The following is a 115,343-nucleotide window of genomic DNA, read 5'->3' on the forward strand; positions in this document are numbered from 1 at the left end:
TTCGCGATGATCTGCTCAGGCGTAAAACGCTGACGTCCCATGTAATCCTCCAATCCATATGCCCCATAGGGCTCTCTTCAGAATCGGACCAGTTTTCTCAAGGCAGACCACGGGGAGGAGCGTTACGACTACCCCCACGATGGTAGACTCGTGATCCTCATTCCCGGCCGCAAGCTGACTATCGTCGACTACTCGGGAGATAACGATGGGTTTGAGGATTTCGTGGAGGATTTCATTGAGGATTTAGGATCTATATCTGACAAGTATCGATATAAAGATGCCATTGGTCGTCCACGCAAATGGCGCGATCAGCTGGTTGTAACTCATGAATCTGGGCAAGGTTTAGACGCCTCGGAGTTGATCAATGACAGCGAGTTGGCCGATGCTGGCCGACGGAGGGTCTCTGAACTTCTAGTCTCGCTCCTAACGGGCAGTATCAACGATATTGAGAAGGTTAAGGCCGAAATACCAGACAGCCTTCTTGACAAGGTGAAACGAAAGATTCTCCTTTTTGATGGCGACCAGACTCGGTTTATCTACCAGAAGGTCGACAAAAAGGTCGTGAACATTCAGGGCCTTTCCGGCACTGGGAAGACAGAACTTCTGCTGCATAAGCTCAAAGAGATATACGTTAATAGTCCTGCTTCGCGTATCGTTTTCACCTGCCATAACAAGATACTTGCAGACAATCTGAGACGCAGGATCCCGGAGTTTTTCAACTTTATGAAGGTGGAACAGCAGATTGCTTGGAACGAGCGACTCTGGTGTATGCATGCTTGGGGATCACAATCTGATCCGAACTCAGGAACATATCGGTACATCTGCAACTTTTACGGCCTCACGTTCCGTCGCTTCAGTCCGACTTCACCATTTGATGTCGTCTGCAAGGATGCAGTTGCCCAGCTGAAGGCGTTAGACCTGCGGAGTTATGCCTTCGACTATATATTGATCGACGAGAGTCAGGATTTTCCACCATCGTTCATCGAATTGTGTAGAATTTGTGCGAAGGAGGTCGTCTATGTCGCGGGCGATATATTCCAGAGTATCTTTGATGAGAGTATCATACCAAGTATATCTCCTGATTTTCTCCTGAGTAAATGCTATCGCACTGATCCCAAGACCTTAATGTTTTCTCATGCATTAGGCATGGGATTGTTTGAACCTCGTAAGCTTAGATGGCTTGATGATGCAGAGTGGAATACGTGCGGATATATCGTCGATAAATCAGCCGATCTTAGCTTTTACCGCCTTAAACGGGAGCCACTCCGTCGCTTCGAGGATATCGAAAGCGCAAATTTAGATTGTGTGTCTATATTGGAATCCGACAATCCGTCAGGAAAAGTCATGGAGGTTATCGACCAGATTTCGGCGGCGAACCCGACCCTTGAACCTGATGATATCGGCATAATCCTGCTGGACAACACTAAGGAGACGTATGCGCTGGCAGACTGGCTAGAGCAAATTATCCCCCGTCATACTGGCTGGCCGGTGAATAAGGCTTACGAGTCCAAGAGCAAAGTAAAAGGTCATGTTTTTATTAGTAATAAGAACAATGTCAAGGGGTTGGAGTTTCCTTTTATTATTTGTCTGACCAACAGAATTCGGAATTCTTACTCGTACAGAAATTCACTGTACATGACGCTCACGCGTTCGTTTCTAAAGTCATATCTTATTTTATCGAGCGCACAGGATGCCACCGCTTTACAACAGATTCGCGACGGCTTGAATGTGATAAACCAGTACGGCTACATTGAGGTGCAGCCGCCGACTGAACAGGAAAAAGCCGCTATCAGGACAACGATTAAGCATTCGTCGTCTCCGGGTTCATACTTCGACTTCCTCGAGTCGATTTTCGATAAGATATCCGTCCTGCCGCTTTTCAGAGATAAACTGCGATCCACGGTGACGATGACTTTGGGTGAAGAGTATGATCCTGAAGTTGTTAAGAACGTAGCTCAATTTAATTACGATGCCATGCTGAAGAGCAACCGTGATGAAGAAGTTTGATTTTCCGCTCGATGCCTTTCAGGCATCGCGCTTAGTGGGAAGCTTTCGTGGCAAGAAAGATGTGATAGCCCTATGGATGAACGCTATCAAATTGATATCGGTATACGCAGAGCCTACGAAAGCGCAGGTTTCAGGTCACTTAGTGCTGCATGTTGATAAGATGAGCCGCCTCTTCATAGAGACGGGCACGAAATCATTTTCCGTGTCTTTTCCTTTCTCAATCTATGAAAAGGACTACGGCTTGGAGTTTGGCACAAGTGCCTGCCCTGAAGTCGATAGTAAGGTTACATCGGACATACTTAGCTTGATCAACGGCCAGGATGTATTTTCATCTGGTAGCGTATATGAATTCGCTGACCCGCTTATCGAACTTACAGGTGATCAGGACCTAGTCTGGCAGCTTTTACGAGATCTAATGCTAGTTGACGATGGCTATATCCGTATCGATCATGATTCGGACAATGAGAACGGGGCTCTACATCCCCTTGATCACATCGATATTTTCTATTCCCAAGCAGCCACGTTCAAAATTGGCTTAGGCGGTCGCGTCGGACTGGATGCTTTCCATGATATTCTAAGCATAAAATCCAACTGCTATTATCTTGGGCCAGCGAAATAGGTGAGAGAGGCGATGCTCTATCGGTCGGGCTAATCTTGCGCGTGGTGTGGCACAGCTGGTCATGAGGTGGCGAGACAGGCACACAGTTTTTGGATCTGCTCCTTTGCGCCCATCGTTATCCCCTTGAACTTGCGAAGCCATAACCTGCCTCGACGCTGATTTCCTTCGTTCCTCACGTCTAACAGCAGGTCGCGGTCACCTTACGTGTTGTAGGACATGCGGCGTTTGATCGGCGGCAATATCGGGCTATGGAGGGCAATCGGCGGACCAGATGGGATTCGAACACTTACGTTGAATCAATTAACTGGCGCTTGGCTGTTTTATGAGAAAATGTCGGCTTTCAGAACGCCTCATGGGCTATTTGAAAGACCGGAATGGGGTCAAACGCCTTCGCGAGGGTCGTCCATGTAAATGTCCGGTTGTACCGATTGCCCTTCACGAAGCCGACAGACCGCAATCCCCCCCATTGCCGCCGATCTGTTAGCGCACAGGGCGCAGACCGGCGGACACGCCTCGTTGCCAGTATCATGCCCGTGCGCATCGCTGGATGCCCGAACATGCGCCGTGCATTCCGCCAATCTGCCTTGCCGGCGGCGGAGACCGGGGACGGGGGAAACAGGTGGGGCCTTCCTGCGTTAGGCATGGCCGATAGCAGGGCCTCGTCCGCCCATCGCATGCCGCCGGTGCGCCGCACGATTCCTGCCTGTCTCCGGCCTTCGTCGGAGATCGCCTTGCGTCTTCGCAGGAAACGCGCCCATGCCCAAACCTGTTCTCGTCGTCGGTGCCGGACCTGTCGGCCTTGCCATGGCCGCCGAACTGGCGCGGTATCGCGTGCCCGTGCGGATCATCGATCGGTCGGCGGCGCGCAGCGACACGTCTAAGGCGCTCGCTGTCTGGGCGCGGACGCTGGAGCTGCTTGCCGGTGCGGGCTGCGTCGACGCGTTTCTGGCCGCCGGCTTTCGGGCGGAGGCGATCGGCATCCATGCGGGCGGCAGGCTGATCGGCCGCGTTCCGTTCGACCGGATCGCCTCGCCGTTCAATGTCCTGCTGGTGATTCCGCAATCGGAGACCGAGCGGCTGCTGGAGGCGCATCTGGCGTCGCTGGGTGGCACGGTCGAACGAAATGTCGAACTCGTGGCGTTCACCGATACCAGGGACGGTGTTACCTGCGTCGTGCGGCATGCGTCCGGCGCGCACGAGCACATTCATGCAGGCTGGCTGATCGGTTGCGACGGTGCGCATTCCCTTGTCCGCCGCACGCTGGGGATGCCGTTCGAGGGCGATACGCTGTCGACCAGTTTCCTGATCGCCGACGTGCAGATCGCGGGCCTCGGCATTCCGCCGGCCGAACTGGCGATCTTCTGGCACCCCGACGGCGCGTTGATGATCTTTCCGATCTCGCCCGGGCGGTATCGCATCATCGCCGATATCGGCGCGCGTTCGGGGCATCCGCCCAGTTTCGAGCAGGTGCAGGCCATTGTCGCGCGGCGCGGGCCGGGCGGCCTGACGGTGTCCGACCCGGTCTGGTTGTCGCATTTTGGGGTCAACGAACGCAAGGTGCGGGATTATCGCGCGGGACGGGTGTTTCTGGCGGGAGACGCGGCGCACGTCCATAGCCCCGCCGGCGGGCAGGGCATGAATACGGGCATGCAGGATGCCTTCAATCTGGCGTGGAAACTGGCGCTGGTCGAACAGGGGCAGGCCGGGCCGGCCCTGCTGGACAGCTACAGCGCCGAACGCAGCCCGGTCGCCCGCCATATCCTCGCCGAGTCCAGCCGCCTGACCCGGATCGTCCTGCTGCGGACACCGCTGGCCCAACGGCTGCGCGGCTTTGTCGCGCACAGGATCCTCGCATTTCCGAAAGTGCGGCGTGCCATCGTGGACAGGCTGTCCGAGATCACGCTTGCCTATCCCGACAGCCCGCTCAACACAGGTTCTGCCAAGGGCCTGCATGGGCCGGCTCCGGGCCGGAGATTCATGCCCGATGGGCCCGTCCAGGTTGCCAATGCGCCCAGATTCGTCCTGTACGCCCGAGAAGATGTCGCGGCACGCGCGATGATCGCCCGCCACCCTTCCCTGCTGGATTTCCGGCTGCACATGCCGCCGGACGAAAACGGCATCTGGCTGGTGCGGCCCGATGGCTATGTCGCCGCGACGGCCCGCGCCGGGCACTGGTCGGTCATCGAGGACGCCCTGTCGAAGATCGCGGCCAACGCGGCGCATGCCGTGAACACGCATGGGGCCGCCGATGCCCCCGGCGTGCCTTCACCCCCCGGCGTCATGCCCGGCTGAGCATCCGTTCGGCCTGGCCGGCGCGGGCTGCCGGCAGGGTCATTTCCCGCCCTTGCGCGGCTGGGCCTCGCCGGTCACGCGCTGCCAGTATTCGTCGGCCCGTTTTTCGAACGTCGCCGCGTCGCGGGCGTCGCTCTGGTACAGCGTGCCTTTCGCGATCGGGGAATAGACCTGCTCCACCCAGCCGCGCGGGTCGTCGTGGGGAAAGCGATATCCGACATGCCCCAGCGCCTCCGCGCCCTTGTAATGGGCATCGCGCAGATGCAGCGGCACCGCCGCCGGAGGCTGGTTGGCCACGACATGCAGCGCCGCCGAGATCCCGCGACAGGCCGAGCCCGATTTGGGCGCCCGCGCCACATGCAGCGCCGCATGAGCCAGCACGATCTGCGCCTCGGGGTAGCCGATCTTCTCGACCGCCTGCGCCGCCGCCACGGCGGTCTGGAGCGCGGCATTGTCGGCCAGCCCCACATCCTCCGACGCGTGGATCATGATCCGCCGCGCGATGTAGCGCGGGTCTTCGCCGCCATGGATCAGGCGCGCCAGCCAGTACAGCGTGGCGTCGGGGTCCGACCCGCGCATGGATTTCACGAAAGCCGAGACCACGTCGTAATGCGCATCGCCCGAGCGGTCGTGATTGACCGGTGCCGCCGCATAGGCCTCGTCCAGCATCGCATCGGTGATCGTGACCGGCTTCGCGCCGTGCCCGACCGCCAGGCTTTCCAGCGTCGTCAGCGCCCGGCGCGCATCGCCGCCCGAGCGGCCCGCGATCCGGCGGACCTGCCCGTCCGTCAGCACGGCCTCCACCCCCTCGCCCCGCAGATGGTCGATGCCGCGCCGGACCACCTGCTCCATCTCCTCGATCGTCAGCGGTTCCAGCTTCAGGATCGTCGAGCGCGAGACCAGCGCCGGGGTCAGCACATGGTATGGGTTGCCCGTGGTGGCCCCGATGAAATCGGCGGTCCCTTCCTCGCAGATCGCCAGCAGGTCGTCGGTCTGGGTTGCCGAGAAACGCTGCACCTCGTCGACGAAGATCAGCAGCGGCACCATGCGGGCCTCGTCGGCCAGCTTGCGGATGTCCGCGACGCCGCTGCGCGTGGCGTGCAGCGGGCGGAAGCTCTTGCCCAGCATGGTTCCGACCGCCCGCGCGATCGAGGTCTTGCCGACCCCGGGCGGCCCGTAGAGAATCACGCTGCCCAGCGCCCCGCCCGCGATCCGCCGGCGCAGGATCGATCCGGGCGCGGTGGCCGCCGCCTGGCCGATGACGTCATCCAGTGTTGCCGGACGCAGCTGCGCGGCAAGCGGCTTGCGGCCCAGCGCCGCCCCGCTGTCGAAAAGATCGCTCATCGCCTACCCGGAACCTGCCTGTTTTCCATTGCGCTAATCGTCCAGCCGCACGGAGCGCCCGCGCTTGATGCCCGCGCGATGGGCCTTGCCGTCCAGCCGGCGCTGGCGGGCCGCGCGGCCGGGGCGGGTAGCGACGCGGAAGGCGGGGCGATGCGCCGCCTCGCGGATCAACTCGGCCAGCCGTTCGATGGCGTCCTCGCGGTTGCGCAACTGCGTGCGAAAGCGCCGGGCGGTGATGACGATCACCCCGTCCCGCGTGGCGCGGCTGCCCGCGACCTCCAGCAGCCGCGCCCGCACCCGTTCGGGCAGCGACGGCGAGCGCGCGGCGTCGAAGCGCAGTTGCGCCGCCGTGGCCACCTTGTTGACGTTCTGCCCGCCGGGGCCGGATGCAAGGATGTAGCTGACCTCCAGCTCGGACTCGGCCAGCGACAGTCCGGGAAGGATCGGGATTGCCATGGCGGCGGCATAGCATGTTTCGCGCCGCCGCGCGTGCTATTCGCCCGTGCGCGCAGGGGCCTGCCGGCGGTTACAGCCAGGGCATCGGCAGGAAGCCGGGCAGAGCCTCGACTTGCGCGAGCCACGCACGCACGTTCGGATACGGCGCCAGCGGCACATGCCCTTCCGGCGCGTGGGCGACATACCCGTAGCAGGCGAGGTCCGCGATCGTCGGGTGGGTCGCGGCCAGGAACATCCGGCCGGCGAGATACGCGTCCATGAAGGCCAGCAGATGTTCGGCGCGCGCGCATGCGTCGGGGGGCTCGCCCGGGCGTTGCCAGAGCGCCACCATGCGGGCGGCGGCCGGCCCCTGCCTCAGTTCCCCCGCCGCGATCGAAAGCCAGCGCTGGACGTGCGCCGCACCCACCGGGTCCTCCGGCAGCCAGTTGGTGCCCGCGCCATGGGCCTTGGCCAGGTAGACGAGAATGGCGTTGCTGTCGGCCAGCACCAGGTCGCCGTCGCGCAGGATCGGGACCTGTCCCAGCGGGTTCAGGCGCAGCAATTCCGGCGTCGGGCCGGACACGATCTCGAACCGGTATGCGATGCCGAGCATCGACAGAAGCAGTTGCACGCGATGCACATGGCCCGAAAGCGGCATGCCGTAGAGTGTCATCATCAGGGCGGTCTTTCGCTGTCGTTCCGTCAGGGTCATTGTTTTGCGCGACCATGGCGATACGCTATCCTGGCACGACAGTCTTTCGGATCGTGGAAGAATGATGTGGACCGCCTGGATGAGCTGACCCTGTTCGTCGCCGTGCTGGATGCCGGAAGCATGGCCGCGGCGGGGCGACGCCTGCATCGCTCCCCACCCAGTGTCAGCCGTGTTCTGGCCGGACTGGAGCAGCGACTGGGCGCGCGCCTGATCGACCGCACGACGCGACGCCTGGCCCCGACCGAATTCGGCCGCCAGTTCGCCGTGCAGGCGCGGGACCTGATCGCGCGGTACGAGGCGCTGGCCCGGACCGCCACGCAGGAGGCCGACCAGCCCGCCGGCATGCTGCGGATCACGGCCCCCGCGACATTCGGGCGCCGCCACGTGGCGCCGGTGCTTGCGGATTTACTGGCACGGTTCGAAAAAATCCGCGCCACCCTGGTCCTGTCGGATCGCAACCTCGACCTGATCGAGGAGGGCCTGGATGTCGCCATCCGCATCGGCGAACTGACCGATTCAACCCTCATGGCCCGCAAGGTCGGCAGTGTCGGGCGCATCCTGGTCGCCAGCCCCGCCTATCTGCACAGGCGGGGCATGCCGCGATCGGTGCGGGACCTGGCGGAGCATGACAGCATCCTGATCGAAAGCCGGCCCGTCGCGCGGGAATGGCGCTTTGCCTCGGGCCCGCACGGAAAGGGGCCGCATCAGGTCATGAGACTGACGCCGCGCGTCCTGGCCAACGATGTCGAAGCCGCAATCGCTATCGCGCGCGACGGATTGGGCATCGTGCGGGTCCTGTCCTACCAGGTGGCCGACGACCTTGCGGCGGGGCGCCTGGTCAGGCTGCTGCCGGACGCGGAACCCGCCCCCACGCCCGTCCATCTGATCAGCACCTGCCTGTCCCACCGCCCTACAAAAACGACTGCCTTTCTCGATTTTGCCGCGGACGCCCTGGCGCACCGGCTCCGGATCATCTCCCGCCCGGCGTAACCGGCCCGTGCCTTCAGTCCGGTTTCGAGTGAAACATGGTCATCGCGCGGGAGAACGAGAGAATAGCGCGTGGAAATACGATCGTTCGTATCATTTCAGCTTATGAAACGGCGCGCCTCTTCTCATGAAAATCGCGCGTTACTGCACGAGTTGACGCCGGCTTGCGCATGAAACATCTTTCACCTTCATATACAAAATTTGCATAAATGACATGCGGTCCGTTAGGGTGTCGGCCAAACGAACCCCGAGGAGACGAGCGATGCACAACATGACGGCTCTGGCCGGCGACGCCGCGATCTTCGTGCTGCTGCCCTGGCTGCTGTGGCGCCTGACGCAACGGGCCCTGCCCATTGCGGTCCTGCCCATCCTGATCGGCATTCTGCTGGCGGTGTGGCATGTGCCTGTCGGCAGGCTCGGCCTCCCCTCGCTCTATGGCGACGATATCGGCTGGGTGGCGGTGCTGATCCTGGCATTCACCGCAGGGCTGGAAATGTGGCAGCACCCCGGCGAAGAAGAGGGCGCGGCGCACCGGCTGCCGCCGCAGCCGCTCGGCCGCCTGCTGGCCAGCGCGCTGGTCGCGCTGGGCGGGCCGTTCCTGATCGGCTCGTTTCTGGCCTATGAATTCTTCCTGCCGCTGCAGGGCTGGCATGCCCCGCATGCCGCGCCGTGGATCGCCGCATCGTCCATCGGGCTGTGCATGGCCGTCAGCGCGCTGCCGGTGCTGATCGGGGTGGTGCGCGAGCTGGAACCCGCGCAGCGCCCGCTGGGGCAACTGGCGCTCAAGCTCGCGGTGGTGGACGACGCGGCGCTGTGGATCGGGCTGGCGGCACTTCAGTTCGCCGCCCGGGGCAGTGCCGCGCTGCATGGCTGGACCAGCCTGGAATTCGTGGCGGTTGCCCTGCTGGTCGGGCTGGCGGCGGCGGGAAACATGGCCTCGCGCCATTTCAGGCATCCGCCGGCCTGGGTCATCTGGGTCGCCGTGCCGGTCTATCTCGCGGCCGGTTCGTGGGCCAGCAAGCAGCTTGGGCTGCACGAACTGATCGGGGCCTATTTCGCGGGCGCGATCATGCCGCCCAGCTGGGTGCGTCGCCTGCCCATCGAATGGGCCGGAACCTTCGCGCTGATCTGGCTGGCGCCGATGTTCTTCGGCCATAGCGGCCTGCATATCGACGGCGATGCGCTGACCTGGCCTTCCGTCCTCGCCTCGCTGGCGCTGGTGGCCATCTCGATCGTGACCAAGATTGCCGCCATCTCCCTCTGCCCGCCGGCCGCCGGGCTGACGCGCCGGCAGACATTGGGCATCGGCGCCCTGCTGCAATGCAAGGGCCTGATGGAAATCGTCGCCGCGACCATCCTGCACCAGCAGGGCATGCTCTCCGAATTCGCCTTTGCCTCGCTGGTGGTGCTGGCCGTGATCTCGACCACCCTGACCGGCCCGATGTTCCGCGCCCTGGCCCCCCGGCTGGGCGCCCGGTCCGCCCCCACCCTGCCGACGGGGGCGGTCACGGCCAATTCCTGAGCCGACTGCCCGCCCGCACGTTCGTCGCCGTCACGACATCGGCGGCGGCGGCGTGTCGGCGGAGGCGGGCAGCGGAATGAACTCGTCATGATCCGCGTCGGGCAGCTTCATCCGCCCGGCCTTCCAGTCCTCGGCGGCCTGCGCCAGCCGCTCCTTCGAGGAACTGACGAAATTCCACAGCAGGAACCGCTCGCCCACGGGTTCGCCCCCCAGCACCATGGCGGCCGTCGGCACCAGCGCCCGGAACGATGAAACGTCGGGGCCCAGCACGAGCATCCGCCCCGCCGCATAATGCTGGCCGTCGATCTCGATGGCCCCGGTGGCGATATAGAGGGCCCGTTCCGAAAACGCGGTCGGGATTTCCGCCCGCGCCCCGGCCGCCAGTTCCAGATGCGCGTAGAAGAGCGGCGAATGCGTCCGCGCCGCGGCGGTCAGCCCATAGGCCTGCCCGGCGATAAGCTGCCCGCGCACGCCGCCGGCATCCCATTGCGGCAGGTCGTCGCCCTCGTGGTGCGAGAAGGAGGGCGCGGCTTCCTCCTCGCCCTTCGGCAGCGCCACCCAGGCCTGGATGCCGTGCAGATGGTCGCCGACCGCGCGGGCTTTCTCGAACCGTTCGCTGTGGGTGATGCCGCTGCCGGCGGTCATCCAGTTGACCTCCTGCGGGCGGATCGCCTGTTCCGTCCCCAGACTGTCGCGATGCATGACCTCGCCCGAGAACAGGTAGGTGACGGTGGACAGGCCGATATGCGGATGCGGCCGCACATCGAGGCTGCGATCGACCCCGGCCGCGATATCCAGCGGCCCCATATGGTCGAAGAAGATGAAGGGCCCGACCATCCGTCGCCGCGCGAAAGGCAGCACCCGCCCCACTTCCAGCCCGCCACCCAGAGCCCGCCGCCGCTGTTCGATCATCATTTCGATCATCGCATTTTCTCCTTTTCCTGAGCTTGCGTCACCGCCCGGAATGCCGGGTCACACCAATGCGCCGAGAGGCTGACGCCCGGGGGGCGTCCCGACAAGGGCTTTGCCCTTGACCCACCAAAGGGCAGTCGCCCTTTGGAAACCCATTCGTATTGGGGTGCAGCGCCCTGGCCTCAGCCGGCAATCCCGCCGAAACGCCCGCTGTTGAAATCCTCGATCGCCTGGCGGATCTCGTCCTGCGTGTTCATCACGAAGGGGCCGTATCCGGCGATCGGCTCGTTCAGCGGCGCGCCGGTCAGGACGAGAAAACTCGCCTCTTCCGTCGCCTGTAGCGTCACCTCCGTTCCCTCCCGGCCCAGCAGGGCGAATTGTGCACTCCCCAGTTCCGTACCACCGTTCACAATCAGGCGTCCTTCCAGCGAGACGATGGCCGTGCTGTGCCCGGCGGGCAGGTCCAGCGTGACCTGCGCGCCGGCATGCAGCACGCCGTCCCAGACATTCAGCGGCGAGAAGACCCGCGCTGGCCCGTGCCGGCCCCGGTAGTCGCCGGCGATGACGCGCAGCCGCCCGGCCTGGTCGGGAAGGTCGACAGCCGGAATATCGGCCGCGCGCAGCGTCTGGTAGCCCGCCGGTGCGCCCTTGTCGGCGGCCGGCAGGTTCACCCACAATTGCACCATCCGGAACGGACCGCCCGCCCGCGCATAGGCGGGGGAATGGAATTCCTGGTGCTGGATGCCGTTGCCCGCCGTCATCCACTGCACGTCGCCCGGCCCGATCACGCCGCCGCCGCCCGAGGAATCGCGGTGCTCCACCTCGCCGTCATAGACGATCGTGACCGTCTCGAACCCCTTGTGCGGATGCTCGCCGACGCCGCGCCGGGCGTCGGTCGGACCGAACACATGCGGCCCGGCATAATCGAGCAGCAGGAACGGGCTGAGATGCGCGCCGAAATCGCTGTAGGAAAACAGGGAGCGGACGGGAAAACCGTCCCCCACCCAATGGCCGCGGTCATTGCCGTAGCGGCCCAGAACCTTCTTCTGCATTGCCATGCTCCCTATCAGGCGGGCCCCGACAGCGGCGCCCTTGCATGAGGGGAAGATGGGCCCTTCCGCCCGTCGCATGAAGATTGCTCCATCGGACGGTGCGTTCTATCCATGAGACGATGAAGGACCTCAACGACCTTTATTATTTCGTGCAGGTGGTGCGTCACGGCGGCTTCACGCGCGCGGCACGGGCCACCGGGCTTCAGAAATCGCTCCTCAGCCGGCGGGTCCGACTGCTGGAAGAGCGGCTGGATACGGTGCTGCTCCAGCGTTCCTCGCGCCATTTCTCGGTGACCGAGGCCGGGCGGGGGTTCTACGAACGCTGCGTGACCGTGTTGCAGGAGGCCGACGCGGCGGAGCAATCGATCGCCCAGCTTCATGCCGAACCGTGCGGGGTCATCCGGCTCAGCTGCCCCGTGGCGCTGCTGACCTTCCAGTTCGGCGCGCTGCTGGCCCGCTTCATCATGCGCTATCCGGCCGTGACGCTCGACCTGGAGAGCACCAACCGGCGGGTGGACCTGCTGGAGGAACGGTTCGACCTTGCCGTTCGCGTGCGCTTCCCGCCGCTGCAATCGGAAAACCTTGTCATGCGCGTGCTCGACACCAGCACGCAGTGCCTGGTGGCCGCCCCGTCCTTGATCGCGGGTCCCCTCGCCTCGCCGGCCGATCTGAACACGCTGCCGAGCCTCGATTCCAGCACCGCCCCCGCCAGCCATTCCTGGAATCTGGAAAGCGCGGACGGCCAGAAAGCCACGATCTTCCACGAACCCCGGCTGGCGACGGACGACATGGCCGTGCTGCGCGAGGCCGCGCTGGCCGGCGCGGGCATCGTCCAGCTTCCGACCATGATGGTGTGGCGGGATATCAGGGAAGGCCGCCTGATCCAGGTTCTGCCCGACTGGCGGCCGCGCGCCGGGATCGTGCATGCCGTCTTCCCCTCCCGCCGGGGGCTTTCCCCCGGCGGGCGCGCACTGGTCGATTTCCTGGCGGCGGAATGCGCGGCCCAGCGGCAGGACGCGTCACGGATTCTGGAAACCTGACAGATGGACCGTTACGGGCGCTGGGGGGAACCATTGGTAGCAGACAATCGTAATCGGCATTCTGTGTGCTGACTGTCTCTCTATTTCCGCATTTCGAACAGACTCCCGCTCGCTTCCCTCATCGGTTCGATCTGCGTGGGCTGCCTGCATGGACTCTATAATATCCTTGCTGAACATTTTTTATTTTGCGTGGTGACGGTGCTCTGTCTGATTTATACGTTCTTCGCGATCATGCAGAATGACGGAAGAGACGATACGACACCCAACGGGGTAAAACTGTTTTACGCGGCCTTCATGATGATATCCCTGATATCGGCCTGTCTTTCCCCTGAACTCCATATGCGCATATTGAACATGGTTCCCATTTCCTCCTATTCCGTTTTTTTATTGTCCGGATATTTGACCCGGCGCGCCGCGATGCGCATTGCGGCGGGTCGCTAATGGCCGGCCGGAAAAGGCATGGTCTTGCCGCGATCATCCTGTGCGCCCTGTCGGCCGGGTGTGTGGACGATGACCGGAGCCAGGGCGAACTGCATGCCGCCGTCTCGCACTGCCTTGCCCGCTATCCGTTCCGGAAGGGAACCGCCTATGACCGGTTCACCTGCATTACCGGCGCCCATCTCAAATCCGGCCCGAACGCGGTCGGCGTCAATTACGACCTGATTTCGCAGATCGACATGGCGTCCCTGCGCATCGGCCTGGATGTCGACACCGGCACCCTGAGCGTGCCGGAAGCCGAGAGGGAACTGCACTGGGTCACGACCAAGGCCCAGGAACAGGCAGCCCGGCGATCGAACCCCGATTACGCAATCACGACGCAGCCCCGCCAGGACGGCAAGGGGCCCCATCCCTGATCGGTTCCGCCCCGCCCGTCCGGCACGCCGCTGCCGAACCGACGGCGCGGACAATAGCTCCCTCGCCAGAGGGCTCCGTTCACTGAGGCCGGGAAGTGATGACCGGGCCCGAAGATTTCGCATCGGGATTGAGAATCGCCGCCCCGGATTGCGGCGAATAGGTGCCCGATGTCGACTGGTTCGGCGTGACGGGCGGATGGAACGCCGAAACGGGGCCGAAGATACCGCCGGCGGACGATTTCATCGTGCCTTCGGGCTGGCGGGCACATCCACGGGTGATGATGGAACAGATGCCGTCCGTTCCCACCAGTTCGTCGTTATCGCCGGTATAATGCACGTCCGACACCCGGTCATGGTCCAGGCGGATCACGGCCGTGCAGGTCGTGCCGCCGCCACCGCCGAACTGCGAGATCGTGGTCATGATGTCGCCCACCGGAATCAGCGTCGAACCGCCGTAATTCGGCTGCGCGTGCGTGCCGGAATAGATGAAGATCTGGGTCGTATCGTTCAGTTGCTTGGTGGCGGCCGGAAGCCCGGCGCAGGCCTGGAGATCGTAGGACGTCATCCCGATCATGGTGATCTGCGCCTTGTGAGCCGCCCGGGAATCCAGATATCCGCACCCGCTCAGGCCGAGAGAGAGCGAGGAGACCGCGAGCAGACACAGAGTGCGACAGTTCATTCCTGGATTATCCCCACAGATCGATCGGAACGCGCCCGGCACGGCGCATCTGTCCGACAAACCTAGTGTGCTCTTTCCCGTCGATGCAAGGCCCAAACCGGGCACAAAATGTCTCTTCGCCAATGAAACACATCGTTACGGGAATTATGGCTATATCATGACGGGCCAATGGGCCAATATCTTAACGAAAACATTACATCTTTACTTCGCCATTGCCTTCCGTGCCCCACACTATCATCATGGAACCTATCGTCAGCCAAGGAGGTTATCCGTTACGGACCGGCAGACCGGGCCCGCCGCCCCACACGCCGCCTCCGCGCCACACCGTCCGGCATCGCGGGCCGGCCTGCGCAACCGTATCGGAAATCCAGGGAGAATCTGCCGCCCATGTCGTTCATGCCGTTCCTGTCCCGTCACCAATCGCGTGCCCTGCCCCCTCTGATGGCGGCCCTTCTCGCCCTTGGTGCCTGCACGATGGCCCAGCCGCCCGCGCCGCCCCTACCTCCCCTGCAGAAAGCCCCGGTCCTGACAACCGCCGACACCGATTTCGTGCAGAAGCTCAACGACATGGACCTGACCCAGATCGCCCTGGCCAAGAGCGCCCAGACCAACGCTGCCCGCAATGACATCGCGACCCTCGGCGCGACCATCGTCAAGGACCTGACAGGCAACCAGACCAAGCTGACCACCCTGGTCTCGGCCCACGCCATCACCCTGGCCGCCAAGCCCTCCACCGAAAACCAGAAGACCATCGACCGGATCCAGCACCTCCACGGCACAAGTTTCGACCGCAGCTACCTCCGCGCCCTGTCCCGCAACGCCACCAAGATGAAACCGGTCCTCGAAACCGAAATCGCCACGTCCAAGAACGCCGACCTGGTCAAGCTCGCCACCGACACCAAGACCATGCTCGCCACCTACGCGGCGCAGCTGAAATAGGCTCTCCCTCCGGCGACCAGGGCGCCGGCACCGCTGGCCGCGTGCCCGGCCGGAGCCCCATTTTCCCAGGTCGATCAGGCGGGGCGACCTTGCAGGCAGCCTCTTACCTCATGTCCCGTACGCATCGAAACCCGACATTCGAACTGGCGCTGTCCGGGGTCTGCTTCGTTCGGGCGGCGACGCGGTAGCGATTGCAGTAGCTCTCGTGGCAGAGATAGGACCCGCCGCGCATGACCCGGGCCCACCCGTCCATCGGCCCGACCGGATTGCGCGATGTCGCATGCCGATGGTGATCGGGGCTGAACCAGTCGGCACACCATTCCCAAACATTCCCGGACATTTCATAAAGCCCGAACCCATTGGGCGGGAACGCTTTCACGGGGCAAATACCGACATAGCCATCCTGCGCCAGGTTCAGCGTCGGAAACTGCCCCTGCCATATGTTGCACATATGAGTGCCCCCCGGCGTCAGTTCCGAGCCCCAGGGATACATCGCCTGATCGAGGCCGCCCCGCGCGGCATATTCCCATTCGGCCTCGGTCGGCAGGCGCTTTCCGGCCCATTCGGCATAGGCCTGTGCATCGTTCCACGAAACATGGACCACCGGGCAGGTCCCGCGATCCTCGATCGTGCTGCCGGGCCCCTGCGGCTGTCGCCAGTGCGCGCCATCGACCCTGCACCACCACGGTGTGGCATCGGCACGGCGCGCCGACGCCGCCAGCGCGGGCGGCAGGTCGCCCGCGAAGACAAACGACCAGCCGAGCATTTCCGCCTCGGTGCGATAACCGGTTGCGAGCACGAAATGCGTGAAAGCCGCATTCGTTACTGCCGTCGCATCGATCAGGAACGGATCGACCTCCACGACACGCACGGGCCCCTCTCCATCCGCCGGGAATCCACTTCGATCGTCCGTACCCATGCGAAAGGCACCGCCCGCCAAGGCAACCATGCCGTCCGTCGCGCCGCGAACGGCCTTCGGTCTTGCCTGCGCGTGCAGGCGCGACGACAGCAATCGTTCCGCACGCAGGCGGCTGGGCACGCAACAAGCCGACAGTTCGACGGGTCGCAGCTTATCCGTCACGGTGCAATGCCCTGCACGCATGCAACAGCCCGTCGTGCGCGCAGCCAGTCGTCCATCGCCTGTTCCTGCTGCTGATGGTCCAGTGCTTCGGCGAGGGCCGCGCGGCACACATCGAACGGTTGTCTTACCGGCGGAATAATGCGGTGCACGGTCACGATATGAACGCCGAAAACAGTACGAAATGGCGGGCTGATCCCCGACTCCCGAAGGCCGAACAGCACGGTGTCGAAGCCGGGGACCATGTCGCCCGGCTCCACGACGCCCAGCGCGCCGCCATCGTCGGGACAATCCGAATAGCGAGCAGCCAGAACGTCAAATCGTTCGCCCTGCATCAGCCGGTCGAAAATCGCCGCCATGAGGCCGAACGCCCCCGTTGCATCACCGTCGGGCTCGACATGGCGGACGATATGCGCGGCCGACACCTTGCGGGGGGAAAGGCTCGCCGGGTGGCGCCGGTCGTACGCCGCGCGAACGGCCGATAGACCGATTTCCGGCAAATCCCGAAACAAGCGGTTGCGGAACATTCCGATATGCCCGTCCGTCAGATCGGATAGCGCGGTTGCCGTAAACGCGGCGGCAGCCTCGCGCACAAGCGTCTGCTCGATCAGATTTTCCGTCGCCCAAAGCCGGACCTGTCGTTCCCGTTCTTCCGGCGGAAGGGTGGGATCTTCCCCGGCGAACGCCGCGCGCAGGCGTGCCGCCTCGCGAAAAAGCGCCGCTTCGTCGATGGGAATCCCATTGACAGAAATCATTTTGAGGCAGATCCAAAAGCTTGACCAAACAGACAATAAACAGGGTTTGTGCCGATGTCGAAAGGTATCACCAGGCGGGCGCTGTTTGCCGCAGGGGCCGCGTTTTCTGCCAGCCCCGGCCTGGCCCGGGCGGCCGCGCCCCGCGATCCGCAGGCATGGCGCGCAAAACGTCCGAATATCCTCTTCCTGCTCGCCGACGACTGGTCCTGGACCAGCGCAGACACCCATGACGACCTGAAGCTCGCCATACCGGCCTATCGCCGGTTGTGTGAGGAAGGGGTCAGTTTTTCGAACGCCTTCGTGGCCTGCCCTTCCTGCTCGGCGTCCCGCGCATCGATCCTGACCGGCCAATGGCCGTGGGAACTGGAGGAAGGCGCCAACCTTGCCGGAACCCTCGACGCCAGATTTCAGGTATATCCCGAACTTCTCGAACAAAGCGGCTATTTCGTCGGCATGACGCGAAAGGGCTGGGCGCCCGGCCAACTCGCACCGGGACATCGTACCCAGAATCCGGCGGGGAAATCCTATGAAAGCTTTGCCAATTTCCTCGACCACCGCCCCGAAGGCGCCCCTTTCTGCTTCTGGTTCGGCAGTCACGATCCGCATCGTCCTTATGAAATCGATCGCGGGGCGCATGCGGGGATCGATCCGGGCCGCGTCGATGTGCCCCCCTATCTGCCCGACGTGGCCGAGGTCAGGGGGGACATGGCCGACTATGCGTTCGGCGTCGAACGCTTCAACCGCGAAGCCGGCGAACTGATTGCCCGGCTGGAAGCATCCGGCGAACTGGAAAACACCCTGATCGTCATGACTGGCGACAATGGATGGCCCTTCCCGCGCGGAAAGGCCTCGCTCTACGATTCCGGTATTCATGTGCCGTTCGTCATCCGCTGGGGCGGGATCGAGCGCCCCGGGCGCGTGGTGGACGCGATCATCAGCACGACCGACCTGGCACCGACCTTTCTCACGCTCGCCGGTGTGGCCATTCCGCACGACATGGTGGGCACCAGCCTGCTGCCGTGGCTGGATGGCGAAGGGGCAATGCCGAAGCGCGAATACACGCTTGCCGGGATGGAACGCCACATGGACGTCCGGCAGACGATCGGCTGGGGCTATCCGATGCGCGCCATCCGCACGGCGGATTTCCTGTATATCCGCAATTTCGAACCCGGGCGCATGCCCGCGGGCGTGCCGAGCGTCCATCCGCAGACCGCCGCGACACTGACCAGCAATGTCTATGCCGGCTACGGAGACATCGATCAGGGTCGTGCGAAGGCCTATATCGTGACCCATCGGGACGACCCCGCCGTCAAACCCTATTTCGACCGGGCGACGGCGCTGCGGCCGGCGCGCGAACTCTATCGCGTGACGCATGATCGTTACGACATGCAGAATCTCGCCGAACTGCCGGAATTCCGATCGGTCGCGGACCGGCTGGACCGGGAATTGATACAGGCGCTGAAAGCCACGCACGACCCGCGTCAGGAAGGGCATGGCGCGCTGTTCGATCATTATCGCCCATACAACGATCCCGGATTCAAACGCCCGGATGTCATCTGAGACAGCCGATCGAACATACGCCATGACGGGCGAGCAAGGCCCCCAAACTCAAGGAGGTGCAGGAGGCGAGCCTCCTGCCGGGGCGCGGGGCGGCGCCCCGCTCTCCGACGCCGCCTCATCAGCCTGTTTCGATGGCGGCGCAATCAACTCCACGCTCTGCGCCGGCTGTGCCAGCCGGATGCCTTCGCTGGCGAAGCGCTGGACCAGCAGGCGGTTGAAGGCGCGCTGGACCGGCCAGCGGGCCGCGTCGGTGCAGACGATCTGCCCCAGCAGCGTGACGGCCTGCGACGAAACCGCGTTGACGCCCCAATATTGCAGGTCGCTGAGCATGCCGGGGGCCAGGTCGGGGTCCTGGCGCATGCCCTGCACGATGTCCGCCAGCAGGGCGGCGGCGCGGTCGATATCCTGGTCGGGGGCGATATCGACGCTGACGGCGGCGTTGCCCAGGCCGCGATTGATGTTGGTGACGGTGGAAACCGCGCTGAAGGGAATGATATGCACCGACCCGTCGCCCGCGCGCAGGCGCAGGGTGCGGATCGACAGTGTTTCCACCGTGCCGGACAGGCCGCCGGCCGTGACCCAGTCGCCGACCTCCATGGCGTTTTCCAGCAGCAGGAAGATGCCGGTGATGAAATCCTGCACCAGTTTCTGCGACCCGAACCCAACCGCGACCCCGATAATCCCCGCCCCGGCCAGCAACGGTGCGATATTGAGCCCGATCTGGCTGAGCACGGTCATGAGCACCACGATGCTGAGGCACACCAGCAGCACCGTGCGCAGGATCGGCGACAGCGTGCGCAGGCGCATCGCCCGCCCCGGCTGCGCGCTGCTGGTATAGCGGCCGATCTGTCGGTCCAGCGCGGCGTTGACATATTCCCAGACGACGATGCCGATCGCCAGCGCCACCAGCACGGTGGCCGCCGCCGAAACCAGCCGGCGCCCCACCTTGCCGTCGTCGAACCAGTCGAAGGCCGGCACCCCCCAGGCCTGCAACAGGGTGACGGCCCCCGCGATCCCCAGAACCCACGCCAGCGCCTGGCGGACATAGGGGTAATAGCGCGCCCCCCGCCGGGCCAGGCCCGAGGCCGCGTTGCCCGCATCCTGCCCCGGCCGGAACGCGCGATCCAGCAGGCCGAACAGCAGGATCGCCAGCGCGCGGAACACGATCAGCACGCCGATCGCGATGGCGCACAGGCGCCAGACCCGCATATAGCCCCCCGGGATGTCGGCCGCCGACACCAGCCACAGCGCCAGGTCGAGCACCAGCGCGAAGATCCACCACCGCTCGGCCAGGCCGCCGAACAGGCCGTGGCCCAGGCGCCACCGCGCCATGCCCAGCGGCTGCAACATATGCGCGACCGGGTGGCGAACCCGAAGGATCAGCCCGGCCACCAGCAGATGTTCCACCAGCAGGATCACCAGCCCGATCGCATCCTGCCCCGGTTCGGACAGGCCCAGCAGCCCCCCGGCATCGGCAAGGCACAGCGCCGCGACGGGCAGCACGACCAGCGCGGTCGTCCACCCCGTCAGCACCCGTGCCATCCCGTCATCCAGCGGCAACGGCCGCAGATGCGGCAGACGGGGCGACAGCAGGGCGGCCAGCAGGACCATCACGCCGCGACCGATCGCATAGGCGTTGATCACCATCACCATGATCTGCGCCGCCGGCACCGCGTCATCCGGGCCCGCCAGGACATTGGCCATCAGCGTGGCGACGCCCAGGAAGGCTGCGACCGGCACCAGTTCCATCACCAGGCGCAGCAGGACCCAGGGCAGCAGGCGCAGTTGCCGCAGCAGGCGCGCGGCACGCCAGCGGGTCGCGGCCTCCTGCACGCGCGCCCGTTCGGCGGAGGCACCGTTGCCGTCTGGCCCCGCGATGGTATCCGGGGGCGCAGCCACCGGGTCGTGATCGGGCTCGTGCGCCGGCAGCGGCAGGCGCGTGGCCAGCATCGTGTCGATCCGGACCAGATGCCGGCGCAGCAGAAAGGCCAGCCCGCGCTCGACAGCCAGCCCGACCAGCACCACCAGCCCCAGTTGCCAGCCCAGCGCCACCAGCCCGTCGCGCCGGGCACCGGGGGCGAGCATCTGCCGGCCCCAGGTCTCCACGCCGCGCAGGTCCGCGAACAGGGCGCCGAAATGGCGCATATGCACGACGACCGCGCCCGCCACGCCGCCCAGCCCATGCAGGGCGACGGCGCCGAGGCTGCCCGGCGCCAGCGCGATGGGTGCCGACGCCGCCGGCTTGGCCGCAGGCGGTGACGCGGCGGCAGGCTTGCCCGCGCCACCGGCGGCATTCCCGCTGCCCGTGCCCGGCGGCAGCGCCTGCAATGCGTGCAGGTCCTGCAGGAAGGCAGCGCGTCGCTGCGGATCGTCCAGCGTGTTCAGCAGATGCTGCAACTGCGCACGATCCTGCGCCGGCACCGCCGCCCCCTGCCCCGCCGGGGCGGCCCGATCCTGCGCCTGCGCCGCCGGGAACAGGGCATGACGCGGCAGGAAGGCGGCGGACAGAAACATGACCGCCATCAGCGCCGCGATGGTGCGCAGACAGGCAAGGGACAGACGATGGCGAGGCGTGGCGGAGACGTCGGCGGGCATGAATCCTCCGGCTGAGAGATCGGGCAGACAGGGATGGACCGACGACGAAAACAGGCGTTTGCGCCGGGCGCGCGGCACTAAACGCATGAGACGGCACGAAAGTTCGCGCCCGGCCGGGCCATGCGCCCGGCCACCCTGAACGGTGCCTGCGAGGAAAGGGCGGCCGTGCGCCACGGCGCTCCGCCGGGGCCGGCCCCCGGAGGCGTGTGCCGCGCGCGGGACCGGACAGGCCCCAATAAAAAAACCGGGGCCAGAAGCCCCGGTTTTCCACATGATTCGGAGTGCAGGCTCAGCCTGTTCCGCCGCGATGATGGCGCGAATGCCGACAGGGCGATTTGATCTGGATCAAACCCGGTCGTCGCGAACCGGTTCGGGCACCGGCGGCCCCTTGCCGACCTGGAAGGTATTGAGGAACATCCGCGTCACCGTCCGCGCGATCATCGCGATATGGGCCGGGTCGGAATCCACCGGCAATTGCAGCCGCTTGCGCCAGGTGATGCGCGTCTGGCACAGGGCATAGAACAGTTCGGCCGCCAGTTCCGGGTCGGGCACGTCCAGGATGCCCTCGCTGGTGCGCGCCTGCAGCCAGGCGGACAGGATGCCGATCGCCTTGCACGGCCCGACTTGCCAGAAGGTCTCGGCCAGGTGGGGAAAGGTCGCGGCTTCCGACACCACGATGCGGTTCAGCATCAGCGACAGCGGCGAGGTGGTCAGCCGGATCATCGCGGTGGCGATGCCCTCCAGCGTGGCCTCGGGGCTCTGGGCCTCGCCGATCGTCTCGAACAGCTTGGGCAGCTTCTCGCAGGCGCATTCCTCGATGAAGGCCGCGAACAGGCTCGCCTTGCTGTCGTAGTAATTATACAGCGTGCCCTTCGAGACCCCGGCATCGCGCGCGATCTGCGACATGCTGGCGCCCTCGTACCCGTGCTCGGCGAAGATCCGGGCCGCGCCATCCATGATCTGCCGCCGCTTCGCGCTGGAAATCCCCGGCAGATCCGGCACGTTGGGCGACTGAACGGCTGACATGGTGCTTACTAACCTCCGGCGGCCATTGCTTTCCGGCCCGGACGGATTGACCGGACAGGGAAAGCCGATAGGGTATCGGCAATGACCGAACCGGTCGGTCATTGTTCATGATGATGTCATATTGCCTCCCGTCATGTCGATAGGACCGCTGGCGGGACCGGGGGAAGCAGGGGACCGTCTGGTGCATAAGGGATTTTCTTGGCGGGCCGCCATCATCGGGTTATCCGCCCTGGCCAGTGGCTGCGCGGTCGGGCCCGATTTTCACAAGCCGGCGGCCTGGACGCCCCCGCACTGGGCCGGCCCGGGGTCGTCCCCGCCGACCGGACCGGCGACGGGCCCGGTCGTCAGCGACATTTCCGACGCGACCCCCGACCCCGCATGGTGGGACGTGTTCCACGATGCCGAACTGTCGGCGCTGGAACGCCGCGTGGCCGGGCAGAACCTGTCGGTCGCCATCGCCACCGCCCGGCTGGCGCAGAGCCGCGCGCAGCTGCGCATTGCCGGCGCCGAACGCTATCCGGGCCTCAGCGCCGCCGGGTCGTATTCGCGCGCGCAATACAGCACCAAGATGCTGCAACGCATCGTCAGCGATGTCGGCGAATCCCCGCAGGTGCGGCAGGTGCTGGGCCAGTCCGGGCAACTGGGCAATGCCAGCCTGGCCGACGAATCGGGCCGGGTGTCGATTCCCCTCTTCGACCAGTGGAAAGACAGTATCGACGCGACGTGGGAGGTCGACCTGTGGGGCCGGGTGCGCCGGCAATACGAGGCCGCGGGCGCCGACATGCAGGCCTCGAACGAGGAACGGCGCGGCGTGCTGACGGCGCAGATGGCCGAACTGGCCCGCGACTACATGGCCCTGCGCGAGGCCCAGACCCAGCTGCGCATCCTGCTGGACAATCGCGACACCGCCGCCCGCTCGCTGGAGCTGAGCCAGCAGCGCAACCGGGCCGGCCTGGTCAGCGAACTGGACGTGCAGAGCGCGCAGTCCCAGCTGGACGCCACCACGGCGCGCATTCCGCAGACCGAGCAGCAGATCGCCATGCAGGTCAACGCGCTCAGCCTGCTGCTGGGCGAGCCGCCGGCGGCCCTGGCCGGCGAACTGCTCAAGGCCGAGGCCATTCCGCCGGTGCCGCCGCGCGTGCCGGCCGGCGTGCCCTCCGAACTGGCCCGCCGCCGCCCCGACATCCGCCAGGCGGAAGCGCAACTGCACGCCGCCACCGCGCAGGTGGGCGAGGCGGTGGCCGAGTTCTATCCCCGCGTGACCATCGATGCCGGATTCGGCTTCCAGTCCCTGTCGTTCCGCGACCTGGGGTTCTGGAACGCCCGGGCCTGGAATGTCGGCCCCTCGATCACCCTCCCGATCTTCCAGGGCGGCAGGCTGCGCGGGCAGCTCGAACTGCGCAAATCGGCCCAGCAGGAAGCCGCGATTTCCTATCGCCGGACGGTCCTGGGCGCATGGCACGAGGTCGATAACGCCCTGACCGCCTATCGCGACGAACAGATGCGCCGCGACAGTCTGGAGCGCGAGGTGGCGGCCGACCAGCGCGCGCTGGACCTGGCCCGCGACCAGTATCGACACGGCATGGTGACGTTCCTGACGGTGCTGGACGCCGAGCGCCGCATCCTGGGCGCGCAGACCGACCTGGCCGGCAGCACGGCCACCCTGTCGACCGACCTGGTGCAGCTTTATTCCGCCCTGGGCGGGGGGTGGGAGACCACGTTCCCCGACTCCGCACCCGCCGGCCCGGCGCCGCGCACGGTCGCGCAGGCGGCTCCGCACGGGCCGGCCTGAGGGGATTTCGGAGGGAACTTCGTTTCGAAACCTGCTTTTCCGGACGACTCCGGCCGGCTTCAGGCTTGGCGGACGGCGGGCGGCGGCGTATAAGCCGCCCGTTTCGCGGCGGGTCCCTGTCGGGCGACGATCTCGTCCCGGGGGCAATATTCAAGGACGCGCACCATGATCACACTGCCCCCCGATTACCACCCCTCGGAAGACGAGGAGTTCATGAACCCGCTTCAGGTGGAATATTTCCGCCAGAAGCTCCTGAAATGGCGTGCCGACCTTCTGAAGGAAGCGGACGAGACCCTGGCCAGCCTTTCGGAAGGCGGGATCCACGAGGCCGACATCACCGACCGCGCCAGTGTCGAGACCGATCGCGCGCTGGAACTGCGCACCCGCGACCGGGCCCGCAAGCTGATCTCCAAGATCAACCAGGCCCTGCTGCGAATCGAGAACGGATCGTACGGATTCTGCGAGGAAACCGGCGAGCCGATCGGCCTGAAGCGCCTGGAAGCCCGCCCGATCGCGACCCTGTCGATCGAGGCGCAGGAGCGGCACGAGCGCATGGAAAAGATCCACCGCGACGATTGACCGCACTCCGGCGGGGGCATGACCGGCCATGAAACGGCCCGGTCATGTTTTCTCGCCAAGGGGGGTTGCAACGCCCCCCGGGAGGCGGTAGGAACCGCCCACCCCGTTGCTGCTGTAGCTCAGTGGTAGAGCACTCCCTTGGTAAGGGAGAGGTCGACAGTTCAATCCTGTCCAGCAGCACCATGATTTCCCGAGAGAACAGCCGATATTACGATCTGACAGCCCTCAGAAACGAGGTGCGCCATGTCAGGTCAAGGCGAACTGAATCGCCGAAAGTCGTGCAAAATCCGTACAGGGTTTTTCCTTGTACCCCTCCCCATCCGTGCGATTCCGCTCACGTCTTCTCCTCCACACGAACCCAGGTAGGCTGTGCGGAAAAGACGGGGATGAGCTTCCAAGGTTGGATTACGAGGCTCCTGAAACCTGAACCCGCATGGCGGTCGCGACCGGCCAGAATCAGGGAAATGTCGTACAGCCGGGAGGGACCGGCACCATGACGAGGGGTGGAGCAGTTGGCTCTCGTCCAGCAGTCGTGCCGCGCCACGCATCAAATGCCTGGTGTGCCATAGACATTCCCCTTCTGCTGGGCCGCCCCCTGCATGGAGTTCGTAAGCTGCGCCACTCCAGACAAACACCGCAATGCGGTATCTCCACTGGATTCAAATGCCGCGCTGCGGTATTGATGGCGCCATGTATTCGGTCATCGAAACCCCAATCTTCACGAAGAGCGCCGACGCTCTGCTGACCATTGAAGAACGGGCTGAACTAATCCGGGTATTGGCTGCGAACCCGCGGAGTGGCGATCTGATCCCGGGCCTTGGCGGCATCCGAAAAATGCGTTTCGGCGCATCAGGGCGCGGCAAACGAGGCGGCTATAGGGTCATCTGGTATGTTGGCAGCGAGCGCATCCCGGTCCTCGCGCTTCTGATCTACGGCAAGAACGATCAGGTTGATCTGACCCCGGACCAGAAGAAGGCCCTCGCCGCGATGGCCGAACGGTTGAAGCGGATGGACAAGGAAAGGACATGACCATGCCGAACATTGCTGATGAACTTGTGGCCTCCATGGCCCAGGCCGTAGAGATCATGGAGGGGCGTATGAAGCCGGGGCGAGTGTGGACGCCGCCGGCGACCGTGGACGTGCGCCAGATCCGCGCGAAGACCGGCCTGACGCGGGAGGCGTTCGCCAACCATTACGGATTCAGCCGCAACGCGGTGCGGGATTGGGAGCAGGGCGTGAGACGGCCGGAGAAGGCCGCCAGGACGCTCCTGCTGGTGATCGACCGTGAGCCCCAGGCCGTGGAGCGGGTGCTGGCCCAGGCATGAATTCGGGCTGTCAGGCAGGCCGGCAGGAGTGGCGCAGATGGCGAGAATGACGTTGAAGGAAGCGATGTCCCGCCGGTCCACAATTGATTGGGACCGGGTCAGGGCGACCTCTGACGAGGATATGGCCCGTCAGGCGCATGAGGACGGCACAGAGACCCCAGACGGCCTTGAAGCGGCCTATTCCCCTATCCTCCCTGGAACCGTTCGCAGCTCCCATAGAGCGCAACGACAGACGAATCCCACGCCATGACCCGAACACGCGTCAGGAACTCCCGGACGATCCTGTGCAGCTTCGCCGCCTGCGGTCATCTGGCCAGACCGTAGCGTCGCTCCTGTTCCGTCATGACCGATATGCAGACGGCCGGCATCGGGATATCGGCAAGCCGTTCGTGCCCGTGGTGAACAGTTTTGCGATACCCGACATTACGCCCGCCGATAGATACCACGATATGTATCGTCAGCATGTATCGTCAGCACACGATGTCGACGTCGCGGAACCCGCACCGCGCCGGGCGGCGGCCGGGGAGTGCGCGGCGCCTCAGCAGAACAAAGGATGCCTCACACCACCGACGCCCCCGCCCGCCGCGCCGACAGCCGGCCGTGCAGCAGCACCAGGGCCGCCAGCCATGCCGCGTCCAGCAGGAAGGGCACGTACAGCCGGCCGACCCAGACGATATCCAGCCCGATCGCCAGCAGGAAGGCGATGGCCAGCCAGTTGCTGGCCGGGGCCCCCGGCAGCGCTGCCACCTGCCCGCGCGCGCCGTCGGCGCTCTGCCGGTAGGCCAGGTGCGCCACCATGATCGAGGCCCAGACGAAGATCAGCAGGAACGCGACGCCCTGGATCGCGTAGCCGAACAGCTGGTCGGGCAGGAAATAATTCAGCACCACGCCCGCCAGCACGGTGGCGAACGACGCCGCGAAGGCCATCGCGGGCACGCCCGAGGCCGAGCGCTCGCGCAGCCGCGCCGAGGCCATGCCGCTTTCGGCCAGCGACGCCAGCGTGCGGCTGGTGGCATACAGGCCGGCATTGCACGATGACAGCGCCGCCAGCGCCATGACGGCGTTGATCGCCTCGCCCGCCATCGGCAGCCCCATATGCTGGAAGGCCAGCACGAACGGGCTGTGCGTCGCGTCGGCCTCGCCCCACGGCACGATCGCCATGATCACGGCCAGGCTGCCGACATAGAAGACGATGATGCGCCCGACGATGCCGTTGATCACGCGCGGCAGCACCCGGACGGCATCGTCGGTCTCGGCCGCCGTCAGGGCGATGATCTCGGTGCCGCCGAAGGCGAACAGCGCCATCGGCAGGATGGCGGCGAAGCCCGTCATCCCGTGCGGCAGCAGCACCCCGGCCTGCCACAGATGGCCGAAGGACGCATGCGGCCCCGCCGGCCCGACATGGCCCAGGATCGTGACCAGCCCGCAGCCGATCAGCGCCAGGATGGCCCAGATCTTGATGATGGCCAGCCAGAATTCCATCTCGCCGAACGTGGCCACGGCGCGCGAGCCCACGGCCAGCAGCACGCCCCCCAGCACGGCGGCCACCGCCCATTGCGGCACCTCCGGCATCCAGTGGCGCACGAAGATGCCGGCCGCGGTGATTTCGGAAATGCACACCAGCGTCCAGATCAGCCAGTAGCTCCAGCCGACCAGGAATTCCATCCGCGCGCCCATGTACCGGCCGACGAAGGCGTTCAGCGTCCGCCCCCCGGGGTCGGACAGCGCCAGTTCCGCCGCCGCCCGGCCGATCAGGAACACGACGATTCCGCACAGCACATAGGCCAGCAGCACGGACGTTCCCGCCTGCTGGATCGCCCCGCCGGAGCCCAGGAACAACCCGGCCCCGACCGACCCGCCCAATGCCATGAACAGAATATGGCGCTGCTTCAGACCCAAGAACCATCCCCCCGAAACCGACAGGGGCGGCGCCATACCGCGCCGCCCGGGCCATCACCATAGACACGGCCCCTGCCGGCGCAAAGCCGGATCGCCGGGAGAACGATCCGGACGGTCCGCCCCGTTACTTGGTCGTGTAGCCGCCGTTGATCAGGATGGTCTGGCCGGTGATCCACCAGCCTTCCGACACCAGGAAGCGGATGAAGGGCGCCACGTCCCCAATCTCCGTCAGGCCCGTGGGACTGAAGGCCGACAGCGCCGCCGCCTGCTTGTGATAGGCCACGGCTTCCGGCGCTTCCTGCCCGTAGAAGAACGGCGTATCCATCGGGCCCGGCCCGACCGCGTTGACCGAAATCCCCCGCTCGCCGAATTCCTTCGACGCCGCGCGGGTGTAATGCTCGACCGGCGCCTTGGCCCCCGCATAGGTCGAATAGAACGGCGTGTAGGCCCCCAGCAGCGACGTCACCAGCGTGACCAGCTTGCCGCCGTCCTTCAGATGGATCCCGGCCTCCTTGATGAAGAAATAGGCCGCCTTGGAATTGATCGCCGCCATCGCGTCGAATTCGGCTTCCGTGGTGTCGATGATCGGCTTCTTCAGCACCTTGCCCACGGTGTTGATCGCGATATCCGGCCGGCCGATCGCCCCCACCGTGTCCGCGAACAGCGCGGCGCAGGCCCCGGCGCTGGTCAGGTCGGCCTGGAAGGCCACCGCCTCGGCCCCCGCCGCGCGGATGTCGGCCAGGGTCTGCTCGGCCTCGGGCCGCGAGGAATTGCTGTTGTAATGGATCGCGATCGCCTTCGCCCCGGCCGCCGCCAGGTCGCGCGCGATCAGTCCGCCCAGATTCTTCGCCCCGCCGGCAATCAGGACCGTCTTTCCGCTGATGCTGTGATCGGCCATCTCGATGGCTCCTTCCCGTCCCTCCCCCGCCGGATGCGGGAGATCATGCGAATTACGATATCATTCCGGAAACGCGGATAAATTTGCGTTTCCGGACAACACATGTCGTAGAATCCGAACAAATCACCCCTGCCGAGAGGGTTCCGAGGAAAACGATGGACCGCATCGACCTGTTCCGCATCTTCGCCCGCGTGGTGGAGAGCGCCAGCTTCACCCGGGCCGCCGCCACGCTGGACCTGCCGCGCTCCACGGTCTCGACCGCGATCCAGGAACTGGAGGCCCGGCTGGGCACCCGCCTGCTGGCCCGCACCACCCGCCGCGTCGCCCTCACGCCGGATGGCGCGGCCTTCTACGAACAATGCGTCCGCCTGGTCGCGGACATCGAGGAAGCGGAGGGCCAGTTCCGCCGCGACCCCGCCGGGCCGCGCGGCGTGCTGCGGGTGGACATGCCCGGCCGCATCGGCCGGCTGGTCGTGGCACCGGCCCTGCCGGATTTCCTGACCCGCCACCCCGGCATCACCATCGAACTGGGCGTGACCGACCGCGCCGTGAACCTGATCGAGGACGGCACCGATTGCGCGCTGCGCGTCGGCCCGGTGCACGATTCCGCACTGATCGCCCGGCGGATGGGCGAATTCCGCCTGCTCAACGTCGCCAGCCCGGCCTATCTGGCCCATCACGGCACCCCCCGCCACCCCGACGACCTGGCCGCCCACCAGGCCGTGCGCTACGCCTCACCGGCCAGCGGGCGGGTCGAGCCTTGGGAATGGGTGCAGGACGGCACCCTGCGCACCCTCACTTTGCCCGGCCGCGTCACCGTCAACAGCGCCGAGGCCCTGATCGCCTGCTGCCTGGCCGGGCTGGGCATGATCCAGGTGCCGGCCTTCGACGTGCAGGACCATCTGCGCTCCGGCGCGCTGGTCGACCTGCTGGCGGACTGGCGTGCCGAGCCGCTGCCGCTGACGCTGCTGCACCCCCACCGCCGCCATGCCGCGCGCCGGGTGCGCGTGTTCGCCGACTGGCTGGCGGAGCTGATGGCGCCGCTGCTGCGCGCGTGAATTTTCAGGGTAAGATGGCGGCCGGTAAGCATTTTCCTGTTCTTTTTTGAAAAAAAGAACCAAAAAACTTCTGGACCTTTTCAGCAGAACCCTGCCAGCGCGTGCGGAGGCCAATGAGACAAAAGTCTTTTTGCTTCTTTTTCTTCAGAAAAAGAAGAAACCTCCACCCTGTCCTCCCCCTCCTCGCCCTGAACGGCTGCGCGCTGCGCGGCGCGCCCTCCTTCCCCATCGTCGGCGCCTATTTCCCGGCCTGGATGCTGTGCGCGCTCGTCGGCATCGCGGTGGCGGTGGGGCTGCGCGTGGTGTTCCTGCTGGCCGGGATCGACGCGCTGCTCAGCTTTCGCCTGTTCACCTATGTCGCCCTGGGCACGCTGGCCGCGCTCGCCCTGTGGGCGCTGGCGTTCGGGCCCTGAGCGTGGAGCGGGTGCGCATGGGCGGCAGGCGCCGCATCGGCATCGCGATCGCCCTGGCCTGCGTCGGCGCGGCCATCGTGGCCGGCCTGATCGTGGCCCGGTGGGACGATGCCTATCCCTCGACCGACAGCGCGGCCATCGATGCCGAACTGGTGCATGTCGCCTCGGTCGTCGGCGGCCGGCTGACGGAGTTGCCGGTGCGCGAGAACCAGCATGTCCGCAAGGGCGACCTGCTCTACCGGATCGACCCGGAGCCCTATGCGCTGACGGTGCGGCAGGCCGAGGCCAACCTGGCGCTGGCGAACGCGGAACTGGCCAACCAGCGCCGCCTGCTGGCCGTGCGCACCGCGCAGGCCGCCACCGCCCGCGACCAGGTGACGCGCGCGCAGACCAACCGCGACCTGGCCGAGCGGACCGTCACGCGGCTGGAGCCGCTGGCCAATCGCGCCTACGTCCCGTGGCAGCAATACGACCAGGCGCGGGTGGCACGGAACGATGCCGAGATCTCGCTGGGCCAGGCCCGCCAGCAATCGGCGGCGGCCGAGATCGCGATCGGCGACCTGGCCAGCGCGATGGCCACCCAGGCCGCCAGCCAGGCGGCGCTGGACCGCGCGCGCTACGAACTGCGCCAGACGGCGGTGACGGCGCCCGCCGACGGGTTCGTCACCAGCCTGCGGGTGAAGGCGGGCGAGGTGCTGGCGCCCTCGCAGGTGCTGTTCACCCTGATTGCGGACGATGCGTGGTACGCGGTCGCCAACCTGCGCGAGATCACGCTGTCCGTGGTCCATCCCGGCGATTGCGCCACGGTCTATTCCATGATCGACCGCCGCACCCCGATCCAGGGCCGGGTAGAGAGCATCGGCTGGGGCGTGCTGTCGGCGGATTCCGCCGGGCCGGCGCGCGCCCTGCCGCTGGTGCCGCGCCAGATGGACTGGGTGCATGTGGCCCAGCGCTTTCCGGTGCGGGTCCATCTGCAAGGCGCCGCCCCCGCCCTGCTGCGCATGGGTGCCACCGCAACGGTCGAGATCCGGCATGGCGCCGCCTGTCCCTGACCCCGGCATGGCCGACGCCCCCCTGACCCCGGCGCGGCTGTGGCGGCTGGTGCGCGACCCCGCGCCCGGCCGGCTGGGCCATGCGCTGCGCATGGCGGCGGGCTGCACGGCGACGGTACTGGTGGGCGAGATCTGGCAGGTGCCGGACGTGGCGGTGCCGGCGCTGGTCACGCTGGCCCTGTGGCAGAAGGACCGGATGACCAACGCGGTCGCCGGCGTCGCGGTCAATGTGCTGATCGTCGTCCTGCTGGTGCTGATCTACGGGCTGGTCGCGCTGACGCTGGACCACCCGATGGCGCTGGTGATCGTCATCACCCTGCTGTCGTTCGGCTTCTTCTTCCTCGGCTCGGCCAGCAAGCTGCGGCCGGTGGCCTATATGCTGGGGCTGATCGTGGTCTACGGGCTGGTGGCCATCGACCAGGTGTCGGTGGGCGAGATCGTCACCCGCGCCCTGCTCTATACCGACCTGTTCCTGGCGGTGCCCGGCGCGGTGATGGTCGTGCTGGGCCTGCTGATCTGCCCCTCGCCCTGCCGGGTGCTGACCGACGATATCGCCGCCCGCCTGCGCGCCGCCGCGGCCCTGCTGCGCGGTGCCGACGCCGAAACCCGCGCCCAGGCAACCCGCCTGCTGCGCGAAGGCACCACGGGCATGACAAAGGCCCTGCGCATGGCCGGGCTGGAAAGAATGTGGCGGCCGGCCGACCTGGCCTGCCTGCGCCAGGCGGCGGAATGCGCCGTCGCCGTGCTGGCGCTTGCGGAGTCCGAGGCCGCGCGCGACCCCGCCGCCCCGCCCCCGCAGGCGCTGGTCGACACGCTGGAGACCATGGCCGCCCTGTTCGCCGCCGGCGACTACCCGACCGCCATCGCCGCCCCCGCCACGCCCCCCGGCCGACCGGCCTGCACGGCCATGGCGGCCCTGCTGGCGGTCTTCACGACCCCCGACCCGACGCCGCAGGACGCACCCGCGAAAGGCAAAAGCGGCTTCCTCGCCCCCGATGCCTTCACCAATCCCGCGCATGTCCGCTTCGCGGTCAAGGGCACCGCCGCGGTCATGACCAGCTACCTGCTGTTCCGGATGATCGACTGGCCGGGCATCCATACCTGCATCATCACCTGCTTCATCGTCGCCCTGCCGACGATGGGCGAGATGATCGCCAAGCTGACGCTGCGGATCGGCGGCGCGCTGATCGGCGGCGCCATCGGTATTGCCGCCATTGTCTTCGTCCAGCCGCATCTCCAGGACATTACCGGCTTCCTGGTGCTGGTCTTCGCGGTCTCGCTGCTGGCGGCGTGGGTCAAGACCGGCGACGAGCGCATCGCCTATGCCGGGCTCCAGATCGGGCTGGCCTTCTACCTGACCGACCTCAAGGGCTACGGACCGACCAGCGACATGGCGACGGCCCGCGACCGGATCGTGGGGATCATGCTGGGCAACGCCATCACCTACGCCATGTTCACCAGCTTCTGGCCCACCAGCGCCTATGACGGCATCGCCCAGCGCCTGCGCGCGGTCGCGGCATTGCTGCGCCGCCAGCGCGCGGCCACCACGCCGCAGCAGCAGGCGGCCTGCGTGGCGGCCCTGCAATCCGCCGTCTCGCAGGGCGAGCGGCAGGTGGAATATGCCCTGGCCGAGCCGATCCACCTGCGCGCGGAGATGGACCGGATCGCGATCTTCCGGACCGGCTTCGCCGATGCCGGCCGGCTGGGGGCCGACATGCTGGATGGTACCGCCACCGATGCCGGCGCGCGCATCGCGGCGCTGGAGGCCCACGCATCATGACCGGCCGTTTCCCGATCGCCGCCGCAACCCTGCTGCTGGCGGGCTGCGCGACCGCCGAATTGGCCACCGCCCCGCCGCGCCCCGACCGGCCATGGACCCCCGACGTGACGGCGGAAGGCGCCATCGTGCCGCCGGGCCACGGCAAGCGCGGCCTGACCCTGCCGCCCGGATACAGCCTGCCCGCCGACCCCGACGTGGTCACGCACGGCGCCTCACCCGCCCTGCCGGCGCGGACGGCCCAGCCCTACACGCTGGCCGACCTGATCGACATCGCCCAGTCCGCCAATCCCCAGACCCGCCGCGCCTGGAATACCGCGCGCGACGCCGCACTGGCGGTCGGCATCACCCGCAGCACCTACCTGCCGCACCTGACGGCCACCGTGGTCGGCGGCTGGTCCCACAGCCACGGCCAGACGACCGATGCGTCGCTGGAGGCCGGCGGCTACGGCACGCTGCCGCTGGGCAACGGCGCCGGCAGCCGCAATTCCGGCGCCGGCGAGGTGCAGACGCTGGGGCTGGAATGGCTGCTGTTCGATTTCGGCCGGCGCGAGGCCACGGTCGAGGCCGCGCGACAGGCCCAGATCGCCACCAACGTGCTGTTCACGGCGGCGCATCAGAAAGTCATCTACGCCGTCACCACCGCCTTCTACACCCACGCCGCCGCCACCGCGCGCGTGCGGCTGCTGCATACCGCGCTGGACAATGCACATCATGTCCAGGCGGCCGCCGAGGCCCGGCTGCGGCAGGGCCAGGGCACGATCCTGGACGTCACCCAGGCCCGGCAGGCCACGGCCCAAGTCGCCCTGCGGCTGGTCCAGGCCGAAGGCGAGGACGAGAACACCTACCTGACCCTGCTGGCCGCCACCGGCGTTTCCGCCGAAACCCGGATCGGGCTGGAAGACGTCTCCGGCCGCCCCCTGACGCAGGACGATGCCAGGCTGAGCGAGGAGATGGTCAGGCGCGCCGTGGCCCGGCGGCCCGACGTGCTGGCGGCCTATGCGGCGGCGCGGGCGGCGCACAGCCGCGTCAGCGCGGCGCGCGACGCGTTCCTGCCCAGCATCTTCATGACCGGCAACGTCTCCTACGCCACCGGGCGCATGAACCTGACCTCGGTGCCCGGCGTCGGCAGCGATTCCGCGCCCACGCTCAACCTGTCGGCCAACCGGTTCAGCAGCCTGGTGCTGGGCGGCATCAGCGTGCCGATCTTCGATGGCGGGTTGCGCGCGGCGGTGGTCAAGCAGGCGCAGGACCAGTCGGACAGCGCCGAGGCCACCCTGCGCCAGACGGTCAACGATTCGATCCAGCAGGTCGTGGCGGCGGAAAACGCCCTGCGCACCGGCCTGCACGCCTATGCCGCCGCCACGGCACTGCGCACGGCCTCGCAGACCAGCTTCGATGCCGCGCTGGCCGCCTATCGCAGCGGCGCGGGCTCGATCACCCAGGCGCAACTGGCGCAGAATGGCTTGCTGGACGCCGATATCGGCCGCTCCGACGCCTATTACGCCACCCTGATCGCCGCCGCCGGGCTCGCATTCGGCACCGGCGCATTGGGAGGGGCCTGACCGGAACAGGGTTTCGACCGGCAGGCTACGGCCCGCATATCGCGATTTTCGCCGCACCCCATCGCCGGCCGCGCCGAAACACACCCTGCGCAAACCACCCCGAGAATCAATGATTATCTTGTTGATTTGTATCGTTTTTTTATGAAAATTTTATGGCACTCAGTGCCATTTTTCACAAGGATGTGACCGCACGACCGATTGCCGGGTGCCCTGCGCTCTATATAACGCGGAATACAGCAACACGGACCAGCCCGGTCCTGTTTGATGTCCGGCTCCGTTTCCGGCCGCCCGCCGGATGGCGCCGTTGCAGTCCAAGGAGTGTCCGCATGTCTGTCAACGAACAGCCGCCCTTCAAGGCACGCTACGAGAATTATATTGGTGGAGAGTGGGTGGCCCCGGTCAAGGGCACCTACATGTCCAACATCACGCCCGTCGACGGCCGCGTGCTGTGCGAGGTCCCGCAATCCACCGCCGAGGATATCGAACTGGCGCTGGATGCCGCCCACAAGGCGTTCAAGAGCTGGGCCCACACCTCGCCCGCCGAGCGCTCGCTGATCCTGCTCAAGGCCGCCGACCGGATGGAGCAGAATCTCGACCTGCTCGCCCGCGCCGAGACCTGGGACAACGGCAAGCCGATCCGCGAGACGCTGAACGCCGACATCCCGCTGGCGATCGACCATTTCCGCTATTTCGCCGGCTGTATCCGCGCCCAGGAAGGCGCGTTGAGCGAGATCACGGACACCACCATCGCCTATCATTTCCACGAGCCGCTGGGCGTGGTCGGCCAGATCATCCCCTGGAACTTCCCGCTGCTGATGGGCTCGTGGAAGCTGGCGCCCGCGCTGGCCGCCGGCAATTGCGTGGTCATGAAGCCCGCCGAGACCACCCCCGCCAGCATGCTGGTGCTGATGGAACTGATCGGCGACCTGTTCCCGCCCGGCACGCTGAACATCGTCAACGGCCTGGGCCGCGATGTCGGCGCCGCGCTGTCCAACAGCACGCGCATCGCCAAGATCGCCTTCACCGGCTCGACGCCCACGGGCAAGATGATCGCCCATGCGGCGGCCGAGCACCTGATCCCGGCGACGCTGGAGCTGGGCGGCAAGTCGCCCAACATCTTCTTCGCCGACGTCATGGATCATGACGACGATTATCTGGACAAGGCGATCGAGGGCTTTGCCCTGTTCGCGCTGAACCAGGGCCAGATCTGCTCCTGCCCCAGCCGCGCGCTGGTGCACGAATCGATCTACGAGCGCTTCATCGAGCGCGCGCTGCCCCGCGTGAAGGCCATCAAACAGGGCAACCCGCTGGACCCCACCACCATGATGGGCGCCCAGAACTCGCTGATGCAGCAGAAGAAGATCCTGGACTATATCGACATCGGCAAGAAAGAGGGCGCCGAGCTGCTGACCGGCGGGGGCACGCCCGACCTGGGCGCGGTGCTGAAGGAAGGGTTCTACGTCCAGCCCACCGTCTTCAAGGGCAACAACAAGATGCGGATCTTCCAGGAGGAGATCTTCGGCCCGGTGCTGGCGGTCACGACCTTCCGCACCGAGGAAGAGGCCCTGGCCATCGCCAACGACACCGAATTCGGCCTCGGTTCGGGCGTATGGTCCCGCAACGCGAATACCTGCTACCGCATGGGACGCGGCATGGAAGCTGGACGTGTGTGGATCAACTGCTATCACGTCTACCCGGCTCACGCCGCCTTCGGCGGCTACAAGAAGTCGGGGATCGGTCGTGAGACGCACAAGATGGTGCTCGAACATTACCAGCAGACCAAGAATCTCCTGGTCAGCTACAGCGAGAAGAAGCTCGGCTTCTTCTGAGACCGCCGCGGGGGCGCTCCACAGGGCGCCCCCACCCGACCCGGCAGGGCCCCGGCCCGTGCCGGGCCACCCGTGGCAACCCCTTGCAGATGGACCCTGAAGACGCGATGGCGACAAAACCGGAAATTCTGATCGTCGGGGGTGGTGTCGCGGGACTGGCGCTGGCCACCCGGCTGGGCGATACGCTGGGCCGTCAGGGGCTGGCGCGCATCACGCTGATCGACAAGAGCTTCTCGCATGTCTGGAAGCCGATGCTGCATTGCTTCGCGGCCGGCACGGCGCAGAACGAGAACGACCGCATCAGCTTCATGGCGCAGGCCAGCAGCCGCCATTTCGAATTCTGGCCCGGCGAGATCGTGGCGCTGGACCGCGCGAACAAGCGCGCCATCCTCGGCCCGTTCCGCGCGGCCGACGGCGAGGTGGTGCTGGAAAGCCGCACGGTCGAATATGCGGCCCTCGTGCTGGCCATCGGCAGCCGCGCCAATGATTTCGGCACGCCGGGCGTGGCGGACCATTGCCTGTTCATCGACAATCTGGTCGAAGCCAACGGCTTCAACGAAAAATTCCGCATGGAGCTTCTGCGCGCCTATGCGGCCGACAAGCCGCTGGACATCGCCATCGTCGGCGGCGGCGCGACCGGCACCCAGCTTGCCGCCGAACTGCACAAGGCGCTGGACCTGGTCGCCCTGCATTCCTTCGGCGCGGCGCCCCCGAAGCTCAAGATCACGCTGCTGGAAGCCGGCCCCCGCGTGCTGCCCGCCTTCCCCGAAGCGGTCTCCACCGCCGCGCAGCGCCAGCTTGAAAGCATCGGCGTTTCGGTCCGCACCTCGGCCATGGTCTCCGGCGCCGACGCCGACGGGCTGAGCCTGAAGGACGGCACGCGCATCCCCGCCACCCTGCGCGTCTGGGCCGCCGGGGTAAAGGCGCCGGACGTCACGTCCGCGTTCGACGGGCTGTCGCTCAGCCGCTCGGGCCAGATCCTGGTCCACCCCAACCTGCAATCGCAGGATGACGAGCGGATCTTCGCCATGGGCGACTGCTCGTTCATCTCCTCCGACCCGCTGCCGCCCACGGCGCAGGTCGCCCGCCAGCAGGCCCATCACCTGGCCCGCCACCTGCCGGCCTGGCTGCGCAACGAAACCCCGATCCCCACCTGCGTCTTCCGCAACAAGGGCGCCATCGTGGCACTGGGCAATTACAATGGCTGGGGCACCCTGCCCGGCGGCACCGTCTTCGGCGGCGGCTTCCTCAACGGCCTCAGCGCACGGCTGGGCCACCTGATGCTCTATCGCCAGCATCAGGTGGAGCTGTACGGCCTGTTCCGCGGCCTGATGTCCATCCTGGCCGACCGGATCGATGCGATCGTAAGGCCGTCTGTGCGTCTGGATTAGGCGTTACAAGGGCTTTGCCCTTGACCCACCAAAGGGCGAAGCCCTTTGGAAACCCAGTTATTGGGGTTATGCAGGCGGGGCCAGAAGGCCTGCCTGCAAGGCCAGCACATTGTGCAGGATCGGCACCAGGGCGGGGCGCCCCTTCAGCCTGATCCATTCGTCCAGCGCGGTGCGGAACGCCGCGATCCCCGACCGCGCGGCCACGCGGGCGGCCAGCGCCCGGTCGGGCGAAGCCGGCAGCCGGCTGGCCAGCGCGGCCGCCAGCGCATCCTCCCACCCCGCATATTTCCGCAGGCTGACCGACAGCAGCGCCGGCGTGCGCTCGATCAGACAGGCGAAGGCATAGGCCTCGGCACGGTTCTTCGCCATCTGCGGCACCACGGCCTCCAGCGCCGTGCGGATCATGTCCTGCGGGGTGAAATCGGCCGGGCAGGATGCGACGCTAGCGGTCAGCACGTCGGTCATGTTCTGCGCCCAGGCGGTCACGATATCGGCCTTGGTCGGAAAATACCGGAACAGGGTGCGGCGCGAAATGCCGGCACTGGCCGCGATCTCGTCGACCGTGGTGCTGTCGAACCCCTGGGTCGCCAGCAGGCGCATCGCCCCCTCGATCAGCGCGGCACGGGTCTCGCTCCGCCGGGCCTCGCGCCGGGACGGCGCGGAAACGGAAGCTACGACACGCAGGGAAGAGACCGGGGGCCGGGGCACGGGCAAGACAGGATCGCTCTCGAACAGAAGAACCCGGCGAACCGACCGGATCGGGATCGGCACGCGGGAACCGGGAAACCAGCAGAGTACCGGCACGCAACCGACCCTCATCGGCCGACAATAGTCGCGAATGCCGGAAGCCTCCACCCTCGCGCAAGCACCCCAGCCTTCGCGTCGCCGACAGGGCAGCCCCCCGGCCCCACGCGACGCAGGCGGGCCGGAAAGCAGCGCCCGCCACCCCGCCCTGCCATCGCCACGCCGCACGCAGACCTGAATTTCCCTTTTCAAATCAACGATGTTTGCGCAAAACCCCCTTCCCTGCTTGCACCGCGCCTGACCCCCGGACGATAATGGGCCGAAAGAAACAGCAGAGAGAGAAAACCGCATGCCGGGATATCCGATCCCCACCCATCTGAGCGCATCGTCCTTCCGGGCCATCAAGGGCGTGATTTTCGACATGGACGGCCTACTGCTGGACAGCGAGACGCTGGCGATGGACGCGCTGGCCGAAGCCGGGACCGAACTGGGCTATGACGTGCCGCTGGCCTTCTGTCGCGGCATGATCGGCATGCCGGCCGACACCTGCCGCCAGATGGTGCACGACACGTACGGCACCGATTTCCCGCTGGAACGGTTCTTCGCGTTGCAGGAAGTGCATCTGCGCCGCTATGTCGACAGCGACCGGCTGGTGCTGAAAAAGGGCGTCGTCCCGCTGCTGGACCTGCTGGACCGGCTGGGCCTGCCGCGCGCCATCGCCACCTCGTCGAGCCGCTACCGCACCGACCATCATCTGGAACTGGTCGGCCTGCTGCCCCGCTTCGACGCCATCGTCACCCGCGACGACGTCACCCGCGGCAAGCCCTATCCCGAACCCTACCTGACGGCCGCAGAAAAGATCGGAATCGCCCCCGAATCCTGCCTGGCGCTGGAAGATTCCCACAACGGCGCCCGCGCCGCTCACGCCGCCGGCATCCCCGTGATCGTCATCCCCGACCTTCTGGCCCCCACCGAAGACGTCCGCGAAAAAGCCCTGGCCATCGTCGACGACCTGGACCACGTCCGCCACTGGCTGGAACAGGCCCACGCCTGAACGGCGTTCGGGACTGCACGCCGGGGAATATCGGCGTGCAGTCCGGACATGTTCCCAAAATCCGCGATCTTCGTCAGTGGCTGGCGTGCGCGGGAGAATCGTCCGACCACATGTCACGATGGATCTTCCATTCCCCGCCCTGTCTGAGCAGGACGATGGTCTGCCTGCCGCGCTCGGCAACGCGGCCCTTGCCATCGAGTACTTCCAGTTCGGAGATGCTGGTCGCGCCGTCGCCATCACCATAGATCTCGTAATGGCTGAACCTGGCGCCTCCGACGAGAGCCGGTTGCAGGGTCTTTTCGAAATACGCGAGGATTGCGGGCCGCCCGGAAATCGCCTCTTCGTTGGGCGGCAGCAATTTGGCGTCATCGGTGTAGAGAAGCGAGATCGCCTTGAGGTCCCCCCTGGCGAGGTCCGCGGCAAACCGTTCGGTCACGGCCTTCACCGCAGCCTCATCGGACGAATATACGCTGGTTGCAAAGGCTGGAGCACATTGCAGTGCAACAGCGATTGAGGCGCCCACGAGATAAGAGACCGGCTTTGTCTTTGTCATGGCTGTTCCATCGATAAGCGTTTGTCGGGGAAAGAGTAGTCTTCTGGCTTCAGAGTTGTGAGCAGCCGCCATCGACGACCAGTTCCGTCCCGACGACGTATCGGGACTCGTCGCTCGCAAGGTAGAGGACTGCGGCAGCGATTTCCTCCGCCTGGCCCATTCGCGCCACGGGTACGGTCGAGACGAATTGCGCCTTGAAGGCTTCCACCTCGGCCTCGGACAGGCCGAGCTTGTCCAGTAGTGGGGTTTCGATGCCTCCGGGGGCAATCGCGTTGACGCGGATCTTGCGGTCGAGCAGTTCGTAGGACCAGCTTCGCGCGAGCGAGCGGACCGCGGCCTTGGCGGCGGCGACCAGCGACAGGCCATGCTTGCCGGTCTGATCGATGAACGACGTCGTCAGGACGACGGATGCACCTTCCCGGAGCACGGGCAATGCGGCCTGCATCGTGAATACGACGCCTTTGACGCTGACATCCATGATGTCGTCGTACTGGCGCGCGTCAATCGACTGCAGCGGCGTCGGAATGACGTAACCGGCATTCGCAAAAAGGATGTCGAGTCCGCCAAACGCCTGCTGGACGCGGGTCGTCGCCTCCTGCATCGCCTCGGCAGATCGAACGTCGGCAGCAAGGACAAGAGCCTCGGCGCCGAGTTCCGCCTGCACACCGGCGAAGCGGGATTCGTCGCGGCCGATGACGGCAACGCGGGCACCTTCCTTGATGAACCGCTTTGCGGTGGCAAGGCCGATGCCACTTGTGCCGCCCGTGATGAGCGCTGTTTTTCCTGAAAGTCGCATACCGGATTCCTCACATACGGAGTGGGACAGGCGGCCGCCGGCGCGCCCATCGTTCCGGCAGATCCTAGCGACACGATCGATGTCTTAAAGGACATATTTCCCTCGAATTTAGCCATTCGTGGCCGACGGAAGATGGCGGCGTAAAACGAGGGAATTTGGTCCTTTTGGAAAAAGGGCGTCCGGAACTAAGTGTCGAGGCCATCCGGCAACCAGCCCGCTTCGCGGGATAGGATAGGAGACCGATATGTCTGGATTTTTCGATGAAATGACCCGGGAAGAACTGAGCAGGGACGGTCGCTTGCGGCGGCAGGCTATGCTCATGGGCGGCGCGGCACTGGCTGCGACCGCCGCGGGTAGCCTTCTTCCGGGCGGAGCGCGTGCGGCTGCGGTCGGTGGAACCGGAAAGCCAATCGACTTTCTGTTCGCGATATATCCGAACGGGACACTTCTCGATTTCGCCGGTCCCAATGAAATCCTTTCGCGCATCCCCAACACCAGGGTTCGGTTCGCCAGCCCCGCCGGCGGCCCTGTCACGCTGGAGAAAGGCATCGTCTTCGGTCCCACCGAGAAGCTTGCCGACGTGACGAAGGTGGACGTCATCTGCGTTCCTGGTGCCCTTGACCTTTCGGCGATGATGAAGCCCGAGACGCTGGAGCACGTCCGGCGATTGTCCGAGGCCGCGCAATACGTCACGTCGGTCTGCACGGGCTCGATCATCCTTGCGGCTTCGGGCGTGCTGAAAGGGAAGCGCAGCGCCTGTCATTGGGCATTCCTGAACGTGCTCAAGGAATACGGCGCGATCCCTGACGCCGCCCGCGTCGTGAAGGATGGCCGATTCATGAGCGGCGGCGGCGTCACCGCCGGCATCGATTTCGGCATGGCGATCGCAGCGGAACTTCGTGGTGCCGAAGCCGCGCAACAGGTGCAACTGCTCGTCCAGTATGACCCGCAGCCGCCGTTCCATGCCGGAAACCCGGCCGATGCCCCGTCGAAAGTTCGCGATGCGGTCTACAAGATGCTGCCCGGATCGAAAGACGGCCTGATGCGTCCGATTCTCTAGAATGGGACCGGGCATATTGCCCGCAATATCTGTGTCGCCTGCCACCCCTCGGCAAAGTCGAGGGGTGGACGCTATCCGCTAGACGGCATTTTCCTGGCGCCCGGCCCGCCGAACGGCTTGCGGCGGCTGGCCATGCAGCTTGACGAACGCCCGGCGCATCCGTTCCGGGTCGGTAAAGCCGACGGCCCTTGCGATCTGCTCGATCGGTTCGGACCCGCTCTGTAGGCGAATGCCTGCCGCCTCGACACGCAAACGCTCCACTGCCCTGGCCGGCGTTTCGCCGGTCTGGCGCCGGAAAGCGCGTCCGAATTGACGGACGCTCAGCCTGGCCGCTTCCGCCAGCCTTTCGATCGGCAGAGGCTCGACCAGATGATCGCGCGCGAACGCGAGCGCCATGCGGATACGGTCCGATTCCGGCTCCATCTGCGACATGGCCGAAAACTGCGACTGGCCGCCAGAGCGACGATAGGGAACGACGAGTTCACGCGCGACCTCGCGCGCAATTTCGGGTCCGAAATCGGTTTCGATCAGCGCCAGCGCCAGGTCGATACCCGCCGAGATCCCGGCGGACGTCCAGACGTTGTTGTCGGAGACGAAGATGCGATCCATCTCGACCCTGACCAAAGGATAGCGCTGCTGGAGTTCGGGTGCGATCCGCCAGTGGGTCGTCGCGCGGCGGCCGTCGAGAAGCCCGGCCCCGGCGAGCAGGAAGGCACCCGTGCAGACGCTCGCCACACGGGCGGTGCGCGAAGCGAGATCCTTTGCCGCTGCGATGACGCCGGGGTCCTGAAAAGGTTCGATGTCGCCCCCGATAAGAATGACCGTGTCGAACGCCATGTCGCGGAAGGGGTGAGTCTGAACGGGGACGCCAGAGCTTCCGACGACAGCGCCGCCACGCTCGGAAATCACCGCCACGCTATAGGCACCGCCTTCAACGAAATCATTCGCCTCTTCGAACGCGCCCAGCGGCCCCGCAAGATCGAGAATCCGATGGTTCGGGCAAATGAAAAGTCCGATCTGGTGCATTGCCCGAATTTAAGGGAAACCTGAATTTTACGCCATAGATTTCTTCACGGACCGACGCGCACTTCGGGAGGTTTGCACGTCCCGACATCAGGAAAAAGTCGTTCCGCAGCTTCATCCGACCACGTCGCTGGCCCGCGTTCCGGCGTTTGACGAAAGGACCAGAATCCTTATTTCACGTCATAATACGACATATCGGCACTCTGTCCTGTCCCGATTTCCTAACCTCGACGCGACGGGTCCGATCGCGGCGTTCGGGATCGCCGGACACTTGGCGGATCGCGCCTACGCCCATCCGATCCTGCCGCATATTCGGCGGCACGGAAATGACGGTTTCCGGTCTCATATCAGGCATTTATGTCTTTAGCCAAACTTCTCCACAGCGGACATAAGAAATTTAGCATTTCATGGCAGGAGGGAAAGCTGACCCACAAGAACATAGGCAGGCGTTCGGCTGGTACAAAAGCGCATGATCGAAGACATTTTCCGACGTCTAGCAGACGATCACGGCAATGAATACATGATAATCGACAGCACGATTGTCAGTGCGCATCAGCATAGCTGCGGATCAGGCAATCGGATGGTTACGCGGCGGACTGACGACGCAAATTTATGCTATTGTTGATGTCGCAGAGAAAGGCGATTGTCCCGCGTCTGACTGATGCCCCGCCGGAGAGCGGGCATTACTGATGCCAATACTTTGATGGACGAAGCAGATTTCGAAGCCTTTATCGCCGACAAGGCTTATAACACCGATCCGCTTCTCACTAGTCTTTAGCGGTTCAAAGGTATCGCAACGCACTACAACAAGCAGGATTCAACCTTCCTCGTCGCGCTCTAGCTCATAGCCTCAATTAGCGGCATCAAATAATGGCAGGCATAAGAGTCCGTTTGAGAATGGTCATGGATGGACAATTCTGCGGAGCATGAGGCTACCGAGAGCGACATGGATCATTGCCTCCGAGACGTCGATCCTCTGCTCGTAATCCCGAACGAGGCGCTTCCAGCGCATCATCCAACCGAAAGTGCGCTCGACGACCCAGCGCCGGGGCAACACCTTGAAGCCCGGCTCCTTGTCGGAGCGGCGAATGATCTCGAGGACGAAATCCTGATAGGTCGCGGCATCCATAAGACGGGTGCGGTCGTAGGCACCGTCAGCGAACAGATGCTTGAGCCAGGGCCATCGCTTGCGAATGGCCACGACGATTGCTTGAGCACCAGCACTGTCGGAGATATCGGCGGTGGTCAGATTGACCATGAGCAGTCGGCCATCTGTATCGACGGCAATGTGTCGTTTACGACCGACAACCTTCTTGCCAGCATCAAAGCCCCGCTTTTCCGCGGCTGGTGCCTTGATGGACTGGCTATCAACGACGGCGGCCGTCGGGCTCTGCTCGCGCCCTTCGCGTTCACGGTCGAGCATCAGTGCGACGTCGTGGATCGTGCGGAACAGGAGCCGGCGCATGAAGCGGCGGAACCACCAATACACTGTCTGCCAGGGCGGGAAGTCGTTCGGCAGCATACGCCATCCACCGCCTGTTCGTGCCAGATAGCGAAGCGCATCAAGCACATCGCGCAGGTCCGTCGCAGGCTTGCGACCGCGCTTGGCCGCTGACGGCAGAAACGGCTGAATGAACAGCCATTCCTCATCCGTCAGATCGGTCGGGTAGCGCTTTAATCGCTTCTCAAATCCAGCCATCCGGCCACGGCTCGCTCGGGTCCACATCCCCAGCTTGAATCACGCCCAAGCCACCGCATCAACACATTCTCAAACAGGCTCTAAGGAACTCTCGGAAGAAATCAATATAAATTTACGCAAAGCAGATCGTTCAAACGAGTCTCGGAACTGACCACTTGCCAATAGAGAAATCTTGAGTAACATGTTCTTTTAAATTCTCATTCCTGCATTATCGAGAAAATTCAATATGACCAAACACCCAGATTTAGAATTTGTTTTTAAATATAATCCTGAGAAAAAAAGTCATCTCCTAAATGCATATGATGCCGCAACCGCACTTTACGGGATTTCCAGAAGCATTTCAATTATAACACATTACGCAATAAATGGAACAATTATAAAACAGGCTCCAGCAATCCGAAATGCCGAGGTTTTTGTTCAACCTCCAAATGCAGGATCATTTGAATTTATAGTTCCTATCGTACAACTTGCACCAGACCCGTCCACGAAACTTGGGACAATAATATACGGGGTGGGGGCTAGTTATATTTATGATTTAACTAAGTTAATTTTCGCTAGATTGTCCGGCAAATCTGAAAAATCATCATCAGAAACAATACAGAACCTACAAAGAACAAAAAGCAACGAGATTGATGCGGTTTCTGACAGTATAGAGGAAGATATTGTCAGAATACAGCGCCCAATTATAAATAATGTTTGTAATATAAATATATACGGAGGTGGAGATAATATTATAAATCTTGATATTGGTACATATGAATACTCAAGGACAAAAATAATAAGTTCTACTGTTGAGCAGTTTTTTGGGCACGTAACGTCATTTAATAGCAGTTCTGGGAAAGGACGTTTTTGGGTCGAGAATGAAAATAGAACCATTGGGTTCTCAGTTCATAAAGAACGAGAGGCATTATCCAAACACGAGAAGGGTTATCTTTCGTCTAGTCTGGATGCGTGGGTTAGAAGTTTACAAGGGGAGCTTATTTTAGTTGGCTTTCCCTTAAGAAGCAAGCAGGGACTATTGAAGCATATATTTGTAACTCAAATAAATAAAATTGGATGAACTAGATTTGGTTATATACAATGTTTGTATTTTATATAAAAATTGCCTAGCGAGCACCGGTTATCCATCATTGCACGAGTCTAATCAGGATCGAGATTTTTATTAGGCAGTCTAAAAAAGCCATATTTTCTGAAAAAGCTCTAGTTCTCTCTAATTTTATTGTGCCGCAGGATGAAAGGCCACTTTTGGGTCGTGAATGACCTTAATTGAGACTCAGGACTATCGTGAACGTTGACCATGTGAATGGCAGCTTCTCTGGCCAGATATCTAATACCGGACCTTCCGTTCTCCCCGCGAAACCGCCGTCGCACGCACACTTCCCATCCCGGCCATCATCCATAACCGGAACGGACTCGCGCATCTTCACGAACACGCTCTGGCCACCTCACGCAGCACAACCCGCGCGTCACCATCCGTCAGGCGCCGCAGCATGTCCGCGATGGCTGCCACCTGCGTGTCGTGATCCGGCAGTGGCGGGCCGAATACTTCTTCCATTGCCAGGAAGGCTTCGGCCTGGGCGCGGTGGTCGTCCCGGGCGTCGGCGCAGATCTGTCGCAGTGCGTCGGCGCGGGGATCCGTCAGGCCGATTTCCAGGGCTTCCTGCTCGTGCAGGGCGAACCAGCGGATCCAGCAGGCGATCAGCAGCACCGCGCCCGTCACCGGGCGGCCGGCTTCGAGGTTTTCGCGCATCGGCGCGATCACGCGCGCAGCCATCTTGGCCGAGCCGTTGCGGCCGATCCGCTCGACATCGTGCGCAATGCCCGGATTGCGAAAGCGCGTCATCAGCCCGGCGGCATAGGCGTCCAGATCCTCGTCCGACAGGGCGACGCCGGCCGATTGCTCGTAGCGCATGAAATGCGCGGCGATGGCCCCCAGCGCCGGGTCGGTCGCGGCCTCGGCCACCGTCGGCAGGTCCGCCAGCCCCCCGGCATAGGCCAGGATCATGTGCGTGCCGTTGAGCATCTGCAATTTCGCCCGCTCGAACACGCCGACATCGCGCACGAAGCGCGTGCCCGGATGCGCCTCCCACACCGGCCGCTCGCCGTCGAACGACTGGATGATCCACTGGAACCATGGCTCGGCCGAAACCGGGATCGTATCCTCCACGCCGCCCAGCAGCCGCCGCGCATCGTCCACGTCGGCCTCCTGGAAAGGCGGCGTGATGCGGTCGACCATCGTATTGGGAAAGACCACATGCGCGCCGATCCAGGCCGACAGCGCGTCGTCGCCGCGCAGCGACGCGTAATCCACCACCACCTGCCGCAGCGTATCGCCGTTCTCGGCCACATTGTCGCAGCTCAGCACCACCGGCGGCACACCCCCGCGCTGCCGCACCAGGTCGAGCCCCGCCACCAGGATGCCGGGCGCGGTGCGGGGAAACGGGCGCTCCAGATCCTCGCGAATGGCAGGGGCTTCCGGGTCCAGCCGCCCCTCGGCGGTGATGTGATAGCCGCTGGCCGTCACCGTCAGCGTCACCACCTTGATCAGCGGATCGGCAATCCGGCCGATCAGCGCCCCCGGATCGGCCCCGGCGAATATCGCCTCGGACATCGCCGCCATCACGGAGGCCACCGTGCCGTCGGGCTCGCGCGTCAGCAGCGTGTAGCAATTGTCCTGCTGCCGCAGCTGGTCGGTCAGCGCCGGCCGGCGCATCGTGGCCGACGCGATACCCCAGCGCAGGCCGTCCGCGCCGGCGTGATGGATCGCCGCCTGCGTGGCCGCCACCTGATGCGCGCGATGGAAGCTGCCGCATCCCAGATGCAAGATTCCGGTCTTCAGCAGGGCCGGATCGAAACGCGGCCTGTAGACGGTACCGGGCAGGCTGGACAAGGCGGAACGGCTCAATCGCAAAACATCAACCCCCATAAGATATGTTATCGATGCACATTCAACAGGAATTATATGAAAAATTCAACATTTTTTCGTACACATGCAATGTGATCAAAAATATCACTTTAAATAACAACAATTTTCACAACACAAAAACGATGACGAAAACATCGCTTCCATCACCTCGCGGGTGTCGCATGACCGGCAATGCCGGGCGTCGCCCCGGCTTCGGCCGGCACCGGATTTTCTCGCCTTGTCGCCCCGATTTCACTAGGCTGGGCGCAAACCTCATCCGTCGCGGGCATGGCCATGCGGAACCCATCGTTGCCGGTCGGCAGAAGTTTCACCGCCTCCGACGGCGCCCCCTTTCCGCCCGGCGCCGTCTGGCTGGCCGACGAACAGGCGTTCAATTTCAGCCTCTTCTCGCGCAATGCCACCGGAATCACGCTTCTGCTCTATCGCGCGGACGATCTCGTGACCCCCTGCCTGCGCCTGCCGTTTCGCCTGCCGCACAACAAGACGGGCGATATGTGGCACGCCCGGGTGCCCGCCGCGCAGGCGGGCGAGGCCTGTTATTACGGCTATTCCGTCGCCGGCCCCCACCGGCCGGAAGAGGGGCTGCTGTTCGACGCCGAGAAGCTGCTGCTGGACCCTTACGCGCGCGGCGTGTTCTTTCCGCCCGGCTTCGACCGCGCGGCGGCGTGCCGGCCGGGGCCGACCGCCGGGCGCGCGCCGCTGGGGGTCCTGCCGGACCGCACGGCCACGGCGCCGCCCCCCATCCGGCGCCCCCGGCGCCACGATCACGATCTGGTCATCTACGAACTGCATGTCCGCGCCTTCACCCGTCATCCCTCCTCCGGCGTGGCGGAGGCGCTACGCGGCAGCTACGCCGCGCTGACGGCGCGCATTCCCTACCTCCAGGCGCTGGGGGTGACGGCGGTGGAGCTGATGCCGGTCTTCCAGCGCGATCCGGTCCACGGAACGTTCTGGGGCTATATGCCGCTCAATTTCTTCTCGCCCCATGCGGGCTATGCCTCCGACGGCGCGGTGGCCACCGCATGGCGCGAATTCCGCGCGATGGTCGCCGCGTTGCACGAGGCCGAGATCGAGGTCTTTCTCGATGTCGTCTACAACCATACGGGCGAGGACCATGCCGGCGGCCCGGTCTGGTCCTATCGCGGGATCGACAATCCCAGCTATTATTCGCACACTCGCGACATCCAGTTCCGCCTGACCGATCGCAGCGGCTGCGGCAACGACCTGGATGTGGCAGCCCCCGTGGTGCGGCAGCTTATCCTGTCCAGCGCCTGGTTCTGGATCGAGGAGATGGGCATCGACGGCCTGCGCTTCGACCTGGCCTCGATGTTCTCGGTCGACGAGAGCGGGCATGTCGACTTGGCGGAGCCGCCGATCGTCACCGAACTGTCCACCGCATCGCACCTGCGGCAGACGCGGCTGATCGCCGAGCCCTGGGTCGGCGACGGCTCGCTGATGCAGTTGGGCCGGGCCTTTCCCGGGCGGAGCTGGCGGCAGTGGAACGCGCATTTCCGCGACGATCTCCGCCGCTTCCTGCACGGGGATGAAGGATGCGTGCCGGTGCTGATGACGCGCCTGTACGGCAGCACCGACCTGTTCCCCGACGACCGCGCCCACGCCGCGCGGCCGTATCAGAGCGTCAATTACATCGCCAGCCATGACGGGCTGACGCTGCGCGACCTGTTCTCGTACGACGATGCGGGCCAGATCGCCGCCAATTGCGGCCATCAGGGCATCGCGGACGCGCCCGAACCGGTGCTGGCCCTGCGCCGCCGCCAGACGCGCAACGCCTTCTGCCTGCTGATGCTGGCCAACGGCACGCCGATGTTCCAGGCCGGCGACGAATTCGGCCACAGCCGGGGCGGCGACCCCAACCCGTACGACCGCGACGACGACACCAACTGGCTCGACTGGCGCCTGGCGGAAAACGAAGCCCCGCTGCTGCGTTTCGTGCGCATGCTGATCGCCTTCCGCGCCGCCCATCCCTCCATCGCCCGCAGCGTCGGCTGGCGCGACGATGTCTCGTGGCACGGCGTCGATGGCGGCGACCCGGACCTGCGCCCGGTCTCGCGCAGCCTGGCCTTCTTCCTGCGGGGTGCCGCGATGGCGGATGACGATCTGTATGTCTTCATCAACGGCTGGGACGACACGCTGCATTTCGCCCTGCCCGAGGCCGCACGGGGCGGCGCGCCCTGGCGCAGCGTCATCGACACCGCCGCCGACCCGCCCGCCGACATTCTGGCGCCCGAGGCCGCCACACCGGTCGGCGACATGGCGCGCCTGCCCGCCCAGGCCCGCTCGGTCCGCGTGCTGCTGCGGACAAGGCCCGACACGATCACCGGATAACCGAGACGAGGGAGACGACGTGACATGGCGCCCGAGAACCCCACGCCGACCCCACGCGCGGCCGAACGCGCCCTGCACGATTTCGCGCTCGACCTGCGCTGGAGCTGGAACCACGCGACCGACGCGCTGTGGCGCCAGATCAACCCCGAATGCTGGGACCATACCCAGAACCCGTGGACGACGCTCAACAACGCCTCGCACGCGCATCTCAAGGCGCTGCTGGGCAAGCCCGCCTTTCGCCGCGAGGTCGGGCAGGCCCTCGCCGCCCGGGCCGAGCGGCTGCGCCGGCCGACCTGGTTCAGCCGCACGCACCCCGACGCCCCCCTGTCCTGCGTCGCCTATTTCAGCATGGAATACATGCTCAGCGAGGCCCTGCCGATCTATTCGGGCGGCCTGGGCAACGTGGCGGGCGACCAGCTGAAGGCCGCGAGCGACCTGGGCGTGCCGGTGGTGGCGGTCGGCCTGCTGTTCGCCCAGGGCTATTTCCGCCAGGAACTGACGCCCGACGGGCGGCAGCAGGCGCTGTATCCGTTCAACGACCCCTCGCTGCTGCCGGTCAGCCCGGTGCTGACCGAAGAGGGCGACGTGCTGCGAATCCCGATCCATTTCGGCACCGGCCATGTGTGGGTCCGGGCGTGGAAGGCGGTCGTGGGCCGCGCGACGCTCTATCTGCTGGATACCAACGACCCGGCCAACCCGCCCGGCGTGCGCTGCGTCACCACCCAGCTGTACGGCGGCGACGCCGACCTGCGCCTGCGCCAGGAAATCACGCTGGGCATCGCCGGGTGGCGGCTGCTCGACCGGCTCGGCTACCGGCCCGAGGTCTGCCATCTCAACGAGGGCCACGCCGCCTTCGCGGCCGTGGAGCGCGCGCGCGGCCTGATGGAGCAGCTGCGCATCCCCTTCCGCCAGGCGCTGACCATCGCGCGGGCCGGCACGCTGTTTACCACCCACACCGCCGTGCCGGCCGGTTTCGACCGGTTTCCGCCCACGCTGATCGGCACCTACCTGTCCGACTATGTGCAAAAGCGGCTCGATATTCCGCTGGACGGCCTGCTGGCGCTGGGCCGCGCCGACCCCGGCGACCGGAACGAGCCCTTCAACATGGCATGGCTGGCCATCCGCGCCAGCGGCGCCGTCAACGGCGTGTCGCGCCTGCACGGCACGGTCAGCCGCCGCCTGTTCGCGCCGCTCTTTCCCCGCTGGCCCGAAGCCGAGGTCCCGGTCGGCCATGTGACCAACGGCGTGCACACGCCAAGCTGGGATTCGATCGAGGCCGACACGCTATGGACCGAGGCCGCAGGGGCCGAGCGCTGGCGCGGCACGCAAGAGGGCCTGGCCGAGCGCATCCGCGCGCTGGACGACCGCACGCTGTGGACCACCCGCGCCCAGGCGCGCGCCGCCTTCATCCGCAAGGTCGCGGCCATCTGTGCCCGGCAGCAGGGCTATGCCGGCGATGGCGGCGCGGCGGACCTGCCGGTCCCGGCCCTGAGCCCCGACGTGCTGACGCTGGGCTTCGCCCGCCGCTTCGCGACCTACAAGCGGCCGGACCTGCTGCTGCACGACCCCGACCGGCTGGCGCGCCTGCTGTCCCACCCCGAGCGGCCGATGCAGCTGGTGCTGGCGGGCAAGGCCCACCCGGCCGACATGGCGGGGCAGGAGCTCATCACACGCTGGATCGCATTCTCGCGGCGGCCGGACGTGCGGGGCCGCGTCGTCTTCATGCCCGATTACGACATGGCGCTGGCCCAGATCCTGGTCCAGGGCGTGGACCTGTGGATCAACACCCCCCGCCGCCCGTGGGAGGCCAGCGGCACCAGCGGCATGAAGGTACTGGTCAATGGCGGGCTGAACCTGTCCGAACTGGATGGATGGTGGGCCGAGGCCTATGCGCCCGAGGTCGGCTGGGCCCTGGGCGACGGGCGCGAGCATGGCGAGGACCCGGCGATGGACGCCGCCGAGGCCGAAACGATGTACACCCTGCTGGAAAGCGAGATCGCCCCGTCCTTCTACGCCCGCGACGCGCAGGGCATTCCCTCGGCCTGGGTGGCGCGGATGCGCGAGAGCATGGCGCGCCTGACGCCGCTCTTTTCCGCCAACCGGGTGGTGCGGGACTATACCGATCGTTTCTACCTGCCGGCCGCCGCGCGCTACCGCGCGCGCCTGGCCGATGGCGGGCAGGCGGCACACGCGATCGTACAATGGCAGGACAGGCTCGATGCGGGCTGGCCCGCATTGCGTATCGACGCGGTAACGATCTCCGAACCCGACGGGCAGCGCCAGGTCGCGGTGGCGCTGTTCCTGGGGCCCGTGCCCGCCGATGCGGTGCTGGTGCAGCTCTATGCCGACCCGCTGGACGACGGGCCGCCTTCCGTCACCACCATTCCCCCCTGCGGCTGCCGCGATGCCGACGGCCTGGCCCATTACGCGCTGACGACCGGCCTGGACCGGCCGGCGACGGATTATACCGTCCGCGTCATCCCCGCCCGCGGCGATGCCGCGATCCCGCTGGAAAGCGCGCATATCGCCTGGCAGCGATGAAACGGCCCGACAGGCTCTCACTCGCCTCTCGACCGGCGCACGCCAAGGGCATATGCTGGTGCAGATCTGGTTAGACTTGCCTCTTACGAAACATAAGCAAGACAAGGATCGACCGTCTGGAGCTCACCTGACCGTTTTCAGGCCGCGCACGCCGCCACGTCTCAACACTCGGCATAAGGTTACTCGTGGGAATCAATCCGCCTGCCCTCCCTCAATTCCCGGCCCAGGCCGGGATACGGGGAAAGATTTTCTGATGTTGAGAGGTGCATTGACGATCCTGCTGTCAATGCTGATTTCGTCATTGGGCGTATCGGCCCATGCCGACCCGGTGGACCTGCATCCGTCCATCTGTCTGGACGGCGCCCCGGGCATGGTAGAGCAGCTTGCGCATTCGGCCTACAGCATCCGGGGCTGCGCCGGGCCGCCCCGCACCGACGGCTGGGTATGGCTGCGCCTTTCCGACCCGTCGGTGCTGAAGGACCTGCCTTCGGGCTGGACCCTGCTTCTGGACGAAAACCGTTTCGACCGGATCAGCGTCGCCGCGACGAACAGCGACGGCAGTATCCAGAGCTACACCTATTCCGACGGCGAGGTCGGCAATGACTGGGCGCCCGGCGGGCTGCTGCGATTCCCCTTCGATTCGCCCGGTATCGATATCTCGGCGCTCTCGATCGGCTTTCACAATCTCGACGGCGCCATCTTCATCCGCAAGGTCGAGGCCCTGGCCCCCGATGACGAGGCCGCGCGCAGCACCGCCTGGCTGGTCCTGATCGGGGTGATGATCGGGGCCCTGGCCTCGGCCATGGTCTATAACCTGGCCCTTTACGAAGAGCGGCGCGACCGGTTCCAGCTCTGGTATGCCGCATGGACCGTCCTGGCCCTGGGCTACTGCCTGAGCTGGACCAACTTCCTCGGCCTCTTCAACGACCATCTGACCGGGCCGGAGGCCGTGCGCCTCAGCGACTGTTTCCTGGGCGCGATGATCGCGGCCGGGACCATGCTGCTGCTGACGCTCGTCGAAACCCATGCCCGCCACAGGCGCCTGCTGCTGACAGGCTATGTCCTGACCGGGCTTTCGATGGTCTCCGGCTTCGCCGCCGCGGCCGACATGCTGTTTCCGCCCGTCTGGACCGACCGGCTGTTCAATGGCGTGCTGGTGCTGGACGTGGTGTGGATCGTCGCCACGATCGGCATCGCCATCCGCCGGCACAGCCGGATCATCTGGTTCTACCTGCTGGGCTGGCTGCCCGTCCTTTCGGTCTTCGCCCTGCGGCTGGCCCGCAACATGGGCTTCCTGCCGCAGAGCGACGCGATCGACATGGCGACCTTCGCCGGCATCGCCTTCGAATCGATCGCCCTGTCGGTGACGGTCGCCTACCGCCTGCGCGATATCGGGCGCGCCCGCGACAATGCCGACCGCGCGATCGCCATCATGCAGACCGAAGCCGAAACGCTGCGGCGCGCGGCCGCGACCGACCATCTGACCCAGCTGGACAATCGCGCCGCCTTCCAGGTCGCGCTCGACCGGGCCGAACCGCAGGCGACCCTGTTCCTGATCGACGTCGACCATCTGAAATCGGTCAATGTGTCCTACGGCCAGGAGCTGGGCGACAATTTGCTGCGCCACATGGCCACGCGCCTGGGCGAGATCGTGCCCCCCGGCACCATCCTCGCGCGGCTGGGCGGCGACGAATTCGGCATCCTGGCGCCCCAGCCGCTGGAACAGACGGTGATGGAAAGGCTCGATGCCCTCCAGGGCGAACCCTGGTCGGAATCCGGCCGCACCCTGTCGCTCTGGTTCAGCGTGGGACAGACCGAATGCCACGGCTCCCCGACCTCGGCCATGCACCGGGCGGACCGCGCGCTCTACTGGGCCAAGCAGCGCGGCGGCGGGCGCAGGCAGCCCTATACCCAGCAGTTCGACCGCGCCGACAGCCTGGCCGCGCGCCTGCTGGCCGACGCGCCGCGCGCCCTGGCCGCCGGCGAGTTCGTGCTGTACTACCAGCCGCTGATCGACCTGAAGACCGGCCGCCAACGCGGCAACGAAGCCCTGCTGCGCTGGAACCATCCCGAACTGGGCCTGCTGACGCCTCCGGATTTCCAGACCCTGCTGGTGGACGAGACGATCGGCCCCCGCTTGCAGGACGAAGTCATTTCGATCGCGATGAGCGCGCTGTCCGATGTCGGGGACGGGCTGGCCTATATCGCCGTCAACTTCACCGGCGTGCATCTGCGCGGCGCGGCGGCGGGCCGCCACATCCTCAACCGCCTCCAGGAAGCCGGGGTGCCCCCCCACCGGCTCTGCGTCGAAGTGACCGAGGGCATCGCGCTGGACCACGCGTCGGAGGAAATCGCCGACGCGCTGAACGTCCTGCACACGGCCGGCGTCCGCACCGCCTTCGACGATTTCGGCACCGGATACGCGTCGCTGGTGCACCTGCTGCGCTTCCCCGTCGACATCATCAAGATCGACCGGTCGTTCGTCATCCAGCTGACGATGCCGGCCCGCAACGCGCACGAAATCGTCCGCTCGATCATCTCGCTGGGCAAGGCGCTGGACAAGCAGGTCATCGCCGAAGGGATCGAGACCGAGGCCCAGGCCGCCATCCTGCGAGAACTGGGCTGCGATTACGGGCAGGGCTACCTGTTCGCCCGGCCCGGGCCGCTGCTCCAGCCGCCGATCTACTGGCCCATCCGCGACAAGAGCCGCCCGGCGCTGGACGAAGCCTCCCGCTCCTGACGCGCCGCGCCTGCCCGGCCCCGCATTGACCTCGACCATGCTTGGGGTTTTATGACCGACACCGGTCCGCACCGCGCCGGGATACTCCCCGCGGCACCCGGAAGGCAGCGTTCATGCGTTCTGACACCCCGTCGCGATCCTCCTCCCATACCGCCGAGGCACGGCCCGCCCATGCCGCGACCGGCTGGGCGGCGCTCTTTTCGGGCGGCAATGCGGCGCGTTCCATCACGCTCTCGGCCGGCGTCGTGCTGCATGCGGTCAATCTGTACATGGCCATGACCGTGCTGCCCTCGGCGGTGCGCGATATCGGCGGCATGCGGTACTACACGTGGAACACATCGCTTTTCGTCGCCGCCTCCATCGTCGGCTCGTCGCTGTCGGCGCGCGCGCTCGGCCGGTTCGGCCCGCGCGCCGCCTACGGGCTGGCGGTCGCGGTATTCGCCGCCGGCGCCGTGCTGTGCGCCACGGCACCCGTCATGCCGGCGATGCTGGCCGGGCGGGTGATGCAGGGCATCGGCTCCGGCCTGCTGGTCTCGATGGCCTATGCCGTCATCCGGCTGGTCTTCCCGCCCGGCCTGTGGCCACGGGCGATGAGCATGCTGTCCTCGATGTGGGGCGTCGCCACGCTGATCGGTCCGGCCATCGGCGGCCTGTTCGCCGGGCTGGGGGTCTGGCGCGCCGCGTTCTGGACGCTGGCGGCGCTGTGCATCCCGTTCGCCATCCTGGCCACCAGCGTGCTGCCGCGCGGCACGGGCGCCGACGCGGGCGGCGGCCCCGGCATCGCGTGGCGGCAGATCGCGCTGATGGTCGGCTCGGTCCTGTGCCTGGCCGTGGCCGGCGCCAGCCCGCACGGGTGGGTCAACCTGGCCGGGTGCCTGCTCGTGCTGGCCCTGTTCGGCGCCCTCGCCTGGCTGGAACGGCGGGGCGGCACGCGCCTGCTGCCGGCCGGCGCGCTGGTCTGGGGCTCCAGCCTCGCCCCGCTCTACGCCCTGATGGGCTGCCTGGCCCTGACCGTGGAAGTGATCGAGATCTTCGCGCCGCTGTTCCTGCAGGACCTGCACCGCCAGTCGCCGCTCACGGCCGGCTACCTGTCGGTGCTGATGGCGGCCGGCTGGTCCACCGGGTCGGTCCTCAATGCCGGTGCCCCGCCGCGCCGCGTCGCCCGCGCCCTCGTCGTCGCCCCCGTGCTGGGGCTGGCCGGCATCGTCTTCCTCGCCGTCTATCTGTCCGTGCCCACCGACGGCACATGGCAGGCCATGGCGCCCGTCTGCATCACCTTCCTGATGGTCGGCGCGGGCATCGGCACGGCCTGGCCGCATTTGCTGACGCGCGTGCTGCTGGCGGCCCCGCCCGCCGACCGCGACCTGGCCTCGGCCTCGCTGACCACGGTGCAGCTCTACACGACCGCACTGGCCGGGGCGTGGGCAGGCATGATCGCGAACATCGCCGGCCTGGCGGACCCGGGGGGCGTGGCAGGGGCCGAGCGGGCGGCGTTCTGGGTGTTTGCGCTGTTTGCCCTGGTGCCGGCGGCGGGGATTCTGGAAGGATGTTCTTTTTTGCAAAAAAGAACCAAAAAACTCTGATTCGTTCAGGCGTTTTTTGCCGGGGGCACGCGATGGCCCCGAACGGATAAAAGTCTTCTTGCTTCTTTTTCTTCAGAAAAAGAAGCCTTCAAAAGCAAAGGGCGCTCCACCTTTCGATGAAGCGCCCCCCAACCTCAGGCGACCCGACGCGATGCGCCGCGATGCTGTCCGCCGCCCTGGCGCGGCTGGTTGCGGCCACCGCCGCCACCCCCACGGCCCCGGCCGCCGCCACCGCCCAGCACCGGCGGGCGCATGGTCGATTTCTCGGCCGCCTCGGAATGGTACGGATGTTCCATCACCACCGGGATCGGCTTGCCGATCGCCTTTTCGATGTCGCGCAGCCATGCCCGCTGCTCGGCATCGCACAGCGACACCGCCCAGCCGTCGCGCCCGGCGCGGGCCGTCCGGCCGATGCGATGGACATAGCTTTCCGGCACGTTGGGCAGGTCGTAGTTGAAGACATGCGTGACGTCGTCGACATCGATGCCGCGCGCCGCGATGTCGGTCGCCACCAGCACCTTGACGGCACCGGAGCGGAAGCCGGACATCGCACGCTCGCGCGCGCCCTGCGACTTGTTGCCGTGGATCGCCTCGGCCACGATCCCGTGGTCGTTCAGGAAGGCGGCGACCTTGTTGGCTTCATGCTTCATCAGCGTGAACACCACGGCGCGCTCGACCTTGGGCGAGTCCACCAGCATCTGCAACGCGTCGCGCTTCTTGTCGGTATCGACGAACATCACCGCCTGGCGGATGCGGTCGACGGTGCTGGACGGCGGCGTGACCTGCACGGTCGCCGGGTCGCGCAGCAGCCCGTGCGCCAGTTCCGCGATGCTGCGCGGCATGGTGGCCGAGAACAGCAGCGTCTGCCGGTCGCGCGGCAGCTCGGCCACGATGCGGCGGATGTCGCGGACAAAGCCCATGTCCAGCATGCGGTCGGCCTCGTCCAGGACCAGGACTTCCAGCCCGGACAGGTCGATATGGCCCTGGCCCATCAGGTCCAGCAGGCGGCCGGGGGCCGCGACCAGCACGTCCACGCCACGGCGCATCGCCTCGACCTGCCGGCCCTGGCCGACACCGCCGAAGATCACGGCATGGCTCAGGCGCATATGGCGGGCATAGGCCTTGAAGCTCTCATCGATCTGCGAAGCCAGTTCGCGCGTCGGCGCCAGAACCAGGACGCGCGCGCCCTTGGGGGCGGCACGGCGCTGGTGGGTCAGCAGACGGTGCAGGATCGGCAGCGCGAAGGCCGCCGTCTTGCCGGTGCCGGTCTGCGCCAGACCAAGCAGGTCCCGCCCGGCCAGCAGGTGCGGGATGGCCCCGGCCTGGATGGGGGTCGGGGTGGTATATCCTTCCTCGTTCAGCGCGCGCAGCAACGGCTCGGCAAGCTGAAGGTCGGCAAAAGTCGTCATGAAATGAAGCGCCTCCGGGCACTCGGCAATGGCCGGACTCCTCACGACAGGATGAGCATCCGGAAAGACTTGAAAGGAAAACACGACGCACGGCCCGCGTCCCTGCCAGGGCAGGACACGCTGTCATTCACCGTAATCCGTGGGTCAGAAAGGGTATCTTGTCCGTCCAGTCCGTGCCCCCCGCATCATCAAGGCACGCGCGTACAAGTCCAGATACGGGACAGGCGGGGGCCGTCCACGGCCGGGCTTCTACCCGCATGGCGCCCCCACCGCAAGCCTTTATTCCACGGGTCTGCCCCGCGCCCGGCCACGGCCGGCCCGTCAGGGCGCGTCGTGCAACCGCCGCGCCAGCAGCACCGCGCCGTCGATGGCATGGCCCCGCGGCGCCGACAGCCCGTCCCGCACGGCGGCGGGCAGATACGGCAGCAGCACCGGCCCCAGCCCGCCCAGCAGGCAGCACGGCAACGCCGCAAACCCGTCCGCCCCGCGCAGGGCCGCCAGCAGCGCCTCGATTTCCGCCCCCGCCCGGGCCAGCAGGCCGCGCGCCTGCGCATCGCCGCCCCCGGCCAGCGTGCTGACCAGCGGCGACAGCCCGGCGAAATCGGCGGCTCGCGCCCCGACCGCCCACAGCATCGGCTCCGCCCCGCCTTCCGCCAGCCGCGCGCGCACAGCCTCGGTCAGCGGCGTGCGGGGCGCGCGGCCATCGCCCGCGCGCAGCATCAGGCGCACGGCCTCCAGCCCGATCCACGCCCCGCTGCCCTCGTCGCCCTGCGGAAAGCCCCAGCCGCCGACCCGCCGGGTGGTCCCGCCGACGATGGCCAGTCCGACCATCCCGGTCCCGGCGGCGATGATCGCCCCGTCGGCACCCGCATGGGCCCCCACGCAGGACGTATAGGCATCGGAGACGACATGCAGGCGCGCGAACAGCGGCGGCCGGGCCGTGAACCGCGCCACGGCGCCCGTCACCTCGGCCCCCGCCAGACCGGCCACGGCAACCAGCCGGCACCCGCCATCGGCCAGCCCGGCCCGCGACAGCGCCTGGTCCAGCGCCTGGTGGATCGACTGCCACGCCTGCCCGGCATCGGTGGCGATGTTGGCGGGGCCGCCCTCGCCCTCGGCCAGCAGGGCGCCCGTGGGCGTCGCCAGCCGCAGGCGCGTCCGCGTCCCGCCCCCGTCGATCCCGACCAGAACGGCACGGTCCATCGTCACGACCGCCTCATCGGTTTGCGTTGCAAACATCATGTCGGGCAAACATCATGTCGGGGCATCGGCGCGCCGATACCCCGCGTCGGGTCGCCGCCGGCACGCATCTCCAGGCACCCGCTCAATGCCCCCTGCGGCGCAGCAGGAACAGCGCCTGCTCGCCGAACAGGTTGGCCAGGCGGATGGAGCGGCGCCAGGGCGCGCGCTCGCCATCCTCGTCCACCGCCATCCACTGTTCGACCACATAGCCCTCTTCCCGGCACAGCATCAGGAAGTCGAGGATGGTGCAGGGGTGGATGTTCGGCGTCTGGTACCACGGCGTATGCCACACGGCGGTCATCGGCATGCGCCCGGTCGTCAGCAGCTTCAGCCGCAATTGCCAGTGGCCGAAATTGGGGAACGAGACGATGGCATGCCGCCCGATGCGCAGCATCTGGCGCAGCACCTCGCGCGGGCGCTCGACCGCCTGCAAGGTGCGCTGCAACACCACATAGTCGAAGGCCTCGTCGGGATAATGGGCCAGGTCGTGGTCGGCATCGCCATGCATCACCGGCAACCCGTGCGCCACCGAGCGCGTGACCTCGCGCATGTCGATCTCGATCCCCCGCGCATCGCAGCCACGGGTGCGGAACAGATAGTCCAGCAACGCCCCGTCGCCGCTGCCGATGTCGAGCACGCGCGTGCCGGGACGGATCATGTCGGCAATCAGCCGCTGGTCTAGGCGCATGGGTCAGCCGATCCGTGCATGTTCGGCGGCGCCGGACAGGAAGCCGCGCACCGTACGGTCGAAATCCGGCTCGTCCAGCAGAAAGGCATCGTGCCCCTTGTCGCTGTCGATCTCGACGAACGACACGTTGGCGGCCGCCCGGTTCAGCGCCCGCGCCAGCAGCCGCGCCTGCGAGGTCGGGAACAGCCAGTCGGAGGTGAACGAGACGATGCAGAAGCGGGTGCGCGTGCCATGGAAGGGCCGCGACGGGTCCCCGTCATGGTCGGCGCCCAGGTCGAAATAATCCATCGCCCGCGTGATCGTCAGGTAGGAATTGGCATCGAAGCGCCGCACGAACGACGATCCCTGGTGCCGCAGATAGCTCTCCACCTCGAAGATCTCGCCGAACAGCGACAGCGAACCCGCCTGGTTGTACGGGTCGCGCCGCACCCGGCGGCCGAATTTCCGCGTCAGCGCCTCTTCGGACAGATAGGTGATGTGCGCCATCATCCGCGCCACCGCCAGCCCGCGCGCCGGCACCGCACCCTGCTCCCAGTACCGCCCGCCATGCCAGTCGGGGTCGGCGAAGATCGCCTGCCGGCTGACCTCGTTGAAGGCGATGTTCTGCGCCGAATGAAAGGGCGAGGTCGCGATCGGCATGGCGGCGAAGACCATGTCGGGGAAGGTGGCGGCCCATTCCAGCACCTGCATCCCGCCCATCGACCCGCCGACGACGGCGAACAGCCGGGTGATGCCCAGCGCGTCGACCACCAGCTTCTGCGCCCGCACCATGTCGCGGATGGTGATCGGCGGAAAATCGGTGCCCCACGGCTCGCCCGCGATATCGGGGCGCGGGTCGCGCGGACCGGTCGAGCCCATGCAGCCGCCCAGCACGTTCATGCAGATGACGAAGAACCGGTCGGTATCGATCGGCAGGCCCGGCCCCACCATGCGGCCCCACCAGCCCGGCTTGCCGGTCAGCGGGTGGGTTTCGGCCAGATACTGGTCGCCCGTCAGCGCATGGCAGACCACGATCGCATTGTCGCGCGCCGCCGACAGCGTGCCGTAGGTCCGATACGCGACCCGGACCGGCGCCAGCAGAAAGCCGCATTCGAGCTGCATCCCGTCGGGGAACAGCATATGCGCGTGCTCGATATGGGTGGGCGTTGTCTGGTCCATTGCGCGGGCGGGCATTCCGTCATGAACGATTGCAGGACGCGGGCAATATCCCTGTCGCGATCCGGTCGTCCTATGGCACCAGCGCCCCCGGCGCGCAACCATTTGCAACAGGGCCGCCCGGACGGGGCCCCTGCCCTTTCACCGGATCGTGTGCGGCCCGGCGGGTCCCTCCTGCACGGTGCCGCGTTATGGTCGGGCATTCCGCCAACCATCGAAGGACCCGACGCCATGACCATCAAGAAATTCGGCACCGCCCATTGGGAAGGCAGCATCAAGGAAGGCAAGGGCACCGTTTCCACCGAAAGCGGCGCGCTGTCCGCCCAGCCCTACGGCTTCAACACCCGCTTCGAAGGCGTGGCCGGCACCAACCCCGAGGAACTGATCGGCGCCTCGCACGCCGCCTGCTTCGCCATGGCCCTGTCGGGCATCCTCGGCGGCGCCGGGCTGACCGCGACCGCCCTGGACGCCAAATCGGTGATCTCGCTGGAAAAACAGCCCGAAGGCTTCGCCGTCACCGCCGCCCACCTGACCCTGACCGCCACCATCCCTGGCGCGACCGAGGAGCAGTTCCAGGAACTCGCCGCCAAGGCCAAGGCCGGCTGCCCGATTTCCAAGCTGCTGAATGCCACGGTGACGCTGGAAGCGACGCTGAAGGCCTGACAAGGGCTTTGCCCTTGACCCACCAAAGGGCAGTCGCCCTTTGGAAACCCGGTCGTCAATGACCGGGGTGCAGGGCCTCGGGCCCTGCCGGGTCCGGGGCGTTCCCTAGACAGGGCGTGGGTCGTGTCCTGTCTGGCCCCGGTGGCGGAGCAGATGATCGGCCAATACACACGCCATCATCGCCTCGCCGACCGGCACGGCCCGGATTCCCACGCACGGATCATGCCGCCCACGGGTGGAAACCTCGACATTCTCCCCGCCCCGCGTCACCGAGGGAACGGGGGTGAGAATCGAGCTGGTCGGCTTGACCGCGAAGCGCGCCACCAGCGGCTGGCCGGTGGAAATCCCGCCCAGCACGCCGCCGGCATGGTTGGCGCCGAAGACCAGCCGCCCGTCTTCCATCCGCATCGGGTCGGCATTTTCCTCGCCGCTCAGGGCAGCGGCGGCGAATCCGTCGCCGATTTCCACGCCCTTGACGGCATTGATGCTCATCAGCGCCATCGCGAGGTCGGAATCCAGCTTGCCGTAGATCGGCGCCCCCAGCCCCGGCGGCACGCCGTCGGCCACGATCTCGACCACCGCGCCGACCGACGACCCGGCCTTGCGCACGGCGCCCAGATACTCTTCCCACACCGGCACCATCTCCGGGTCGGGGCAGAAGAAGGGGTTGTCGCCCACCGTGTCCCAGTCCCAGCGCGCCCGGTCGATGCGATGCGTGCCGACCTGCACCAGCGCGCCGCGAATCCGCACCCCGGCCCCCAGCACCTGCCGCGCGACGGCACCCGCCGCCACGCGCATCGCCGTCTCGCGGGCCGAGGAGCGCCCACCGCCGCGATAGTCGCGAATGCCGTATTTCAGGTCGTAGGCCACATCGGCATGGCCCGGCCGATAGCGCTGGGCAATATCGCCGTAATCGCGCGACCGCTGGTCCACATTGCGGATCAGCAGCGAGATCGGGGTGCCGGTGGTCTGCCCCTCGAACACGCCGGACAGGATCTCGACCGAATCGGGTTCCTGCCGCTGGGTGGTGAATTTCGACTGGCCGGGTCGCCGCAGGTCCAGCCACGGCTGGATATCGGCCTCGGACAAGGGCACGCGCGGCGGGCACCCGTCCACCACGCAGCCGATCGCCGGCCCATGGCTCTCACCCCAGGTCGTCACCCGAAACAGATGGCCGAAACTGTTATCCGACATGACCCGATAATCCCTTCGCCGTTCGTAGCCAAAACCTGCCCGGAGATGTGGGCTGGCGAGCGAGAGCGGCCCAAAGGGCCGCGCCCGTCGTGTGTTTTCGAGCCTCAGCGCGGAGCGGCCTCAATGGCCGTGAGCACCGGAGCACAGGAAACGCGCGTCGGATCGCCGCCAGCGCCCGTTTACGGTCAGGTTTTAGTCGCCTGCTACGCTGATGTCGGGCGCCGTGGGGTTCTTCATGCCGACGATATTATAGCCGCAATCGACATGATGGATCTCGCCGGTCACGCCGCCCGACAGGTCGGAGAGCATGTACAGCCCGGCCCCGCCGACTTCTTCCAGCGCCACGTTGCGCTCCATCGGCGCGTTGTACTGGTTCCATTTCAGGATATAGCGGAAATCGCCGATCCCGTTGGCGGCCAGCGTCATGATCGGCCCGGCCGAGATGCCGTTGACGCGAATGCCGTCGCGGCCCAGGTCGGCGGCCATGTAGCGCACCGAGGCCTCCAGCGCCGCCTTGGCCACGCCCATGACATTGTAATGCGGCATCACCTTCTCGGCGCCCAGATAGGACAGGGTGAGCATCGAGCCGCCATTGGTCATCAGCCGCGCCGCCCGCCGCGCAACGGCGGTGAACGAGTAGCAGGAGATGTCGAGCGCGGTCAGGAACGCATCGCGCGGGGTGTCCACATAGCGCCCGCGCAGGAACTGCTTGTCCGCCCAGCCGATGGCATGGACCAGGAAGTCGAGCGTGCCCCACTCTTCCTCGATCCGGGCGAAGGCCTCGTCCATCGCGGCGTCGTCGGAAACGTCGCACGGCAGCACCAGCGACGAGCCCACGCGCTCGGCCAGCGGGCGGACGCGCTTGCCCAGCGCCTCGCCCTGATAGGTAAAGGCCAGCTCTCCGCCCTGCGCCGCCACGGCGTTGGCGATGCCCCAGGCGATCGAGCGGTCGTTGGCCACACCCATCACAAGTCCGCGCTTGCCCTTCATCAGGGTGCCGGTGGCCGGGGCTTTGGACGCGCCGTCTGACATGATAGAATCCTCGGAATGGATGGAATATGGCATGATCGGAATGGCGCCGTGGTTGCACAAGCGCGCGCGTCGGACAAGATCCGAGCGGCCGGCCAGCCCCTGTTTCACCGAATGCGTGGCATGCCGGCCATGTCTCCGCCCTCCGTCCGGCCAGAATGGGACCGACTGTCATGACCATGCCGCTGATCGACCTGGGGTCCGATCCGTTCACCCTGTTCGCCCACTGGATGCGCGCGGCCGAAGCCGCCGAACCCAACGATCCCAATGCCATGGCGCTGGCCACGGCCACGCCGGACGGCAGGCCGTCGGTGCGGATGATCCTGCTGAAGGGCGCCGACAGGCGCGGCTTCGTCTTCTATACCAACCTCGAAAGCCGCAAGGCCGGCGAACTGGTGGAAAACCCGCAGGCCGCCCTGCTGTTCCACTGGAAGAGCCTGATGCGGCAGGTCCGCATCGAAGGCCCGGTCGAACCGGTGACCGACGCCGAGGCCGATACCTATTTCGCCAGCCGCTCGCGCCTGTCGCGGCTGGGCGCCATCGCCTCCGACCAGTCCCGCCCCCTGGCCGACCGCGCCTTGTTCGAGCAGCGGCTGGCCGAGGAAGAGGCCCGCTACCCCGAAGGCACGCCCATTCCGCGCCCCGCCGACTGGTCCGGCTTCCGCCTGATTCCGGACCGGATCGAATTCTGGCAGAATCGCGCGCACCGGCTGCACGACCGGGCGGTGTGGCGGCGCGCGGGCGCGGATGCGGGGTGGGAGACGACGCGCCTCTACCCCTGAGCCCTCCCGCCGCCGACGTTCCTGGGATTCTGGAGAATAACATTGAAGAATATACAGAAAATCCTTCTACCCCTGAACGGGACGTCCAACGCCGAGGCGGCGCTGGCCACCGGGCTGATCTTCGCGCGGCAGTTCGGCGGCCATATCGCGGCGCTGCATGTGCGCGCCGATAGCCGCGACGTCGCCCCCCTGGCCGGCGAGGGCCTGTCGGGCGCGATGGTCGAGGACATGATGTCGGCCGCCGAGCGCGAGGGCGCGCGCCGCGCGCTGGCGGTGCGCGAGATGTTCGGGCAGTTCACCGCCGCCAACGGCGTGAAGGTCACGGACATGATCCCGCCCTTCCACGGCAACCCCATCGGCAGCGCGTCGGCCAGCCTGGTGACCATGACGGGCCGCGAGCATGAGGTCGTGACCTACCGCGCCCGCCTGTCGGACGTGACGGTGGTGCCCCATCCGGATTCCGGCGAGGAAATCTCGTCGTCCGAAACCCTGCACGCCATCCTGTTCGACAGTGGCCGCCCGGTCGTCATCGCGCCCCGCCGTGCCCCGGCCACCGCCGGGCGGCGCATCTGCATCGCCTGGAACGGCACGTCGGAAGCCACGGCGGCCCTGCACCATATCCTGCCCTGGGCGGCCGAGGCCGAGGCGGTGCGCGTGCTCTATTCCGGCGACTACCAGCGCCGCGGCCCCGAAGCCCGCGATGCCGCCGATTACCTGACCATTCACGGCATCCACGCCGACCTGGTGGAATTCGGCGACCCGGACGAGACCGTGGGCGCCAGCCTGCTGGCCGCCTGCCACAATTTCGGCGCCGACATGCTGGCCATGGGCGCCTATTCCCACTCGCGCCTGCGCCAGCTGATCCTGGGCGGCGTCACACGCCACATTCTGGAGAACGCGGAAGTTCCGGTGCTGATGAGCCGCTGATACCCCTCGGCATAGGTGCCATGCCAAAAATACCACGACCATAAGACGTATATTTAACTTGAATATCGAACGAGGAATGATTAGATCCCCCCTCAAAGCACGATTACGCTTCGTGCATTGAGGATGTGGATCTGCACCGTGCGTCTTGAGTCGTCGATCATCCATGCCATCGAAGCCGCCGGCGAGGACGCGTCGGCGATCCTGCGCGCGGCGCTGGGCGGCATGCCGCGCGGGCGGATCGGCCTCGTCTCCTCCTTCGGCACCGAATCCGCCGTGCTGCTGGCCATGGCGGCCGAGATCGACCCCGCGGTGCCGGTACTGTTCCTGGAAACCGGGCAGCATTTCCCCGAGACCCTGGCCTATCGCGACCAGCTGGTCGCACGGCTGGGCCTGACCGATGTGCGCAACATCCGCCCCGACCCGGCGCAGATCGCGGCCCGCGACCCCCAGGGCCAGCTCTGGGCGTTCGACCCCGATGCCTGCTGCGCCCTGCGCAAGGTGGAGCCGCTGGACGAGGCGATCATCCCCTTCGATGCGTGGATTACCGGCCGCAAGCGCAGCCAGGCCGCCACCCGCGCCCACCTGCCGGTCATCGAGCCGCAGGCCGACGGCCGCTTCAAGATCAACCCCCTGGCACGCTGGACGGCGGCGGAACTGGACGCGGAGATGACCCGCCGCGACCTGCCGCGCCACCCGCTCAGCCACCTGGGCTATCGCTCGATCGGCTGTGCGCCCTGCACGCGGCCGGTCGCCGAAGGCGAGGACCCCCGCGCCGGTCGCTGGGCGGGAATAGCCAAGACCGAATGCGGCATCCACGCCTGACCACACGCCGCGCCGACCCCGATCCCCTTTTCCGCCGAACCTGCAAGGTAACGCCCACCATGGACGATCTCGACCAACTCGAAGCCCAGAGCATCTACATCCTGCGCGAGGCGTACCGGAAGCTGAAGCCGCTGGCGATGCTGTGGTCGCTGGGCAAGGATTCCAACGTCATGGTGTGGCTGGCGCGCAAGGCGTTTCTCGGCCGCGTGCCGTTTCCGGTGATGCACGTCGATACCGGCAAGAAATTCCCCGAGATGTACCGCTTCCGCGACGAATATACCCGCAAGTGGGAGCTGGAGCTGCTGCTGGGCGACTGCCCGCCGGTCGAGGAAATCGACCCGACCCTGCCGCCGGCGGCCCGCTCCGCCGCGCGCAAGACCGCCGGCCTGGCGGCGATGATCGAGAAATACAAGCTGGAAGGCGTGATCGCCGGCATCCGCCGCGACGAACAGGCCACCCGCGCCAAGGAGCGCGTGTTCAGCCCGCGCGGGTCCAGCCACAAATGGGACGTGCGCAACCAGCCCCCCGAATTCTGGGACCAGTACGCCACCCCGCATGAAGAGGGCGTGCATATCCGCGTCCACCCGCTGCTGTCGTGGCGCGAGATCGACATCTGGCGCTATATCGAGCGCGAGGGCATTCCGCTGGTCGACCTGTATTTCTCGAAGAACGGCAAGCGCTACCGCTCGCTGGGCGACCAGGACATCACCAGCCCGATCGAGAGCGACGCCGCGACGGTGGCCGAAGTGATCGCCGAGCTGCAGACCACCCGCACGTCCGAGCGCGCCGGCCGCGCCATGGACCATGAATCGGAAGATGCGTTCGAGCGGCTGCGCGTCGCCGGCTATCTGTGACCCCAGCGGACGGATCGAGACAGACAATGAGCAACGATTTCCGCCAGGACGCGGCCACCCCCATCGTCATCGTCGGCCATGTCGACCACGGCAAGTCGACCCTGATCGGCCGCCTGCTGCATGACACCGACAACCTGCCCGAGGGCCGGGTGGCGCAGATCATCGAATCCAGCCGCAAGCGCGGGCTGAAGGTCGAATGGAGCTTCCTGCTCGACAGCCTGCAGATCGAGCGCGACCAGGGCGTGACCGTCGATTCCACCCGCATCCCGTTCCTGCTGGGCAACCGGCAGTTCGTGATCGTGGATGCGCCGGGCCACCGCCAGTTCCTGCGCAACATGATCACCGGCGCCGCCGACGCCGAGGCCGCCGTGCTGGTGATCGACGCCGCCGAGGGCGCGCAGGAACAGACGCGCCGCCATGCGATGCTGCTGCGCCTGATCGGCATCCGCCACGTCATCGTACTGATGAACAAGGTGGACCTGCTGGAGTATGACGAGCAGAAGATCGCGGCTTCGGAACAGGCGGTCGCCGCCCTGCTGAAGCAGCTCGACATCGAGCCCAGCCTGTTCATCCCGGCCTCGGCGCGCGAGGGCGACAATATCGCCTCCCGCTCGCCGAAGATGGAATGGTACAAGGGCCCGACCCTGACCGAGGCCCTGGCCCTGGTGCCGTCGCCCGCCGGCCGCGCCGACCTGCCGCTGCGCCTGCCGGTGCAGGATGTCTATCGCTTCGATGCCAAGCGCGTGGTCGCCGGCCGTATCGAGCGCGGACGCGTCAATGTGGGCGATACGCTGGTCATCGGCACCCACGGCACCACCGCCCGCGTGGCCTCGATCGAGGGCTGGCACGCGGCGCCGCAGATTTCCGCCGTCGCCGGCCAGTCGGTCGCCATCACGCTGGAGCCGGACGTGATCCCCGATCGCGGCGACCTGCTGCATCGGCCCGAGGAAGCGCCGATCCGCACCGCGCGCATCCGCTCGCGCCTGTTCTGGCTGCGGCAGGAGCCGCTGCGCGTGGGCGAGAGCTTCCGCCTGCGCCTGGCCACCGCCGAGCACCAGGTCACCGTCGCCTCGATCGATTCCGTGGTGCGGCTGGACGACCTGACGGAGCACGCATCCGACCATGTCCCGCCCGAAGGCTTCGCCGAGATCACGCTGGCGGCGTCGGAGAGCATCCTGTTCGACGCCTTCACCCCCGGCACCACCGACGGGCGCGGCGTGCTGGTCGACCGTCACCAGCGCATCGTCGGCGGCGCGCCGCTGATCGGCCCGGCCGACATCGCCAGCGGCACCAGGGCCATTCACCCGACCGACAGCACCGTGTCGCTGTGGGACCGCGCCCAGGCGCGCGGCCATCGCGGCGGCGTGTTCTGGATGACGGGCCTGCCCGGCGCGGGCAAGAGCACCATCGCCCGCGCGGCGGAATCGCGCCTGTTCGGGCAGAAGATCGACGTCTCGGTGCTGGACGGCGACACGCTGCGCGCCGGCCTGTGCGCCGACCTGGGCTTCTCGGAGGCCGACCGCACCGAAAACGTGCGCCGTGCCGCCGCCGTCGCCCGCATCCTGGCCGAGACCGGCCAGGTGGTGCTGGTGGCGCTGATCTCGCCCCGCGCCGCCGACCGTGACCTGGCGCGCCAGGTGGTGGGCGAAGGATTCCACGAGGTCTTCGTCGATGCCGACCAGGCCACCTGCGAGGCCCGCGACCCCAAGGGCCTGTATCAAGCCGCCCGCGCCGGCCGCATCACCGGCTTCACCGGGATCGATGCGCCCTACGACGTCCCGGCCACCCCCGACCTGCACCTGCCCACCGGCGCGGGCAGCGTGGCCGAGGTCGCGGAGCGTCTGGCCACCTATGTGGCCGACAGCGTCGCGCTGGCCGAAAGCACGCGCCGCCGCTCCTGACCCGACGGCCCGATCCCGCGATACACAGAGTGTAATGCACGATTAATAATCGTGCATTCCTCTTGTATTGGGCCTATGAAACCCCTAATGCCCCTGTAGAACGGGGCGAGATCCTGTCGGCACCGGCCGGATCGGGTAAAAGAGGACTGACCAGTGAGCGATGTCAGGAACAACCGCCGCGAGGCGGGCGGTTCGAGCGTGATCACCGCCAACCGGCTGCTGGACGGGCGCATCGTCTGGCAGGTGGCGGAAGGCGACTGGTCCACGATCATCGCCGATGCCCGGATCATCCCCAACGCGGATATCGAGGCCGCGATCGCCCAGGCCGCCGCCCGCCAGCAGGCCGACGGGCTGGTCGGAATCTACGGTGTGCAGGTCGAAACCGACGCCACGCCGCCGGTGCCCGTGACGGTGCGCGAGCGCATCCGCGCCTTCGGCCCCTCCGTCCACCCCGATTTCACCCCCGTTGCCGAGCTCGAAGCCCATGCCTGACACCATCCAAGCCCCCGCGCTGCCGGTCGGGCATTACGGCTACGATCAGGTCGACCGCGCCTTCCTGGCCGACCGGGTGGAGCAGTTCCGCGACCAGGTGGCCCGCCGCATCGCCGGCACGCTGTCCGAGGACGAGTTCAAGCCGCTGCGCCTGATGAACGGGCTGTATCTGCAACTGCATGCCTACATGCTGCGGATCGCCATTCCCTATGGCGTGCTCGATTCCCGCCAGATGCGCGAGCTGGCGCATATCGCCCGCACCTACGACCGCGATTACGGCCATTTCACCACCCGCCAGAACCTCCAGTTCAACTGGATCCGGCTGGAAGACACGCCCGACATCCTGGCCCGCCTGGCCGATGTCGACATGCACGCCATCCAGACCAGCGGCAACTGCATCCGCAACGTGACCTGCGACCAGTTCGCCGGCGCGGCGCAGGACGAGCTGGTCGATCCGCGCGTGCATGCCGAGATCCTGCGCCAATGGTCGACGCTGCACCCCGAATTCACCTTCCTGCCCCGCAAGTTCAAGATCGCGATCAGCGGCAGCCCCAACGACCGCGTGGCCGCGCGCTTCCACGATATCGGGCTGGTGGCCAAGCCCGCGCCCGACGGCGGCACGATGTTCGACGTGTTCGTGGGCGGCGGCATGGGCCGCACCCCGATCGTGGGCGTGCACCTGCGCGACGACCTGCCCGAGGAAGACCTGCTGGCCTATCTGGAGGCCATGGTCCGCGTCTATAACGAGTACGGCCGCCGCGACAACATCTACAAGGCGCGGATCAAGATCCTGGTCCAGGCACTGGGCACCGAGGGCTACCGCGCCAAGGTCGATGCCGAATTCGCGGCCATGAACCGCGCCCGCTACCGCCTGCCGCCCGAGACGGTCGCCGCCATCCGCGCCCGCTTCGGCACGCCCGACCTGCACGCGCCCGACGATGCGGCCGAACAACTCGCCCGCGCCCGCCGGGCGGACCCGGCATTCGACCGCTGGGTGCGTACCAACACCCACCCGCACCGCGCGCCGGGCCATATCTCGGCCGTCATCTCGCTCAAGCCCGCCGGCGGCATCCCCGGCGACGCGACCTCGGCGCAGATGGACATCATCGCGGACCTGGCCGACCGCCATGCGTTCGGCGAAATCCGCGTCACCCATATGCAGAACCTGGTGCTGGGCCATGTGCGGCAGGACGAACTGCATGCGCTGTGGCAGGCCCTGCGCGCGGCCGACCTCGCCTCGGCCAATATCGGCCTGATCGGCGACATCATCGCCTGCCCGGGGCTGGATTACTGCTCGCTGGCCAATGCGCGCTCGATCCCGATCGCCCAGAAGCTCAGCGCCCGCTTCGCCAGCCCCGAACTGCAGGAGACGATCGGCCCGATCGAGATCAAGATCTCGGGCTGCATCAATGCCTGCGGCCATCACCATGCCGGCCATATCGGCATCCTGGGCGTGGACAAGAAGGGCGAGGAGTTCTTCCAGCTCACGCTCGGCGGCTCGCCGGGCAGCGATGCCTCGGTCGGCCAGATCCTGGGCCCGGCCCTGCCCGAGGACGCGACCGTGGACGCCATCGCCCGCCTGGTCGATGCCTATCTGGTCCACCGCACCGGGGGCGAGCGCTTCCTGGATACCTACCGGCGCCTGGGCGCCGCCCTGTTCAAGGATGCCGTCTATGCCACTGCTTGAAAACGGACGGCTCGTCCCCGACGACTGGACGACCCTCGACGCCGACGCCCCCCTGCCCGCCACCGGCCCCGTCATCGTGCCGCTGTCGCGGCTGGAGGAAGGGCTGGCCCGCCCGCACGGCGAGAAACTGGGCGTGGCGATCCCGCAGGATGCCGAAATCGACACGCTGCGCACCGCCCTGCCCCGCCTGTCGCTGGTGGCCGTGACCTTCCCGATCTTCCGCGACGGCCGCGCCTTCAGCCAGGCCCGCGCCCTGCGCGAGCATCTGCACTTCACCGGCGAAATCCGCGCCACCGGCAAGCCCCTGCCCGACCAGTACGAATTCCTGCTCCGCTGCGGCGTCTCGACGGTCGACCTGCCGCCGGGCAGCGAGCCGGAGGTCTGGGCGCGGGCGCATACGCGCTTCCGTACCGCGTACCAGCCTTCGGTGCTGGGCGAGCGTGCCGAGGGTGTCACGTTGCGGCGCCTGCTCGGCTGACCTCCCGCAGACTTCACGACGGGGACGAGATCCGTTTCGCGGCCGTGAAAAGCTCCCGGTCCCGCCCCGCCAGGTAGCTGCGGGGCGACGCTCCGAGCATTTTGCGGAACATGGCAGTAAACGCCGCCGGATTATCGTATCCCAGATCCATCGCAATGAGCGTGACGCGCTCGCCTGCCACCAGACGCGGCAGGGCCGCGACAAGGCATGCCTGCTGGCGCCAGGACATGAAGCTCATGCCCGTCTCGCGACGGAACATCCGCGTGAAGCTGCGCCGGCTCATGCCGAGCCCCTTGCTCCAGGTTTCGATCGTCTGGTGAATGGACGGGCTGACCAGGAACGTCCGGCACCTGCGCGCCAGCGCCTCATGCACGGGTATCGGCAGAAACAGCGGCACAACCGGCAGATCGGCAATCTCATACCGGATCAAGCCCATGAGCGCCTCCGCCCGCCCGTTAGAATCATGGTCGACAGGCAGGGCGACCGCTTCGGCAAGCAGCGCCCGCATGAAGGCGGAAAGCCCGACCACGCAACACGCCGCGGGCACGGCCTCAAGCGTGTCCGCCTTCAGGAACAAACTGTTCGAACGGACATGCCCGAGCATACGCACCTGATGCACGGTGCCGGCGGGAATCCATATCCCCCGCTGCGGCGGCAGCACCCAGGTTCCATGACGGGTCGTCACCATGACGGCCCCCGACGTCGCGCACAGAAGCTGCGTCCGGCGATGGCTGTGCGGCGCGATGACATGACCATCGGCATATTCGTTGCCCAGGGCAACAATATCGCCCGGCGCATCCTCGACCTGTTCTACCCGACGGTTCCAGACCATTGGCCCACTCTCGCTGCCAGCCTGCCCATCTGCGGTGGCAGGCCCTTCCGCTTTCCGCCTAGGCTTCGGGACGGGCTCTGGCAAGCCGACCCCCGAAAGGGCGCCGAAAAAGATCCTGAAAATATAAAGAAAAAATAAAGAATCAGAACAAGGAAAGACATTCCCGTGAGCCAGTCCATCACCCCTCCGGGCCGCCGCCCCTCCATCGCCTTCCCCGTTCTCGGGGCGATCAGCTTCTGCCATTTCCTCAACGACACCATGCAATCGCTTCTGCCGGCGATCTACCCGATCCTCAAAGGCGGATTCGCGCTCGATTTCGGACAGATCGGGCTGCTGACGCTGATGTACCAGGCCACCGCCTCGCTGTTGCAGCCGCTGGTCGGCCTTACAGCGATCGCGGACCCAAACCCTGGTCCCTCCCCTGCGGCATGGGGTTCACGCTGCTCGGGCTGCTCACCCTGGCGTCTGCCCCATCCTACGGCCTGCTGCTGTGCGGCGCGGCGCTGCTGGGGACGGGTTCTTCCATCTTCCATCCGGAATCCTCGCGCATCGCCCGCCATGCATCGGGCGGTGCCCATGGGCTGGCCCAGTCGCTGTTCCAGGTCGGCGGCAATTTCGGCACCGCGATGGGCCCCCTGCTCGCGGCATTCTTCATCCTGCCGCGCGGCCGGCACAGCCTGGCCTGGTTCGCGCTGCTGGCGCTGGGCGGCATGGCACTGCTGACCCTGCTGGGGCGCTGGTACCAGAACAACAGCCAGCCCCGGCAATCCGGGCACAGGGCCGGTACGGACGCCGCCCTGCTGCCTCGCGGGCAGGTCGCGCGGGCCCTCGCGATCCTGATCGCGCTGGTCTTCTCGAAATATTTCTACCTCGCCAGCATCACCAGCTATTACACGTTCTACCTGATCCACCACTTCCATCTGTCGATCGAGGCCGCACAGGCCGACCTGTTCGTGTTCCTCGCAGCGGCTGCCGCCGGCACCATCCTCGGCGGGCCGATCGGGGACAGGGTCGGTCGCAAGGCGGTCATCTGGACGTCCATCCTGGGCGTGCTGCCCTTTACCCTGCTGCTGCCCTATGTGGGCCTATCCGCGACGATCGGCCTCAGCATCGTCATCGGCGCGGTGCTCTCCTCGGCATTCTCCGCCATCGTGGTCTACGCGCAGGAACTGATGCCGGGGCGGATCGGCCTGGTATCGGGGCTCTTCTTCGGCCTGTCCTTCGGCATGGGCGGATTGGGGGCCGCGGTGCTCGGCATGCTTGCGGACCATACGAGCATCGAATTCGTCTATCGCGTCTGTTCCATCCTGCCCGCGATCGGCCTGCTGGCCGCCTTCCTTCCGGATCCGCGCCGTCCCGCGTACGCATGATCCCGGCTCCGCCTCATGCCGGCAGGGGCCGGGCGCCTCTTCCGCCCGGCGGGCGCGCATGCTACCGCCGGGCCTATGATCCGACGCACCGCCCTGCGCGGCACGCCATGCTGAAAAGCCTGACAGGGGCGGGCGCGGCCCGCACGGCAGCCATCGTGCTGCTGCGATCCTATCTGCGCCTGACCATCGGCACCACGCGCTGGACGTTCGACATCCACCCCGATGCCCGTCCGCTACTGACCGGCCAGGGCCCGCATTCCGTGCTGGTCGCCTTCTGGCACGAAACGCTGGCCCTGACCCCGGCGCTGCTCTGGTGGTCCACGTCACGCAATTCCACGCTGCGGCCGCATGTCCTGATCAGCCGCAATCGGGACGGGCGCCTGATTGCCGACATCATCGCGCCATGGGGCGCCGGCACCATCGCCGGCTCGACCGACCGCAAGGGCAAGGACAAGGGCGGCGCGGCGGCATTGCGCCAGTTGCTGGCCCTGCTCCGGGGCGGCGACCCCATCGTGATCACCCCCGACGGCCCGCGCGGCCCGCGCCGCACGGTCGAACAGGGGGTCATCGGGCTGGCACGCCTGTCCGGCGCGCCCATCGTGCCCGTGGGCGGCTGGTGCGCCAGCCGCCGGCTGGGCGGCTGGGACCGCATGATGATCCCCCTGCCCTTCGGGCGCGGCCGGATCGTCTGCGGCGCCCCGATCGCCGTCAGCCGCGACAACCAGGACACGGTGCCCGCGCAGCTCGCCACCGCCCTCGACGCCGCGATGCACGCCGCCGCCCCCGCCCCGGCCGGCGCGGCACAACGTTTGTGGGCCGGACTGGCCACCCTGCTGGCCCCGGCCCTGACCCTGCTGCTGCACCGGCGGCTGGCGCGCGGCAAGGAAGTGCGCGGCCGCCAGCGCGAGCGCATGGGCCTGACCACCCGCCCCCGCCCGCCGGGCAGGCTGGTCTGGCTGCACGCGGCCAGCGTGGGCGAAACCCTGTCGATCCTGCCCGTGATCACCGAATTGCTGGCCCGCGACGCCACCCTGCATGTGCTGGTCACAACCGCGACCGTCACCGCCGCCCGCCTGCTGGAGCAGCGGCTGGCCGGCACGGCGGAGGGCGGACGGGTCATTCACCAGTTCGTGCCGCTGGATGTCCCGCGCTGGATCGGCCGCTTCCTGCGCCGCTGGCGGCCCGACGCCGCCGCGCTGACCGAAAGCGAGCTCTGGCCGAACCTGATCGAGGCCTGCCATCGCGCGGGCATTCCGCTGGCTCTGCTGAACGCCCGCCTGTCCGACCGCGCGCGCGCCGGCTGGGGCCGCCTGCCCGGGCTGGCCGCCCGCATGCTGGACCGTTTCGCGTGGATCGCCGCCCGCTCCGACCTCGACGCCGCCCGCCTGCGCGCGCTGGGCGCCGAACGCATCGACACCCAGGGCGACCTGAAGGACGCCGCCCCGCCCCTGCCGGCCGACCCGGCGGCGCTCGACCGGCTGCGCGCCCTGCTCGGCACCCGCCCGGTCTGGCTGGCCGCCGCGACCCATGAGGGCGAGGAAGAGCAGGTGGCCCACGCCGCCCGGCAGCTCCGCGCCCGCCACCCCGACCTGCTGACCATCATCGTGCCCCGCCACCCCGAGCGCGGGCCCGCCATCGCGGCAATGCTGCACGATGCCCCCCGCCGCGCGGCAGGGCAGCAGCCCGGACCGGACGATGCGTTCTGGATCTGCGACACGCTGGGCGAGCTGGGCCTGTTCTACCGGGCGGTGCCGATCGTCTTCATCGGCAACAGCCTGCCCGGCCCCGGCCGGCGCGGCGGGCACAATCCGCTGGAACCCGCCCGCTTCGGCGCCGCGCTGGCAACCGGCCCCCTGACCGAGAATTTCCTCGACGCCTTCGCCCGGCTGGGCGACGCGGTGCGCGTGGTGCCCGATGCCGACGCGCTGGCCGACTGGGTCGGCACCATGCTGGCCGACCCCGCCCGCCGCGCCGGGGCCGGGCAGCGGGCCGAGGCCGCCACCCATGCCGGCACCGCCCTGCCCGGCCGCCTGGCCGCGCGCCTGCTGGCCCTGATGGACGCGCGCTGATGCGGGCCCCCCGCTTCTGGGCCGAGGACGGCTGGCCCGCCCGGCTGCTGGCCCCCGCCGCCGCCCTGTATGCCCACGCCACCGCGCGCCGCCTGCGCCGGCCGGGCTGGCACGCGCCGGTCCCGGTCCTGTGCTGCGGCAACCTGACCGCCGGCGGCGCGGGCAAGACGACGCTGGCGCTGGACCTGGTGGCGCGGCTGGCCGCGCGCGGCCGGCGCGTGCATGTGCTGACACGCGGCTATGGCCGCCGCCGGTCGGGCCTGCTGCGGGTCGATCCCGCCCGCCACACCGCCGCCGATGTCGGGGACGAGGCCCTGCTGCTGGCCGCCCTCGCCCCCACCCATGTCTCGGCCGACCGCGCGGCCGGCGCCCGGGCGGCGATCGCGGACGGCGCGGATTGCCTGGTGATGGATGACGGGTTCCAGAATCCCGGCCTGTACCAGGACATGAAGCTGCTGGTGATCGACGGCACCAGCGGCTTCGGCAACGGCCGCGTCATCCCCGCCGGCCCGCTGCGCGAACCGATCGCGGCCGGTGCCGCCCGGGCCGGCGCCGCGATCCTGATCGGCGCGGACCGCACCGGCGCCCTGTCCCATTTGCCCCCCGACCTGCCGATCCTGCGCGCCGATCTGGCGATGCAGGACGCGGCCCCGCTGCTGGCCGGTCGGTCGGCCATCGCCTTCGCGGGCATCGGACGGCCGGAGAAATTCTTCGACGGGTTGCGCGCGCAGGGCATCGTGCCGGCGGCCTGCGTGCCCTTCGCGGACCATCACCCCTACACCGCGGGCGACCTGCGCCGCCTGCGGGCCTTGGCCGCGACCCATGGCGCGACCCTGCTGACCACGCCGAAGGACGCCGCCCGCCTGCCCCCGGCCGTGCGGGCGGACATAAGCACCGTCGGCGTCGGGCTGGCCTGGGCCGACCCGTCAGCGCCGGAGCGCCTGCTGGACCGATGGCTGGCTGGCCCATTGCAAGACGAGACCCCATGACCGCGCCCCCCGAAGAAACCCGCCCCGTCACCCGCCTGATGCGGATCGAGGCGCTCGCGGCACGCGGCGCGCTGGCCCTGCTGCGCCGGCTGGGGCCGGTGCGGGCCTCCAATGCCGGCGGGGCGCTCTGCCGGGCCATCGGGCCGCGCCTGCCGGTCTCGCGCGTCGCCGACGCCAATCTGCGGCTGGCGATGCCGGATCTGGACGCCCCGGCCCGCCGGGCGATCATCCGCGCGGTGTGGGACAATCTGGGCCGCACGGTAGGCGAGTTCCCGCACCTGCCCGCCCTGCCGGAAAATCCGGCATCCGGCCCCGGCTGGGACGTGGTGGGGGCCGAGCATCTGGCCGCGCAGGTGGCGCGCGGCGGCCCGGTGATCTTCATGTCCGGCCATATCGGCAACTGGGAAATGCTGCCCCCCGGGGTGGCGCGCCACGGGCTGCCCTTCGCCTCGTTCTACCGCGCCGCCGGCAACCCGCTGGTCGACGGCATGATCCGCGCGCTGCGCGAGGCGGCGATGGGCCCGGCGGCGGGCGGCGCGCCGGTGCCCATGTTCGCCAAGGGCGCGCGCGGCGCCCGGGGTGCGCTGGCCCACATCGCCCGGGGCGGCCGGCTGGGCATGCTGATCGACCAGAAGATGAATGACGGGATCGAGGCGACGCTGTTCGGCCACCCGGCCATGACCGCCCCCGCGCTGGCCGCCATGGCCCTGCGCTATCGCTGCCCGGTCATCCCCGGCTATGTCGAGCGGCTGGGCCCGGCCCGGCTGCGCATCCATGTCGAACCGCCGCTCGCCCTGCCCGACAGCGGCGACCGGCAGGCCGATATCCTGGCCCTGACCCAGGCGGTCAACGACCGGCTGGAACAATGGGTCCGCGCCCGTCCCGGCACCTGGCTGTGGCTTCACCGCCGCTGGCCCCGCTCGGCCTACACGCCCCGATCCTGACCAACCTGCGGCAGATTCGTCTCACAATCGCATCAATCGTGGGCAATTCACGCCACCGATGTGGCAAATCGATGACACCCACATGCAGTCGCTGATTATGTTGCGATCATATGCACTATTTCGTGCCTAAAATTAGGTCTTTCCCGCAACAAATCATTGTTTTTTTGCCACATGCCTGAACTTCTGCCTTTTTGAGTGGCGGCCCGGATCAGATTCAATTTGGCAATGCCCGCCAGCGCGCACTAGCGTTCCTCTCGCCCCATACTCCGAGGACATGACAGATGCCCGCGACGATGACCCTGAAGGCGAACACACCCTCCACCGACAACGTCGTTCCGCTGCGTGCGAACTTTCTGCCCCGCCATCGGGAATATCTGATGCGCTGGCTCGACGCCGGAACCTGCATGGGACTGTGCGACGTCGATGTCTCCCCCCGCTCCGGCAACGGCCCGATCGAGCATGTGCTGGTCTGGGTACGCGAAAACGCCGATCCGGCCTATCTGTTGCGTCCCGAGGGCATGAACTGGGTCCTGGTCGACAATCTGCGCGACCACCGGCTGGGCACCTTCAAGACGTTCGAGGCGGCGCTGTATGCCATCCGCCCCGTCCTGGCCTGCGGCGCCACCGCGGCGGCCTGATCGCCGCCCCGCCGACCCGCCTTTCCGCAACCTCCAGCCCGTCAGCTCTGTTCCCGCGCCAGCCGCCCTGCCGCGGGACTGACAATCCGCCCGCCACCGGTGGGCTGGATCTGGAAAATCGCCAGATCCCGGCGTGTATGACCATCCGGCGTCAACCCGAACACGCCATCCACCCCCGAAAATCCGTCCGGACGCGTCAGGGCCTCGACCGTGTAGCCGTTCGGCCTGTCCGCCGCCCGCCCGCGATCCAGCGCCCCGACCAGCGCCGAGGCGTCATAGGCCAGGTCGCTCAGCGGCGTCGGCATGGTGTGATAGCGCGCCATGTAAAGCTGCACGAAACGCTGCCGCGCCGCCGGATCGGGCGCGGCGTACCAGGCACCCTGCAACGATCCCAGCTTGCCGGCGAACGACGCCCACAAAGCCGTCCCCAGGATCCGCACCGGCGGCAGGCCGCCATTCGCCGGCTGCGCGGGCGCCGACGGCGCGGCCGGGGCAGCCGCGCCATCCGCTGCCGCCGCCGTCGCGGTGCCCGGCACCGGCGCCACGCCGATCACCTGGAACGATTGCAGCGCATCGATCACCGCCGCCAGTTGCAGCCCGGTATCGGCCAGCAGCAGCGCGTCGAAGGGCGGCGGCCCCGGCGGCGAGGGGGCGGGCGTCGGCTGCGCCTGCTGCACCGCGCCCCCCACCGGGTCGACCGCCGCCGCCGCGTCGGGCGGCAGGGCGGCCTGGGCGGCGGGCTGCGCCGCCATCATGCGCATGTCGTAATTGGACAGGGTCTTCAGCCCCTGCGTGATGCTGGCCGGGCTGTCGGTATGGTAGACGACCTGGGGCGCGGCCAGGCCGCGCGCCGCGCAATTCTGCACCAGGGCGCGCCCCATGGCACGGCCCAGCGCAGTTTCGGGCAGGAAGGCCGCGAAATGCTGCCGCCCCTCGGCCTGCGCCGCCGCCACCATCCGTTCCACCTGCTGGTCGGGCGCGATCCCCAGCGTCCACACGCCGGGCCGGCCGAGCGACACGTCGCTGGTAAAGGCCAGCATCGGGACCGACCCCGTGGCCGTCACCGTCGCCGCCTGCGCCGTCTCGGCGGCGGTCAGCGGCCCCAGGATCACGCCGTCGCCGGCCGCCAGGGCCGCCTGCGCCGCCGCCCCCGCGCCACCGGCGGCGGCCGTGTCCCGAATATCCAGCGGCGGGGCCGTGGGCGCGCCCAGCGCCATGCGCGTCGCCGCCAGCATCGCCTGGCCCAGCCGCGCATTGCCGCCGCTCAGCGGCAGCAGCACGCCGACCGTCCGCCCGGGCACGATTGCCGCCGGCGCCGCCGGCGTTGCGGTGGTGGCGGGACCGGTCCCTTCGGGGCCCGCACAGGCGGCCAGTCCGGCCAATGAGGCCGCCAGCATCAGTCCGGCCTTGCCAGAGAGGCCGCGACGGGCTGAACCTGCAGGCCGTTTCTGCATCCGGGTTGCGAATGACCGATTCATCTTCCTCGTCCCTGCCTTTCCACGCGCCCCATGAAGCGGTGTCCTCCAGCCTTGCGCCTGTTTCCCATAGCGGAGCCGGCCCCGCCCGTCATGCCCCCGGCACGAACGACGACGCCCCGCCCGCCGAGGACCCGTTCGAACCCCTGGCCCGGGAAGGGACCGAAGAGGACGACACCGCACCCGCCGGCCATCCGGGCCGGGGGGTGCTGACGCTGGTTTCCACCCCCATCGGCAATCTGGGCGATTTCAGCGACCGCGCCGCCGCCACCCTGGCGGAGGCCGACCTGATCCTGTGCGAGGACACCCGCACCAGCGCGCGGCTGCTGACCGCGCGCGGCATCGCCACCCGCACCGAGCCCCTGCACGACCATAACGAGCAGCAGCGCATTCCCGCCCTGATCGGCATGCTGGAACGCGGCCGCCGCATCGCCGTCATTTCCGATGCCGGCACCCCGCTTCTGTCCGACCCCGGCTTCCGCCTGGCCCGGGCGGCGATCACGGCCGGCATCGCGATGACGGCGGTCCCCGGCCCCAATGCCGCGATCACGGCGCTGACCCTGTCCGGCCTGCCGCCGCACCCGTTCATGTTCTCGGGCTTCCTGCCGCCGCGCCCGGCGGCGCGGCGCGAGGTACTGGCCAGGCTGCGCGCGGCCGAGCAGGCCGGCCTGTCCGCCACCCTGATCTGGCACGAGGCCCCGCACCGGCTGGGCGAGATGCTGGCCGACCTGGCCGACATCTTCGGCACCGACCGCCCCGCCGCCGTGGCGCGCGAACTGACCAAACGGTTCGAGGAAGTGCGGCGCGGCCCGGTGGGCACGCTCGCCGCCTGGTATGCCGAAAACCGGGCACGGGGCGAAATCACCGTCCTGCTGGGCCCGCCCGCCGAGGACGACACGGGCGCCGACGACCTGGACGACCGGCTGCGCGCGGCGCTGGCCACCCTGTCGGTCAAGGATGCGGCATCGCTGGTGGCCGGCGCGATCAACCTGCCCCGCCGCACGGTCTATGCCCGCGCGCTGGAACTGGCCCGCGAGACCGGCCCCGAAGCCGCCGATCCCTGAGCCGCCGCCCCCTGGGCCGGCAGCCCGTGCCGGCGCCCGCCTATTGATCACCGATATTCGTATCGAACAGCCCGTCCGGCATCGGGCCACCCCCGAGGCGGACATTGAACAGGTCGACCTGCGTCGCCTGCCCCTGCGCATCCACCACGCTCCACGAGCGCAGCGACAATGGATTGTCATGAAACACCAGTGTCAGGCTCCCGTCCCCCGGCGAGGCGGTCCGCACCAGCGTGACCTGCACCAGCCCGTTGGCATGCGTGAAGGCCGTAACGGTCACATCGCCCGACAGTTGCAGGCCGGGGCGCAGCAGCAACCCCAGCGGGGTCTTGTCCAGCGGCAGGGTCGTGGTCTGGCCCAGCTGGCTGTCGTTGAAGACCACCTGCCCGTGATTGGCCACCAGCAGCAGCGGGCTGGGCTTGTCGTATTCGAAGCGCATCCGCCCGGGCCGGTTCAGCCACGCGGTGCCGGTCGCGCGCTTGCCGTCCGGCGCCAGTTGCTGGAACTGCGCCTCCAGCGTCGTGATGCCGTCCAGATAGGTCTGGATGCGCTGCACCCAGCCCCGGTCGGCGGGCGAAAGCGCGGCCGCCGCCGTCTGGGCGCGCGGCGCGGCAACGGGCAGGCAGGCCACCGCCACCAGCCCGCCCAGCAGGCAGGTCGCGATACGGGTCGGCAGGAAAGGCAGGCGGTTCGGTCGCGTCATGGCACCCGGTCGGTCGCAGGAGGTCGCCGGCCGCCCACCCCGCCGGGGCATCGGTCCAGCCCGACTTCGTTGCCCGATCATTCCGGCAAGATCAAGGCGCTGGCCCCGCCTGTCGCAGCCGTCCCGATGCCACCAGCGCCGCCAGGCCGGGCGGCAGGGGCATGTCCGCCGGCAGTTCCGGGGCCGGGCACGGCGTGTCCAGCACGGTGCGGATGGGAATCACGCCGGCCCAGACCGGATAATCGCCCTCGGCCCCGTCGCCCGGCGGGGCGTCCCGGACCTTGACGCTGGCTTCCTCGATATCCATCCACAGCACGGCGGTCGCCTTGCGTTCCTGATCGGTCATCGGGCGCAATGTGTCCCACCGGCCGGGAAAATAATCCTCGATCATGTCGCGCAAGGCGGCGCCGATCTCCTCCTCGCCCTCCAGCAGGTTGGCGGTGCCGAACACCATGGCCGAGCGGTAATTGACCGAATGGCTGAAGGCCGAGCGCGCCATCACATACCCGTCCATCTGGCTGCATGTCAGGCACACGCGCGTCCCCCGCGCCGCGCGCAGAAACCGGCTGGCCGCCGAGCCGTGCCAATAGACCCGGTCCCCCACCCGCCATTGCAGCGTCGGCGTCACATAGGGCGCGCCGTCGATCACATACCCCACATGGCACAAGGGCGACGCATCCAGCACGGCATGAACATCCGCCCGTTCATGGCTGCCGCGCTGATGGGCGCGCCGCACCCGGCTGCGCTCGGTCACGGGATAGGGCTCGGTCATCGCAGGCTCCTGTCGTTGCCCGCCGAGACTGGACGGCAAACGGTCTGCCGATAACATCCACTTCGTCCATTTTCGTCAGACCAGTTGAGCCCCGTGACCGACACGCCCCGCACCCCGCCGCCCGCCTGGCTGGTTCTCGACCCCGCCTCCGGCCCGCTGGAAAGCCAGATCCACCGCGCGATCCGCGAGCGCATTCTCGCGGGGCGGCTCGCCGCCGGCGACCGCCTGCCCTCCAGCCGCGCCCTGGCCCGCGCGCTGGGGGTCGCGCGTTCCACCATCGTGCTGGCCTATGACCGGCTGCGCGCCGAAGGCTTCCTGGACGCCCGCGCCGGGTCGGCCACCCGTGTCGCCGCCCTCCCCGCTCCCCCGCGCCACGGGCGCCCCTCCCCGCCACCGGCGCCTGCCCCGGAGCCGCCGGACATCGTGCCCGACGCACTGCGCCCCGGCCTGCCCGACCTTACGTCCTTCCCCCATGCCGTCTGGGCCCGCTGCCTCGGTGCCCGCGCCCGCGCCGGCCGGCTGGTCGACCTGGGCCATGGCGGCCGCGCCGCCGGCGCCCCCGAATTGCGGGCGACCATCCTGTCCCACATCCGGGCCACGCGGGGCGTCGTCGCCACCGCCGGGCAGGTCGTCATCGTCCCGTCGATCCGCGTCGCCGTCGACGCCATCGCCCGCGTGGCGCTCGCCACCGCCGCCGACCCGGTCGCCTGGGTCGAGGAACCCGGCTACATCCCCATCCACACCATCCTCAAGGAAGCCGGCGCCCGACTGGTGCCCCTGCCCTGCGACGCCGAGGGCATGGACGTCGCCCACGCCCCCGGCCCGTCCCCGCGCCTGATCTGCGTCACCCCCTCGCACCAGTACCCCACCGGCGCGGACATGACGCTGCGCCGCCGCCTGGCCATACTGGCCCACGCGCACGCCAGCGGCGCGGTGGTGCTGGAAGACGATTACGACAGCGAATTCCAGTACGACACCCGCCCCGTCGCCGCCCTGCAAGGCATCGATCGCACCGGATCGGTCGCCTATCTGGGCACGTTTTCCAAGATCCTCGCCCCCGGCCTGCGCGTCGCCTACGCCGTGCTGCCGCCCCGTCTGGTCGCCCCCGTCACCGACTTCCTGTCCGGGCGCGGCATCGCGGTGCCGATCCACCTCCAGCTCGCCCTCGCCGATTTCATCGCCGACGGCCATCTGCGCGCCCATATCCGCCGCATGAACAGCCTCTACGCCGACCGCATGGCCGGCGCCGTGGCCGCCCTGCACCGCCATTGCGGCGGCGTGCTGGTCCCGGGCCCCGGCACCGGCGGCCTGCAACTGGCCGCCCGCTTCATCGACCCCACCCTGGACGACCGCGCCATCGCCCGCCGCCTGTGGCGCCAAGGGTTCGGCGTGCGCCCGCTCTCGGATTATTATCTGGGGGCGAGCCGTCCGGGCCTGCTGCTGGGGATCGCTTCCGCCACGCCCGAGGCCATGGATCGGGCGGCTCGGGGGATTCGAGCGTGTGTGGAAGAGGTTCTTTTTTGAAAAAAAGAACCAAAAAACCTTGATTCGTTCAGGCGAATCGAAAGGTCTCAATAACCAGAACAGCGGCGCGCCCCGGGAAAGGAAGACCCTACCCCGCCGACCCGATCAGGATTCCCGCGGCAAACACCAGCGCCCCACCGAACACGATCTGCACCACCGCCGACCCGAACGGCGTATCCTGGTACCGCCAGCGCACCCAGGAAATCAGCAGCAGCTCGACCACGACCACCACCATGGCCACGCTCATGGCCACGGAAAACCGGTCGATCAGGAACGGCACCGTATGGCCGATCCCGCCGGCGGTCGTCATCAGCCCACAGATCAGCCCGCGCAGGACCGGCGCGCCACGACCCGACAGCTTGCCGTCATCCGACAGCGCCTCGGCAAAGCCCATGGAAATCCCGGCCCCGACCGACGCCGCGATCCCGACCAGAAACGCCTCCCATGGCCGGTGCGAGGCAAAGGCGGCGGCAAAGACCGGGGCGAGCGTGGAAACCGACCCATCCATCAGCCCGACCAGGCCGGGCTGGATCACCTGCAACACGAAGCGCCGCCGCGCATCCTCGTCCTCATCCTCGCGCTTGCTCGCCGGCAGGCGGTTCTGCGCGATCTCGCCCGCCACCTGCTCGTGCCGATCCTCGGCCACCGCCAGGTCGCCCAGCAATTTGCGCGTGGCGGCATCGGTCGTGCGCAAGGCCGCCTGACGATAGAAGCGCGCCGCATCCAGCTCCATCTGCCGCGCATGCCCCCGCACGGCCTCGATCCCCATGCCCTGCACCTGCCACGCCGGCCGACGCACCATGACCCCCGCGATATCCTGACGGCGAATCAGCGGAATATGCTGGCCGAACCGCCGGACATACAGGTCGATCAGGTCGCGCCGATGCTCGTTCTCCTCATGCACCATGTCCGTAAAAATCCTGGCCGTGTCAGGATATTTTTCACGCAGAGCATAGGAGAAATCGGCATAGATCCGCGAATCCTCTTCCTCGTTCGAAATGGCGAGGGCAAGGATTTCCTGGTCGTTCAGCGTCTGGAATTTGCGCATGCCCCTGTATGCCGGAACAGTCCCGCCACACACAAGACGTTTCGATATCGTGAGAATAACTCGCGTTATCGTCTAAAAGAAATCAAACGAGACCGCCGCACGGAGCATAGCCGGAAATGCGGGCTGGTGAGCGAGAGCGGCCCGGCACGGGCCGCGCCCGTCGTGTGTTTCCGAGCCTCGGCGCGAAGCGGCCTTAAAGGCCGTGAGCACCGGAGCACAGGAAACGCGCGACGGATCGCCACCAGCGCGCATTTACGGCCATGCTCTCAGATGGCGGCTTCGGCGAAGATCTTGCTCACATCGCCCTGCCATGCGCCGTGATAGCGTTCCAGCCAATGCTCGGCCTGGGTCGGCGCGCCGGCCGCGATGGCCTGCAAGGGCACCAGCAGATGGCTCTCGTCGCGCCCGTTGCCGTCCGTCACCGCGCGGGCGCGCAGCCCGTCGGTCGCGATGGCCACCATGCGGGCGGCCAGATCGCGCGCCGTCCCGCCGGCCCACGGCGCATCCAGCCCCTGCCGGGGCACGGCGGCACGCAGCGCGACATAGTCCGTCCATTCCCGCTCGCGCACCAGCGCGTCGGCGGCGGCCAGGGCCGCGTCGTCGTACAGCAGCCCGACCCACAGGGCGGACTGCGCCAGCATCATCTCGGGCGATCCGGCATCGGCACCGCGCATTTCCAGGAAGCGCTTCAGCCGCACGTCGGTAAAGGCGGTGGTCAGATGGTCCTCGAAATCGCCCAGCGTCGGCACCAGCCCGTCCAGCCCGTCCTGGCGCTCGCCCTTCATCCAGGCCCGGAACGACCGGCCGGCCACGTCCAGGATCTGCCCGTCGCGCACGATGAAATACATCGGCACGTCCAGCAGCCATTCCACATAGGCCTCGAACCCGAAGGACGGCGCGAAGAAGGCCAGCGGCATGCCCGACCGCACATTGTCGGTATCGGTCCAGACATGGGCGCGGTTGGACAGCAGCCCGTTCGGCCTGCCCTCGTAGAACGGCGAATTGGCGAACAGCGCGGTCGCCACCGGCTGCAACGCCAGCGACACGCGCAGCTTGCGCAGCATGTCGGCTTCCGACGCGAAATCCAGATTGACCTGCACGGTGCAGGTCCGCGTCATCATGTCCAGCCCCAGCGTGCCGACCTTGGGCATGTAGTTGCGCATGATCGCATAGCGGCTCTTGGGCATCCACGGCATGTCCGCCCGGCGCGCCAGCGGGTGGAAGCCCAGCGGCGCGAAGCCGATGCCCAGCGAGCGGGTAATGGGGCGGATCGCCTCGAAATGCCGCGCCATCTCGTGGCCCGTATCGTGCAGGCTGGCCAGCGGCGCGCCCGACAGCTCGAACTGCCCCGCCGGCTCCAGCGACACCGAGCCGCCGCGTTCCGGGCCGATCCCCTTCAGCCCGATCAGCTTGCCCCTGTCCTCGATCGCCTCCCACTTGCCGCCGCCATCCTGGCGGTTCAGGTCGGTCAGGATCTCGCCGATTCCGTCGGGGGCATAGGGCGGCGGCATCCAGGGCGTGCCGCCCGGCGCGGTGGCGGCGGGCAGGACGAAGCCGAATTTCTCATGCTCGGTGCCGATGCGCCACCGCGCGCGCGGCTTGCCCCCATCCGCCAGCAAACCGGCCAGCTGGCCGATCGATTCAATAGGGGTCGTATCTTGCTCGCCGGGGTTCGACATCGTTTCTGAACAAGCCTTCAAACACAGAACGGATCGACGGAAAGGTCCGTCGCAGCCATGCGACCGACCGGTCGGTCAGCGCGAATCTGCACCAGACGCGCGCCGGAAGCCAGCCCCCATCAGGGACAGGCCGCATGCCGCCGCCGTATCCGCCCGCAGGATCAGTTTTCCCAGCGTGATCATCCTGACAAACGGCCGCGCGCGCAATATCCGCCGCTCGGCGTCGGAAAACCCGCCTTCGGGGCCGACCAGCAGCCCATCGCCGTCGGCCACGCAATCGATCTCCCCCACCCCGTCATCCGGCCCGCTGCGCTCGGCCGCGACGAACAGCGTGCGCCCGGCCGGCCACGCCGCCAGATGCTCGGGCAGGCGCGCGGGCTCGGCGATCGCGGGCACGTCCAGCCGCTCGCACTGTTCCGCCGCCTCGATCGCGATCGCGTCCAGCCGGGCGATATTGACCCGGTGCGTGTTGGTGCGCTCGGTCAGCACGGGCACGAAGCGCGTCACCCCCAGCTCGGTGCCCATGCGCACCACCATGTCGGTGGCATCGCGCTTCAGCGGCGCGAACAGCAGCACCGGCCCGCATAGGGGCTGCGGCGCGCGGCGGCGATGCAGCAGCCGCACCTGCGCGCGGTCGCGCCGCACCGCGACCAGGCTGGCCAGCCACTCCCCGTCCACGGCGTTGAACAGCGCGACCTCCGCCCCCGGCGCCATGCGCATCACGGTGCCGAGGTAATGGGCCTGCCCCGGCTCCAGATCGCGCACCGCATCGGCTTCCATCGGCGGCCGGCCGGCCGGATCGGCGAACAGGCGGGGACAATCCTTCATGACGACATCACCTCCGACCGGCCGGGAACGTACCCTCCCGCGCCCGGCCCTTGACCGCTTCCATCCCGCGCCCCATCACACTCCCGGGCACAACAGGCTGTTTCGTAAGCCCCGATGCCTCCATTACGCCCGCATGTCCAGACGGAGACCCCCAGCGTGACCCCGCCCTCCCATACCGATATCCGGGCCACAGGCTGGATCAGCCGCCTGCCCGCCACGCTGCGCCCCTACGCGCTGCTGGCACGGCTGGACCGCCCCATCGGCACCTGGCTGCTGTTCCTGCCCGGCCTGTGGGGCATCCTGCTGTCCGGCGGGGTCGAGGCCGGGGAGCGGCTGCGGCTGGCCCTGCTGTTCGGCCTGGGCAGCCTGGTGATGCGGTCGGCCGGCTGCGTGGTCAACGACATGTGGGACCGCGACATCGACCGGATGGTGGCGCGCACGGCGGGCCGGCCGCTGGCCTCGGGCGCGCTGCGCATGCGCCAGGCCGCGCTGTTCCTGGTGCTGCTGCTGGCGATCGGACTGGCCATCCTGTTGCAGCTCAATCCGCTGTGCCGCCTGCTGGGCGTGGGCTCGCTGCTGCTGGTCGGGCTGTATCCGCTGGCCAAGCGCTTCACCTGGTGGCCCCAGCTCGTCATGGGCTTCACCTTCGGCTTCGGCGCCCCGATGGGCTATGCGGCAGCGGCCGGGCGGATCGATGCCGCCTGGGTGGCGCTGTATGCCGCCACCATCCTGTGGCAGCTCGGCTTCGACACCATCTACGGCTTCCAGGACATGGAGGACGACGCGCGCATCGGCGTCAAATCGACCTCGCGCCTGTGGGCGGGCCATCCCCGCCTGTTCGTCGGCGGGTGCTACGTGCTGGCGGTGGTGGCCCTGCTGCTGGCCGGCTGGCTGGCCGGGTGCACCATCGGCTTCTGGGTGGCGATGGTGCTGCCCGCCATCGCGCTGGGCTGGCAGGTCGCGCATCTGGACAGTACCGACCCGCGCCGCTGCCTGATGCTGTTCCGCTCCAACCGCGAAACCGGGCTGGCGGTCGCCCTGGCCATCCTGGCCGGGCTGACCGGCCGATGAGCGCGCGCACCGACCCCGAATCCTTCATCCTCGCCCACACCAGCCCGGCCCGCGCCCCGCTGGTGCCCGAGATCGCGCTGCACCTGGCCACCGAGATCACCCCGATCTGGCAGGCCAGCGAGGACTGGCTGACCCGACAGGGTATCGAGCCCCCCTTCTGGGCCTTCGCCTGGCCGGGCGGCCAGTTGCTGGCACGCCATATCCTGGACAATCCCGCGCTGGTCGCCGGGCGCCGGGTGCTGGATTTCGCGGCCGGCTGCGGCATCGCCGCCATCGCCTGCGCCCAGGCGGGCGCCGGCACCGTCGAGGCCGCCGAGATCGACCCGCTGGCCATCGCCGCCATCGCGCTGAACGCCCGGACCAACGGCGTGGCCGTCACGGCCACCGGGGAAGACCTGGTCGGCACCGCCCCGCGCTGGGACCTGATCCTGTGCGGCGATGTCTGCTACGAAAACCCGATGACCGAGCATATCCTGCCCTGGCTGCGCGACGCCGCGCGCACCGCCGAGGTCTGGATCGCCGACCCCGGCCGCGCCTACCTGCCCCGCGCCGGCCTGCACCCCATCCTGACCCGCGACGTCCCGACCACCCGAGAGCTGGAAGACCGCGACACGCGACGCACCACCCTCTACCGCGTCAGCCCATCCCCTGAGGCCACCCCGCCCGTTCGGGGGGCCTGAGCGAAACCGCGCGGAGGACACGCCGCCAGCACGCATGTCCGCTCAAAGCCTGCTTGCAAATGCGGGATGGTGAGCGAGAGCGGCCTTGATGGCCGTGAGCACCGAAGCGCAGGAAACGCGCGGAGGACACGCCGTCAGCCCGCATTTGCAAGCAGGCTTTCAGGTGCGGGGGGCGTTGACGACACGCTCCACCAGCCAGTCCCGCATGTCCCGCGCCATTTCGTCGGGCACCGGGCCGGCGGACAGGATGCGGTACCAGTGCACGGCATCGGCGTCGTCCCGGCCGCACCCTTCCAGCCAGCGCGTCAGCGGCCCGCCCTTGAAATGGAACCGCCCCAGCGGCGACCGGTCGCGCGTGGCCGTCCACAGATAGGCCAGCGCGCCGAGGTCGCTGCCGATTTCGCTTTCCTCTTCGTCCTGGGCCCGGCCCTGCTCGGAATAGATGCGATACCAGTCCAGGAAATCGTCCGGCGGCATCGGCCGGGCGATGCCGAACCCCTGGCCGTAGCGGCAGCCCAGATGGCGCATGGCCTCGATCATGTCGGCGTCTTCCAGCCCTTCCACCACCACCTGGCTGTGCATGTCGCGGCCCATTTCCCGCAGCGAGCGGATCACGCTGAAGACCTGGAGCGGCACGTCGCGGATATGGCGCAGCAGGCCCCGGTCCACCTTGATGCAGTCGAAGGGCGCCGTGGACAGCCGCAGCAGGTTGCTGTGCCCCGCGCCGAGATCGTCGATGGCCATCTGCACGCCCTTCGACCGGAAATCCCGCAGGGCCGCGCCCTGATTGTCGGAATCGAGGCCCTGGGTTTCCAGCACCTCCAGCGTCAGCCGGTTGGGGGCGATCTCGTGGCGGTTCAGCATGTCGTCGACCATGGTCAGGACATTGGTGTTCGACAGGCACGATGGCGGCAGATTGACCGAGATTTCGGTGGACAGGCCCTTCCGGTCCCACGATTGCAGCCACCCCAGGCTCTGTTCCAGCCCGAACTGGAACAGCCGGTCCAGCTCGTCATGCCCCAGCAGCGTCAGGAAAGTGGTGGGCGGCAGTATCGCGCCGTCGGCATCCTCCAGCCGGGCCAGGGCCTCGACCTTCAGCAACTGGCCCGTGCACAGGTCGATGACGGGCTGCATGAACATGCGCAGTCCCCCCGAGAACAGGCGCGTGCGCAGGCGGGTCGACCGCTCGTCGGACATGCCCTGCCCGTCCTGCCACAGCTTTTCCCATTTCTTCTGCAATTCGTCGGTGAATTTCCGCATGTCGGCGGATTCGAACTGGTTGGGGCAGACGCCGAACAGGGTCAGCACCAGCGCCGGCGTCCCGTCCGGGCGCCGGATGGGCACGCTCATGGCCGAATGGATGCGCAGATTGAGCATCAGCGCGTGCCACGGCGCCATGGCACTGTCCAGGTCGATGGACGGGCAGGTCTGCGTTTCGCCCGTGCGCCACGCCTGGGCGCCGATGAAGCTGCCATGGCGCGCGGTGGCGGCGATCACGGGCCGCACGTCGCTGCGCAGCATCGCCTCGTCCAGCGCGGTGGCGCACGGCCCGGCGATGGTCTGCGCCACCAGTTCCCCCGCCGCGTTGGGACGGGTCAGGAACGCCGCCTGGATGCCGGGCAGCTTCGCCAGCCCGTTCAGCGCATCGCTGCTGACCTGGCCCCAGCCGCCGGCGGGCAGGTCGCCGGGCAGAAGGGCCGCGGCGGCGGCATAGGCCTTGCGCACACCCTGCTCGATCACGCGCCGCATCGCGCGATCGTCCCGATAGCGGCCTTCCACGATCTGCTGCACGCGATAGCGGTCGTCGCTGCTCACGCTGCCGGCTTCCATCTCCGCCATCAGCAGGCGCAGGTAACCGTTCTGCTCGGCGACGAACACGGCCGGATCGACGCCGAACAGCGCATACATCGTGCCCAGCGTCCGCGCCGCCGCCAGCACGTCCTCCCGCACGGTCACGGGGGTGACCAGAAATTCCAGATGCTTCGCCTCGCGCTCGATCAGGCGCTCATGCTGCTCGCGCGTCAGGCTGGCCACCATCGGCGCGCCGCCGTTCTTCTGCCAGATCGCCCGGATCGTGCCCTTGCGCAGGCTCTCCGCGATCCGCACGGCGGCCGGGGCCGCCCTGGCCAGCAGTTCCGCCGCCTTCGGCCCGTAGGGCGCGATCGGGAACAACTCGGCGGCCGCCCCTTCGTCGAGCGCCCGCGCCTCGTCCAGGGCGGCGGCGAAATGCCAGTTGACGTCGCGCGCGTCCTGGTTCTGCTTGGCGTGGTACATCGCATTGTCGGCCTGGCGCAGCAGCGCCTCGGGCTTGTCGCCGTCCTGCGGATAGAGCGCGACCCCCATGGCGAGGCCCACCGTGGCGGTATGGCCGTCTTCCAGGACAAACGGTTCCGCCACCACCGAGGACAGGCTGCTCAGCGCCGCCGCGACCTGGTCGTTCGCGGTGTCCGTATCCAGGTTTTCCAGGACGACCACGAACTCGTCGCCCCCCAGCCGCGCGACATAGCCGTTCTCGCGCACCGCCTCCCACAACCGTGCGCTCAGGTCGACCAGCACCTTGTCGCCGGCCGCGTGGCCGTACGTGTCGTTGACGGCCTTGAAACCGTCCAGGTCCATCAGCCCGATCGCCACCGACATCCCGCGCTCGCGCGCGCGCTCCTGCGCCTTGGGCAGATATTCCTCCAGCGCCAGCCGGTTGGGCAGCGCGGTCAGCGTATCGCGGCGGGCGCGCTTCGCCTCCTCGTGGCGCAGTTTTTCCAGATTGCGGCTGCTGTCCAGCCGGTCCAGGCTCTGGCCCAGCAATCCCGCCACCCGCTGGCATAGCGTGATGCTCTTGTCGTCAAAGCCGCCGGTCCGCAGCGTCGTGAAGGTCAGCACGGACCAGATCTGCCCGCCCCGCAGCACCGGGACGGCCAGCACGGCGCGCCACCCATGCTCCATCAGCTTCTCGTAGCCCGGGATTCCGACCAGGTCGGTCTCCAGCGCGTTGGTATAGACCAGGCGCTGCTCCCGCCACGCCCGCACCGTCACCGGCAAGGTGGCGGCGTCGGTGTCGATCCGCCAGTTCAGCCGGCCGATAATGTCCCCGCCCCGGCCGGCATGGGCCCGCACCTCCATCCGGCCGCCAAGGTCGGGCTGCACCAGCCAGACGGCGTTGAACAGCGTGTCGTCGACCAGCGTGTCGCACACGGCGCGGCATTTTTCCGCCTCGTCCTCGGCGGCGAGCATGACGGACACGGCATTGATCAGCGCCCGATACAGGCGCTGCGTCGCGTCGCGGTCGGTCACGTCCTCGATGGTCCAGATCGAATCCGTGCCCCACAGCGTGTCCAGCGCCACGGCCGACAGGTCGGCGATCACCTCCTGCCCGTCGGGCCGGGGCAGGTGCACGCCCGGAAGCTGGGCCCGGCCGGTGGCGCGCAGCTGCGCCTGCGCGTGCTCCAGCCGCGACACGTCGCCCGCCACGATCGTCTCAGCCGGGGCATTGTACAGCTCGGCGGGCGTGCGGCCCGCAAGGTCGGCGGCAAAGGCGTTCGCGCAATGGATGTGCGTGTCGCGCAGCAGCACGATCCCCACCTGCGCCCGGTCGAGCTGCGCCGCGCTCAGCCGCCGCTCGTCATGCAGTTTCAGCATGCGCGACAGGCTGCCAGCCGCTTCCAGCAGGATGGTCCGGATCGCGCGGTCGAACCCATCCTCCTGCCTGTCATAGACGCCCAGCACCGCCCAGACCCGGCCGGCGCGCCACAGCGGCAGCACCGCGCAGGCATGCACGCCCTGCGCCTGCATGGCCGCCAGCCAGGGCTGCAGGCTGGGCTCGCGCGCGATATCGTCGCAGAAGACCGGCTGCCGCTCCTGCCAGGCGCGCCCGACAAGACCGTGGCGCGCCGGCAGGTCCGGCCGGGCCGAAAAAGCCGGGTCGTGCATTTGCGCGACCGGCCCGCTGGCCGCCAGGATCCGGAAATCCCCCTCCGCATCGGGCCGGACGACGAAGGCGCCGCGCAGGCGCGCGTTCCGGGTCGCGGCCTCGCACACCGCGCCCAGCAGGGCGGTTTCGTCGATGGACGGGTCGAACGCCATGCCGATTCGCGCCAGGAAGGCGGTAAAACCGTTCAGCCGGTGCAACTGCCGCAGGCGCGCGCGCACGCGCTGGCGCTGCCCGTTTTCCTCCGCGCCACGCCCCAGCGCAGCCTCCGCCAGCGTGGACAGGCGGCGCGATGCAGGCAACAGGGGGCGCGGCAGACGCATCAGAAAATCCTGACTCTCATGACAGAAAATCACATCGTGGCAGGATTGACTGGAAACGCTGCCGCATACCAGCGTTATAATTATGATTTCAATGAATTATGCGCCAGTCCCCAAAAGGGTCAGGCACCGGCCCGCCGCCCGCGCACCAGCCGGCTGGAACTGATCGCCGCCGCGCCATAGGCGCAGGCCGCCGCCAGTTCCAGGCAGCGCAGGGTCGGGTCGTGGCGGACGAAGCCGAATGTCAGCGCCACGAACATCGCCCCCATCGTCTGCCCCCACAGCCGCGCGACCGAAACCATGCCGCTGGCACTGCCCGAGCGCCCGTGCGGCGCCGCCACCATCATCGCCCGGTTGTTCGGCGCCTGGAAAATCCCGAACCCCATCCCCGCGACGGCAATCCGCCACGCAATGTCCAGGTTCCCCGCATCGGCCGGCAGCAGGCACAGCAGCACGAAGCCGGTGCCGGTCACACACAGGCCGATCGAGGACAGGATGCCGGCCGGCACCCGGTCCGCCAGCCGCCCCACCAGCGGCGAGATCGCGACAATGCCCACCGGCCACGGCGTGATCAGCAGCCCGGTCGCCACCGCCGAGCGATGCAGCACTGTCTCCAGCGTGAAGGGCATGGAAATGATGAAGAAGTTCGACGCCACGAACGCCAGCGACCCCACGCTGAACGCGATCAGGAAATCCGGCACCGCCAGCAGGTCGATCGGCAGCATGGGGTCGGAACGCCCGGTCTGGCGCCGCGCGAGCTGGAAGAACGCGCCGCCGCCGATCAGCAGCAGCCATACCGCCACCACCGGGCCGCTGCGATGCGCCAGACTGTCCAGCCCGACGACCAGGCAGCCGATGGCCACCACGTTCAGGATCGCGCTGGCCAGGTCGAACGAGGACTGGCTGCGCGGCGTGGCGGGCAGGTAGATCACCGCCGCCACCATCGCCGCCCCGCCCAGCGGCAGGTTGATCAGGAAGATCCACGGCCAGTCCGCCACCGACAGCACGGCAGAGGCGATGGTCGGCCCCAGCGCCACCCCGGTCGCGACCACCACGCCGTTCAGCGCGATCCCCTTGCCGATCTCGGCATGGGGGTAGATGAAGCGGACCAGCGCGATGTTCACGCTCATGATGCACGCGCCGCCGATGCCTTGCAGCGCCCGGGCCAGCGCCAGTTCCAGCAGCGTATGCGACATCGCGCAGAAGACCGAGGCCACGACGAAGGTGGCCAGCCCGATCCGGCACAGCCGCGCGAAGCCCAGCCGCGACCCCAGCGAGGCCAGCGGCAGCAGCGTCGCCAGGCAGGCCATCTGATAGGCGTTGATCACCCAGATCGAGGAAGACGGGCTGGCATGGATATCCTGCGCGATCGTCGGCAGCGCGACATTGGCGATGGCATAATCCAGCACCGAGAGCAGGACCGACAGCGCCACGGCGAACATCGCCAGCGCCCGGGGCATGCCATGCAGCCCCTCGCCCTCGCGCAGGACCGTCCCCTTCATCGCCCTGTCCCCGTCATCGCCGGTCAGCCGCGCAGGGCGCGGGCGAACAGCGCCTGGACCCATCCCATGGCCTGAAGGAACAGGGCGGGGTCGAACCGGTGGCCCTCGTCGCGCAGGAAGGCATGCTGGCCGTTGACCTCATGCCATTCGTACCCGACCCCTGCCGCCTCCAGCGCCTCGCGGATCGCCTGCCGCCCCGCGAAGGGCACATGCGGGTCCTGCCGGCCCCAGACCATCATCGCCTCGCCGGCAATCTCGCCCAGCCGCCGCAGCGTATCGTCCGCCCGCCCGTCGCCCAGCGACGCCGAATGGATGTCGGTGGCATAGAAGCACGCCGCCGCCTGCACGGCGGGGTTCATCGCCGCCCGCAGCGCCAGATGGCCGCCCAGGCACACGCCCATGGTGCCGATCCGCCCGGTACAGGCGTCATGCTCCGCCAGCCACGCCACCGCCGCGCGCGCATCGTCGTCATAGGCGGCCAGGGGCTTGGCATATTTCAGCGCGTTGCCCCGGTCGGTCCCCGGCCCGTCATAGGCCAGCACGCAGCCGGCGGGCTCGTATTCGTGATAGACTTCCGGCACCGCCACCACATGGCCCAGCCCCGCGACCATCGCGGCCAGCCGGCGGATCGGCGCCGTCACCTGGTAGATTTCCGAAAACAGCACCACGCCGGGAAAGCGGCCTTCCGCCGCCGGGCGCAGCACATGCAGCCGCATCGGGCCGTTGGCCGTCGCGATATCCTGGGTCTCGTCCCCGCGCAGTATCATCGTCGCCGCCCCGCCCTACCGTCCCAGTTCCCGCAGCCGCCGGCCCGCCATCAGCCGGGCCTCGATCTCCTCCAGCGACACGCCCTTCGTTTCGGGCACGTAGGCGAGGGTGACCAGGATGAACAGGCCGTTCATGATGGCAAACAGCCAGAAGGTCCAGCTCTGCCCCAGGGCCGCCATGACGGTCAGGAAAATGTTGCTGACCAGCCAGTTCGCCGCCCAGTTGGTGAAGGTGGAGCACGCAATGCCGAAATCGCGGCCGCGCAGGGGCTGGATTTCCGAGCACAGGGTCCACACCATCGGCCCCGCCCCGATGGCGAAGCCGGCGACGAACAGCAGCAGCGCCGCCACCATCCCGCCCAGCACCGGCGTCGACTCCCCGCCGATCGCGGCCAGCCCGCCGGCCACCAGCATCGCCCCGGTCATGATCGCGCAGCTCAGGATCAGCAGCGGGCGCCGCCCCCAGCGATCGATGAAGGCGATGGCGAAGCCGGTGGCGGCCATGTTGACCAGCCCCAGCAGCGCCGTGGCCCAGGTCGCGGCCGACACCCCGAAATGCGCGGCCTGGAAGATCTTGGGCGCGTAATACATCAGCACGTTGATGCCCGTGACCTGCTGCATCACCTGCAAGGCCACCCCCAGCAGCACCGAGCGGCGGAAATTCGGGCTGCTGCGGAAAAACGCCAGCCCGCTGCCGCCCTCGCGCCGGAGTTCCTGCGCGATGTCGCGGATCTCGGCATCGGCTTCGGCCGGGCTGGTGCGCAGCAGGCGCATCACCTGGCTGGCCCGCCCCCGCTCGCCCCGCATCATCAGCCAGCGCGGACTGTCGGGCAGGAACAGGCACGCGGCGCAGAACAGCGCCGCCGGCGCCGCCATCAGCCCCAGCATCCAGCGCCAGTGCCCGCCATACGACAGCAGGCTGTCGGTGACATAGGCCAGGAAGATCCCGAGCGTAACCATGAGCTGGTAGAACGAGACCATCGCCCCGCGCACCGATTCCTGCGAGATTTCGGAAATATAGAGCGGCGCCGCAAACGCCGCGATCCCGACCGCAAGCCCCAGCAGCACCCGCCCGACGATCAGCACCGCCACCGATGGCGCCAGCGCGCACAGCCCGGCCCCGGCGACGAACAGCAGCGACGCCGCCAGCAGCGCCCGCCGCCGCCCCAGCCGGAACGAGATGCGCCCCGCCACCAGCGAGCCCAGGGCGGCCGCGGCCATCATCGACGACACGATCCATTCCTGCGTCCGTGCCGCGGCATGGAATTCGTCGCCGATAAAGCCCAGCGCCCCGGCGATGACGCCGGTATCCAGCCCGAACATCAGCCCGGCCATCGCCGCCAGGATGCCGACCACCACCGCCCGGGCCGCCGCATGCGCCGCGGGCGGATGGGCGGTGGTCTGGCTGGTGCCCGTGGGGGGTGTACCTGTCTGGTCCGCCGTCATGTCATGGACTCCCTCTTCCGGATTCGGCGCCCGGCGGCGGGGCGCCCGGGCAGGTTGTCTCCTGCCCCGTCATATCCTGTGTCGTTCCATGCCGACCCGCCGCGGGCATCGCGCGCCCGCAAGTCCGCTCCGTTATGGCGCCAAACCCACCGATCTGGCCAGATCCCTTGGCGATCCTGCGCCCGAAGAAAAAACCGGCCCGGCAATGAACCAAACCGCCTCTCCCGGATATGAGCCCGCGGCCATTGACATTCGCGAGCCCGTTCCGCGCTCATGCACGCTCACATTCACTACAGACGCGGTTCAATGTCCCCAATTCTGGCGATTTCCCTGGCAACCGCGGCGATTGGCGCCGTCGTGCTCCTCATCGGGCGCTACAAGCTCAATCCCTTCATTGTCCTGGTCTGCGTTTCCATTCTGCTGGCGATCTGCGCGGGCATGCCGCCCCAGAAGGCCGTCGCCTCGTTCGAAGAGGGCGCGGGCCATGTGCTGGGCCATATCGCGACCGTGATCGCGCTGGGCACCATGTTGGGCAAGATGCTGGCCGAATCCGGCGGCGCGGACCAGATCGCGCTCACGATCACCCGCCTCGCCGGGACAAAGCGCATCAGCTGGGCCATGATGGTCATCGGCCTGCTGATCGGCCTGCCGGTGTTCTTCGAGGTCGGGTTCGTGCTGCTGATCCCGCTGGCCTTCACCCTGGCGCGGCGGACCTCGACCCCCCTGCTGCTGCTGGCGCTGCCGATGGGGGCCGCGCTCTCGGTCACCCATGCGATGATCCCGCCGCACCCCGCCACCCTGCTGGCGCTGGCGGCGTACCATGCCGATACGGGGCGGACCATCTTCTGGGGCGTGATCATCGGCACCCCCATCGCCGCCCTGGCCGGCCCGGTCTATGCCCGCTTCATCACGCCGCATATCCATACCGAGGGCGAGGCCGCGCTGGCCGAGCAGTTCGCCAGCCGCGACAGGCCGGGCGACATGCCGCCCTTCCTCACCACCGTCCTGACCATCCTGGCGCCGGTGCTGCTGATGCTGGTGGGCTCGGCCGCCGACCTGATCACCAGCCCGGGCGGGCTTGCCAACACGATCCTGCATTTCGTGGGCAATACCGACATCGCCCTGCTGCTGGCCACCGTCCTGTCCTTCTACGTGCTCGGCCTCGCACGCGGCTTCTCGCGCGAGACGATCCTGCGCTTCACCACCGAATGCCTGGGCCCCACGGCGCTGATCATGCTGCTGGTCGGCGCCGGCGGCGGCTTCGGGCGCGAACTGATCGACAGCGGCGTGTCGAAAGCCATCACCGACGTCGCGGTGGGCGCGCATGTGCCGCTGCTGGTGCTGGCGTGGCTGGTGGCGGTGGTGGTGCGGGTCGCGGCCGGCTCGGCCACCGTGGCCATGAGCACGGCCTCGGGCATCGTCGGGCCGATCCTGCTGCACAGCCACGGCACGTCGCCCGAACTGATGGTGCTGGTCACGGGCGCGGGCTCGGTGGCGCTGGGCCCGATGAACGATGCCGGATTCTGGCAGATCAAGGAATATCTGGGCCTGACCGTCGGCCAGGCGATCAAGACCTGGTCGGTCATCGAAACGCTGATCGCGGTGCTGGGCCTGGTCTTCTGCCTGCTGGCGTCCCTGTTCGTCCACTAGCAGGCGGTCCCGGAACCCCGGTTCCGGGACCGCCCGCCAGGGCGCGCCGGTGCGTCAGCCGGCGGATTCCGCAAACGGGTTGCGGGTGCCGCGCAGCAGCAGGCGGATCGGCGTGCCCGGCAGGTCAAAGGCCTCGCGCAGGCCGTTGACCAGGTAGCGCTGGTAATCCTCGGGCAGCAGCTCGGCACGGGTGCCGAACAGGATGAAGGTCGGCGGCCGGGCCTTGGCCTGGGTCATGTAGCGCAGCTTCAGCCGGCGCCCGCCGACCAGCGGCGGGCTGTGCCGCTCCAGCATCATCTCGAACCAGCGGTTCAGCGCGCCGGTCGGGATGCGCTTGTTCCAGACCTCGTGCGCGCGCCGCACCACCGGCAGCAGCTTGTGCACGTTGGCCCCCGTCAGCGCCGAGAACGACACGACGGGAATTCCGCGCATCTGCGCCAGCGAGGTCTCGATCCGGTCCGAAATCGCCTGCCGCGTGGCGATCCGGTCCTCGACCGCGTCCCATTTGTTCAGCGCCAGCACGCAGCAGCGCCCCTCGCGCTCGATCAGGCGCGCGATCTGCAAATCCTGCTCGTGCACGCCCAGGGTGGCGTCCAGCGCCAGCACCACCACTTCGGCCATCTTCAGCGCCTCGATGGTGGCCGAGGTCGACATCTTCTCCAGCCCGTCCTCGACGCGCGCCCGGCGCCGCAGCCCGGCGGTGTCGACAAGCTGGATCGGCCCGTCCTCGTCATGCAGCAGCACGGTGACGGAATCGCGGGTCAGCCCAGGCTCCGGCCCGGTAATCATCCGCTCCTCGCCCAGCAGGCGGTTCAGCAGGGTCGACTTGCCGGCATTGGGCCGGCCGACGATCGCCAGCCGCAGCGGGCCGGGCGGCCGCTCGTCCAGCTCCTCCCCGTCCTCGCCATACTGGGGCGGTTCCACCACCGGCTCCGCCGGTGCCTCGGGGGGCATGCGGTCCGCGATCTCGCCCATCAGTTCCGACAGGCCCTCGCCATGCTCGGCCGAAATCGCCAGCGGCGTCCCCAGCCCGAGCGCGAACGCCTCCATCGCGGCGGCCGCACCCTGCCGGCCCTCGGCCTTGTTCGCCACCAGCAGCACCGGCCGCCCCTGGCGGCGGATCCAGGCGGCGAAATGCTCGTCGGCCGGGGTGATGCCCGCCCGCGCGTCGATGCAGAACACCACCAGATCGGCCTGCGCCACCGCCGATTCAGACGAGGCCCGCATCCGCCCGTACAGCGTATCGGGCGCCGATTCCTCCAGGCCCGCGGTGTCGATCAGCCGTATCCGCCGCCCGCGCACGGTGCATTCGGCTTCCTTGCGGTCGCGGGTCACGCCCGGCGTGTCGGCCACAAGCGCCTGCCGCCGCCCCACAAGGCGGTTGAACAGGGTCGACTTGCCGACATTCGGACGCCCGGCGATCACGACGATCGGCAGGTCATCCCCGGTCGGAACGGAAGGAAGCTTGGCCAAGGTATGAAACTATCCCTCGGGCACGATGCGTTCGCCCATGCTGGCGCACCCTGCCCATATATCATGTCCAAGCCCGATTCACGCCCCGGGTCGCAGCGATCCGGGGCGATCGGGCTCTAGCTGTAGGCGTTCAGTTTGCCGTCGTCGGTCACGATCAGCAGCCGGCCATCCACCACGATCGGCGCCACCGTGGCAACCCCCGGCAGCTTGCCGACCGTCAGAATCGCCCCCGTCGCGGGGTCGATGGTCACGAAGCCGGTCTCGGGCATCGTGCTGACGCAGACCAGCTTGCTGCCGGCCATGATCGGCCCGGTCCAGGTCACGCCGTTCTTCTGCGCCTCGACCCGGCGATAGCGCCGCAGCTGCGTGATCCAGCGCACATGGCCGTTCACCCGGTCGAGGCAGGCAAGCTGCTGGTCCAGCGACAGCACATACACCCAGTTGTCGATCACCAGCAGCGTATCCTGCCCGGCCACGGTGCGTTCCCACAGCCGGCGGCCCGACCGCAGGTCGATCGCCACCATCACCGAGCCGGCGCTGATGGCATAGACGGTGTCGTCCATCACCACCGGCATGCCGCGCACGCATGAGAAATCGACCGTCGATTCCTGGCCGTTGGTGCTGCCCAGCGTATCGCTCCACACCACCTCGCCACTGGCCGCCCGCAGCGCGACCAGGTCGCCGGAGCCGAAGCCGGCCACCACCACGTCGCCCGCCACGGCGGGCGCGGGCTGGCCGAAGATCACGGTATCGGCCTGGGTGGCGGAATAGGTCCACAGCACCCGCCCCGTCGCCGCATCCAGCGCCAGCAGCCGCTCGTCGATCGTGCCGAAGAACAGCCGGCCATCCACCACCGTCGGCGCCGAACGGCCGGGCGACTGGGTGTCGATCCGCCACTTCACCTTGCCGGTCGCGGCTTCGACCGCCAAGGCCTGCCCCACGCCGTCGACGATATACAGCGTGTCGCCGGCAATGCTGTACCCGCCGCCCAGATTGCTGGAATGCATCTTCTTCGGCTTGGGCGTGAAGCGCCACACCTCGCGCATGCGCGGCCATTCATAGGCCCGGATCACCCCCTGCGCATCGCCGACGAAGATCCGCCCGCCCGCGACGATCGGCGTCGCCTGCAACACGCCGCGCCCGCTGTCGCCCAGCGCGGCATAGGACAGCAGCTCGGGCTCCGACACGCCCGCGCCGATGCCATGCGACCATTCGCGGCGCATCTGGCCGCCCCAGGCCATGTTGACCCCGGCATGGGTCGGCAGGCGCCCCGGCTGCTGCCAGTCGCCGATGGCGGTCTGGGCGGGAATGGCGATCGACGCCTTGTCGTCGGGGTCGACCATCAGGCCCGCGCCCGTCGTCAGGACATCGACGCGCTTGCCCGCCAGCAGCGGCTTTTCGTCATCATCGAACAGGCTGCATCCGGCCAGGACCGGCACCATCGCGCCACCAAGGAGCGCATGCCGGCGGGTCAGAACTTTGTTCATGTAAATCCTGCGCTACGAAAGGAAAAACGGGGCCATTCCGGTCTCGGCATGCCCGCTGCCCCGGGGGCATGAAACCATTGTCCGCGCGACGCCGCCAGAGCGCATGGCACCATCGGGCACGCATTGGCCCGAAAACGGATCGCCCCCGCCATCCGCCCCGGCCGGGCACGCGCTATGACGGCGTGGCATTCAGCGTCTGGAGCATGCCGCCGGCCCGGCTGCGCAGGCCCTCCGGCACGTCGATCTGCGTCGTCAGCTGCCCCAGCCGCCGGCGCGCGTCGGCCAGGTGCCCCTGCCGCAGGTCCAGCATCGCCTCGCATTCCTCCGCCAGCCCGCGCCACGGCTTGCCGGCGCCATCCAGCGTGGCCAGGCGCGAGCGCAGCACCGCCGGATCGCCATCGTCGATCTGGTGCTGCACCCACAGCAGGCTGGCCAGCCCGCGCAGCAGCGCATCGGCGCGCTGGTCGTCGGCCACCTGGGCCCACAGCGCCAGCGCGCCCTTGCCGTCGCCGCTCGAGGCCAGCAGCGCCGCGCGTTCCAGCCGCGACAGCGTGCGCAGGCCGGAGGGCACGCCGTCCAGCGTCGCCAGCCGCGCCAGCGCGTCCTTCTGCTGCGGGGTCAGCGCATTGGTCTCGCCGGGGGCGATATGGCTGGTATCGGCCGCGCGCAGCGCCGCGAAATAGGTCGCGCCGGCGGCCTCCGCGGCCTGTCGCCCGCGCCAGGCATGATATTGCCAGCCACCCACGCCGGCAGCGGCCACCGCCACCACCGCCACCGCCGCGCCGACATAGCGCCGGGCCATCAGCCGCAGACGCTCCATGCGCATGTCGTCGTCGACTTCCCTGAAGATGTCGTCAGCCACGTCTCAACCGCTCTCCGCATCCAGCCGCGACGGGCCCGGGCCCGTCATTCCATGGCCGGACCATAGCGGTCCCGGCGCATGCGGGCAACAAACCCGCACGCGGCCGGCAGCACGCGCCCCGGGCGCGCGCTCAGGGGTGCGAGAAGCGCGCGGCCCCGGCCTTGAGGTCGGCGGTCAGCTTCGTGAAATGGCCGGAAATCCGCTGCTGCACGGCCACGCTGCCCTGCTGGACCTGGTCGATCCGGGCCTTGGCCTGCGCGCTGATCGCCGCCTGCTCGCGCGCGGCGGCGGTGGTGACGCAGGCATTATAGGTCCGCGCGGCCTTCTCGTACGCCGTCACGGCATCGACGCTGGCATTGTATTTCGCCACGCTGGAGGAATCGACGGCGGGGGCCGCCGGCTCCTTCCCGCAGGCGGGCGCCGACCACCCGGCATCCGCCGCCCGGGCCGTGGAAAACGCACCGGTCAGGCACAAGACGGCAGCACAGGCCAGCAACCGGCCCGATTTCATAGCACGCAAGACACATCCCTTTTGACTACGGTCCCGCCGTCACGATGACGGAAATCGCGGACGCTGCCCCCTATGCCGACAAGATGTCGAAATCAGGGCGCGAAATGCGCCAGCCGGCCCGCGGGCGCGCCCAGGATCGTGTCCTCGCGCATCACCGCCTGCCCGCGCACGATCGTCGCCATCGGCCAGCCCGTCACCGCCATGCCGTCGAACGGCGTCCAGCCCGCCGGGGTGGCGATCCAGTCGTTGGTGATGCGCCGCTTCGCCGCCAGGTCGACCAGCGTGAAGTCGGCATCGTACCCCATGGCGATCCGCCCCTTGGCCTGCAAGCCGTAGACCCGCGCCGGCCCCGCCGCCATCAGGTCCACCATCCGGCCCAGCGACAGGCGCCCGGCATTCACATGGTCCAGCATCACCGGCACCAGCGTCTGCACGCCCGTCAGCCCGGCCGGGGTCGCGGGCCAGGGCTTCGCCTTCGCCGCCAGCGAATGCGGCGCGTGGTCCGAGCCGATCGTGTCCACCATGCCGTCGCGCACCGCCTCCCACGAGGCCTCGTAATGCCGCCGGTCGCGGATCGGCGGGTTCATCACCGCCAGCGCCCCCAGCGTCTCGTAGCAATCCGGCGCCACCTGCGTCAGGTGGTTCACCAGCACCTCGACGGTGGCGACATCGCGATGCCCGGCCAGCCAGTCCAGTTCCTCGGCGGTCGAGGTGTGCAGGATATGCACCGGCCGCCGCGCCCGCCGCGCCAGCCCCACGATCCGCCGCGTGCCCAGGAACGCGCATTCCTCGTCGCGCCAGAACGGGTGCATGTCGTACGACATGCCCTCGGTCAGCAGCTTCTTCCGGTCCTGGAGCCGATATTCGTCCTCGGAATGAAAGGCCACGCGCCGGTGCCCGTGCTCCAGCACCTGGCGGATGCCCTCGTCGTCCTCGATCATCAGGTCGCCGGTCGACGATCCGGCAAAGACCTTGATCGCGCACACGCCGTCATAGTCTTCATATTCACCCAGGCGCGGCGTATTGGCGCGCGTGGCGCCGATATACATCGCGAAATCGACCCAGCTTTCCCGCGAGGCATATTCCTGCTTCCAGCGCAGCATGTCGCCATCGGTGATCGAGGGCGCGGTGTTGGGCATGTCGAACACCGTCGTCACCCCCCCCAGCGCCGCCGCCCGGGTGCCGGTCGGGATGCTCTCGACCGACGCATCGCCCGGATCGCGCAGATGCACATGCGGGTCGATCAGCCCCGGCAGCACATGCAGCCCGGCGGCATCGATCACCTCGTCCGCCTCATCCGCCGCCACAACCGACAGGCTGGCGATCCGCCCCGCCCGCACGCCGATATCGGTCCGCGCCTCGCCCCACGGCAGCACGCATGTCCCATTACGGATGATCAGGTCGTAATGCATCGGTCCCTCGCAGCCTGTCTTTCTCCGCGACGTACTCCTTTCGGGACATACGCGGCAAGACCGCGCAGCGATCCCCAGCCCTTCACCCGACGCGGGATTTTTCGTAAAATCGGTCGCCCGTGTGGCATTCAACGCGCCTCCGGCGCGTTTCCCCCAGGGCAGGCGGAAACAGGGCGGCCCCGTCAGGAGCGGCGCATGGTCTCATTGTACGGGCAAGGCTGGCTTCAGCTCGGGGAACTGGCCCTGGCCTTCGTCCTGTCGGCCCTGATCGGCATCGAGCGCGAGGTCCGGCAGAAAAGTGCCGGCGTGCGCACCTACACCCTGGTCGGCGTGGCCGCCGCCCTGTTCATGCTGGTCTCCAAATACGGGTTCAACGACGTGCTGCGCCCGCAGATCGTGGTCGTGGACCCGTCGCGCATCGCCGCCCAGATCGTCTCGGGCATCGGCTTCATCGGCGGCGGCGTGATCTTCATGCGGCGCGACGTGGTGCGCGGCCTGACCACGGCGGCCTCGGTGTGGCTGACCGCCGCGCTGGGCATGGCCTGCGGGGCGGGCCTGCCGGCCCTCGCCGTCGCCACCACCATCGGCCATTTCGTCATCATGTTCGGCTTCCCCAAGATCATCGGCCGCCTCCCCGCCAACCGCAAGAACGGCACGGTCCTGCGCCTGGTCTACGAAGACGGCCGCGGCCTGCTGCGCACCATCCTGCTCTGCTGCACCCAGTGCCGCTTCACGATCGAACAGGTCCGGCTGAGCAGCCACCAGACCGAACGCTCGGACCCACGCCCCTCAGCCGTGACCCTGTTCATGGAGGTCAAAGGCAAGCGCCCGATCTCGCGCCTGATCGAGAAGCTCGGGGAAATCGATGGGCTGTGGGAGGTGGAGACCCGTGAAGATGATGGGCTGGAGTAAAAAGGTCTCTTCCTTTGTCTTACGAAAAAAAAGCAAAAAGACTTTGATCCGTTCAGGACCATCGCGTGGCCCGGCAAAAAACTCCTGAACGAATCAAGGTTTTTTGGTTCTTTTTTTCAAAAAAGAACGCCTAAAGCATCTTCCCCGGATTAAGGATCCCATTCGGATCCATCGTCTTCTTGAACCCCCGCATCACCTCCAGCGCCACCGGATCGTGCTCGTCGGCCATGAACTCGCGCTTGCCCAGCCCGATCCCGTGCTCGCCGCTGCACGACCCGCCCAGCGCCAGCGCGCGGCGCACGATCTTCCGGTCCAGCGCCCAGGCCTGCGCCAGCCCCTCCGGCGTGGGCGGCACGAGGATGATGGTGTGGAAATTGCCGTCCCCGACATGCCCGACGATGGGCGCGGTCAGGCCGGATTCCGCGATATCCTCCTTTACCCCGGCCACCAGTTCCGCCAGCACCGAAATCGGCACGATCGCATCGGTGGTCATGGCGCTGTAGCCCGGCCGATAGGCCAGGCAGGCCCAGTACGCATGATGCCGCGCGCGCCACAGGGCGGCGCGCTGGTCCGGATCGGTATGCCAGTCGAAGCCCAGCCCGCCGCGATCGGACACGATGGCCTCCACCACCGCGATCTGCTCGCGCACCGCCTCGGGACCACCGACGAATTCGAGAAACAGCGTGGGCAGCGCGCGCAGCCCCGTCAGGCCGGAATAGCGGATGCTGGCATCCATCTGCACCTCGTCCAGCAATTCCAGCCGCCCGATGGGCACGCCGAATTGCAGGATGTCGATGGCGGTGGCAACGGCGTCGGACAGGGTTTCGAACTGCACCACGGCGGCAGCGATGGTTTCGGGAATCGGATGCAGCCGCAACTGGATTTCCGTAATCACCCCCAGCGTGCCTTCCGAGCCGATCAGCAGATGCGTCAGGTCGTACCCGGTCGCGGATTTGCGCACCCGCCCGCCGGTGCGCATCACCCGCCCGTCGGCCAGCACCGCCGTCAGCCCCAGCACATTCTCGCGGATCGTGCCGTAGCGCACCGCCGCGGTGCCCGAGGCCCGGGTGGCGCACATGCCGCCGATGGTGGCCTCGCCACCCGGATCGACGGGGAAGAACAGCCCGGTATCGCGCAGGATCTGGTTCAGCGCCTGCCGGGTGATGCCGGCCTGCACCCGGCAATCCATGTCCTGCGGATTGACCGACAGCAGTTCGGTCATCCGCGACAGGTCGAGGCTGATCCCGCCTTCCGGCGGATTGACGTGCCCTTCCAGCGAGGTCCCGGCGCCGAAGGCGGCCAGCGGCACCCGATGCGCGTTGCACAGCGCCAGCGTCTGCGCCACGTCGTCGGTGCTCTGCGCGAACACCACCGCCGCCGGCATGCTGGGCGCATGATGGCCCTCGCCATGGCTGTGCTGCTCGCGGACGGATTCGGCGGTCGACACCCGCTCGTCCCCCAGTCGCGCGCGCAGGGCCGCAATCAGTTCGCTCGTCATGCGCGTGGCTTCCCCCCGTTCCTGTCCGCCGGTATCCCTGAGGCTATCGGCCCGGGATGGACAATTCAAAAAAACGTACGTTCGTATCCAGCCCACAGGCACTATCGGCGAGCGAACGCGCATCAGGCATGGGCCGCATGGCGATGAAACCAGGACTACCCTTTCTCCTTCCGGCCTTTCTCCTTCTGGCCTCTTTCCCGTTCCTGCCATCCCCCGCACCGGCCGCCACGCCGGCCCCCGGCTTCGTCGTGACGGTGCTGGGCGCGCGCGGCGGCATGCTGGACGGCAATCTGAGCGCCTACATGATCCGGCCCACGGGCGACGACCGGGCGATCCTGTGCGACGCAGGCACCGTGACGGCCGGGCTGGTCGCGGCCGACCGGGCCGGGGCGCTGGACGACGTCGCGGTGCCCCCCGGCACCGGCCTGACCCGTCCCGGCTACGTGCTGGCCCACACCATCCGCGCCTATCTGCTCAGCCACGCGCATCTGGACCATGTGGCGGGGCTGGTCATCGCCTCGCCCGATGACGGGCCCAAACCGATCTACGCCCTGCCCGCCACGCTGCACGACCTGTCGGCGCATCTGTTCAACTGGCGCATCTGGCCGAATTTCGGCGATGCCGGCCCGCCCCCCACATTGGGAAAATACCATTACCGCCCGCTGGTGCCGGGCCGGGCGGACCCGGTGCCCGACACGGCGATGACCGTCACCGCCTGGCCGCTGAGCCATGGCGGCATCGACTCCACCGCCTTCCTGCTGGCGGCCAACGGGGCCGCGATCCTGTATCTGGGCGATACCGGGCCCGACGCGGTCGAGGGCGGGCACAGGCTGGACGATCTGTGGCGCGCCGTCGGCCCGCAGCTCGCCGCGCACCGATTGAAGGCCATTATCATCGAGGCCTCGTACGACGATACCCGCCCCGACCGGCTGCTGTTCGGCCACATGACCCCGGCCTGGGTGGCCGACACGCTGCGCGACCTGGCGCGCCGGGCGGGCGGCCCCGATACCCTGCGCGGGCTGACGGTGCTGATCGGCCACGTCAAGGCCAGCCTGGCCACGGGCCCCGCGCCGCAGGAGGCCATCCGCCGCGACCTGCTCCGCGACGCGGCGCGCGACGGATTGCAGGATGTCCGCTTCGTCATCGCCGAACAGGGGCAGCGCCTGACCGTGGGCGCCGGGCCTACAGCAGCGACAGAAGCCGTGCCTCCAGCCGGGCCGACTGGGCGGCCGCGCTGAACGATTCCCGCACCGTCTGCAACGCGCCGTCCGCCAGCCCGTCGCGCACGCCGGGCGCCAGCATGGCCTGCATGGCATCCGCCAGCGCAGCCGGGTCGGCGGCGGGCACCACGATCCCGGCCCCCAGCCGGTCCAGCACCGTTTCCAGCCCCGACTGGTCGGACCCGATCACCGGCACGCCGCGCGCCAGCGCCTCCACCGCCACGCTGGGCAACCCCTCGCGGTCGCCGCCGGCCGAGACCACGCTGGGCACCAGCAGCGCAATCGCCCGGTCCATCCTCGCCGCCAGGTCCGCCGCCGGCAGCCACCCGGTAAAGCGCAGATGGTCCAGCCCCGCCGCATAATCCCGCATCGCGGGCAGCAGCGGCCCATCCCCCGCCAGCACCACCGGCGGCGCCAGCCCGCGCCCCGCCAGCATCCGCAGCGCGTCGATCAGCGTCGACACACCCTTCTTGTCCACGAACCGCCCGGCGAACACGAACTGCTCGGCCGGCCCGCTGGCCGGGGCGGCGGGCTCCACCCCGATCGGGATCACCTCCAGCAGCTCGGGCCGCACCCCCCGCTCCAGCAGCTTGTCGCGCACGCCTTCCGAAACGCAGACGAACAGCGACGCATAGGCTTGCAGCGCCCGCCAGCGCCGGCGGAAAATGGCCGGCGGCACGCTCCAGCGATAATGCCGGTCCTTGAAGGCATCGCCGCCGTGAAACGTCACCACCAGCGGCACGCCCAGCGCCCGGGCCATCGGCAGGGCCAGCGCGCCGCCGCGCCCGAACTGCGCATGCACCAGCACCGGCGCCAGGTCGGCCACATCGCGCGCCGCGCCCCAGCCGAACTGCTTGAACGCGGCCTGCCGCACCGGCCGCAACGGCCCGCTGCCGCCCATAAACCGCAGGCCGCCCGGCAGGGCGGGCGGCGGCGCATCCCGCCGGCAGCCGACCCAGCAGGGGCGCAGGGAGCGGAACCCGATATATTGCCGCCGCATGAAGGCATGTTCCGAACGCGGCAACAGCCGGTCGCGATAGACCAGGATCGTCTTCACGCGGGCACGTCCATCAGGGGGGCAGGCACGGGCGCGTCCAGCCCCAGCAGGTCCACCGCCGCCGCCACCACCGGCGCGACCGCCAGCCCGGCGATGGGGGCCTGCCCCTCCGGCCCCGGCGCCGCGATGCCGCGCGCCCGGCGCCCGACCGGGCCGTATTCCGACATGCGGCTGGGCCCGAACAGCCCCAGCGTCGGCGTGCCCACCGCCGCCGACAGATGCATCAGCCCCGAATCGTTGCCCACGAACCCCGCGCACCGCGCCAGCAGCGCCGCCACCTGCGGCAGGGCCAGCCCGCCGCCGGCATCGACGGCATCGGGCAGCGCGGCCAGCACCGGCTCGGCCATCCGCCGCTCGGTCTCGCCGGGGCCGTACAGGATCACGGGCCGCATGTCCGGCCACCGGGCCCGCAGGGCATGGGCCAGCGCGATGAAACGGTCGGCCGGCCACACCTTGCCCGCCCAGTTCGCCGTCGGCGCCAGCGCCAGCCAGCGCGGCCCATCGGGCAGCATCGTCCGGGCCAGCGTGCGATCGGCCGCGCCCATCCACATCACGGGCAAGGGCGGCGGCGACAGGCCCAGCACCTGGCCCAGATGCGCGATGCGCGCCCCCTGCCGCCGCCCGCCGCGCATGATCGCCCGCCGCCGCGCGGCCAGCACCAGCGTGACCGCCGAGCCCCGCAGGTCCACGCACAGATCCCACCGCGTCCCGACGCAGGCGCGCCACAGCGCCAGCCAGTGCAGGTCGTATTTCTGCTTGGTCACGACGATGGTGCGCTCGCGCCGGGGCATCGCCGCGAACAGCCCCGCCGCCACCGGCCCGCAGGCGATGGTGAAGCGCGCGTGCGGGTAGCGCGCCAGCAGGACATCCAGCAGCCCGGTGGACAGCACCGCGTCGCCCAGACGCGTGGAGGTGATGAACAGGATACGCATGCCGCCCCAGCCTAGCCTATCGCACGCCCCGGCGAAATCGTCCCCTCTTCCCCAACCGGCCGGCAGAACACACATCAGACCCACCGAACGCGCCCGCCCACCCGCATTTCCAGACCGGCGCAAGGACTGTAGGATCAGGCCCATGGTTGACCCGACACATCTCGCCCACCTCCCGGACCGCGCCGTTCTGGCCATCTCCGGCCTCGACCGGCACAGCTTCCTCCAGGGGCTGGTGTCCAACGACGTCACCCAGGCCATCCCCGGCCGCGCGGTCTGGGCCGCGCTGCTGACGGCGCAGGGCCGCTGGGTGGCCGATTTCTTCCTGTTCGCCGATCCCGACGGCGCGCGCCTGCTGGTGGATTGCGAGGCCGCGCAGGCCGGCATGCTGCGCCAGCGCCTGCTGCGCTACCGCCTGCGCTCCGACGTCTCGATCGACGAGACCGGCTTTGCCGTCCACGCCGCCTGGGGCGCCGTCCCCCCGATGATCGATTCCACCATCGGCGCCCCCGACCCGCGCCTGACCGAGGCCGGCTGGCGCCTGCTACTGCCCCGCCCGGCCGAGGGCGCGGCCGACCACGCCGCCTACGACGCCCACCGGCTGGCGCTGGGCCTGCCCGACGGCTCGCGCGACTGCGAAGAGGGCAAGACCCTGCTGCTGGAAGCGAATTTCGAGCTTCTGAACGGCATTTCCTGGACCAAGGGCTGCTATATGGGCCAGGAACTGACCGCCCGCACCCGCTATCGCGGACTGGTCAAGCGCAAGCTGCTGCCGGTCATGGGCGCCGCCCTGCCGCCGCCCGGCACGCCGCTGCTCCAGGCGGGGAAGGAGGCCGGGCACATGGCCTCCTCCCGCGACGGGCAGGGGCTGGCCATGGTGCGCCTGGCGCATCGCAGCGGCGAGCTGACGACCGAAGCCGGCCATTCGGTGCAGGTGCGCCTGCCCGACTGGCTGACCCTGCCCGACGCCGACGCGCCGGCGGAATGAGCAGCGCGTGCGGCCCCTGCTGGACAGGGGCCGCGCCATGGAGTGTTGTGCCGCCATGACCGACGCCACCCCCTACACCGCCCCCGCCGAGGCCGTCCGTGCCGCCATGCTCGACACCGTGCGCTTCGACGCCGCGGGCCTGGTCGCCGCCATCGCCCAGCAGCACGATACGGGCGAAATCCTGATGCTGGCGTGGATGAACCGCGCGGCGCTGGACGAAACATTGCGCACCGGCCGCGTCTGTTATTATTCGCGCAGCCGCGGCGGCCTGTGGCGCAAGGGCGAGACCTCCGGCCAGGTGCAGAAACTGGTCGATGCCCGCCTGGATTGCGACCGCGACGCGGTGCTGCTGCTGGTCGACCAGACCGGGGTCGCCTGCCATACCGGCCGGCGAAGCTGCTTCTTCAACGCCATGCGCCCCGAAGGACTGGTCGAGACCAGCGCGCCGCTGGTTTCGGCCGATACCCTCTACGGGCGCGGCTGACCGTGTCTTCTCTCACACGCAGGTTCCCCCGATGACCACGCCCGACCCCTCGCCCCGCGGCAAGATCGCCTTTCTCGCCATCCTGTTCGCCGCCACCCTCGGCCTTGGCGTCTACACCATCTATTCGGCCTTCACGGCCCTGCACACCACGGTCGAAGGCGGCACGGCCTCCCCGCCCCCCGCCCCCGCCGGTTCCGCAAAACAGTGAGACCACGCGCGTCGTCTTGACGCGCGCACCGGCCCCGTCCGGTTCCGGACACTCCGTCCGCAACCGGACAGGCGGAAACGCCCCTTCCAGAAAAACCATTACAAGACAATGCGATATAAGCTGTCCACCATGATGTAGACTTGTCTGCGCAGGAAAGCAGAACAGGGACAGCAGATCATGAACCGATCGATTTCGTCGCCCGCCCCAGCCGCGCGCCGTCATCGCCCGCACCCGGCCCCCACACCCCGCCCCACGCCATGCATGGGCCTGTTCAACCGGATCGGACTCTTCCGGGCCGAACGGGGATGGACGCGCAAGGCCCTTGCGGAGCGGGTGGCCGTCAACCCGCAGACGATCGGTTTTCTGGAACGGGGCGACTACGCACCCAGCCTGGAACTGGCGATGAAGATCGCCCGGGCCTTCGACGTCCCGATCGAGATCCTCTTTTCCTTCGAGCCGTTCGAAACGATCTCGACAATGCTCCAGGCAAAAATCGAAGCCTGAGAGAGCCCGCCGCAGGGCAGCGCCCCGAGGCTTATATCCCCGACACCGACCCCGCCGCGTCCAGCACCGCCATCAGTTCGGCCGCCGCCGCATCGTCCGGGTCGCCCTTCGGCGCGGCCAGGGTGGCGGTGACGGCGCGAAAGCCGGCCCGTTGCAGGGCGGCGCTGTGCCCGTCGGTCAGCAGCCGGTGCACCGTGGCCGCCAGCAGGTCGGGCCGGCAGCGTTCCTGCAACAGTTCGGGCACCAGCCGGTGCCCGGCCAGCAGGTTGACCATGGCGACATAGGGCACGCGGATCAGCCGCCTTGCCAGTGCCGCCGTGATCGGGTTGACGCGATAGGTCACGGCCATCGGCACCCCGGCCAGCGCCAGTTCCAGCGTCGAGGTCCCCGATTTGGTCAGCGCCGCCCCCGCCGCCGCGAAGGCATCGTGCTTGTCCGCCAGGTCCGTCACCACGATGGGCCGCAGCGGCCAGTCGGCCACCCCGCGCCGCACCACGTCCGCCACGACGGGCGAGACCGGGACCACGGGCACGATGCCCGGGCAGGTCGCCATCAGGATGCGCAGCGTGCGCCCCAGCACCGGCAGCAGGCGCGGCGCCTCGGACCGGCGGCTGCCGGGCATCAGGATCAGCACGGGGGTGTCGGCGGCAATGCCGTGCCGCGCCCGAAAGGCCGCGCCATCGCCCCGGTCGACCCCGGATTGCAGCACCGGATGGCCCACGAAGCGGGCATCGAGCCCATGGCGGCCGAAAAAACCGGGCTCGAACGGCAGCAGGCACAGCAGGCGCTCCCACAGGCCGGGGAATTCCCGCACCCGGTGCTCGCGCCACGCCCAGACCTGCGGCGCGACATAATGCACGCGCGGAATGCCCAGATCCGCGATGCGGCGCAGCAGCCGCAGGGCGAAGCCGGGGCTGTCGATCGTCACCACCAGGTCGGGCCGCGTCGCGGCGATATCCGCCACGGCCTGGTCCAGCCGGCGCGACAGATGGCGCAGCCGGGGCAGCACTTCCACCAGCCCCATCACCGCCAGGTCGCGCAGCGGAAACAGGCTGCGCAGCCCCGCCGCCTCCATCCGCGTGCCGCCGACCCCGGCGAAACGCAGCGTCGGGTCCAGCCTGCGCAGCGCATCCATCAGGCGCGCCCCCAGCACGTCGCCGCTGGCCTCGCCGGCCAGCAGCCAGACCGTGCGCCCCGGCGCGGCCCCGCCCATGCGGGCTAGCCTTCGCCCCGCAGCACGGCGCCGCAGGCCTTCTGCACCGCCGCCACCACGGCGCCGGACACGGCGTCGATCTCGGCGTCGGTCAGGCTGCCGCGGGTCGGCTGCAACGTCACTTCCACACCCAGCGACTTGCTGCCCTCGGGCACCTTGTCGCCCTCATAGACATCGAACAGCCGCACGGCGGAAATCAGCGTCCGCTCGGCCCCGCGCGCCGCGCGCAGCACCGATTCGGCCGTCACGTCGCGCCCGACGACGAAGGCGAAATCGCGCTGCACCGGCTGGAAGGGCGAAAGCTCGGGCGCGGCCCGGCGCCGCCGCTTGGGGTCGGGAATGGCGTCGAGGAACAGTTCGAACCCCACCACCGGCCGGTCCAACCCCCGCCCCGCCAGCAGCGCGGGATGCAGCTGGCCGAACACGCCCAGCACGATCTTCGGCCCCTGCCGCAGCACGCCGGAGCGGCCGGGATGATAATGGCCCGGCGCATCGGCGGTCACGCTGATGCCCTCGATCGGCGCGCCCAGCGCCGCCAGGATCGCCAGCGCATCGGCCTTGGCATCCCACAGGTCGACCGGGTCGGCCGGCCGGCCGGGCGCGCGCGGCGCGTGCCCGCTGCGCAGCGCCGCCGCGATCTGGCTCTGCCCACCCTCGCCGAAGCCCGGCCCGACCTCGAACAGGCCCAGGTCCGGATAGCCCCGCGCCGTATTGCGCTCCACGGCCGCCAGCAGGTTGACCAGCGGCGTCGGGCGCATCTGGTCCAGGTCGGCGGCAATCGGGTTCAGCAGGCGCAGGCTCTCGGGCACGGCGCCGAAGCGCGCGCAGGCTTCCTGCGCGGCGAAGGAATAGGCCACCGTCTCCATCAGCCCGCGCGCCGCCAGCACGCGCCGCGCCGTGGCGGTGCGCGTCTGGCGCGGC

Annotated in this window: 97 protein-coding genes, 1 tRNA gene and 1 pseudogene (1 of these 99 running past the window's edge); 54 read left to right on the forward strand and 45 right to left on the reverse strand. The window is 67.9% G+C overall.

Annotation, left to right across the window (positions count from 1 at the left end):
* Positions 1–150: 150 nt before the first annotated feature.
* From HLH27_RS12750 to HLH27_RS12760, 3 genes are all read left to right on the forward strand, one after another.
* Entirely contained in the window at positions 151–2,007 is a 1,857-nt protein-coding gene (locus HLH27_RS12750) for an ATP-binding domain-containing protein (protein ID WP_182950426.1), read from the forward strand.
* Positions 1,994–2,626: a hypothetical protein gene (locus HLH27_RS12755; RefSeq protein WP_182950427.1), complete on the forward strand. Its 633-nt coding sequence runs from the start codon at positions 1,994–1,996 to the stop codon at positions 2,624–2,626. The genes HLH27_RS12750 and HLH27_RS12755 overlap by 14 nt, the downstream gene beginning before the upstream one ends.
* Before the next feature lie 756 nt (positions 2,627–3,382).
* The gene (locus HLH27_RS12760; protein ID WP_182950428.1) at positions 3,383–4,918 is read left to right on the forward strand and encodes an FAD-dependent monooxygenase; all 1,536 of its coding nucleotides are present in this window, start codon (positions 3,383–3,385) and stop codon (positions 4,916–4,918) included.
* A gap of 39 nt (positions 4,919–4,957) precedes the next feature.
* Here the strand turns inward: HLH27_RS12760 and HLH27_RS12765 are convergent, their stop codons facing one another.
* From HLH27_RS12765 to HLH27_RS12775, 3 genes are all read right to left on the reverse strand, one after another.
* Positions 4,958–6,262, reverse strand: coding sequence for a replication-associated recombination protein A (locus HLH27_RS12765; RefSeq protein WP_182950429.1), 1,305 nt, complete (start codon positions 6,260–6,262; stop codon positions 4,958–4,960).
* 33 nt (positions 6,263–6,295) lie between these two features.
* The gene (gene arfB, locus HLH27_RS12770) at positions 6,296–6,718 is read right to left on the reverse strand and encodes an alternative ribosome rescue aminoacyl-tRNA hydrolase ArfB (protein WP_182950430.1); all 423 of its coding nucleotides are present in this window, start codon (positions 6,716–6,718) and stop codon (positions 6,296–6,298) included.
* Positions 6,719–6,788: 70 nt separating this feature from the next.
* A complete protein-coding gene (locus HLH27_RS12775; protein WP_182950431.1) occupies positions 6,789–7,373 on the reverse strand; it encodes a glutathione S-transferase family protein in 585 nt (194 codons plus the stop codon).
* Between the two features lie 102 nt (positions 7,374–7,475).
* Here HLH27_RS12775 and HLH27_RS12780 point away from each other — a divergent pair, with 102 nt between their 5' ends.
* Entirely contained in the window at positions 7,476–8,399 is a 924-nt protein-coding gene (locus HLH27_RS12780; protein ID WP_182950432.1) for a LysR substrate-binding domain-containing protein, read from the forward strand.
* A gap of 259 nt (positions 8,400–8,658) precedes the next feature.
* On the forward strand, positions 8,659–9,918 hold the full coding sequence (locus HLH27_RS12785) for a cation:proton antiporter (protein WP_182950433.1): 1,260 nt from the start codon (positions 8,659–8,661) through the stop codon (positions 9,916–9,918).
* A gap of 30 nt (positions 9,919–9,948) precedes the next feature.
* Here HLH27_RS12785 and HLH27_RS12790 read toward each other — a convergent pair whose 3' ends face one another.
* Positions 9,949–10,842, reverse strand: a complete 894-nt coding sequence (locus tag HLH27_RS12790; RefSeq protein ID WP_182950434.1) for a pirin family protein — start codon at positions 10,840–10,842, stop codon at positions 9,949–9,951.
* A 170-nt stretch (positions 10,843–11,012) separates the two neighbouring features.
* Positions 11,013–11,882, reverse strand: a complete 870-nt coding sequence (locus HLH27_RS12795) for a pirin family protein (RefSeq protein WP_182950435.1) — start codon at positions 11,880–11,882, stop codon at positions 11,013–11,015.
* Positions 11,883–11,980: 98 nt separating this feature from the next.
* Here HLH27_RS12795 and HLH27_RS12800 point away from each other — a divergent pair, with 98 nt between their 5' ends.
* Positions 11,981–12,922, forward strand: coding sequence for a LysR substrate-binding domain-containing protein (locus tag HLH27_RS12800; protein ID WP_338029905.1), 942 nt, complete (start codon positions 11,981–11,983; stop codon positions 12,920–12,922).
* A gap of 440 nt (positions 12,923–13,362) precedes the next feature.
* Entirely contained in the window at positions 13,363–13,776 is a 414-nt protein-coding gene (locus HLH27_RS12805) for a hypothetical protein (RefSeq protein ID WP_182950436.1), read from the forward strand.
* 79 nt (positions 13,777–13,855) lie between these two features.
* On the opposite strand, the gene HLH27_RS12810 is transcribed toward HLH27_RS12805, so the two are convergent.
* Positions 13,856–14,350, reverse strand: coding sequence for a hypothetical protein (locus tag HLH27_RS12810; RefSeq protein WP_182950538.1), 495 nt, complete (start codon positions 14,348–14,350; stop codon positions 13,856–13,858).
* Positions 14,351–14,842: 492 nt separating this feature from the next.
* Here HLH27_RS12810 and HLH27_RS12815 point away from each other — a divergent pair, with 492 nt between their 5' ends.
* Positions 14,843–15,394, forward strand: a complete 552-nt coding sequence (locus HLH27_RS12815) for a DUF4142 domain-containing protein (protein WP_338029906.1) — start codon at positions 14,843–14,845, stop codon at positions 15,392–15,394.
* Positions 15,395–15,497: 103 nt separating this feature from the next.
* Here the strand turns inward: HLH27_RS12815 and HLH27_RS12820 are convergent, their stop codons facing one another.
* Together HLH27_RS12820 and HLH27_RS12825 are read right to left on the reverse strand one after the other, a co-directional pair.
* Positions 15,498–16,496 carry an SUMF1/EgtB/PvdO family nonheme iron enzyme gene (locus tag HLH27_RS12820; protein ID WP_182950437.1) on the reverse strand — a complete coding sequence of 333 codons (999 nt, stop codon included), beginning with the start codon at positions 16,494–16,496 and terminating at the stop codon, positions 15,498–15,500.
* Positions 16,472–17,227, reverse strand: coding sequence for a peptidylprolyl isomerase (locus HLH27_RS12825; protein WP_182950438.1), 756 nt, complete (start codon positions 17,225–17,227; stop codon positions 16,472–16,474). The genes HLH27_RS12820 and HLH27_RS12825 overlap by 25 nt, the downstream gene beginning before the upstream one ends.
* Positions 17,228–17,281: 54 nt before the next feature.
* On the opposite strand from HLH27_RS12825, the gene HLH27_RS12830 reads away from it, so the two are divergent.
* Positions 17,282–18,787, forward strand: a complete 1,506-nt coding sequence (locus HLH27_RS12830; RefSeq protein WP_182950439.1) for a sulfatase family protein — start codon at positions 17,282–17,284, stop codon at positions 18,785–18,787.
* 48 nt (positions 18,788–18,835) lie between these two features.
* On the opposite strand, the gene HLH27_RS12835 is transcribed toward HLH27_RS12830, so the two are convergent.
* Both HLH27_RS12835 and HLH27_RS12840 read right to left on the reverse strand, forming a co-directional pair.
* Positions 18,836–21,382: a mechanosensitive ion channel domain-containing protein gene (locus HLH27_RS12835; RefSeq protein WP_182950440.1), complete on the reverse strand. Its 2,547-nt coding sequence runs from the start codon at positions 21,380–21,382 to the stop codon at positions 18,836–18,838.
* 345 nt (positions 21,383–21,727) lie between these two features.
* On the reverse strand, positions 21,728–22,408 hold the full coding sequence (locus HLH27_RS12840) for a TetR/AcrR family transcriptional regulator (RefSeq protein ID WP_182950441.1): 681 nt from the start codon (positions 22,406–22,408) through the stop codon (positions 21,728–21,730).
* Between the two features lie 133 nt (positions 22,409–22,541).
* Between HLH27_RS12840 and HLH27_RS12845 the strand changes: the two genes are divergently transcribed.
* The 5 genes from HLH27_RS12845 (at position 22,542) to HLH27_RS12865 (ending at position 26,104) form a co-directional block, all read left to right on the forward strand.
* Positions 22,542–24,200, forward strand: a complete 1,659-nt coding sequence (locus HLH27_RS12845) for an efflux transporter outer membrane subunit (RefSeq protein ID WP_182950442.1) — start codon at positions 22,542–22,544, stop codon at positions 24,198–24,200.
* A 165-nt stretch (positions 24,201–24,365) separates the two neighbouring features.
* Positions 24,366–24,779, forward strand: coding sequence for an RNA polymerase-binding protein DksA (gene dksA, locus HLH27_RS12850; RefSeq protein ID WP_182950443.1), 414 nt, complete (start codon positions 24,366–24,368; stop codon positions 24,777–24,779).
* Between the two features lie 108 nt (positions 24,780–24,887).
* A tRNA-Thr gene (locus HLH27_RS12855) sits at positions 24,888–24,962 on the forward strand.
* A gap of 456 nt (positions 24,963–25,418) precedes the next feature.
* Positions 25,419–25,808 (forward strand): type II toxin-antitoxin system RelE/ParE family toxin, encoded by a 390-nt coding sequence (locus HLH27_RS12860; RefSeq protein ID WP_246375871.1) that lies wholly within the window; start codon positions 25,419–25,421, stop codon positions 25,806–25,808.
* Positions 25,805–26,104, forward strand: a complete 300-nt coding sequence (locus tag HLH27_RS12865) for a helix-turn-helix domain-containing protein (RefSeq protein ID WP_182950444.1) — start codon at positions 25,805–25,807, stop codon at positions 26,102–26,104. Before HLH27_RS12860 ends, HLH27_RS12865 begins: the two co-directional genes overlap by 4 nt.
* A gap of 558 nt (positions 26,105–26,662) precedes the next feature.
* On the opposite strand, the gene HLH27_RS12870 is transcribed toward HLH27_RS12865, so the two are convergent.
* Complete coding sequence (locus HLH27_RS12870) at positions 26,663–28,003, reverse strand: amino acid permease (RefSeq protein WP_246375872.1); 1,341 nt, start codon at positions 28,001–28,003, stop codon at positions 26,663–26,665.
* 124 nt (positions 28,004–28,127) lie between these two features.
* Positions 28,128–28,901 (reverse strand): SDR family oxidoreductase, encoded by a 774-nt coding sequence (locus HLH27_RS12875; RefSeq protein WP_182950446.1) that lies wholly within the window; start codon positions 28,899–28,901, stop codon positions 28,128–28,130.
* Positions 28,902–29,056: 155 nt separating this feature from the next.
* Here HLH27_RS12875 and HLH27_RS12880 point away from each other — a divergent pair, with 155 nt between their 5' ends.
* The 7 genes from HLH27_RS12880 to HLH27_RS12910 all read left to right on the forward strand — a co-directional run bounded on the left by HLH27_RS12880 (position 29,057) and on the right by HLH27_RS12910 (position 37,986).
* On the forward strand, positions 29,057–29,959 hold the full coding sequence (locus HLH27_RS12880) for a LysR family transcriptional regulator (RefSeq protein ID WP_182950447.1): 903 nt from the start codon (positions 29,057–29,059) through the stop codon (positions 29,957–29,959).
* 113 nt (positions 29,960–30,072) lie between these two features.
* Positions 30,073–30,372: a YtcA family lipoprotein gene (locus HLH27_RS12885; protein WP_182950448.1), complete on the forward strand. Its 300-nt coding sequence runs from the start codon at positions 30,073–30,075 to the stop codon at positions 30,370–30,372.
* Between the two features lie 17 nt (positions 30,373–30,389).
* Entirely contained in the window at positions 30,390–31,424 is a 1,035-nt protein-coding gene (mdtN, locus tag HLH27_RS12890) for a multidrug transporter subunit MdtN (RefSeq protein ID WP_182950449.1), read from the forward strand.
* Entirely contained in the window at positions 31,405–33,204 is a 1,800-nt protein-coding gene (locus HLH27_RS12895; protein ID WP_182950450.1) for an FUSC family protein, read from the forward strand. The genes mdtN and HLH27_RS12895 overlap by 20 nt, the downstream gene beginning before the upstream one ends.
* A complete protein-coding gene (locus HLH27_RS12900) occupies positions 33,201–34,766 on the forward strand; it encodes a TolC family protein (protein WP_182950451.1) in 1,566 nt (521 codons plus the stop codon). Before HLH27_RS12895 ends, HLH27_RS12900 begins: the two co-directional genes overlap by 4 nt.
* 326 nt (positions 34,767–35,092) lie before the next feature.
* Positions 35,093–36,595, forward strand: coding sequence for an acetaldehyde dehydrogenase ExaC (gene exaC / locus HLH27_RS12905; RefSeq protein ID WP_182950452.1), 1,503 nt, complete (start codon positions 35,093–35,095; stop codon positions 36,593–36,595).
* Positions 36,596–36,702: 107 nt separating this feature from the next.
* Entirely contained in the window at positions 36,703–37,986 is a 1,284-nt protein-coding gene (locus tag HLH27_RS12910; protein ID WP_182950453.1) for an NAD(P)/FAD-dependent oxidoreductase, read from the forward strand.
* Between the two features lie 66 nt (positions 37,987–38,052).
* Here the strand turns inward: HLH27_RS12910 and HLH27_RS12915 are convergent, their stop codons facing one another.
* Positions 38,053–38,700 carry a TetR family transcriptional regulator gene (locus HLH27_RS12915; protein ID WP_246375874.1) on the reverse strand — a complete coding sequence of 216 codons (648 nt, stop codon included), beginning with the start codon at positions 38,698–38,700 and terminating at the stop codon, positions 38,053–38,055.
* Between the two features lie 379 nt (positions 38,701–39,079).
* Between HLH27_RS12915 and HLH27_RS12920 the strand changes: the two genes are divergently transcribed.
* The gene (locus tag HLH27_RS12920; RefSeq protein ID WP_246375875.1) at positions 39,080–39,784 is read left to right on the forward strand and encodes an HAD family hydrolase; all 705 of its coding nucleotides are present in this window, start codon (positions 39,080–39,082) and stop codon (positions 39,782–39,784) included.
* Between the two features lie 73 nt (positions 39,785–39,857).
* Here HLH27_RS12920 and HLH27_RS12925 read toward each other — a convergent pair whose 3' ends face one another.
* Together HLH27_RS12925 and HLH27_RS12930 are read right to left on the reverse strand one after the other, a co-directional pair.
* Entirely contained in the window at positions 39,858–40,337 is a 480-nt protein-coding gene (locus tag HLH27_RS12925; RefSeq protein WP_182950455.1) for a YybH family protein, read from the reverse strand.
* A gap of 49 nt (positions 40,338–40,386) precedes the next feature.
* Positions 40,387–41,133 carry an SDR family oxidoreductase gene (locus HLH27_RS12930; protein ID WP_182950456.1) on the reverse strand — a complete coding sequence of 249 codons (747 nt, stop codon included), beginning with the start codon at positions 41,131–41,133 and terminating at the stop codon, positions 40,387–40,389.
* A 244-nt stretch (positions 41,134–41,377) separates the two neighbouring features.
* On the opposite strand from HLH27_RS12930, the gene HLH27_RS12935 reads away from it, so the two are divergent.
* Positions 41,378–42,193 carry a DJ-1/PfpI family protein gene (locus tag HLH27_RS12935; protein ID WP_182950457.1) on the forward strand — a complete coding sequence of 272 codons (816 nt, stop codon included), beginning with the start codon at positions 41,378–41,380 and terminating at the stop codon, positions 42,191–42,193.
* A gap of 78 nt (positions 42,194–42,271) precedes the next feature.
* Here the strand turns inward: HLH27_RS12935 and HLH27_RS12940 are convergent, their stop codons facing one another.
* Together HLH27_RS12940 and HLH27_RS12945 are read right to left on the reverse strand one after the other, a co-directional pair.
* Positions 42,272–43,219 carry a GlxA family transcriptional regulator gene (locus HLH27_RS12940; protein WP_182950458.1) on the reverse strand — a complete coding sequence of 316 codons (948 nt, stop codon included), beginning with the start codon at positions 43,217–43,219 and terminating at the stop codon, positions 42,272–42,274.
* Between the two features lie 898 nt (positions 43,220–44,117).
* On the reverse strand, positions 44,118–44,942 hold the full coding sequence (locus HLH27_RS12945) for an IS5 family transposase (RefSeq protein ID WP_182950459.1): 825 nt from the start codon (positions 44,940–44,942) through the stop codon (positions 44,118–44,120).
* Positions 44,943–45,141: 199 nt separating this feature from the next.
* Between HLH27_RS12945 and HLH27_RS12950 the strand changes: the two genes are divergently transcribed.
* Positions 45,142–45,975 (forward strand): DUF7946 domain-containing protein, encoded by an 834-nt coding sequence (locus HLH27_RS12950; RefSeq protein WP_182950460.1) that lies wholly within the window; start codon positions 45,142–45,144, stop codon positions 45,973–45,975.
* Positions 45,976–46,338: 363 nt separating this feature from the next.
* Here the strand turns inward: HLH27_RS12950 and HLH27_RS12955 are convergent, their stop codons facing one another.
* Positions 46,339–47,820 carry a mannitol dehydrogenase family protein gene (locus HLH27_RS12955; protein WP_246375876.1) on the reverse strand — a complete coding sequence of 494 codons (1,482 nt, stop codon included), beginning with the start codon at positions 47,818–47,820 and terminating at the stop codon, positions 46,339–46,341.
* A gap of 309 nt (positions 47,821–48,129) precedes the next feature.
* On the opposite strand from HLH27_RS12955, the gene HLH27_RS12960 reads away from it, so the two are divergent.
* From HLH27_RS12960 to HLH27_RS12975, 4 genes are all read left to right on the forward strand, one after another.
* Complete coding sequence (locus HLH27_RS12960) at positions 48,130–50,187, forward strand: glycogen debranching protein (RefSeq protein WP_220790411.1); 2,058 nt, start codon at positions 48,130–48,132, stop codon at positions 50,185–50,187.
* A gap of 24 nt (positions 50,188–50,211) precedes the next feature.
* Positions 50,212–52,728 carry an alpha-glucan family phosphorylase gene (glgP, locus tag HLH27_RS12965; RefSeq protein WP_182950463.1) on the forward strand — a complete coding sequence of 839 codons (2,517 nt, stop codon included), beginning with the start codon at positions 50,212–50,214 and terminating at the stop codon, positions 52,726–52,728.
* A 253-nt stretch (positions 52,729–52,981) separates the two neighbouring features.
* The gene (locus HLH27_RS12970; RefSeq protein ID WP_182950464.1) at positions 52,982–55,468 is read left to right on the forward strand and encodes a putative bifunctional diguanylate cyclase/phosphodiesterase; all 2,487 of its coding nucleotides are present in this window, start codon (positions 52,982–52,984) and stop codon (positions 55,466–55,468) included.
* 113 nt (positions 55,469–55,581) lie between these two features.
* Complete coding sequence (locus HLH27_RS12975; protein ID WP_182950465.1) at positions 55,582–57,051, forward strand: MFS transporter; 1,470 nt, start codon at positions 55,582–55,584, stop codon at positions 57,049–57,051.
* A gap of 134 nt (positions 57,052–57,185) precedes the next feature.
* Here HLH27_RS12975 and HLH27_RS12980 read toward each other — a convergent pair whose 3' ends face one another.
* The 4 genes from HLH27_RS12980 to metX all read right to left on the reverse strand — a co-directional run bounded on the left by HLH27_RS12980 (position 57,186) and on the right by metX (position 61,548).
* The gene (locus HLH27_RS12980; protein WP_182950466.1) at positions 57,186–58,460 is read right to left on the reverse strand and encodes a DEAD/DEAH box helicase; all 1,275 of its coding nucleotides are present in this window, start codon (positions 58,458–58,460) and stop codon (positions 57,186–57,188) included.
* A 321-nt stretch (positions 58,461–58,781) separates the two neighbouring features.
* Positions 58,782–59,702 (reverse strand): BadF/BadG/BcrA/BcrD ATPase family protein, encoded by a 921-nt coding sequence (locus HLH27_RS12985; protein WP_246375877.1) that lies wholly within the window; start codon positions 59,700–59,702, stop codon positions 58,782–58,784.
* An 82-nt stretch (positions 59,703–59,784) separates the two neighbouring features.
* Positions 59,785–60,390, reverse strand: a complete 606-nt coding sequence (metW, locus tag HLH27_RS12990; RefSeq protein WP_182950467.1) for a methionine biosynthesis protein MetW — start codon at positions 60,388–60,390, stop codon at positions 59,785–59,787.
* 3 nt (positions 60,391–60,393) lie between these two features.
* Positions 60,394–61,548: a homoserine O-acetyltransferase MetX gene (gene metX / locus HLH27_RS12995; protein WP_182950468.1), complete on the reverse strand. Its 1,155-nt coding sequence runs from the start codon at positions 61,546–61,548 to the stop codon at positions 60,394–60,396.
* Between the two features lie 228 nt (positions 61,549–61,776).
* Here metX and HLH27_RS13000 point away from each other — a divergent pair, with 228 nt between their 5' ends.
* Positions 61,777–62,208 (forward strand): OsmC family protein, encoded by a 432-nt coding sequence (locus tag HLH27_RS13000; protein ID WP_182950469.1) that lies wholly within the window; start codon positions 61,777–61,779, stop codon positions 62,206–62,208.
* 105 nt (positions 62,209–62,313) lie between these two features.
* Here HLH27_RS13000 and aroC read toward each other — a convergent pair whose 3' ends face one another.
* Both aroC and fabI read right to left on the reverse strand, forming a co-directional pair.
* Complete coding sequence (gene aroC / locus HLH27_RS13005; RefSeq protein WP_182950470.1) at positions 62,314–63,402, reverse strand: chorismate synthase; 1,089 nt, start codon at positions 63,400–63,402, stop codon at positions 62,314–62,316.
* A gap of 192 nt (positions 63,403–63,594) precedes the next feature.
* Complete coding sequence (gene fabI / locus HLH27_RS13010; protein WP_182950471.1) at positions 63,595–64,434, reverse strand: enoyl-ACP reductase FabI; 840 nt, start codon at positions 64,432–64,434, stop codon at positions 63,595–63,597.
* A gap of 170 nt (positions 64,435–64,604) precedes the next feature.
* On the opposite strand from fabI, the gene pdxH reads away from it, so the two are divergent.
* The 8 genes from pdxH to HLH27_RS13050 all read left to right on the forward strand — a co-directional run bounded on the left by pdxH (position 64,605) and on the right by HLH27_RS13050 (position 72,374).
* On the forward strand, positions 64,605–65,213 hold the full coding sequence (gene pdxH / locus HLH27_RS13015) for a pyridoxamine 5'-phosphate oxidase (protein ID WP_182950472.1): 609 nt from the start codon (positions 64,605–64,607) through the stop codon (positions 65,211–65,213).
* A 42-nt stretch (positions 65,214–65,255) separates the two neighbouring features.
* Entirely contained in the window at positions 65,256–66,140 is an 885-nt protein-coding gene (locus tag HLH27_RS13020; RefSeq protein ID WP_182950473.1) for a universal stress protein, read from the forward strand.
* A gap of 123 nt (positions 66,141–66,263) precedes the next feature.
* Positions 66,264–66,962, forward strand: a complete 699-nt coding sequence (locus HLH27_RS13025) for a phosphoadenylyl-sulfate reductase (protein WP_182950474.1) — start codon at positions 66,264–66,266, stop codon at positions 66,960–66,962.
* Between the two features lie 59 nt (positions 66,963–67,021).
* Positions 67,022–67,816, forward strand: a complete 795-nt coding sequence (cysD, locus tag HLH27_RS13030) for a sulfate adenylyltransferase subunit CysD (protein WP_182950475.1) — start codon at positions 67,022–67,024, stop codon at positions 67,814–67,816.
* A gap of 26 nt (positions 67,817–67,842) precedes the next feature.
* On the forward strand, positions 67,843–69,717 hold the full coding sequence (cysC, locus tag HLH27_RS13035) for an adenylyl-sulfate kinase (protein WP_182950476.1): 1,875 nt from the start codon (positions 67,843–67,845) through the stop codon (positions 69,715–69,717).
* 153 nt (positions 69,718–69,870) lie between these two features.
* Entirely contained in the window at positions 69,871–70,209 is a 339-nt protein-coding gene (locus tag HLH27_RS13040) for a DUF2849 domain-containing protein (protein WP_182950477.1), read from the forward strand.
* Complete coding sequence (locus tag HLH27_RS13045; RefSeq protein WP_182950478.1) at positions 70,202–71,896, forward strand: nitrite/sulfite reductase; 1,695 nt, start codon at positions 70,202–70,204, stop codon at positions 71,894–71,896. Before HLH27_RS13040 ends, HLH27_RS13045 begins: the two co-directional genes overlap by 8 nt.
* Positions 71,883–72,374 (forward strand): DUF934 domain-containing protein, encoded by a 492-nt coding sequence (locus HLH27_RS13050; protein ID WP_182950479.1) that lies wholly within the window; start codon positions 71,883–71,885, stop codon positions 72,372–72,374. The genes HLH27_RS13045 and HLH27_RS13050 overlap by 14 nt, the downstream gene beginning before the upstream one ends.
* A gap of 13 nt (positions 72,375–72,387) precedes the next feature.
* Here the strand turns inward: HLH27_RS13050 and HLH27_RS13055 are convergent, their stop codons facing one another.
* Positions 72,388–73,206 (reverse strand): AraC family transcriptional regulator, encoded by an 819-nt coding sequence (locus HLH27_RS13055; RefSeq protein WP_182950543.1) that lies wholly within the window; start codon positions 73,204–73,206, stop codon positions 72,388–72,390.
* Between HLH27_RS13055 and HLH27_RS13060 the strand changes: the two genes are divergently transcribed.
* The 6 genes from HLH27_RS13060 (at position 73,123) to HLH27_RS13085 (ending at position 79,216) form a co-directional block, all read left to right on the forward strand.
* Positions 73,123–73,344, forward strand: coding sequence for a hypothetical protein (locus HLH27_RS13060; protein ID WP_182950551.1), 222 nt, complete (start codon positions 73,123–73,125; stop codon positions 73,342–73,344). The two genes, HLH27_RS13055 and HLH27_RS13060, sit on opposite strands and share 84 nt — an antisense overlap.
* Before the next feature lie 290 nt (positions 73,345–73,634).
* Complete coding sequence (locus HLH27_RS13065) at positions 73,635–74,576, forward strand: MFS transporter (protein ID WP_338029910.1); 942 nt, start codon at positions 73,635–73,637, stop codon at positions 74,574–74,576.
* 107 nt (positions 74,577–74,683) lie between these two features.
* Positions 74,684–76,645, forward strand: coding sequence for a glycosyltransferase N-terminal domain-containing protein (locus HLH27_RS13070; RefSeq protein ID WP_182950480.1), 1,962 nt, complete (start codon positions 74,684–74,686; stop codon positions 76,643–76,645).
* Positions 76,645–77,634 carry a tetraacyldisaccharide 4'-kinase gene (lpxK, locus tag HLH27_RS13075; RefSeq protein WP_182950481.1) on the forward strand — a complete coding sequence of 330 codons (990 nt, stop codon included), beginning with the start codon at positions 76,645–76,647 and terminating at the stop codon, positions 77,632–77,634. The genes HLH27_RS13070 and lpxK overlap by 1 nt, the downstream gene beginning before the upstream one ends.
* Entirely contained in the window at positions 77,631–78,578 is a 948-nt protein-coding gene (locus tag HLH27_RS13080; RefSeq protein WP_182950482.1) for a lysophospholipid acyltransferase family protein, read from the forward strand. Before lpxK ends, HLH27_RS13080 begins: the two co-directional genes overlap by 4 nt.
* A gap of 281 nt (positions 78,579–78,859) precedes the next feature.
* The gene (locus HLH27_RS13085; RefSeq protein ID WP_182950483.1) at positions 78,860–79,216 is read left to right on the forward strand and encodes a hypothetical protein; all 357 of its coding nucleotides are present in this window, start codon (positions 78,860–78,862) and stop codon (positions 79,214–79,216) included.
* Between the two features lie 41 nt (positions 79,217–79,257).
* On the opposite strand, the gene HLH27_RS13090 is transcribed toward HLH27_RS13085, so the two are convergent.
* Complete coding sequence (locus tag HLH27_RS13090) at positions 79,258–80,616, reverse strand: penicillin-binding protein activator (protein WP_408870851.1); 1,359 nt, start codon at positions 80,614–80,616, stop codon at positions 79,258–79,260.
* A gap of 65 nt (positions 80,617–80,681) precedes the next feature.
* Between HLH27_RS13090 and rsmI the strand changes: the two genes are divergently transcribed.
* A complete protein-coding gene (gene rsmI / locus HLH27_RS13095; protein ID WP_246375878.1) occupies positions 80,682–81,755 on the forward strand; it encodes a 16S rRNA (cytidine(1402)-2'-O)-methyltransferase in 1,074 nt (357 codons plus the stop codon).
* 40 nt (positions 81,756–81,795) lie between these two features.
* Here rsmI and HLH27_RS13100 read toward each other — a convergent pair whose 3' ends face one another.
* Positions 81,796–82,455, reverse strand: coding sequence for a LolA family protein (locus HLH27_RS13100; protein ID WP_182950485.1), 660 nt, complete (start codon positions 82,453–82,455; stop codon positions 81,796–81,798).
* Between the two features lie 91 nt (positions 82,456–82,546).
* Complete coding sequence (locus tag HLH27_RS13105; protein ID WP_182950486.1) at positions 82,547–83,227, reverse strand: pyridoxamine 5'-phosphate oxidase family protein; 681 nt, start codon at positions 83,225–83,227, stop codon at positions 82,547–82,549.
* 93 nt (positions 83,228–83,320) lie between these two features.
* Here HLH27_RS13105 and pdxR point away from each other — a divergent pair, with 93 nt between their 5' ends.
* Positions 83,321–84,751 (forward strand): MocR-like pyridoxine biosynthesis transcription factor PdxR, encoded by a 1,431-nt coding sequence (pdxR, locus tag HLH27_RS13110; RefSeq protein WP_220790412.1) that lies wholly within the window; start codon positions 83,321–83,323, stop codon positions 84,749–84,751.
* Between the two features lie 88 nt (positions 84,752–84,839).
* On the opposite strand, the gene mbfA is transcribed toward pdxR, so the two are convergent.
* From mbfA to HLH27_RS13125, 3 genes are all read right to left on the reverse strand, one after another.
* Positions 84,840–85,799: an iron exporter MbfA gene (gene mbfA / locus HLH27_RS13115; RefSeq protein ID WP_182950487.1), complete on the reverse strand. Its 960-nt coding sequence runs from the start codon at positions 85,797–85,799 to the stop codon at positions 84,840–84,842.
* A 266-nt stretch (positions 85,800–86,065) separates the two neighbouring features.
* Positions 86,066–87,478, reverse strand: coding sequence for a glutamate--cysteine ligase (locus HLH27_RS13120; RefSeq protein ID WP_182950488.1), 1,413 nt, complete (start codon positions 87,476–87,478; stop codon positions 86,066–86,068).
* 75 nt (positions 87,479–87,553) lie between these two features.
* On the reverse strand, positions 87,554–88,306 hold the full coding sequence (locus HLH27_RS13125) for a 16S rRNA (uracil(1498)-N(3))-methyltransferase (RefSeq protein WP_182950489.1): 753 nt from the start codon (positions 88,304–88,306) through the stop codon (positions 87,554–87,556).
* Positions 88,307–88,420: 114 nt separating this feature from the next.
* Here HLH27_RS13125 and ubiA point away from each other — a divergent pair, with 114 nt between their 5' ends.
* Both ubiA and HLH27_RS13135 read left to right on the forward strand, forming a co-directional pair.
* Positions 88,421–89,377: a 4-hydroxybenzoate octaprenyltransferase gene (gene ubiA / locus HLH27_RS13130; RefSeq protein WP_182950490.1), complete on the forward strand. Its 957-nt coding sequence runs from the start codon at positions 88,421–88,423 to the stop codon at positions 89,375–89,377.
* Positions 89,374–90,057 (forward strand): class I SAM-dependent methyltransferase, encoded by a 684-nt coding sequence (locus HLH27_RS13135; protein ID WP_182950491.1) that lies wholly within the window; start codon positions 89,374–89,376, stop codon positions 90,055–90,057. The genes ubiA and HLH27_RS13135 overlap by 4 nt, the downstream gene beginning before the upstream one ends.
* Positions 90,058–90,216: 159 nt before the next feature.
* On the opposite strand, the gene HLH27_RS13140 is transcribed toward HLH27_RS13135, so the two are convergent.
* The 4 genes and pseudogenes from HLH27_RS13140 to HLH27_RS13155 all read right to left on the reverse strand — a co-directional run.
* Positions 90,217–94,302: an EAL domain-containing protein gene (locus tag HLH27_RS13140; protein WP_182950492.1), complete on the reverse strand. Its 4,086-nt coding sequence runs from the start codon at positions 94,300–94,302 to the stop codon at positions 90,217–90,219.
* Positions 94,303–94,421: 119 nt separating this feature from the next.
* Positions 94,422–95,801 (reverse strand): MFS transporter, encoded by a 1,380-nt coding sequence (locus tag HLH27_RS13145; protein WP_182950493.1) that lies wholly within the window; start codon positions 95,799–95,801, stop codon positions 94,422–94,424.
* Positions 95,802–95,824: 23 nt separating this feature from the next.
* Positions 95,825–96,568: a dienelactone hydrolase family protein gene (locus HLH27_RS13150; protein WP_182950494.1), complete on the reverse strand. Its 744-nt coding sequence runs from the start codon at positions 96,566–96,568 to the stop codon at positions 95,825–95,827.
* 15 nt (positions 96,569–96,583) lie between these two features.
* Positions 96,584–98,035, reverse strand: a pseudogene (locus HLH27_RS13155) (sugar porter family MFS transporter); the annotation flags it as partial.
* 285 nt (positions 98,036–98,320) lie between these two features.
* Here HLH27_RS13155 and HLH27_RS13160 point away from each other — a divergent pair.
* On the forward strand, positions 98,321–99,664 hold the full coding sequence (locus HLH27_RS13160; RefSeq protein ID WP_182950496.1) for a GntT/GntP/DsdX family permease: 1,344 nt from the start codon (positions 98,321–98,323) through the stop codon (positions 99,662–99,664).
* 54 nt (positions 99,665–99,718) lie between these two features.
* Here the strand turns inward: HLH27_RS13160 and der are convergent, their stop codons facing one another.
* From der to HLH27_RS13185, 5 genes are all read right to left on the reverse strand, one after another.
* Positions 99,719–101,137, reverse strand: coding sequence for a ribosome biogenesis GTPase Der (gene der, locus HLH27_RS13165; RefSeq protein WP_182950497.1), 1,419 nt, complete (start codon positions 101,135–101,137; stop codon positions 99,719–99,721).
* A gap of 116 nt (positions 101,138–101,253) precedes the next feature.
* The gene (locus HLH27_RS13170; protein WP_182950498.1) at positions 101,254–102,624 is read right to left on the reverse strand and encodes an outer membrane protein assembly factor BamB family protein; all 1,371 of its coding nucleotides are present in this window, start codon (positions 102,622–102,624) and stop codon (positions 101,254–101,256) included.
* 172 nt (positions 102,625–102,796) lie between these two features.
* Positions 102,797–103,486 carry a tetratricopeptide repeat protein gene (locus tag HLH27_RS13175; RefSeq protein WP_182950499.1) on the reverse strand — a complete coding sequence of 230 codons (690 nt, stop codon included), beginning with the start codon at positions 103,484–103,486 and terminating at the stop codon, positions 102,797–102,799.
* Between the two features lie 130 nt (positions 103,487–103,616).
* Positions 103,617–103,997: a hypothetical protein gene (locus HLH27_RS13180; RefSeq protein ID WP_182950546.1), complete on the reverse strand. Its 381-nt coding sequence runs from the start codon at positions 103,995–103,997 to the stop codon at positions 103,617–103,619.
* 92 nt (positions 103,998–104,089) lie between these two features.
* Positions 104,090–105,409, reverse strand: a complete 1,320-nt coding sequence (locus HLH27_RS13185; protein ID WP_182950500.1) for a dihydroorotase — start codon at positions 105,407–105,409, stop codon at positions 104,090–104,092.
* A gap of 195 nt (positions 105,410–105,604) precedes the next feature.
* Here HLH27_RS13185 and HLH27_RS13190 point away from each other — a divergent pair, with 195 nt between their 5' ends.
* On the forward strand, positions 105,605–106,321 hold the full coding sequence (locus HLH27_RS13190; RefSeq protein WP_182950501.1) for an MgtC/SapB family protein: 717 nt from the start codon (positions 105,605–105,607) through the stop codon (positions 106,319–106,321).
* Between the two features lie 130 nt (positions 106,322–106,451).
* Here HLH27_RS13190 and HLH27_RS13195 read toward each other — a convergent pair whose 3' ends face one another.
* Positions 106,452–107,819 (reverse strand): FAD-binding oxidoreductase, encoded by a 1,368-nt coding sequence (locus tag HLH27_RS13195; RefSeq protein ID WP_182950502.1) that lies wholly within the window; start codon positions 107,817–107,819, stop codon positions 106,452–106,454.
* A 137-nt stretch (positions 107,820–107,956) separates the two neighbouring features.
* On the opposite strand from HLH27_RS13195, the gene HLH27_RS13200 reads away from it, so the two are divergent.
* Positions 107,957–109,057 (forward strand): MBL fold metallo-hydrolase, encoded by a 1,101-nt coding sequence (locus HLH27_RS13200; protein ID WP_246375880.1) that lies wholly within the window; start codon positions 107,957–107,959, stop codon positions 109,055–109,057.
* Here HLH27_RS13200 and HLH27_RS13205 read toward each other — a convergent pair.
* Entirely contained in the window at positions 109,002–110,096 is a 1,095-nt protein-coding gene (locus HLH27_RS13205; RefSeq protein ID WP_182950503.1) for a glycosyltransferase, read from the reverse strand. The two genes, HLH27_RS13200 and HLH27_RS13205, sit on opposite strands and share 56 nt — an antisense overlap.
* Positions 110,093–111,028: a glycosyltransferase family 9 protein gene (locus tag HLH27_RS13210; RefSeq protein ID WP_182950504.1), complete on the reverse strand. Its 936-nt coding sequence runs from the start codon at positions 111,026–111,028 to the stop codon at positions 110,093–110,095. The genes HLH27_RS13205 and HLH27_RS13210 overlap by 4 nt, the downstream gene beginning before the upstream one ends.
* A gap of 142 nt (positions 111,029–111,170) precedes the next feature.
* Between HLH27_RS13210 and ygfZ the strand changes: the two genes are divergently transcribed.
* The 4 genes from ygfZ (at position 111,171) to HLH27_RS13230 (ending at position 113,209) form a co-directional block, all read left to right on the forward strand.
* A complete protein-coding gene (gene ygfZ / locus HLH27_RS13215) occupies positions 111,171–112,013 on the forward strand; it encodes a CAF17-like 4Fe-4S cluster assembly/insertion protein YgfZ (RefSeq protein ID WP_182950505.1) in 843 nt (280 codons plus the stop codon).
* A gap of 55 nt (positions 112,014–112,068) precedes the next feature.
* On the forward strand, positions 112,069–112,497 hold the full coding sequence (gene hisI, locus HLH27_RS13220; RefSeq protein WP_182950506.1) for a phosphoribosyl-AMP cyclohydrolase: 429 nt from the start codon (positions 112,069–112,071) through the stop codon (positions 112,495–112,497).
* Between the two features lie 31 nt (positions 112,498–112,528).
* Complete coding sequence (locus HLH27_RS13225; protein WP_182950507.1) at positions 112,529–112,705, forward strand: hypothetical protein; 177 nt, start codon at positions 112,529–112,531, stop codon at positions 112,703–112,705.
* 177 nt (positions 112,706–112,882) lie between these two features.
* Entirely contained in the window at positions 112,883–113,209 is a 327-nt protein-coding gene (locus HLH27_RS13230; RefSeq protein ID WP_246375881.1) for a helix-turn-helix transcriptional regulator, read from the forward strand.
* Between the two features lie 31 nt (positions 113,210–113,240).
* Here HLH27_RS13230 and lpxB read toward each other — a convergent pair whose 3' ends face one another.
* The gene (lpxB, locus tag HLH27_RS13235; RefSeq protein ID WP_182950508.1) at positions 113,241–114,422 is read right to left on the reverse strand and encodes a lipid-A-disaccharide synthase; all 1,182 of its coding nucleotides are present in this window, start codon (positions 114,420–114,422) and stop codon (positions 113,241–113,243) included.
* Positions 114,423–114,427: 5 nt separating this feature from the next.
* A protein-coding gene (gene pheT / locus HLH27_RS13240) for a phenylalanine--tRNA ligase subunit beta (protein WP_182950509.1) crosses the window boundary here: on the reverse strand, positions 114,428–115,343 show its 3' portion. Its footprint extends 1,553 nt past the window's final position; only the last 916 of its 2,469 coding nucleotides appear in the window; its start codon lies off the right edge, out of view; its stop codon occupies positions 114,428–114,430.

Source organism: Gluconacetobacter takamatsuzukensis (assembly GCF_014174275.1).
GTDB lineage: Bacteria > Pseudomonadota > Alphaproteobacteria > Acetobacterales > Acetobacteraceae > Gluconacetobacter > Gluconacetobacter takamatsuzukensis.

Coding starts and splice junctions, on each gene's coding strand:
- HLH27_RS12755 (WP_182950427.1), top strand. CDS start 1,994: ATGAAGAAGTTTGATTTTCCGCTCGATGCCTTTCAGGCATCGCGCTTA.
- HLH27_RS12760 (WP_182950428.1), top strand. CDS start 3,383: ATGCCCAAACCTGTTCTCGTCGTCGGTGCCGGACCTGTCGGCCTTGCC.
- HLH27_RS12765 (WP_182950429.1), bottom strand. CDS start 6,262: ATGAGCGATCTTTTCGACAGCGGGGCGGCGCTGGGCCGCAAGCCGCTT.
- arfB (WP_182950430.1), bottom strand. CDS start 6,718: ATGGCAATCCCGATCCTTCCCGGACTGTCGCTGGCCGAGTCCGAGCTG.
- HLH27_RS12775 (WP_182950431.1), bottom strand. CDS start 7,373: ATGATGACACTCTACGGCATGCCGCTTTCGGGCCATGTGCATCGCGTG.
- HLH27_RS12785 (WP_182950433.1), top strand. CDS start 8,659: ATGCACAACATGACGGCTCTGGCCGGCGACGCCGCGATCTTCGTGCTG.
- HLH27_RS12790 (WP_182950434.1), bottom strand. CDS start 10,842: ATGATCGAAATGATGATCGAACAGCGGCGGCGGGCTCTGGGTGGCGGG.
- HLH27_RS12795 (WP_182950435.1), bottom strand. CDS start 11,882: ATGCAGAAGAAGGTTCTGGGCCGCTACGGCAATGACCGCGGCCATTGG.
- HLH27_RS12805 (WP_182950436.1), top strand. CDS start 13,363: ATGGCCGGCCGGAAAAGGCATGGTCTTGCCGCGATCATCCTGTGCGCC.
- HLH27_RS12810 (WP_182950538.1), bottom strand. CDS start 14,350: ATGATCGGGATGACGTCCTACGATCTCCAGGCCTGCGCCGGGCTTCCG.
- HLH27_RS12815 (WP_338029906.1), top strand. CDS start 14,843: ATGTCGTTCATGCCGTTCCTGTCCCGTCACCAATCGCGTGCCCTGCCC.
- HLH27_RS12820 (WP_182950437.1), bottom strand. CDS start 16,496: ATGCGTGCAGGGCATTGCACCGTGACGGATAAGCTGCGACCCGTCGAA.
- HLH27_RS12825 (WP_182950438.1), bottom strand. CDS start 17,227: ATGATTTCTGTCAATGGGATTCCCATCGACGAAGCGGCGCTTTTTCGC.
- HLH27_RS12830 (WP_182950439.1), top strand. CDS start 17,282: ATGTCGAAAGGTATCACCAGGCGGGCGCTGTTTGCCGCAGGGGCCGCG.
- HLH27_RS12835 (WP_182950440.1), bottom strand. CDS start 21,382: ATGCCCGCCGACGTCTCCGCCACGCCTCGCCATCGTCTGTCCCTTGCC.
- HLH27_RS12840 (WP_182950441.1), bottom strand. CDS start 22,408: ATGTCAGCCGTTCAGTCGCCCAACGTGCCGGATCTGCCGGGGATTTCC.
- HLH27_RS12845 (WP_182950442.1), top strand. CDS start 22,542: ATGTCGATAGGACCGCTGGCGGGACCGGGGGAAGCAGGGGACCGTCTG.
- dksA (WP_182950443.1), top strand. CDS start 24,366: ATGATCACACTGCCCCCCGATTACCACCCCTCGGAAGACGAGGAGTTC.
- HLH27_RS12860 (WP_246375871.1), top strand. CDS start 25,419: ATGCGGTATCTCCACTGGATTCAAATGCCGCGCTGCGGTATTGATGGC.
- HLH27_RS12865 (WP_182950444.1), top strand. CDS start 25,805: ATGACCATGCCGAACATTGCTGATGAACTTGTGGCCTCCATGGCCCAG.
- HLH27_RS12875 (WP_182950446.1), bottom strand. CDS start 28,901: ATGGCCGATCACAGCATCAGCGGAAAGACGGTCCTGATTGCCGGCGGG.
- HLH27_RS12880 (WP_182950447.1), top strand. CDS start 29,057: ATGGACCGCATCGACCTGTTCCGCATCTTCGCCCGCGTGGTGGAGAGC.
- HLH27_RS12885 (WP_182950448.1), top strand. CDS start 30,073: ATGAGACAAAAGTCTTTTTGCTTCTTTTTCTTCAGAAAAAGAAGAAAC.
- mdtN (WP_182950449.1), top strand. CDS start 30,390: ATGGGCGGCAGGCGCCGCATCGGCATCGCGATCGCCCTGGCCTGCGTC.
- HLH27_RS12895 (WP_182950450.1), top strand. CDS start 31,405: ATGGCGCCGCCTGTCCCTGACCCCGGCATGGCCGACGCCCCCCTGACC.
- HLH27_RS12900 (WP_182950451.1), top strand. CDS start 33,201: ATGACCGGCCGTTTCCCGATCGCCGCCGCAACCCTGCTGCTGGCGGGC.
- exaC (WP_182950452.1), top strand. CDS start 35,093: ATGTCTGTCAACGAACAGCCGCCCTTCAAGGCACGCTACGAGAATTAT.
- HLH27_RS12910 (WP_182950453.1), top strand. CDS start 36,703: ATGGCGACAAAACCGGAAATTCTGATCGTCGGGGGTGGTGTCGCGGGA.
- HLH27_RS12920 (WP_246375875.1), top strand. CDS start 39,080: ATGCCGGGATATCCGATCCCCACCCATCTGAGCGCATCGTCCTTCCGG.
- HLH27_RS12925 (WP_182950455.1), bottom strand. CDS start 40,337: ATGACAAAGACAAAGCCGGTCTCTTATCTCGTGGGCGCCTCAATCGCT.
- HLH27_RS12930 (WP_182950456.1), bottom strand. CDS start 41,133: ATGCGACTTTCAGGAAAAACAGCGCTCATCACGGGCGGCACAAGTGGC.
- HLH27_RS12935 (WP_182950457.1), top strand. CDS start 41,378: ATGTCTGGATTTTTCGATGAAATGACCCGGGAAGAACTGAGCAGGGAC.
- HLH27_RS12940 (WP_182950458.1), bottom strand. CDS start 43,219: ATGCACCAGATCGGACTTTTCATTTGCCCGAACCATCGGATTCTCGAT.
- HLH27_RS12945 (WP_182950459.1), bottom strand. CDS start 44,942: ATGTGGACCCGAGCGAGCCGTGGCCGGATGGCTGGATTTGAGAAGCGA.
- HLH27_RS12950 (WP_182950460.1), top strand. CDS start 45,142: ATGACCAAACACCCAGATTTAGAATTTGTTTTTAAATATAATCCTGAG.
- glgP (WP_182950463.1), top strand. CDS start 50,212: ATGGCGCCCGAGAACCCCACGCCGACCCCACGCGCGGCCGAACGCGCC.
- HLH27_RS12970 (WP_182950464.1), top strand. CDS start 52,982: ATGTTGAGAGGTGCATTGACGATCCTGCTGTCAATGCTGATTTCGTCA.
- HLH27_RS12975 (WP_182950465.1), top strand. CDS start 55,582: ATGCGTTCTGACACCCCGTCGCGATCCTCCTCCCATACCGCCGAGGCA.
- HLH27_RS12980 (WP_182950466.1), bottom strand. CDS start 58,460: ATGACGACTTTTGCCGACCTTCAGCTTGCCGAGCCGTTGCTGCGCGCG.
- HLH27_RS12985 (WP_246375877.1), bottom strand. CDS start 59,702: ATGATGTTTGCAACGCAAACCGATGAGGCGGTCGTGACGATGGACCGT.
- metW (WP_182950467.1), bottom strand. CDS start 60,390: ATGCGCCTAGACCAGCGGCTGATTGCCGACATGATCCGTCCCGGCACG.
- metX (WP_182950468.1), bottom strand. CDS start 61,548: ATGGACCAGACAACGCCCACCCATATCGAGCACGCGCATATGCTGTTC.
- HLH27_RS13000 (WP_182950469.1), top strand. CDS start 61,777: ATGACCATCAAGAAATTCGGCACCGCCCATTGGGAAGGCAGCATCAAG.
- aroC (WP_182950470.1), bottom strand. CDS start 63,402: ATGTCGGATAACAGTTTCGGCCATCTGTTTCGGGTGACGACCTGGGGT.
- fabI (WP_182950471.1), bottom strand. CDS start 64,434: ATGTCAGACGGCGCGTCCAAAGCCCCGGCCACCGGCACCCTGATGAAG.
- pdxH (WP_182950472.1), top strand. CDS start 64,605: ATGACCATGCCGCTGATCGACCTGGGGTCCGATCCGTTCACCCTGTTC.
- HLH27_RS13025 (WP_182950474.1), top strand. CDS start 66,264: ATGTGGATCTGCACCGTGCGTCTTGAGTCGTCGATCATCCATGCCATC.
- cysD (WP_182950475.1), top strand. CDS start 67,022: ATGGACGATCTCGACCAACTCGAAGCCCAGAGCATCTACATCCTGCGC.
- cysC (WP_182950476.1), top strand. CDS start 67,843: ATGAGCAACGATTTCCGCCAGGACGCGGCCACCCCCATCGTCATCGTC.
- HLH27_RS13045 (WP_182950478.1), top strand. CDS start 70,202: ATGCCTGACACCATCCAAGCCCCCGCGCTGCCGGTCGGGCATTACGGC.
- HLH27_RS13050 (WP_182950479.1), top strand. CDS start 71,883: ATGCCACTGCTTGAAAACGGACGGCTCGTCCCCGACGACTGGACGACC.
- HLH27_RS13060 (WP_182950551.1), top strand. CDS start 73,123: ATGACCATCGGCATATTCGTTGCCCAGGGCAACAATATCGCCCGGCGC.
- HLH27_RS13055 (WP_182950543.1), bottom strand. CDS start 73,206: ATGGTCTGGAACCGTCGGGTAGAACAGGTCGAGGATGCGCCGGGCGAT.
- HLH27_RS13065 (WP_338029910.1), top strand. CDS start 73,635: ATGGGGTTCACGCTGCTCGGGCTGCTCACCCTGGCGTCTGCCCCATCC.
- HLH27_RS13070 (WP_182950480.1), top strand. CDS start 74,684: ATGCTGAAAAGCCTGACAGGGGCGGGCGCGGCCCGCACGGCAGCCATC.
- lpxK (WP_182950481.1), top strand. CDS start 76,645: ATGCGGGCCCCCCGCTTCTGGGCCGAGGACGGCTGGCCCGCCCGGCTG.
- HLH27_RS13080 (WP_182950482.1), top strand. CDS start 77,631: ATGACCGCGCCCCCCGAAGAAACCCGCCCCGTCACCCGCCTGATGCGG.
- HLH27_RS13085 (WP_182950483.1), top strand. CDS start 78,860: ATGCCCGCGACGATGACCCTGAAGGCGAACACACCCTCCACCGACAAC.
- rsmI (WP_246375878.1), top strand. CDS start 80,682: ATGACCGATTCATCTTCCTCGTCCCTGCCTTTCCACGCGCCCCATGAA.
- HLH27_RS13100 (WP_182950485.1), bottom strand. CDS start 82,455: ATGACGCGACCGAACCGCCTGCCTTTCCTGCCGACCCGTATCGCGACC.
- HLH27_RS13105 (WP_182950486.1), bottom strand. CDS start 83,227: ATGACCGAGCCCTATCCCGTGACCGAGCGCAGCCGGGTGCGGCGCGCC.
- mbfA (WP_182950487.1), bottom strand. CDS start 85,799: ATGCGCAAATTCCAGACGCTGAACGACCAGGAAATCCTTGCCCTCGCC.
- HLH27_RS13120 (WP_182950488.1), bottom strand. CDS start 87,478: ATGTCGAACCCCGGCGAGCAAGATACGACCCCTATTGAATCGATCGGC.
- HLH27_RS13125 (WP_182950489.1), bottom strand. CDS start 88,306: ATGAAGGATTGTCCCCGCCTGTTCGCCGATCCGGCCGGCCGGCCGCCG.
- ubiA (WP_182950490.1), top strand. CDS start 88,421: ATGCCTCCATTACGCCCGCATGTCCAGACGGAGACCCCCAGCGTGACC.
- HLH27_RS13135 (WP_182950491.1), top strand. CDS start 89,374: ATGAGCGCGCGCACCGACCCCGAATCCTTCATCCTCGCCCACACCAGC.
- HLH27_RS13140 (WP_182950492.1), bottom strand. CDS start 94,302: ATGCGTCTGCCGCGCCCCCTGTTGCCTGCATCGCGCCGCCTGTCCACG.
- HLH27_RS13145 (WP_182950493.1), bottom strand. CDS start 95,801: ATGAAGGGGACGGTCCTGCGCGAGGGCGAGGGGCTGCATGGCATGCCC.
- HLH27_RS13150 (WP_182950494.1), bottom strand. CDS start 96,568: ATGATACTGCGCGGGGACGAGACCCAGGATATCGCGACGGCCAACGGC.
- HLH27_RS13160 (WP_182950496.1), top strand. CDS start 98,321: ATGTCCCCAATTCTGGCGATTTCCCTGGCAACCGCGGCGATTGGCGCC.
- HLH27_RS13170 (WP_182950498.1), bottom strand. CDS start 102,624: ATGAACAAAGTTCTGACCCGCCGGCATGCGCTCCTTGGTGGCGCGATG.
- HLH27_RS13180 (WP_182950546.1), bottom strand. CDS start 103,997: ATGAAATCGGGCCGGTTGCTGGCCTGTGCTGCCGTCTTGTGCCTGACC.
- HLH27_RS13185 (WP_182950500.1), bottom strand. CDS start 105,409: ATGCATTACGACCTGATCATCCGTAATGGGACATGCGTGCTGCCGTGG.
- HLH27_RS13190 (WP_182950501.1), top strand. CDS start 105,605: ATGGTCTCATTGTACGGGCAAGGCTGGCTTCAGCTCGGGGAACTGGCC.
- HLH27_RS13195 (WP_182950502.1), bottom strand. CDS start 107,819: ATGACGAGCGAACTGATTGCGGCCCTGCGCGCGCGACTGGGGGACGAG.
- HLH27_RS13200 (WP_246375880.1), top strand. CDS start 107,957: ATGGCGATGAAACCAGGACTACCCTTTCTCCTTCCGGCCTTTCTCCTT.
- HLH27_RS13210 (WP_182950504.1), bottom strand. CDS start 111,028: ATGCGTATCCTGTTCATCACCTCCACGCGTCTGGGCGACGCGGTGCTG.
- ygfZ (WP_182950505.1), top strand. CDS start 111,171: ATGGTTGACCCGACACATCTCGCCCACCTCCCGGACCGCGCCGTTCTG.
- hisI (WP_182950506.1), top strand. CDS start 112,069: ATGACCGACGCCACCCCCTACACCGCCCCCGCCGAGGCCGTCCGTGCC.
- HLH27_RS13225 (WP_182950507.1), top strand. CDS start 112,529: ATGACCACGCCCGACCCCTCGCCCCGCGGCAAGATCGCCTTTCTCGCC.
- HLH27_RS13230 (WP_246375881.1), top strand. CDS start 112,883: ATGAACCGATCGATTTCGTCGCCCGCCCCAGCCGCGCGCCGTCATCGC.
- lpxB (WP_182950508.1), bottom strand. CDS start 114,422: ATGGGCGGGGCCGCGCCGGGGCGCACGGTCTGGCTGCTGGCCGGCGAG.